110 protein-coding genes and 3 pseudogenes (2 of these 113 only partly in view) are annotated in these 115,343 nt (G+C 51.5%); 49 read left to right on the top strand and 64 right to left on the bottom strand.

The features are described 5' to 3' along the window. From EC843_RS01500 to EC843_RS01535, 8 genes are all read left to right on the top strand, one after another. On the top strand, positions 1–326 hold the 3' portion of the coding sequence (locus EC843_RS01500) for a phosphatidate cytidylyltransferase (RefSeq protein WP_064546734.1). It extends 592 nt beyond the left edge of the window; the window shows 326 of its 918 coding nt (coding positions 593–918); its start codon lies off the left edge, out of view; its stop codon occupies positions 324–326. Between the two features lie 3 nt (positions 327–329). Continuing rightward, positions 330–971, top strand: a complete 642-nt coding sequence (locus EC843_RS01505; protein ID WP_074388568.1) for a lysophospholipid acyltransferase family protein — start codon at positions 330–332, stop codon at positions 969–971. After that, positions 964–2,724, top strand: a complete 1,761-nt coding sequence (locus tag EC843_RS01510) for a bifunctional alpha/beta hydrolase/class I SAM-dependent methyltransferase (protein WP_133521477.1) — start codon at positions 964–966, stop codon at positions 2,722–2,724. The genes EC843_RS01505 and EC843_RS01510 overlap by 8 nt, the downstream gene beginning before the upstream one ends. After that, on the top strand, positions 2,721–4,007 hold the full coding sequence (locus tag EC843_RS01515; RefSeq protein WP_064546936.1) for a phosphatase PAP2/dual specificity phosphatase family protein: 1,287 nt from the start codon (positions 2,721–2,723) through the stop codon (positions 4,005–4,007). Before EC843_RS01510 ends, EC843_RS01515 begins: the two co-directional genes overlap by 4 nt. Beyond that, on the top strand, positions 3,983–4,384 hold the full coding sequence (locus tag EC843_RS01520; protein ID WP_064546728.1) for a hypothetical protein: 402 nt from the start codon (positions 3,983–3,985) through the stop codon (positions 4,382–4,384). The genes EC843_RS01515 and EC843_RS01520 overlap by 25 nt, the downstream gene beginning before the upstream one ends. Before the next feature lie 87 nt (positions 4,385–4,471). Next, positions 4,472–4,795 carry an antibiotic biosynthesis monooxygenase gene (locus tag EC843_RS01525; protein WP_133521478.1) on the top strand — a complete coding sequence of 108 codons (324 nt, stop codon included), beginning with the start codon at positions 4,472–4,474 and terminating at the stop codon, positions 4,793–4,795. Beyond that, entirely contained in the window at positions 4,788–5,180 is a 393-nt protein-coding gene (locus EC843_RS01530; RefSeq protein ID WP_133521479.1) for an amino acid-binding protein, read from the top strand. Before EC843_RS01525 ends, EC843_RS01530 begins: the two co-directional genes overlap by 8 nt. Then, positions 5,177–5,887, top strand: coding sequence for a winged helix-turn-helix domain-containing protein (locus EC843_RS01535; protein ID WP_241938804.1), 711 nt, complete (start codon positions 5,177–5,179; stop codon positions 5,885–5,887). The genes EC843_RS01530 and EC843_RS01535 overlap by 4 nt, the downstream gene beginning before the upstream one ends. Before the next feature lie 64 nt (positions 5,888–5,951). Here EC843_RS01535 and EC843_RS01540 read toward each other — a convergent pair whose 3' ends face one another. Further along, a complete protein-coding gene (locus EC843_RS01540) occupies positions 5,952–6,323 on the bottom strand; it encodes a hypothetical protein (protein WP_232885872.1) in 372 nt (123 codons plus the stop codon). A 333-nt stretch (positions 6,324–6,656) separates the two neighbouring features. Between EC843_RS01540 and EC843_RS01545 the strand changes: the two genes are divergently transcribed. After that, positions 6,657–15,236: a glucoamylase family protein gene (locus EC843_RS01545; protein WP_133521480.1), complete on the top strand. Its 8,580-nt coding sequence runs from the start codon at positions 6,657–6,659 to the stop codon at positions 15,234–15,236. Here EC843_RS01545 and EC843_RS01550 read toward each other — a convergent pair. Beyond that, the gene (locus tag EC843_RS01550) at positions 15,229–15,813 is read right to left on the bottom strand and encodes a nuclear transport factor 2 family protein (protein WP_133521481.1); all 585 of its coding nucleotides are present in this window, start codon (positions 15,811–15,813) and stop codon (positions 15,229–15,231) included. The two genes, EC843_RS01545 and EC843_RS01550, sit on opposite strands and share 8 nt — an antisense overlap. A gap of 108 nt (positions 15,814–15,921) precedes the next feature. On the opposite strand from EC843_RS01550, the gene EC843_RS01555 reads away from it, so the two are divergent. Together EC843_RS01555 and EC843_RS01560 are read left to right on the top strand one after the other, a co-directional pair. After that, a complete protein-coding gene (locus EC843_RS01555) occupies positions 15,922–16,809 on the top strand; it encodes a LysR substrate-binding domain-containing protein (protein ID WP_064546716.1) in 888 nt (295 codons plus the stop codon). 85 nt (positions 16,810–16,894) lie between these two features. Next, complete coding sequence (locus tag EC843_RS01560) at positions 16,895–17,317, top strand: DUF2809 domain-containing protein (protein WP_064546714.1); 423 nt, start codon at positions 16,895–16,897, stop codon at positions 17,315–17,317. A 230-nt stretch (positions 17,318–17,547) separates the two neighbouring features. On the opposite strand, the gene EC843_RS01565 is transcribed toward EC843_RS01560, so the two are convergent. Next, positions 17,548–18,603, bottom strand: a complete 1,056-nt coding sequence (locus EC843_RS01565) for a LysR family transcriptional regulator (protein ID WP_083963377.1) — start codon at positions 18,601–18,603, stop codon at positions 17,548–17,550. Between the two features lie 245 nt (positions 18,604–18,848). On the opposite strand from EC843_RS01565, the gene EC843_RS01570 reads away from it, so the two are divergent. The 5 genes from EC843_RS01570 to EC843_RS24455 all read left to right on the top strand — a co-directional run bounded on the left by EC843_RS01570 (position 18,849) and on the right by EC843_RS24455 (position 21,403). Further along, the gene (locus EC843_RS01570; protein WP_064546712.1) at positions 18,849–19,238 is read left to right on the top strand and encodes a tautomerase family protein; all 390 of its coding nucleotides are present in this window, start codon (positions 18,849–18,851) and stop codon (positions 19,236–19,238) included. Positions 19,239–19,373: 135 nt separating this feature from the next. Further along, a complete protein-coding gene (locus EC843_RS01575) occupies positions 19,374–19,697 on the top strand; it encodes a hypothetical protein (RefSeq protein ID WP_064546710.1) in 324 nt (107 codons plus the stop codon). A 38-nt stretch (positions 19,698–19,735) separates the two neighbouring features. Beyond that, positions 19,736–20,029, top strand: coding sequence for a DUF1330 domain-containing protein (locus EC843_RS01580; RefSeq protein WP_064546708.1), 294 nt, complete (start codon positions 19,736–19,738; stop codon positions 20,027–20,029). A 460-nt stretch (positions 20,030–20,489) separates the two neighbouring features. Continuing rightward, positions 20,490–21,125, top strand: a complete 636-nt coding sequence (locus tag EC843_RS01585) for a hypothetical protein (protein WP_121815621.1) — start codon at positions 20,490–20,492, stop codon at positions 21,123–21,125. Positions 21,126–21,232: 107 nt separating this feature from the next. Next, positions 21,233–21,403 carry a hypothetical protein gene (locus tag EC843_RS24455; protein ID WP_166642019.1) on the top strand — a complete coding sequence of 57 codons (171 nt, stop codon included), beginning with the start codon at positions 21,233–21,235 and terminating at the stop codon, positions 21,401–21,403. Between the two features lie 118 nt (positions 21,404–21,521). Here EC843_RS24455 and EC843_RS01590 read toward each other — a convergent pair whose 3' ends face one another. From EC843_RS01590 to EC843_RS01625, 8 genes are all read right to left on the bottom strand, one after another. Continuing rightward, entirely contained in the window at positions 21,522–22,022 is a 501-nt protein-coding gene (locus tag EC843_RS01590; RefSeq protein WP_133521482.1) for a GNAT family N-acetyltransferase, read from the bottom strand. Beyond that, complete coding sequence (locus EC843_RS01595; protein ID WP_064546702.1) at positions 22,013–22,276, bottom strand: DUF1778 domain-containing protein; 264 nt, start codon at positions 22,274–22,276, stop codon at positions 22,013–22,015. Before EC843_RS01595 ends, EC843_RS01590 begins: the two co-directional genes overlap by 10 nt. A gap of 198 nt (positions 22,277–22,474) precedes the next feature. Continuing rightward, positions 22,475–22,702 carry a hypothetical protein gene (locus tag EC843_RS01600; protein ID WP_064546700.1) on the bottom strand — a complete coding sequence of 76 codons (228 nt, stop codon included), beginning with the start codon at positions 22,700–22,702 and terminating at the stop codon, positions 22,475–22,477. 112 nt (positions 22,703–22,814) lie between these two features. Continuing rightward, complete coding sequence (locus EC843_RS01605) at positions 22,815–23,825, bottom strand: Ldh family oxidoreductase (protein WP_133521483.1); 1,011 nt, start codon at positions 23,823–23,825, stop codon at positions 22,815–22,817. A gap of 20 nt (positions 23,826–23,845) precedes the next feature. Further along, on the bottom strand, positions 23,846–25,411 hold the full coding sequence (locus EC843_RS01610; RefSeq protein WP_064546695.1) for an APC family permease: 1,566 nt from the start codon (positions 25,409–25,411) through the stop codon (positions 23,846–23,848). Between the two features lie 20 nt (positions 25,412–25,431). Further along, positions 25,432–27,048 carry an aldehyde dehydrogenase (NADP(+)) gene (locus tag EC843_RS01615; RefSeq protein WP_133522048.1) on the bottom strand — a complete coding sequence of 539 codons (1,617 nt, stop codon included), beginning with the start codon at positions 27,046–27,048 and terminating at the stop codon, positions 25,432–25,434. Positions 27,049–27,108: 60 nt separating this feature from the next. Continuing rightward, complete coding sequence (locus tag EC843_RS01620; protein ID WP_064546691.1) at positions 27,109–28,029, bottom strand: dihydrodipicolinate synthase family protein; 921 nt, start codon at positions 28,027–28,029, stop codon at positions 27,109–27,111. A 195-nt stretch (positions 28,030–28,224) separates the two neighbouring features. Then, positions 28,225–29,070 (bottom strand): AraC family transcriptional regulator, encoded by an 846-nt coding sequence (locus EC843_RS01625; RefSeq protein ID WP_064546689.1) that lies wholly within the window; start codon positions 29,068–29,070, stop codon positions 28,225–28,227. A gap of 276 nt (positions 29,071–29,346) precedes the next feature. Here EC843_RS01625 and EC843_RS01630 point away from each other — a divergent pair, with 276 nt between their 5' ends. From EC843_RS01630 to EC843_RS01665, 8 genes are all read left to right on the top strand, one after another. Continuing rightward, complete coding sequence (locus EC843_RS01630; protein ID WP_133521484.1) at positions 29,347–30,297, top strand: 4-hydroxyproline epimerase; 951 nt, start codon at positions 29,347–29,349, stop codon at positions 30,295–30,297. Next, positions 30,297–31,412: an FAD-dependent oxidoreductase gene (locus tag EC843_RS01635; RefSeq protein ID WP_121813496.1), complete on the top strand. Its 1,116-nt coding sequence runs from the start codon at positions 30,297–30,299 to the stop codon at positions 31,410–31,412. The genes EC843_RS01630 and EC843_RS01635 overlap by 1 nt, the downstream gene beginning before the upstream one ends. After that, positions 31,409–31,657: a (2Fe-2S)-binding protein gene (locus tag EC843_RS01640; RefSeq protein ID WP_064546683.1), complete on the top strand. Its 249-nt coding sequence runs from the start codon at positions 31,409–31,411 to the stop codon at positions 31,655–31,657. The genes EC843_RS01635 and EC843_RS01640 overlap by 4 nt, the downstream gene beginning before the upstream one ends. After that, entirely contained in the window at positions 31,654–32,922 is a 1,269-nt protein-coding gene (locus EC843_RS01645; protein WP_133521485.1) for an FAD/NAD(P)-binding oxidoreductase, read from the top strand. Before EC843_RS01640 ends, EC843_RS01645 begins: the two co-directional genes overlap by 4 nt. A gap of 834 nt (positions 32,923–33,756) precedes the next feature. Beyond that, positions 33,757–39,081, top strand: coding sequence for a peroxidase family protein (locus tag EC843_RS01650; RefSeq protein ID WP_064546679.1), 5,325 nt, complete (start codon positions 33,757–33,759; stop codon positions 39,079–39,081). A gap of 10 nt (positions 39,082–39,091) precedes the next feature. Further along, positions 39,092–40,831 (top strand): type I secretion system permease/ATPase, encoded by a 1,740-nt coding sequence (locus EC843_RS01655; RefSeq protein ID WP_064546677.1) that lies wholly within the window; start codon positions 39,092–39,094, stop codon positions 40,829–40,831. A gap of 2 nt (positions 40,832–40,833) precedes the next feature. Then, the gene (locus EC843_RS01660) at positions 40,834–42,162 is read left to right on the top strand and encodes an HlyD family type I secretion periplasmic adaptor subunit (protein ID WP_064546675.1); all 1,329 of its coding nucleotides are present in this window, start codon (positions 40,834–40,836) and stop codon (positions 42,160–42,162) included. 68 nt (positions 42,163–42,230) lie between these two features. Then, on the top strand, positions 42,231–43,538 hold the full coding sequence (locus EC843_RS01665) for a glycoside hydrolase family 10 protein (RefSeq protein ID WP_133521486.1): 1,308 nt from the start codon (positions 42,231–42,233) through the stop codon (positions 43,536–43,538). A gap of 169 nt (positions 43,539–43,707) precedes the next feature. Here the strand turns inward: EC843_RS01665 and EC843_RS01670 are convergent, their stop codons facing one another. After that, positions 43,708–45,207: an aldehyde dehydrogenase family protein gene (locus EC843_RS01670; RefSeq protein WP_133521487.1), complete on the bottom strand. Its 1,500-nt coding sequence runs from the start codon at positions 45,205–45,207 to the stop codon at positions 43,708–43,710. 257 nt (positions 45,208–45,464) lie between these two features. Between EC843_RS01670 and feaR the strand changes: the two genes are divergently transcribed. After that, the gene (gene feaR / locus EC843_RS01675) at positions 45,465–46,373 is read left to right on the top strand and encodes a transcriptional regulator FeaR (protein ID WP_064546668.1); all 909 of its coding nucleotides are present in this window, start codon (positions 45,465–45,467) and stop codon (positions 46,371–46,373) included. A gap of 46 nt (positions 46,374–46,419) precedes the next feature. Here the strand turns inward: feaR and paaY are convergent, their stop codons facing one another. Further along, the gene (gene paaY / locus EC843_RS01680; RefSeq protein ID WP_121813501.1) at positions 46,420–47,010 is read right to left on the bottom strand and encodes a phenylacetic acid degradation protein PaaY; all 591 of its coding nucleotides are present in this window, start codon (positions 47,008–47,010) and stop codon (positions 46,420–46,422) included. A 9-nt stretch (positions 47,011–47,019) separates the two neighbouring features. After that, positions 47,020–47,952: a phenylacetic acid degradation operon negative regulatory protein PaaX gene (gene paaX / locus EC843_RS01685; protein ID WP_121813502.1), complete on the bottom strand. Its 933-nt coding sequence runs from the start codon at positions 47,950–47,952 to the stop codon at positions 47,020–47,022. 286 nt (positions 47,953–48,238) lie between these two features. On the opposite strand from paaX, the gene EC843_RS01690 reads away from it, so the two are divergent. Both EC843_RS01690 and EC843_RS01695 read left to right on the top strand, forming a co-directional pair. Next, positions 48,239–48,604 carry a DUF6516 family protein gene (locus tag EC843_RS01690; RefSeq protein WP_064546661.1) on the top strand — a complete coding sequence of 122 codons (366 nt, stop codon included), beginning with the start codon at positions 48,239–48,241 and terminating at the stop codon, positions 48,602–48,604. Further along, a complete protein-coding gene (locus tag EC843_RS01695; RefSeq protein WP_064546659.1) occupies positions 48,601–48,978 on the top strand; it encodes a transcriptional regulator in 378 nt (125 codons plus the stop codon). The genes EC843_RS01690 and EC843_RS01695 overlap by 4 nt, the downstream gene beginning before the upstream one ends. A 24-nt stretch (positions 48,979–49,002) precedes the next feature. Here EC843_RS01695 and paaK read toward each other — a convergent pair whose 3' ends face one another. The 11 genes from paaK to paaA form a co-directional block, all read right to left on the bottom strand. Further along, entirely contained in the window at positions 49,003–50,319 is a 1,317-nt protein-coding gene (paaK, locus tag EC843_RS01700) for a phenylacetate--CoA ligase PaaK (protein WP_121813504.1), read from the bottom strand. 22 nt (positions 50,320–50,341) lie between these two features. Continuing rightward, positions 50,342–51,550: a 3-oxoadipyl-CoA thiolase gene (gene pcaF, locus EC843_RS01705; RefSeq protein ID WP_133521488.1), complete on the bottom strand. Its 1,209-nt coding sequence runs from the start codon at positions 51,548–51,550 to the stop codon at positions 50,342–50,344. Next, entirely contained in the window at positions 51,547–51,972 is a 426-nt protein-coding gene (paaI, locus tag EC843_RS01710; RefSeq protein ID WP_064546655.1) for a hydroxyphenylacetyl-CoA thioesterase PaaI, read from the bottom strand. The genes pcaF and paaI overlap by 4 nt, the downstream gene beginning before the upstream one ends. Continuing rightward, the gene (paaH, locus tag EC843_RS01715) at positions 51,962–53,446 is read right to left on the bottom strand and encodes a 3-hydroxyacyl-CoA dehydrogenase PaaH (protein WP_166642020.1); all 1,485 of its coding nucleotides are present in this window, start codon (positions 53,444–53,446) and stop codon (positions 51,962–51,964) included. The genes paaI and paaH overlap by 11 nt, the downstream gene beginning before the upstream one ends. Further along, positions 53,446–54,231: a 2-(1,2-epoxy-1,2-dihydrophenyl)acetyl-CoA isomerase PaaG gene (gene paaG / locus EC843_RS01720; protein ID WP_064546651.1), complete on the bottom strand. Its 786-nt coding sequence runs from the start codon at positions 54,229–54,231 to the stop codon at positions 53,446–53,448. The genes paaH and paaG overlap by 1 nt, the downstream gene beginning before the upstream one ends. Positions 54,232–54,233: 2 nt before the next feature. Beyond that, entirely contained in the window at positions 54,234–55,001 is a 768-nt protein-coding gene (paaF, locus tag EC843_RS01725) for a 2,3-dehydroadipyl-CoA hydratase PaaF (protein WP_064546649.1), read from the bottom strand. Continuing rightward, a complete protein-coding gene (gene paaE / locus EC843_RS01730) occupies positions 55,001–56,068 on the bottom strand; it encodes a 1,2-phenylacetyl-CoA epoxidase subunit PaaE (RefSeq protein WP_064546647.1) in 1,068 nt (355 codons plus the stop codon). The genes paaF and paaE overlap by 1 nt, the downstream gene beginning before the upstream one ends. 7 nt (positions 56,069–56,075) lie before the next feature. Beyond that, positions 56,076–56,576, bottom strand: coding sequence for a 1,2-phenylacetyl-CoA epoxidase subunit PaaD (gene paaD, locus EC843_RS01735; protein ID WP_064546645.1), 501 nt, complete (start codon positions 56,574–56,576; stop codon positions 56,076–56,078). Between the two features lie 10 nt (positions 56,577–56,586). Then, positions 56,587–57,342 carry a 1,2-phenylacetyl-CoA epoxidase subunit PaaC gene (gene paaC / locus EC843_RS01740; RefSeq protein ID WP_121813510.1) on the bottom strand — a complete coding sequence of 252 codons (756 nt, stop codon included), beginning with the start codon at positions 57,340–57,342 and terminating at the stop codon, positions 56,587–56,589. Between the two features lie 8 nt (positions 57,343–57,350). Further along, positions 57,351–57,638: a 1,2-phenylacetyl-CoA epoxidase subunit PaaB gene (paaB, locus tag EC843_RS01745; protein ID WP_064546641.1), complete on the bottom strand. Its 288-nt coding sequence runs from the start codon at positions 57,636–57,638 to the stop codon at positions 57,351–57,353. A gap of 61 nt (positions 57,639–57,699) precedes the next feature. After that, entirely contained in the window at positions 57,700–58,617 is a 918-nt protein-coding gene (gene paaA, locus EC843_RS01750) for a 1,2-phenylacetyl-CoA epoxidase subunit PaaA (RefSeq protein ID WP_064546639.1), read from the bottom strand. 286 nt (positions 58,618–58,903) lie between these two features. Between paaA and paaZ the strand changes: the two genes are divergently transcribed. From paaZ to tyrP, 3 genes are all read left to right on the top strand, one after another. After that, entirely contained in the window at positions 58,904–60,934 is a 2,031-nt protein-coding gene (gene paaZ, locus EC843_RS01755; protein WP_064546637.1) for a phenylacetic acid degradation bifunctional protein PaaZ, read from the top strand. 203 nt (positions 60,935–61,137) lie between these two features. Continuing rightward, on the top strand, positions 61,138–63,399 hold the full coding sequence (gene tynA, locus EC843_RS01760; protein WP_064546635.1) for a primary-amine oxidase: 2,262 nt from the start codon (positions 61,138–61,140) through the stop codon (positions 63,397–63,399). Between the two features lie 273 nt (positions 63,400–63,672). After that, positions 63,673–64,884: a tyrosine transporter TyrP gene (gene tyrP, locus EC843_RS01765; RefSeq protein WP_064546633.1), complete on the top strand. Its 1,212-nt coding sequence runs from the start codon at positions 63,673–63,675 to the stop codon at positions 64,882–64,884. On the opposite strand, the gene EC843_RS01770 is transcribed toward tyrP, so the two are convergent. Next, a complete protein-coding gene (locus EC843_RS01770; protein WP_064546631.1) occupies positions 64,881–65,777 on the bottom strand; it encodes an ABC transporter six-transmembrane domain-containing protein in 897 nt (298 codons plus the stop codon). The two genes, tyrP and EC843_RS01770, sit on opposite strands and share 4 nt — an antisense overlap. 94 nt (positions 65,778–65,871) lie before the next feature. On the opposite strand from EC843_RS01770, the gene EC843_RS01775 reads away from it, so the two are divergent. Further along, positions 65,872–66,450 (top strand): TetR/AcrR family transcriptional regulator, encoded by a 579-nt coding sequence (locus tag EC843_RS01775; protein ID WP_133521490.1) that lies wholly within the window; start codon positions 65,872–65,874, stop codon positions 66,448–66,450. Between the two features lie 10 nt (positions 66,451–66,460). Here EC843_RS01775 and EC843_RS01780 read toward each other — a convergent pair whose 3' ends face one another. The 8 genes and pseudogenes from EC843_RS01780 to EC843_RS01815 form a co-directional block, all read right to left on the bottom strand. Beyond that, positions 66,461–67,315 carry a transporter substrate-binding domain-containing protein gene (locus EC843_RS01780; protein ID WP_166642049.1) on the bottom strand — a complete coding sequence of 285 codons (855 nt, stop codon included), beginning with the start codon at positions 67,313–67,315 and terminating at the stop codon, positions 66,461–66,463. Positions 67,316–67,366: 51 nt separating this feature from the next. Then, entirely contained in the window at positions 67,367–68,140 is a 774-nt protein-coding gene (locus EC843_RS01785; RefSeq protein WP_121815623.1) for an amino acid ABC transporter ATP-binding protein, read from the bottom strand. Beyond that, positions 68,130–69,056: an amino acid ABC transporter permease gene (locus tag EC843_RS01790; RefSeq protein WP_064546623.1), complete on the bottom strand. Its 927-nt coding sequence runs from the start codon at positions 69,054–69,056 to the stop codon at positions 68,130–68,132. The genes EC843_RS01785 and EC843_RS01790 overlap by 11 nt, the downstream gene beginning before the upstream one ends. A 9-nt stretch (positions 69,057–69,065) precedes the next feature. Beyond that, positions 69,066–69,572, bottom strand: coding sequence for a GNAT family N-acetyltransferase (locus tag EC843_RS01795; RefSeq protein WP_064546621.1), 507 nt, complete (start codon positions 69,570–69,572; stop codon positions 69,066–69,068). 10 nt (positions 69,573–69,582) lie between these two features. Continuing rightward, positions 69,583–70,539 (bottom strand): annotated as a pseudogene (locus tag EC843_RS01800) (ABC transporter substrate-binding protein); the annotation flags it as partial. 117 nt (positions 70,540–70,656) lie between these two features. After that, positions 70,657–71,958 (bottom strand): annotated as a pseudogene (locus EC843_RS01805) (LLM class flavin-dependent oxidoreductase); the annotation flags it as partial. A gap of 63 nt (positions 71,959–72,021) precedes the next feature. Next, positions 72,022–73,143 (bottom strand): amidohydrolase, encoded by a 1,122-nt coding sequence (locus EC843_RS01810; protein ID WP_064546614.1) that lies wholly within the window; start codon positions 73,141–73,143, stop codon positions 72,022–72,024. Between the two features lie 10 nt (positions 73,144–73,153). Further along, positions 73,154–74,182 carry an MsnO8 family LLM class oxidoreductase gene (locus tag EC843_RS01815; protein ID WP_121813520.1) on the bottom strand — a complete coding sequence of 343 codons (1,029 nt, stop codon included), beginning with the start codon at positions 74,180–74,182 and terminating at the stop codon, positions 73,154–73,156. A gap of 313 nt (positions 74,183–74,495) precedes the next feature. On the opposite strand from EC843_RS01815, the gene EC843_RS01820 reads away from it, so the two are divergent. The 4 genes from EC843_RS01820 to EC843_RS01835 all read left to right on the top strand — a co-directional run bounded on the left by EC843_RS01820 (position 74,496) and on the right by EC843_RS01835 (position 77,230). Next, on the top strand, positions 74,496–74,819 hold the full coding sequence (locus tag EC843_RS01820; protein WP_064546610.1) for a helix-turn-helix domain-containing protein: 324 nt from the start codon (positions 74,496–74,498) through the stop codon (positions 74,817–74,819). Continuing rightward, entirely contained in the window at positions 74,804–75,118 is a 315-nt protein-coding gene (locus tag EC843_RS01825; protein WP_064546608.1) for a HipA N-terminal domain-containing protein, read from the top strand. Before EC843_RS01820 ends, EC843_RS01825 begins: the two co-directional genes overlap by 16 nt. 2 nt (positions 75,119–75,120) lie before the next feature. Next, positions 75,121–76,158 (top strand): HipA domain-containing protein, encoded by a 1,038-nt coding sequence (locus EC843_RS01830; protein ID WP_133521494.1) that lies wholly within the window; start codon positions 75,121–75,123, stop codon positions 76,156–76,158. 565 nt (positions 76,159–76,723) lie between these two features. Further along, entirely contained in the window at positions 76,724–77,230 is a 507-nt protein-coding gene (locus tag EC843_RS01835; RefSeq protein ID WP_166642021.1) for an Imm26 family immunity protein, read from the top strand. 279 nt (positions 77,231–77,509) lie between these two features. Here EC843_RS01835 and EC843_RS01840 read toward each other — a convergent pair whose 3' ends face one another. From EC843_RS01840 to EC843_RS01865, 6 genes and pseudogenes are all read right to left on the bottom strand, one after another. Beyond that, the gene (locus EC843_RS01840) at positions 77,510–77,944 is read right to left on the bottom strand and encodes a hypothetical protein (RefSeq protein ID WP_133521496.1); all 435 of its coding nucleotides are present in this window, start codon (positions 77,942–77,944) and stop codon (positions 77,510–77,512) included. Continuing rightward, positions 77,941–78,297: a tlde1 domain-containing protein gene (locus tag EC843_RS01845; RefSeq protein WP_133521497.1), complete on the bottom strand. Its 357-nt coding sequence runs from the start codon at positions 78,295–78,297 to the stop codon at positions 77,941–77,943. The genes EC843_RS01840 and EC843_RS01845 overlap by 4 nt, the downstream gene beginning before the upstream one ends. A 12-nt stretch (positions 78,298–78,309) precedes the next feature. Further along, a pseudogene (gene tssD / locus EC843_RS01850) lies at positions 78,310–78,800 on the bottom strand (type VI secretion system tube protein TssD). Between the two features lie 341 nt (positions 78,801–79,141). Beyond that, on the bottom strand, positions 79,142–80,806 hold the full coding sequence (gene tsr, locus EC843_RS01855) for a methyl-accepting chemotaxis protein (protein ID WP_133521498.1): 1,665 nt from the start codon (positions 80,804–80,806) through the stop codon (positions 79,142–79,144). Positions 80,807–80,892: 86 nt separating this feature from the next. Then, positions 80,893–81,477, bottom strand: a complete 585-nt coding sequence (locus EC843_RS01860; RefSeq protein WP_133521499.1) for a PadR family transcriptional regulator — start codon at positions 81,475–81,477, stop codon at positions 80,893–80,895. Positions 81,478–81,487: 10 nt separating this feature from the next. Then, positions 81,488–82,249 (bottom strand): siderophore-interacting protein, encoded by a 762-nt coding sequence (locus EC843_RS01865; RefSeq protein ID WP_133521500.1) that lies wholly within the window; start codon positions 82,247–82,249, stop codon positions 81,488–81,490. 270 nt (positions 82,250–82,519) lie between these two features. On the opposite strand from EC843_RS01865, the gene EC843_RS01870 reads away from it, so the two are divergent. Further along, positions 82,520–82,735, top strand: coding sequence for a YdcH family protein (locus tag EC843_RS01870; RefSeq protein ID WP_064546600.1), 216 nt, complete (start codon positions 82,520–82,522; stop codon positions 82,733–82,735). 39 nt (positions 82,736–82,774) lie between these two features. On the opposite strand, the gene yqfB is transcribed toward EC843_RS01870, so the two are convergent. Next, positions 82,775–83,092 carry a N(4)-acetylcytidine aminohydrolase gene (gene yqfB / locus EC843_RS01875; RefSeq protein ID WP_064546598.1) on the bottom strand — a complete coding sequence of 106 codons (318 nt, stop codon included), beginning with the start codon at positions 83,090–83,092 and terminating at the stop codon, positions 82,775–82,777. Between the two features lie 40 nt (positions 83,093–83,132). Further along, a complete protein-coding gene (locus EC843_RS01880) occupies positions 83,133–83,306 on the bottom strand; it encodes a GhoT/OrtT family toxin (RefSeq protein WP_064546596.1) in 174 nt (57 codons plus the stop codon). A gap of 166 nt (positions 83,307–83,472) precedes the next feature. Here EC843_RS01880 and EC843_RS01885 point away from each other — a divergent pair, with 166 nt between their 5' ends. The 3 genes from EC843_RS01885 (at position 83,473) to EC843_RS01895 (ending at position 85,323) form a co-directional block, all read left to right on the top strand. Further along, complete coding sequence (locus tag EC843_RS01885) at positions 83,473–83,661, top strand: YegP family protein (protein WP_064546594.1); 189 nt, start codon at positions 83,473–83,475, stop codon at positions 83,659–83,661. 194 nt (positions 83,662–83,855) lie between these two features. After that, positions 83,856–84,182: a DUF3302 domain-containing protein gene (locus tag EC843_RS01890; RefSeq protein ID WP_064546592.1), complete on the top strand. Its 327-nt coding sequence runs from the start codon at positions 83,856–83,858 to the stop codon at positions 84,180–84,182. A gap of 4 nt (positions 84,183–84,186) precedes the next feature. Then, positions 84,187–85,323: an HlyD family secretion protein gene (locus EC843_RS01895; protein ID WP_064546590.1), complete on the top strand. Its 1,137-nt coding sequence runs from the start codon at positions 84,187–84,189 to the stop codon at positions 85,321–85,323. Between the two features lie 54 nt (positions 85,324–85,377). Here the strand turns inward: EC843_RS01895 and EC843_RS01900 are convergent, their stop codons facing one another. The 7 genes from EC843_RS01900 to ydcS all read right to left on the bottom strand — a co-directional run bounded on the left by EC843_RS01900 (position 85,378) and on the right by ydcS (position 91,737). Beyond that, positions 85,378–85,911, bottom strand: a complete 534-nt coding sequence (locus EC843_RS01900) for an anti-virulence regulator CigR family protein (RefSeq protein WP_133521501.1) — start codon at positions 85,909–85,911, stop codon at positions 85,378–85,380. 133 nt (positions 85,912–86,044) lie between these two features. Then, positions 86,045–86,287, bottom strand: a complete 243-nt coding sequence (locus EC843_RS01905; RefSeq protein WP_064546550.1) for a hypothetical protein — start codon at positions 86,285–86,287, stop codon at positions 86,045–86,047. A 79-nt stretch (positions 86,288–86,366) separates the two neighbouring features. Beyond that, the gene (gene patD / locus EC843_RS01910; protein WP_121813525.1) at positions 86,367–87,791 is read right to left on the bottom strand and encodes an aminobutyraldehyde dehydrogenase; all 1,425 of its coding nucleotides are present in this window, start codon (positions 87,789–87,791) and stop codon (positions 86,367–86,369) included. Positions 87,792–87,810: 19 nt separating this feature from the next. Next, positions 87,811–88,617, bottom strand: a complete 807-nt coding sequence (locus EC843_RS01915) for an ABC transporter permease (RefSeq protein ID WP_064546546.1) — start codon at positions 88,615–88,617, stop codon at positions 87,811–87,813. Then, a complete protein-coding gene (locus EC843_RS01920) occupies positions 88,607–89,551 on the bottom strand; it encodes an ABC transporter permease (protein WP_133521502.1) in 945 nt (314 codons plus the stop codon). Before EC843_RS01920 ends, EC843_RS01915 begins: the two co-directional genes overlap by 11 nt. 1 nt (position 89,552) lies before the next feature. Continuing rightward, positions 89,553–90,578 (bottom strand): ABC transporter ATP-binding protein, encoded by a 1,026-nt coding sequence (locus tag EC843_RS01925; protein ID WP_064546541.1) that lies wholly within the window; start codon positions 90,576–90,578, stop codon positions 89,553–89,555. Positions 90,579–90,591: 13 nt separating this feature from the next. Beyond that, complete coding sequence (gene ydcS / locus EC843_RS01930) at positions 90,592–91,737, bottom strand: putative ABC transporter substrate-binding protein YdcS (protein WP_064546539.1); 1,146 nt, start codon at positions 91,735–91,737, stop codon at positions 90,592–90,594. Between the two features lie 292 nt (positions 91,738–92,029). Here ydcS and EC843_RS01935 point away from each other — a divergent pair, with 292 nt between their 5' ends. Then, positions 92,030–92,416 (top strand): VOC family protein, encoded by a 387-nt coding sequence (locus EC843_RS01935; RefSeq protein WP_064546537.1) that lies wholly within the window; start codon positions 92,030–92,032, stop codon positions 92,414–92,416. Between the two features lie 94 nt (positions 92,417–92,510). On the opposite strand, the gene benD is transcribed toward EC843_RS01935, so the two are convergent. The 7 genes from benD to EC843_RS01970 all read right to left on the bottom strand — a co-directional run bounded on the left by benD (position 92,511) and on the right by EC843_RS01970 (position 98,733). Continuing rightward, positions 92,511–93,284: a benzoate diol dehydrogenase BenD gene (gene benD / locus EC843_RS01940; protein WP_064546535.1), complete on the bottom strand. Its 774-nt coding sequence runs from the start codon at positions 93,282–93,284 to the stop codon at positions 92,511–92,513. Between the two features lie 9 nt (positions 93,285–93,293). Beyond that, entirely contained in the window at positions 93,294–94,322 is a 1,029-nt protein-coding gene (gene benC / locus EC843_RS01945) for a benzoate 1,2-dioxygenase electron transfer component BenC (RefSeq protein WP_133521503.1), read from the bottom strand. Positions 94,323–94,336: 14 nt separating this feature from the next. After that, positions 94,337–94,825 carry an aromatic-ring-hydroxylating dioxygenase subunit beta gene (locus EC843_RS01950; RefSeq protein WP_133521504.1) on the bottom strand — a complete coding sequence of 163 codons (489 nt, stop codon included), beginning with the start codon at positions 94,823–94,825 and terminating at the stop codon, positions 94,337–94,339. After that, the gene (locus EC843_RS01955; protein WP_133521505.1) at positions 94,822–96,207 is read right to left on the bottom strand and encodes a Rieske 2Fe-2S domain-containing protein; all 1,386 of its coding nucleotides are present in this window, start codon (positions 96,205–96,207) and stop codon (positions 94,822–94,824) included. Before EC843_RS01955 ends, EC843_RS01950 begins: the two co-directional genes overlap by 4 nt. Before the next feature lie 103 nt (positions 96,208–96,310). Beyond that, positions 96,311–97,237, bottom strand: a complete 927-nt coding sequence (gene catA, locus EC843_RS01960) for a catechol 1,2-dioxygenase (RefSeq protein WP_064546528.1) — start codon at positions 97,235–97,237, stop codon at positions 96,311–96,313. 76 nt (positions 97,238–97,313) lie between these two features. Then, positions 97,314–97,604 (bottom strand): muconolactone Delta-isomerase, encoded by a 291-nt coding sequence (gene catC, locus EC843_RS01965; protein WP_121813529.1) that lies wholly within the window; start codon positions 97,602–97,604, stop codon positions 97,314–97,316. A gap of 10 nt (positions 97,605–97,614) precedes the next feature. Then, the gene (locus tag EC843_RS01970) at positions 97,615–98,733 is read right to left on the bottom strand and encodes a muconate cycloisomerase family protein (protein ID WP_133521506.1); all 1,119 of its coding nucleotides are present in this window, start codon (positions 98,731–98,733) and stop codon (positions 97,615–97,617) included. A gap of 365 nt (positions 98,734–99,098) precedes the next feature. Between EC843_RS01970 and EC843_RS01975 the strand changes: the two genes are divergently transcribed. Continuing rightward, a complete protein-coding gene (locus EC843_RS01975; RefSeq protein WP_064546584.1) occupies positions 99,099–99,836 on the top strand; it encodes an IclR family transcriptional regulator C-terminal domain-containing protein in 738 nt (245 codons plus the stop codon). Here the strand turns inward: EC843_RS01975 and EC843_RS01980 are convergent. Beyond that, complete coding sequence (locus EC843_RS01980) at positions 99,833–100,369, bottom strand: GNAT family N-acetyltransferase (protein WP_121813530.1); 537 nt, start codon at positions 100,367–100,369, stop codon at positions 99,833–99,835. The genes EC843_RS01975 and EC843_RS01980 overlap by 4 nt on opposite strands. A gap of 3 nt (positions 100,370–100,372) precedes the next feature. Beyond that, positions 100,373–101,785, bottom strand: coding sequence for a PLP-dependent aminotransferase family protein (locus EC843_RS01985; protein ID WP_133521507.1), 1,413 nt, complete (start codon positions 101,783–101,785; stop codon positions 100,373–100,375). 149 nt (positions 101,786–101,934) lie between these two features. On the opposite strand from EC843_RS01985, the gene EC843_RS01990 reads away from it, so the two are divergent. The 3 genes from EC843_RS01990 to EC843_RS02000 are packed head-to-tail and all read left to right on the top strand — an operon-like array spanning position 101,935 to position 104,470. After that, a complete protein-coding gene (locus EC843_RS01990) occupies positions 101,935–103,335 on the top strand; it encodes a cytochrome ubiquinol oxidase subunit I (protein WP_133521508.1) in 1,401 nt (466 codons plus the stop codon). Continuing rightward, complete coding sequence (gene cydB, locus EC843_RS01995; RefSeq protein ID WP_133521509.1) at positions 103,335–104,348, top strand: cytochrome d ubiquinol oxidase subunit II; 1,014 nt, start codon at positions 103,335–103,337, stop codon at positions 104,346–104,348. Before EC843_RS01990 ends, cydB begins: the two co-directional genes overlap by 1 nt. Then, on the top strand, positions 104,348–104,470 hold the full coding sequence (locus EC843_RS02000; protein WP_064546514.1) for a DUF2474 domain-containing protein: 123 nt from the start codon (positions 104,348–104,350) through the stop codon (positions 104,468–104,470). The genes cydB and EC843_RS02000 overlap by 1 nt, the downstream gene beginning before the upstream one ends. Before the next feature lie 51 nt (positions 104,471–104,521). Here the strand turns inward: EC843_RS02000 and EC843_RS02005 are convergent, their stop codons facing one another. From EC843_RS02005 to nrfB, 3 genes are read right to left on the bottom strand one after another with little or no spacing between them, the layout of a single operon-like run. Next, positions 104,522–105,391 (bottom strand): DUF4434 domain-containing protein, encoded by an 870-nt coding sequence (locus EC843_RS02005; protein WP_133521510.1) that lies wholly within the window; start codon positions 105,389–105,391, stop codon positions 104,522–104,524. Next, on the bottom strand, positions 105,391–108,072 hold the full coding sequence (locus EC843_RS24715) for a tetratricopeptide repeat protein (RefSeq protein ID WP_243739110.1): 2,682 nt from the start codon (positions 108,070–108,072) through the stop codon (positions 105,391–105,393). Before EC843_RS24715 ends, EC843_RS02005 begins: the two co-directional genes overlap by 1 nt. Continuing rightward, complete coding sequence (nrfB, locus tag EC843_RS02020; protein WP_133521511.1) at positions 108,069–110,294, bottom strand: cyclic di-3',5'-guanylate-activated glycosyltransferase NrfB; 2,226 nt, start codon at positions 110,292–110,294, stop codon at positions 108,069–108,071. Before nrfB ends, EC843_RS24715 begins: the two co-directional genes overlap by 4 nt. A 309-nt stretch (positions 110,295–110,603) precedes the next feature. Here nrfB and EC843_RS02025 point away from each other — a divergent pair, with 309 nt between their 5' ends. Both EC843_RS02025 and EC843_RS02030 read left to right on the top strand, forming a co-directional pair. Then, positions 110,604–110,933 carry an SMR family transporter gene (locus EC843_RS02025; RefSeq protein WP_121813534.1) on the top strand — a complete coding sequence of 110 codons (330 nt, stop codon included), beginning with the start codon at positions 110,604–110,606 and terminating at the stop codon, positions 110,931–110,933. Between the two features lie 206 nt (positions 110,934–111,139). Beyond that, positions 111,140–111,388: a DUF2554 family protein gene (locus tag EC843_RS02030; RefSeq protein WP_083963370.1), complete on the top strand. Its 249-nt coding sequence runs from the start codon at positions 111,140–111,142 to the stop codon at positions 111,386–111,388. Positions 111,389–111,452: 64 nt separating this feature from the next. Here the strand turns inward: EC843_RS02030 and EC843_RS02035 are convergent, their stop codons facing one another. Both EC843_RS02035 and EC843_RS02040 read right to left on the bottom strand, forming a co-directional pair. Beyond that, positions 111,453–112,571 (bottom strand): S-(hydroxymethyl)glutathione dehydrogenase/class III alcohol dehydrogenase, encoded by a 1,119-nt coding sequence (locus EC843_RS02035; protein ID WP_064546502.1) that lies wholly within the window; start codon positions 112,569–112,571, stop codon positions 111,453–111,455. A 43-nt stretch (positions 112,572–112,614) separates the two neighbouring features. Further along, a complete protein-coding gene (locus EC843_RS02040) occupies positions 112,615–112,890 on the bottom strand; it encodes a metal/formaldehyde-sensitive transcriptional repressor (RefSeq protein ID WP_133521512.1) in 276 nt (91 codons plus the stop codon). A 577-nt stretch (positions 112,891–113,467) separates the two neighbouring features. Between EC843_RS02040 and EC843_RS02045 the strand changes: the two genes are divergently transcribed. From EC843_RS02045 to EC843_RS02055, 3 genes are all read left to right on the top strand, one after another. Further along, entirely contained in the window at positions 113,468–113,911 is a 444-nt protein-coding gene (locus tag EC843_RS02045) for an STM2901 family protein (protein WP_133521513.1), read from the top strand. After that, positions 113,905–114,240, top strand: coding sequence for a DUF1493 family protein (locus EC843_RS02050; protein ID WP_064546495.1), 336 nt, complete (start codon positions 113,905–113,907; stop codon positions 114,238–114,240). The genes EC843_RS02045 and EC843_RS02050 overlap by 7 nt, the downstream gene beginning before the upstream one ends. Positions 114,241–114,574: 334 nt before the next feature. Further along, positions 114,575–114,844, top strand: a complete 270-nt coding sequence (locus EC843_RS02055; RefSeq protein ID WP_064546494.1) for a hypothetical protein — start codon at positions 114,575–114,577, stop codon at positions 114,842–114,844. A gap of 76 nt (positions 114,845–114,920) precedes the next feature. On the opposite strand, the gene cybB is transcribed toward EC843_RS02055, so the two are convergent. Then, positions 114,921–115,343: the 3' portion of a cytochrome b561 gene (cybB, locus tag EC843_RS02060; RefSeq protein ID WP_064546492.1), read on the bottom strand. 108 nt of this gene lie beyond the right edge of the window; only the last 423 of its 531 coding nucleotides appear in the window; its start codon lies off the right edge, out of view; its stop codon occupies positions 114,921–114,923.

The following is a 115,343-nucleotide window of genomic DNA, read 5'->3' on the forward strand; positions in this document are numbered from 1 at the left end:
TTGGGCGCATCAAGGTGACGCCGAAGGTCAGCCCGAATAAAACGCTGGCTGGGCTAGTGGGGGGCGTTGCGACAACGGCTCTGCTGGCAATGTTGCTCGGACCACTACTTACGCCACTGAGCTGGCCAATGGCGCTATTGGCAGGGGTGATTATCGGGGTTACCGGGTTCTGCGGTGATGTCGTGATGTCCGCCATCAAACGGGATATCGGCGTTAAAGACAGCGGCACGTTGTTGCCTGGCCACGGCGGCATTCTTGACCGGCTGGATTCACTGATCTTCACCGCTCCTGTCTTCTTCCATTTCATTCGCTACTTTTGTTACTAACTTATGATGACACGAATGCTTCGCGCGCTTTTTACCTTGTGCATAGTCTGGCCGGTTATCTGGTTATGGCTGGGTCTGCGAGTCAAACATCGCGAACGGTTGCCGAAAAGCGGCCCGGCGATTGTGGTGGCAAATCACAACAGCCATATGGATGTTTTTGCACTGCTGTCGCTCTTTCCGTTACGCGAACAGGCGAAAGTGCATCCGGTGGCCGCTGCCGACTATTTTCTGCGTGATAAACGGATGGCGTGGTTTGCGCTGAATATTCTCAACATTATTCCCATTTCTCGTGAGGGTGGAGCAGCAAACCCGCTGGCGCAGTGCGAACAGGCGCTACGTGATGGCAAAACGTTGATCCTCTTTCCGGAAGGTACGCGTGGCGAGCCGGGAAAACTGGCACCGTTGAAATCCGGACTGTGGCATTTGAGTCAAAGCATGCCTGAAGTGCCAATTATTCCAGTCTGGCTACGCGGCACGGAGCAAGTGATGGCGAAAGGTAACCGTATTCCATTGCCATTGTTTATCGATGTCACTATTGGTGAAACGTTACGCTTTCATCCCGAGAAAAAAGTGTTTATGGACGACCTGAAGCAGCAATTGCTGATGCTTCAGCAACAAACCACAGGAAATCACCCTCATGAGTAATATCCGCACGCCTGACGAGCGGCAGTTTCTGACCAGCGATCGCACTGAGTTGTTTTATCGCCACTGGCCTGCTGTGTCGGCGGGTGCCACACCCAAGGTGATTGTCCTGTTTCACCGCGGGCATGAGCATTCCGGGCGTCTGCAACATATTGTCGATGAGCTGTCGATGCCGGATACCGCGTTTTATGCCTGGGATGCCCGTGGCCATGGCCGCTCACCAGGGCAACGCGGCTTTAGCCCGTCGCTGGCCCGCTCGGTGCAGGATGTTGAAGAGTTCGTCCGTTTCGCCGCCGCAGATAGCCAGGCCGCAATGGAAGATGTGGTCGTGGTTGCACAAAGCGTGGGTGCGGTGATGGCAGCTACCTGGGCTCATGATTACGCACCACCTATTCGTGGGCTGGTACTGGCATCACCCGCGTTTAAGGTCAAATTGTATGTCCCATTTGCCCGTCAGGGGCTGGCATTGATGCACCGTCTGCGCGGTCTGTTTTTCGTCAACTCTTATGTCAAAGGCAAGTATCTGACGCACGATCCACAGCGTGTGGCGAGTTTCAATCAGGACCCATTAATTACCCGACCCATTGCGGTGAACATCCTGCTCGATCTCTACAAAACAGCGGAACGGATTGTCAGCGACGCCAGCGCCATTACCTTACCTACGCAGATGTTGGTCTCCGGGGAAGATTTCGTTGTCCACCGTCAGCCACAGATCGATTTTTACCAGCGTCTGCGTAACCCACTCAAAGAACTTCATGTGTTGCCTGGCTTCTATCACGATACGCTGGGGGAACAAGACAGGCATCTGGCGTTCGACAAGATGCGCGAGTTTATTGACACGCTTTATGCCATGCCGCCACAGCATTTTGACTACAGTCAGGAAGACCGCTGGAGTCCGGGAGCGGACAGCTGGAGAACCTTAAGCGGTGGGCCGGAACCTTACTCAATTGAGGATATAGCGTATCGCGGTTTGCGCTATGGCATGAAGACGCTGGGGACACAGTCAACAGGTGTACGCCTGGGATTTGAAACCGGGTTTGATTCCGGCAGCACGCTGGATTATGTCTATCGAAATCAGCCGCAGGGCAGCAGCGCATTGGGGCGGATGATCGACAAAAACTACCTCAATAGCGTCGGCTGGAAGGGCATCCGCCAGCGGAAAATCCATCTGCAAACGCTGATTCAGCAGGCGGTCACGCAGTTGGTTGAGCAGGGCAAAACGGTACGAGTCGTTGATGTTGCTGCCGGGCACGGGCGCTACGTGCTCGATGCGCTGGAAGGCAAAGAGGCGGTGAGCAACATTTTGCTGCGCGACTACAGCGAGTTAAACGTAGCGAAAGGACAGGAGATGATTGCCTCGCGTGGAATGGCAGAGTATGCACGTTTTGAACGTGGCGATGCTTTCAACCGCGAAGAACTGGCCGCGCTTGAGCCACGTCCGACGCTGGGAATTGTCTCTGGCCTGTATGAACTGTTTCCGGAAAACACCCTGGTGCGTAACTCGCTTGCCGGGCTGGCAGACGCGATAGAGCCGGGTGGCATTCTGATTTACACCGGGCAACCCTGGCATCCGCAGCTCAAAACTATCGCCTGGTCACTCACCAGCCATAAAGATGGTAAACAGTGGGTGATGCGCGTTCGTAGCCAGGGCGAAATGGATGCGCTGGTACGGGAGGCGGGCTTCGATAAATGCAGCCAGTTGATTGATGAATGGGGCATTTTCACCGTGTCTATGGCAGTGCGCCGCGCATCATGACAAACCGACGTTCGCTATACTTGCAGGGTTTGGGTTGGCTGATTCTGCTTGCGCCCTTTTTCTTTTTAACCTACGGGCAGGTTAATCAGTTTACCGCCGGACGTGCGAACATTGGCAGCCTGGTGTTTAGCTGGGAGCGGCACATTCCGTTTGTGCCACTGACAATCCTCCCGTACTGGAGCCTGGATCTGCTGTACGGTTTGTCACTGTTTATCTGCACCTCGCTGAATGAACAGCGACGGCTGGTCTGCCGACTCGTGCTGGCATCAGTCATTGCCTGCCTGGGTTTTTTGCTATTTCCTTTACAGTTTACGTTTACCAGACCGGAGATAACCGGCCTGGCCGGTTGGTTATTTGGGCAACTCGAACAGTTCGACCTGCCGTACAACCAGTCGCCATCGTTACATATTATTCTGTGCTGGCTGCTGTGGCGGCATTTCCATCGCCACCTGACGGGGGTCTGGCAGAAACTGAATAGCGCATGGTTCTTGCTGATTGCCGTTTCTGTTTTAACCACCTGGCAGCATCACTTTATTGATGTGCTAACCGGCCTTGGCGTCGGAATGGTGATCGACTGGTTGATCCCGGAACAGGGGAAATGGAGCTGGCGAATGGCTGACGGGAAACGCAAAACGCTGGCCGTTCGTTATCTGTGCGGCGCAATAATCTGCCTGGCGGGAACCTGGCTGACCACCTGGCTGTGGTGGCCAACGCTGGCACTGGCGATTGTGGCGCTGGCCTACGGGATACTTGGCGTTGAAGCGCTACAAAAAGATGGGAAAGGGCGGCTGACACCTGCGGCCTGGTGGCTGTTGCTACCCTGGCGAGTCGGGATGTTGCTCTCTATGCGCCTCTATACCCGCCATCTCCCGGCGTTCAGTCCGGTTACTGATGGGGTGTTTTTAGGGACATATCCGCTGACAACTCCCGCACAAAAAGCCGTATTGGATCTAACCAGCGAGTTTCCCCGTTCCCGTGCCTTGCAGGGCGTTGTGTATCAATGCGTGCCCATGCTGGACCTGGTTAAACCCGATGAAGTAACACTGGAGCTGGCAGTAGATAAACTGGAACGATTACGCCATGAGCAAGGTAGCGTACTGATTCATTGTGCGTTGGGGTTGTCGCGCAGTGCGCTGGTCGCTGCCGCCTGGTTGTTACAGCGCTACCCTGAGCTGGCTTCAGAAGATGCCGTTGAGCAAGTGCGTAGGGCGCGACCGCAGGTAGTCTTCACCTCTGAACATATGGAGTTGCTGGAAAGATGGAAGATAAAAGTGACATCGTAACAAATAACCACGCACTGCAATCGCTCTTGGTACAACAAACCCTGAATAGTTGGCGTTTCTTCCTGTTGTTTTCCGCTCCGCCGATGGTGTGGGTGATCTTTGCTGCACCGGTGGATTTGCTCCGCGTCTTGATCACGTTGTTGTGCGGCATAGTGTGGTTTGGCTGCTGGCGTCTTTGGCTGGACGCACGCTATTTCAGGTTGATAAATGAAGAGAATAATCATCAAGCTGGAGAGGCGCTTTGTGTTATCTGGCAGCGTGACAGATTGAAGACGCTTTCGCTTAGCGAGCGCCAGCAGGGCGCATTGAAACAGTGCCGACGCACAATGTTTTTCACTGGTGCCCTATGGGTCGTGTGGCTGGTGGCGTTACTCTAAGCGATGACAAATCCATATTTCGCACACCATCGAAGCATCAGTTGATTAACTCTTTATAGTTGGTTCGTCCACGTTAAGGAGATCAACATGATTGCGGTACTTTTTGAAGCCAATGCTATACCCGAACAACAGAATAGATACCTGGAGCTTGCGGCTGAACTCAGACCGGAGCTTGATAACATAAAGGGGTTTATTTCCATTGAGCGTTTTCAAAGCCTGAATAAAGATGGGAAAATTCTCTCGTTATCATGGTGGGAAAATGAAGAGGCGGTACTTGAGTGGAAGAAGAACATGAAACACATGGCGGCTCAATTTGAAGGGCAGCAATCTATTTTTTCATTTTATAGAATCACCGTTGTTCAAGTGCTACGGGATTATTCATCTGAAAAAGAGGAATACCACCATGTATGATATTCATGTCATTCTCAGTAATACCCCAGGAGCACTTGCATTACTGGGAACTGCACTTGGTCAAAATGGTGTGGGCCTGGAGGGAGGAGGTGTATTCAGTGCTGGGAATAAAAGCCATGCTCATTTTCTGGTAGAAGACGGTGAACTTGCTCGCAAGGTGCTTACCGATATTGGCCTGCACGTCGAAAGTGTCAGTCAGCCGCTTATTCGTAAACTCAAACAAGAACGGCCTGGCGAGTTGGGGGAAATTGCCAATATACTTGCGCGGAATAATATAAATATCAGCGTACAATATAGTGACCACAGTAATCGGTTGATTCTGCTGACCGACAATAATGAAATGGCAGCCGCAGCCACCATGAAATGGGATGTATCCGCTGTATGAAGCCCAACGCTTTCAAAGCAGATATTGATGACTCTGATTTATTAGAAAAGTCGATGTCTGAAATTGCTTCTGCTATCGCTGACCCTTCTCGGGTCAGCATTCTGTGTGCTTTGATGGATGGGCGGGCATGGACGGCAACAGAGCTAAGTTCGGTAGCTAATATTGCAGCATCAACGGCAAGCGCTCATCTGGCAAAACTTCTTAATAGCCAATTAATTACGTGTCTGTCTCAAGGGCGCCATCGGTACTACAGACTAGCAGGAGTTGATATAGCGACACTGCTTGAAACCCTGATGGGAGTATCAATGAAGACGCAGAAGGGTTGCGTCACCAAAACCCCTGTGCATTTGCGTAAAGCCCGTACCTGTTATGATCATTTGGCCGGTGAAGTTGCTGTTGCCATGTATGAATTTATGGATAAAGAAGGCTGGTTTTTACCTGAAGGAGGCGCGTTATCACCCATTGGTATGGCTAAATTTCAGGAAATTGGTGTTGAAATTCTCCCGCACACAAAACGAAAAAGCGTTTGTACTTGCCTGGACTGGAGCGAACGCCGTTTTCATCTTGGGGGAAGTACTGGTGCGGCTTTGTTGGTGACGTTTGACCAAAAGGGGTGGATAGCCAGGACTGCGGGTTACAGAGAAGTGACTTTCACCGATGCCGGGATAAAAGCTCTCGGACGTTTATTCAAGCTCAGCTTAAAATAATAAACTCATCGCATCAGTAGATGAGTTTATTATTAATAATAGAAAATATAATCAACCAGAGTTATTAACCGAGCAACTCATCTAACGAATCAGATAGATTACAACTGGAACCCAGTTTGGTATCCGTAACATCGGTTAAATAAAACGTATATGCACCCTTATCGTCATTTTTCACATGACCAACAAAAGTAAAATAAAGAGGTTTATCTTTATTTTCCTTGAAGGTTTGATATGCGGCCTCGACGTTCTTCTTATTGACATCGTCTGTTTCAACGATCTTCATTTTTAATGACGGTCTATCACAACGAACAAAAACAATATCGTCACGATCTTGTACCAGCATGCCAGAGAATATGTCATTGCCAGCACTAGATTCTGCGTGAGCATTAACCATTGAAACTAAAGATAAAAATATCCCACTCAATAATTTTTTCATAACAATATCGATACCAGGGTCCATGGAAAGAAAATTTATGTTAATAACATAATCCCACAATTAAAATAGCATAAAAAAGCCATATCTGAGAATGGGGATATATACATAACCTGCTATTAATTCCAGAATAATGATAACTGTGCGTTGTTCGTTCAGGGCGTGCTACGATGACGAAAATCCACGCAAGAAAATCGAACAAAATTTAATCTATACTTTATAGAAGATCCTTGCAGCTGTTAAATCCCTGATGCCTGACACCCCATCCTGAGAGAACGTTTCTGATCTGATTGAACAACTGCTCCTGTGCGTTCACATCGCCTGATGAGCAAATTCATGAAATTAAGTCTAAAACAGTGGTTTTCTGCGCGTAAGTCACGGGAATTACCTACAGAAATCCCTGATTGGTTGGGTTCTGAACCCGCGAACGAAAGCCCTATCAAAGCTGAGCTGTTTTCTGCCGCCCAAATGGAACGCTACGGCCAGAAACTGGCTCGTTCCCATAAATTATCGACCACTAAGCTGCCTTACTATTTACTCAAGCGTCTGGAAGATAATGAAGCCATCATCACCCGTAATTGCTATCTGCTCAATGCAGGGGAAAAATCGGGTATTACTCCGGCCGGTGAATGGCTGCTGGATAATTACTATCTCATCGAAGAACAGATCCGCGTGGTTCGTCATCATTTACCAAAGAATTTTGGTAAAGGGTTGCCACCGTTAGCTGCTCCTAATCATTGCCCGCGTATTTATGATATTGCCTCTGAAGCTATCGCTCATGCCGATGGACGATGGGATGCCGCAAGCCTAACCAGTTATATCGCGGCCTATCAGCAAGTGACTCCGTTAACTCTTGGTGAACTTTGGGCATTGCCGGGTATGTTGCGTCTGGCGCTGATTGAGAATCTACGACGCGTTAGTATTGAAGTGGCTGAGGCGCAAAAAGAGCGAAATCTGGCTGATGTGTGGGTCACACGAATTTTTGAATGTGCTGAAAACACGCCAGCGGATTTGATTATGGTGATTGCGGATATGGCACGTTCACGTCCGCCATTAAGCAGCGCTTTTGTAGCGGAACTGGTTCGCCGCTTGCAGGGGCGAGGGAACATGCTCTCTTTGCCGCTGACCTGGGTTGAACAGCGCCTTGCTGAAACCGGCGTCACCACGGATTACCTGATTCATCGCTTTAACCAGCAACTTGCTGCAAGCCAACTTTCAGTGAGCAACAGTATTGCCGGGTTGCGTCTGTTAAGTGAAACCAACTGGGCTGACTTTGCCGAAGCAATGAGTCTGGTCGAACAGACATTGCGCCAGGACCCTTCCGGGATTTATCCGGCAATGCACTTCGATACCCGCGACCATTATCGCCATATTGTTGAGATCCTCGCCCGTCACAGCCATCACAGTGAACCGGAAGTCGCCCGTTATATTTTAGAAATGGCTCAGGCAACGCCTGTTCATCATGTGGGTTATTACTTAATTGGTGAAGGGCGCTCGCAACTAGAACAAAAGCTTGGGGCAAATACATCGTGGGTCGTCCGGCTGCGTCATAGCTTTAACCAAATTCCTCTGCTTTCATGGCTTGGAAGCCTGAGCCTGTTGACCACAGCGTTCACTGCTGACATTTTATCCCGCACCCATCAACAAGGGATGAACTGGCCGCTGGCGCTTCTTGCGCTGCCGCTGGTGGTGCTGATTAGTCAGTTGGCTCTCAATTTGCTGAGTGAGGCGACGACTCGCTTCCGGTCGCCACTGCCTCTGCCACGCATGGATTTCTCAACCGGCATCCCGGCGGAGTATTGCACGATGGTGGTTATCCCTTGCTTACTCACCAGCCGCGCCGGGATAGACAAGCTGCTTAACAGCCTGGAGGTTTGCTATCTGGGTAACAACTCGCCAAACCTGTACTTCGCATTGCTAACCGATTTTGCTGATTCCCCGGACCAGAACTCACCAGAAAGCGGCGATCTGCTGCACTGGGCTGAAGCGCAAATGCAGAATTTGAATCGACGCTATGCTTCTGTTGCCCAACCACTTTTCTTTTTGCTGCATCGTTCAGCGCAGTGGAATGAACAACAAAACGTGTGGATGGGGTATGAGCGTAAACGCGGCAAGTTATCGATGCTGAATAGTTGGCTGCGCGAACCTGGCGACCAATTTTCCGAAGTACACAGTAATGTGATTAGCCCACCAACGGGGGTTAAATATGTCATCACGCTGGATAGCGACACCGTTCTGCCACGTGACACTGCGCATAAACTGGTTGCCACTATGGCGCATCCGCTCAATCACCCGATCTACGATCCGGTAAAACAGCGTGTCGTTAAAGGGTACGCTATTTTGCAGCCCGGCCTTGCTGAAGAGATCCCACGAAACGGGCAGGGGCGCTATGCCGCGATGTGCAGCAACGTGCCGGGTAACGATCCTTACTCAATGATGTCATCGGATATTTATCAGGATCTGTTCGGCGAAGGCTCGTTCGTTGGTAAAGGTATTTACGATGTGGATACTTTTGCCCAGGCGACGCACAATACGTGCCCGGAAAACCTGGTGTTGAGCCATGATTTGCTGGAAGGGTGCTATGCCCGTTCAGGTTTGCTCAGTGAAGTCTTGCTATATGAGCAGTACCCCAATAACTACCTCACTGATGTGGCAAGACGTACCCGCTGGATACGCGGCGACTGGCAACTATTGAATTGGCTTAAATTCAGGCCCAGAAAAGCAGATGGAACACATGACAAAAACCCACTAAGCACGCTTTCACGCTGGAAACTGCTGGATAATTTGCGCCGCAGCCTCGTGGCACCATCATTTCTGATGCTGGTGTTTTGCGCCATTTTACTGGTCCCCAATCCTTTTTACTGGCTCGGCGTGCTAGCCGTTGTGCTGCTACTTCCTACCGTGCTGGTTTTAGCGCAGGATATTCTGAGTAAGCCAGCACGGCGGCCATTCGTCCAGCATCTGATTCTGGTTTCTTCCGGCGGGCTTAAACGCCTGCTGCGCATTGGCCTGGGATTTATCACGCTTCCTCATGAGGCCGGATATTCGCTTCATGCAATTGCAGTGACGTTATGGCGGCTGGGTATTAGCCATCACAACCTCAATCAGTGGGCTAGTTTTGACCAAAGCACTGAACACGCCAAAGCCTCGCCGCTGCGTTTTTATCGGGCAATGTGGCTCAATGTCGTTTCAGGTATTGCACTCATCCTGCTCGCGGCCTTCCTTTCACCTATGCTGCTGTTTTTTGCTGTGCCTATCGGTGTGGTGTGGTGTCTGGCTCCTTTGTTATTAAGCTGGCTGAGCCGCGAGACTGTAAGCCATACCATTACATTCAATGCTGAAAATAAACGCCTGTTGCGCCAAAGCAGTCGCGAAATTTGGGCCTTTTTTGAAACCTTTGCCACAGAGAAAGAAAACTGGTTACCGCCGGATAACTACCAGGAAATTCCACATCCGGTTATTGCGCACCGCACTTCGCCGACCAACATTGGCCTGTCGCTAATGGCCAACCTAACGGCGTGGGATTTTGGTTATATTCCCCAGGGGGAAATGCTGCAACGCATCACGCTGACGCTCGACACCCTGGATAAAATGGAGCATTACCGCGGCCATTTATACAACTGGTACGACACCCGCACCCTGGTGCCGCTGAATCCGCGTTATATCTCAAGTGTCGACAGCGGCAATATGGCCGGGCATTTGCTCACTCTAAGTGCGGGGTTAACGGGGTTGCGTAACCAACCCGTACTCAATTGCACACAATTGCTGATGGGCCTTGATGACACATTGCAAATCCTCGAGAAAACCTGGGGGCAGCATGCGCCGACCTCTTTGCGCCAGTTGCGCAATCACTGCAAAACTGCCGCCACACTCTCTCCATCGTTACTGTTTCCTGAGCTGAAAAACATGCGTGCGCAAAGTCATCGTCTGCACGCACTTTGTAGTCATGAGGATGGGCGTATCCGCCGCTGGGTAGAGCATCTTCAACACCAGTTGGTGCTGATCTGTCACGAATGGACGAATTTTCTCGGGTGGCTACCCGCCCATTGGGAGAGTAAATCGTTACCATCACTTTCCTGGCTTGCACAGGCAAAACATACCGGCGAAGGCACACCTTCAGAATCGGTGATCCGCCTGGCCCGCACACGGCTGGATATTATTACCGAGCTGGAACAGCGCCTGACAGAACACGCACGAATGGATTTTGTCTTCCTGTATAACGAAGTCACCAGCCTGCTCAGCGTCGGTTATAACTGCGATAACAATAAGCTCGATAACAGTCATTACGACTTGCTGCCTTCGGAAATTCGTCTTACTAGTTTTCTGGCGATAGCCACTAATCAGTTGCCGTTAAAAAGCTGGTTTGCGTTGGGGCGACTCTTCACCACCATTGATAACGAAACTGCGTTGATGTCGTGGAGTGGCTCAATGTTTGAGTACTTAATGCCGAACCTGGTGATGCCAACTTTCCCTGGCAGCTTGCTGGAGGAGATGAGCCAGTCGGCGGTGAAACGCCAGATTGACTGGGGCAAAGAGCGGGGCGTGCCGTGGGGAATTTCAGAGTCGGGTTACTACTCCTTTGATGCGCTGCAAAATTACCAATATCACGCCTTTGGCGTGCCGGGTCTTGGCTTGCGAAGGGGACTTGCGGATGACATGGTCATCGCACCTTATGCCACCATGATGGCACTGACGGTCTCTCCGCATAAAGCTTGCGAAAACTTGCTGAAACTAGAAAAAAATGGTGCTCGTGGGGAATATGGCTTCTACGAAGCGCTGGACTACACGCCTTCACGCCTAGCCAACGGCCAGATGTATGCGGTGGTTCGTTCGTGGATGGCGCACCATCAGGGAATGGCATTCCAGGCTCTTTCCCATGTGCTGTTAGGTGCGCCAATGGTAGACCGATTTATGACCAGCCCATCATTTCAGTCGGCTCGTTTGTTATTGCAGGAACGGGTGCCTGATGCCGTTGAGTTGTATAGTCCGCGTCGCCATTTCGAATCTCACGAAGGGGTTTTGCAACCTGTACAATACGAAGTGCGCGAGTTTACCGACGTTGATAGCCTGATACCCGAAGTTCAGTTGCTGTCGAATTCCGATTACCATCTGATGATCAGCCAGTCAGGAAGCGGTTACAGCCGCTGGAAAGACATTGCGTTGACCCGCTGGCGCAGCGATGCCACTTGCGATAACTGGGGTACTTTTTGCTATATTAGTGACAGTGTAACTAATGAGGTGTGGAGTAATACCTGGCAACCGCTTGGTGAACCGGTCAGCCAGTACGATGCGACATTTACCGACGCCGGCGCGGAGTTCAAACTGGTCGCGGGTACGATCAATGTTAAAACGCAGATTGTTGTCTCGCCCGAAGATGATATTGAGCTGCGCCGCGTCACGCTGCTGCATCGTGGGCGGCAATCACGTACCATTGAGTTAACCACTTACGCGGAAGTCGTGCTGGCTCCTAAAGAGAGCGATCTGGCCCATCCAGCCTTCAGTAATTTGTTTATTCAGACCGAGCTACTTGCCGATCAGCACGCCATTCTGTGCCACCGTCGTCCTCGTTCACCGGATGAGCGTTGCCCGTGGATGTTTCACACGATGGTGGTGCACGGGCAAGCGCAAAGCGAAACCTCATTTGAAACAGACAGAGCCAAATTTCTCGGGCGGGGCAGAACCCCGGTCAATGCTCTGGCAACCCAACAAAGCGGTGCGCTAAGTAATAGCGTCGGGCCAGTGCTGGACCCGATACTTGCCATTCGTCAGTCGATAGTTTTACAACCCGGCTTGCCCGTCACAGTCGACATTATTTATGGCGTAACGGACAGCCGTCAGCACAGTCAGGCACTGGTCGAGAAATATCATGACCATCCGATTGCCGACCGTGTATTTGAACTGGCGTGGTCACATAGCCAAATTGTGTTGCGCCAGATTAATGCCAACGAAGACGACGCAACACTCTTTAACCGCTTGGCCAGCGCGGTGCTTTTCCCTGGCCCCGAACTGCGTGCTGATGCCAAAACTCTTTGCCGTAACCGTCGTGGGCAGTCAGGTCTTTGGGGTTGGTCTATTTCAGGCGACCTGCCGATTGTGATTCTGAACGTCACCAGCGATGAAAGTATTTTGCTCATCACCACAATGATTCAGGCGCACCATTACTGGCGTTTAAAAGGGCTGGCTGTGGATCTGGTTATCCTTAACGATAGCCCTGGCGGTTATCAGCAGGAGTTGCAAAACCAAATTATCGAACTACTAATGGCGGGTTCTGAAGCCAACCAGATGGACAAGCCCGGTGGCATTTTTGTGCGCAATGGCGAACATATGTCAGCAGAGGACCGCCTGTTGCTGCTGAGTGTGGCGCAAATCGTACTGGATGATCGTGCTGGAGGCCTTAAAGAACAGCTAAATCAGCGGCTTCTGGCAACTATTCCCGCACAGCCGAGCTTTACTCCCCGCACGGTGATGCCGGTTAATCAGCACGATCCCTGGCAGCCTGATACCAGCGCATTGGTCTTTTTCAATGGCCGCGGTGGGTTCTCGCAAGATGGCCGTGAATACCAGATGACGCTGGATGAAAATGACCAGACACCTGCGCCGTGGGCTAACGTTCTGGCCAATGCCAGTTTTGGCACTGTCATTTCTGAAGCGGGACAGGCCTACACCTGGTATGAAAATGCACATGAGTACCGACTCACGCCCTGGGAAAACGACCCGATCAGCGATCGTTCTGGCGAAGCGTACTATTTGCGGGATGAAGAAAGTGGCGAGGTCTGGTCACCAACCACGCTGCCGGTGCGCGGCAACGGGCATTATCTTTCACGCCACGGCTTTGGCTACAGCGTTTTCGCCCACCGTGAAACAGGTATCGACACTGAGTTGACAATACTGGTGGCAGAACATGCGCCGGTAAAAATCGCTATTCTGACGCTGAGTAATACCTCAGGGCGGACACGAAAAATCTCGGTTACCGGTTATGTTGAATGGACGCTGGGCGAGTCGCGCAGCAAATCGGCCATGCATGTTGTCACTCGTACATCGACAACCGGGCGCGGCTGCGGTGTGCTGGCAAATAACTTCTATAACAGCAACGGTTCGGAAAGAACGGCATTTTTCGCGGTGACGGGAGTGCATTGCTCAGTGTCAGGTGACCGTCGGGAATTCCTTGGGCGCAATGGTTCACAGCGTGACCCAGCGGCTATGAAACAGCGCACGTTGTCTGATAAAACGGGCGCGGGGTTGGATCCGTGTGGTGCAGTTCAGTCTGCTACCACCTTGATTGATGGCGATCAGCGGACATTTATTTTTGTGCTGGGTATCGGGCAGAACCCGCAAGACGCGGAACTGATGATTAACCAGTATCTAAGTGAAGATGCCGCACGTAGCGAACTGGCGAATGTTCACCGTTACTGGCATCGCATGCTCGATCAAATTGTCGTAGCAACCCCCGATCCTGCGGTTAACTTACTGGCCAATGGCTGGCTGCTTTACCAGACCATCGCTTGCCGCCTGATGGCTCGCAGTGGTTACTATCAGTCTGGTGGTGCTTTCGGCTTCCGTGATCAGCTACAAGACACGCTGGCTCTGAGTCATACCGCACCGGAACGTTTGCGCGAGCAAATTCTGCTGTGCGCATCACGCCAGTTCGTTGAAGGCGACGTTCAACACTGGTGGCATCCCCCATTAGGGAATGGCGTTCGCACCCGTTGTTCAGACGATTATCTTTGGTTGCCGCTATCTATTTGCCGCTACGTAGAAACCACCGGCGACCTCGAATTGCTAGAACACCGCGTGGCGTATCTTGAAGGCCGTGAATTACAGCCAGGAGAGGAGTCAGCCTATGAACAACCGGTTATCAGCGCAGTTGAAGAGACACTTTGGCAACATGCGATAAAAGCCATTCGCCACGGCCTGCGGTTTGGTCAACATGGTTTGCCGTTGATGGGCGCGGGGGACTGGAACGATGGCATGAACCTCGTCGGGCTGGAAGGCAAGGGCGAGAGCGTCTGGCTTGGGTTCTTCCTCTATGATGTCTTGCAGCAATTTGCGCAGCTGGCGGAACAAATCCATGATGACGAAATTGCCGTGCTTTGCCGTACAGAAGCCGCAAAACTGCAAGCCAATATTGAGGCGACAGCCTGGGACGGGGCGTGGTATCGCCGGGGCTATTTTGATAGTGGAGAAGCCCTTGGTTCGCAGAACGCAGAAGAGTGCCAGATAGACGCCATTGCCCAGAGTTGGGCTGTGTTGTCCGGTGCGGGGAGCGAGGAACGCTGTGTACAAGCAATGCAGGCGCTGGACTCTCGCCTGGTTGATAACGAGGCTGGGCTGATAAAACTGCTTACGCCGCCATTTAATGGCAACGGGCCAAACCCCGGCTACATTCAGGGTTACCTGCCGGGCGTGCGTGAAAACGGTGGGCAATATACACATGGAGCCATCTGGGCAGTGATGGCATTTGCCCGCAGCGGCAATATCGAACGGGCCTGGCAGCTATGGTCGCTGATTAACCCGATTAATCACGGACTCACTACCGATGCCATTGAACGTTATAAAGTCGAACCGTATGTGATGACGGCGGATATTTATAGTGTTGCACCGCACAGCGGGCGCGGTGGCTGGAGCTGGTATACCGGTTCGGCAGGATGGGCGTATCAGTTGATAATCGAAACGTTGCTGGGGATCGAACGGCATGGCGACTCAATAACCGTTCACCCGTTACTGCCGCGTGACTGGCCTTCAGTGAGCCTTGTTTATAGACATGGCTCAAGTGATTACCAGATCAATGCGTTACACAGTGAGGGCGAATATCAGCTCATGCTAGATGGCATATCGTTGCCAGGAAAAACCATACCGTTGAAGGATGATGGTCAACGGCATGTGGTGGAGATAAGTCTGGGTACCGTTCTTAACTAGCGGATAACCAGCGCTTAGCGTCGGCTTTCATTTTCAACTCTAGTTCGCTGCCGCGAGTGGCGAATACGCGCCCGAGAGGGAAGCCGCTCAGCTCGAGTAAATAGGCCAGCGCGGCATATTCACGTGGATACTTCACGACCACAGCCTGGTCTATCGCGACTGGGCCAAGTGGGAAAGTGAATGTGCCGATATCGTAAATACTCTGGCGGTGGAATAGTTTCCATACGCCATCCCTTTTTTCTGCCAGATCGTAAAAACGGTTGTGACACTCACAGCCAATGTTCAGTTTCACGTTCTCGGCAACGATGATTGCATTGGTTTCAAGAATCGCTTTATCCCCGGCATCATTGAAGGTTACCGCAGGTGAACCGATAAGGTGTTTGGTGCGCAAGTCGGAAGCGCCCATCCGCATTGAGCCATTAACAAAATCACTTCCCAGCCCTTCAAACCACGTTATTTCAATGGTGCCGTCAGAGTGGAACAGTTCGCGAAGCTGATCCCATTCGCCCAGATCGCGGTGCATCCAGCCATTCATCAGGTCATTAAGTTGTTGGCGGTCTTGTAGTGGATTTTGCATGTATTTAGTTCCTGTTAGTTGACTGGATTTAGTCTGGATGCAAAATACGACAATCTCAAATATATAGATTTTACTGATTAATCATTTTAAATGATTGATGGAGCCATTATGGATCTACGTCACCTGAAGTATTTTTTAGCCGTCGCCGAAGAACGGCATTTTGGCCGGGCGGCGGAACGGCTCAATATTGTTCAACCTGCACTGAGCATGCAGATAAAATCCCTGGAAACTGAGCTGGGCGGCCCATTATTCATTCGCACCAGCCGTCGGGTTGAACTGACTGAAGCCGGGAAGCTTTTGCAAGCTGAAGCCGCACGGACTCTGGAGCAAATGGAACATACACGACTTGCCGTTGAGCGTTCTATTCGTGGTGAAACAGGCCGGGTGCGAATCGGCTTTGCCGGTAATGCCGTCTTCAGTGGCAGACTGATGCAGGATGTACGATCTTTTCACAAGGCTTATCCGGATGCTGAATTAATTTGCCAGGAACTGGCACCACAGCTTCAGCGTGAGGCCATCCACAACGGAACGCTGGATGTGGGTTATATGCCTGATTACTATCCGGATCATGACTCTGCTTTTGTCTATCAATCGGTGGGTCAATGGGGAAGGGTGGTTGTGATGTCCAGCGACCATAAACTCGCCGCTAAAGAGAGCCTGACCATAGACATGCTGGCCCATGAGCCCTTGATTATGTATTCAATAAACGATGTGGATTCACATCTGGATAGGCAATTACAAAGGCTGCTTGGCGATTCGCTAAATATTGCCTGGCGAATCTCCAGTTCACTTAGCGTCCTCGCCATGGCCGGAGCCGGGCTGGGTATCGCTTTGGTTCCTGCACCGCTAGCGCAGGTGGCGATCCCTGGTGTAGTTTATCGGCTTCTTGACGCGCCGGATCTATCAGCGAACCTGATGATGGTGAGCCGTAAACACGAACCGAGTGCCGCTGTGCTTGCTTATCTTAATCACACGCGGATAACGGCGCTGGCTTAAGTTTCCATGTTGGTATTTTTAAAAATTGGATTGTTTCTTAAATAGATACCTTTTTTCATTGAACTTCTTTCAGGTGATATTTGTTATGAGTTTACGGTTTGAACGCTTCAATTTTGTATGCTCCATCATACTGTTCGTGATGTTAGCTATCCTGGCAACTTTGGGGTCAAAGTGGGGATTGATACGGAGCCTTGGAGGAGACGTTCTGGCTACGATGTGGATTTACTACTCGCTGGCTGCAATAGTCAAAGCGAAGCCATTTTTACTCACCTGTATTTCATTCCTGGCTGGCGCTGGAGTTGAGCTTTGTCAATTACTGGCCGTTAAGGCCGACTATCAATTCGAGAGCCATTTGCTAAGAGTCGTGTTTGGCTCCACACCGGATTGGTGGGATTTAGTGGCCTATGCAATGGGTGCCTTGATTTGTTTGGGATGGAATACTCGCGGCCACATAAGTTATTTAAAAGAAAAGATGCATAAGTCCAGGCGTGAGTCTCAAAAATTATAGAACAGTCACTCCTCAAATTAAATATCCACAATTAGATGCTGCTATTGCTGAATAGAGAGAAAAGGGTGTTAAGTTTATTTTCTGCAGGATACAGGCATTAGGTGAAAGAAATATCTGACCTGTTTTAATAAGCCAGATTCATTAATCAGAAAGTTCAGAACTGTTTTTTTTCGATCAACGTGATATCAATCGAGAAACTATATATTTCCCGGTTCGGCGGGCGCCATATGCTATTTCACGGTGACGTTGGGCCTTTTTCCCGTCAGTTCTGAGGCTGAGTCGGGAAGGGCCATCACCGGAAGCTGGGACGATTCAATCAATTTGAACGAACGGGATGAAAAACCAGCAGAAAATGCGCTGCGGAGGAACTCGATGAACACTTGTGACACCCGCGATGTATGTGCGGAATATGGGCGAATGATATAGAGCCATTCACCGAATACTTCTGTCGGTCTCCATTGCGGTAAGACTTCAACCAGGCTGCCAGAGTCCAGTGCTGACTGCGCGCTGAAGTCGGGTAAAAGCACTATCCCCATGCCTTCAATTGCCATATTGCGTAGTGCTTCGCTGTTGTTGACGGCTATTGGCCCGGCTATCGGCACGGTCACCTGGTTGGGATACACAGCGTCATTGCTCTGCGCGTTGTTAGCTGCAGGAACAAATATCCAGGTTGTGCTCCCCTGGGTACGTGGATAGTGTAAGCATGCATGCAACGATAACGCTTCCGGCGTCTCGGGCATGCCGCGTTCTTGAAGGTATGACGGGCTTGCTGCCAATACCGTGCGAGTGGGCGCAAGCGTCCATGCTACATGGGTCTCAGGAGGGGAGTCGGTGTGGCGAACCGCGATGTCGTATCCTTCCTGCGCCAGGGGCCGAATCCGATCGGACATGTCTAGCTCCAGTTGGATCTCGGGATAGCTACGCAGGAATTTGGGCAAGTGTGGCAATAGTTGCTGCCGTGCAAACGCGACAGGTGCGGTGACGCGCAATTTTCCCCTTGGTACCCCAGCCAAGTCTCGAACGCTCGCAAAACCCATAGCTATCTGCTCGAAGGCACCTTGTGTCGACATGACCAGTTGTTTACCCGCCTCAGTGAGCGTTGCGCTCCGGGTCGTCCTTTGCACCAGTGAGATACCCGCAGCTCTTTCGAGGTCAGCAATATGCTGGCTCATCGATGCCTTGCTAACACCGAGGTTGAACGCTGCTTTGCTGAAACTACCTTGTTCTTGCAGTACGGCCAGCCAATGCAAGTGTCTCCAGAATCCGTCCACTTCGTCCCGTTTCATAGCTCCATCCTTCAATGAAGTCGCGCCGGATTTTTCAAGTTGTAGTTATCCGTACGACAAAATTTTGAACAATGTGTTTGCGTTAGGATAGCTACCCACGCGTATGGGCGCAATCTACACTGTGCAAACACTGACCGTCACAGCTTTATTTATCAGGAGACAGTCCATGACTGGGTTCGTTTCTGTACGTGCCAAAAGAGCATTATGCAACGTTGGCCTAATCCAACCATAAACAGGAGAACAATATGCCTCTCATCAAATTTGACATCGTCGAAGGACGAAGTGAGAAAGAAATCAAGATAATGTTGGATGCTGCCCACCGAGCAATGCTGAAGGCATTCGATGTGCCTGAACGTGACCGCTATCAGGTGGTCAACGAACACAAGGCTTCACATCTCATTGCCGAGGACACTGGTCTGGGCATTGTCCGGACCAGAAATATTGTCATTGTCTCGGTCGTTTCTCGACCAAGAACGGAACAATCCAAGAAGACCTTCTATCACGAACTTTGCCGTGAGCTTCAGGAACACTGCGGAATTGCTCCAAGTGACGTCATGGTATCGATCACTATCAACTCCGATGCGGACTGGAGTTTTGGTCATGGCGTGGCACAGTTTTTGACCGGCGAACTGTAAATTTTTTCGTTTATATCCATCTGGTTCAACATCACGTTTTGCCATTAATAGATAGTTTTGCCTCGTGTGTATTCGTGTAAAAAAAGCCGTGGTTTTTCGAAAATCAGGCCTAACATTCATTCTAAGGGGATATATATGATTACCGTTATTGTGACAATGAAACTTAATAAGGCGATTACGAGAGAAGAAGGGAAAAAGATATTTCTTTCAACAGCGCCTCGATATAAGACGATCGAAGGTCTTGTGCGCAAGTACTACATCTTATCGGAGGACGGCATCTCCTCCGGTGGTGTATACCTTTGGACGACGAAGGCTGCAGCGGAGGCCTGGTATACGGACAGTTGGCACGAATTTATTAAGGAAACGTACAATACAACGCCTTCCATTACCTATTGGGAAAGCCCGGTAATCGTTGACAATATTCTTGGATGCACTACTTCTGACGATCAAGAGTTATAGATTTGGCGGTATCAGAAAATACATTAGGAGAGACCAGGATGAGCAAAGCCTATTGGGTTACTTCGTACCGCTCTATTAAGGATCAAACTGTGCTTGCCGCTTATTCGGTACTTGCCACCAAGGCAATTGAGGCATCAGGAGGGCGGTTTATCATAAGAGGGATCGCAGAAGAGGTGCGGGAACAGGGAATGAAAGAGCGAACGGTTGTGATCGAATTCCCCAATTTCGCACAAGCGGTCGCTGCATATGAAGCTGCTGCATATCAAAAAGCTCTGGCAGTTCTAGGCAATGCGGTCGAACGCGACTTGCGCATTGTTCACGCGGTTGAGTAAATAACTTCAGCTTGATGAGTTAATCGAGAAAGTTGTCGAGCGGAACGAACTGTTTATGGCCAAACAACTCGGAATCATCGATTGCGATTAACGCTGAGTAAGGTTGTTCAACCACCGTGATGGTACGGTGGTTGAACTTACCTTACTAAAGCAGATGCAGATTTTTTGGCAGAACGGCCAGAGATTATGGAGGAAGGCAGAACGTGATGGTATCAGCGCTGGAGAAAGAACTTTCAGAGGCTATCAGCAACCAGGGCAATCAGGTTGATTAAACACTGGATTCTTCCTTAGCCTACCTTTGTCAAACCTCAATTAAACTGACCGTTATCTGGCTCAATTGAAATGACCATTAATCCTGTTTCTTTTCAATTAATCACCGTGTTTTGTTTAATACCGGATGCTGAATGAAATCATTACTGATAGTCTTTTTTCAAACTGAAATAATGAGAAGATGGACGTTATGTTTCGATTTGAATTAACACCGAATAATGCCGGTATTATTTTATGGGGAGATACGGCAGCACTGGATGAATTACACCAGTTTATCCATTTCGCTGTGGATGAAAGTCCTCTGATAAAAATTAAAGATGGCTTTATGCTGGCCCTGGCCTATGACATCCGCAAAGCCCGGGAAGGTTGTCGCCGTACTGAGCAGTATCAGTATGAAGAAGGGGATTCCTATCAGCTTTATGGCGTGGAACTGTTATGGCCACTGGTCTTGCTTCAGTCTGCAATCCTCAGACGTTCAATGAGTTACATCCAGACAGATAAAAAACAGTTATCCATTATGTATGCATTCGAGCATCTTCTGGAGTCTGCTTTACAGGAGTTTCTGCCGGGTAACCGGGCAGAAGTGATGATAAAACTGGCCAGCAGCGCAGCTGACTCTGACTTTGAATGGCTTGAGGACAACATTGACAGCCGGTGTTGTTATTTCCTCAGTCAGCCACCTGCAAAGAGAAAAGAAAAACTGGATAAGATCCTTTGCTCCTTTGATTCACTATGGAGTCAATATGCCCGTGAAAAGCCGGATACAAAAATGCTGAATACCATGAATAATACGGACTGGGTCTGGCCAGATACGATTCACTGGTAAGCACGGTATTAAGTTGTCGTCGCACTCATTAATAACGGTTGAATCAGCCTGGCTTTTTGCCAAAGATTTGCTCAGAACGCGACTGAAGCTTCTTCAGGGCTTCAAGCATGTCATTTTTAGCCGGTGCCGCAGCAACATGGCCATCCGCTCAGCATAATCGCGCACAGACTGCGGAAGTGATGATAAGCCATTCAGGAACGCGACGAAATACCGGAATTTTTTCCGGTGGTTGTCGGGTTGGGCAAGCCGGAGGCGCGTCAGCATGTGAGCAACCATGACCAAAAAGCTGTAATTCCCGTCTACCTCTACCTTGGTGCGCATAATGTATATTATGTTAAATTGACTGCAAAGGTCCTTTACTTCATGAACCAAGATGGTTCGCATAAAATCATAGGGTTAAGTCCCCTCCACATCTTTCGGAAGTTTAAAAAATAATGTTCGCTCCTGCGTTTGCAATGGTTTAAAACCATGATGAATATAGAATTGTTTGGCTTCTTCAGTAAGTGCATGGACCATAATGGCCCGGACACCGATATTTTCGGCCACCCTGTAGCATCGCAGTACTGCATCGTGAAGCAGATCGGCTCCTAGACCTTTTCCCCGGAAAGAAAGGTCCACTGCCAGACGCGCAAGTATAATAACGGGTATTGGGTCCGGCATATTACGACGAAGACCACCCGTAGCTTCAGTATGGTTGACACTTCCAGTTGCCAGTGAGTAAAAGCCCGCTACTTGTTTCGATTCCTTCTTACAAATGACAAACGTCCTTGCAGCACCGTAAGCGTGGTTTTTTAACCCTCTTTGCTTTAACCAATCATCAAGAACTGGCTCTCCACTCACGAATTCCGCTAGCTGATGAGAACTTGTCAGAGGCTCAGGAGCTGTTACTAGTCCCACTGAGGCTTCCTTGCGAGTAATTTCTTAACGGCTGGGTCATCTGCAAGCGGAGCATCAAGCATATCTATGAACTCAGCGTATTGTTCGTCATTAAAATTGAATACACGTCGATCAAGTATCACATTCTCTGCCGCCTGACAGGCCATTTCCAATATAAAGTCTGTTCGCGATTTATGGAGGATCTCGGCGGCTGCATCAATGAGCGCCCGCTGGGATTCCTTAGCTCTAAGGTTGAGTTGAACATCTGATTTCATATAAAAACTCCATGTGTGGTGATTACTTTATCAGCATAACACAAGAGCAATGTATAGCAATTGCTATACATGTAAGTTGGCAGAATACCAGTGCTTCATCTGAGCTCGCATGAATCAAGATAATTACTTATTTTTGAAAGATAAAATCCAAATTTAGCTGCCCACCTAAGGCAGGCAGCTTTTCCACACTTTTGAGAGTTAAAATACTTTTGATGAAAAATCGGATTTCACTTCACTTTCTATATAAGTGTTCAGGCCCCAACCAGCACGCGCCAACTCTTTCATCTTCTCCAGGCGCTCGGGTCCAGGGTGGCGAAGATCGTAGAGATACACATGATTATTTTTGAAGCGCACTTTAATTGAGTTGGCATCAATCTGGAAACTGACAACCTGTGAGTCACCACTTATGTTCGCGTAATTTTCCATACTGCATCCTGTTGGCTAAAGCGCCTGAACTTGGCGAGTTACCTATTAACCACGTTCCGCGTTGTTTTACAGGGTGATAGCTCACGATTTGGTGAGAAGCCCGTTGAAGTGACTAACTCAACGCCACTATCTCTTCATATAACGCCAGCGGCAACTCCACACCGAACTGCTCACTGTGTTGACGCGCTTTAAAACGCCGCTCGCCTGGGATTCTGGCTCCTTGTGCGGCCATATCGTTAAAGAGAACTTCTGCTCGGGCTAAATGCATCTCTTTATCCACACCCAGAAAACGCTCAGGATCCATGGCAATAATCAGTTCTCCGCCATAAGGCGAAGAACCGCTCTGTTGGTCGTATGCCAAAGATTCTTTACTGGTCATATCACCAATCAATGGCCCGGCAATCAGTTCGACCATCGCCGCCAATGCCGAGCCTTTATGCCCCCCAAATGTCAGCATGGCACCTTGCAGCACACTGGCGGCGTCGGTAGACGGTTGTCCATGGCTGTCGATTCCCCAGCCTTCAGGTAACGGTTTATTCGCCCGGCGATGCAGTTCAATTTCACCGCGTGCGGCAGCGCTGGTCGCCATATCAAACACAAACGGTGCTTTACCCTGGCGTGGCCAACCAAAAGCTATCGGGTTGGTGCCAAATAGCGGTTGGTTCCCGCCAGCGGGTGTAACCCAGGCATGGCTTGGGGTGCAGGCCAGCGCCACCAATCCTTGCTCGGTCAGCGGCTCAATGTCTGCCCACAGCGCAGAAAAATGAACGCAATGGTTGATAGCCAGCGCAGCAATACCGCAGTGACGTACTTTGTCGATAAATACAGGCAACGCCGCTTGATAAGCCAGCAACGAGAAACCACCCTGCGCATCGACACGTAAAATCGCTGGCGCGTTGTCGATGAGGGTCGACTCCGCATCTGCTGCTACCTTCCCTGCTTTCAATGAGCGAACGCATCCCAGCACCCGATACAAACCATGAGAATGGCAGCCATCGCGCTCACCGGCGGTGACGTTCTTTGCCACCGCGTCGGCATGTGCGGCGCTGAAACCATTACGCAGCAAAGCTTGATACGCCAGTTGATAAGCCTCTACCAGAGTCAGTTTAACGGTTGATGTCATTGCCCTTTCCTCCCTTAGCATCACTCTTCTTCATCCCCGACGAAATTCGCCTTAGGCAAACAAGTGTAAGCACCCCAGTAATAAATCAGCAGCGCGATGCCCGCCACCAGTAAGGTATCCCATGGGTGACCAATCGCATTGATCCCGCCAAAACTGCCCAAATAAGAAGCCACAATGATCAACGCGTAGAACGCGATCAACCACAGTGAGGACCAGACCTGCTGCTTAAGGCTAACGTTATGAGTCGGCACTTTGTTTTTAAACAGAATATAGACAAAGAACATCACGATTTGCAGGCCAAGCAGCCAGGACACGGTATTCCAGCCAGACCAGTAAACGATCAATGCCGAAATGATGAACGACACCGGCCCTAATACACAAAAGCCCCTGACAAAGAACGGACGCGGCATATCCGGCGCATTGCGGCGTAAACCGGCGGCGGTAACCGGAGCAATGGCATAGCTCAGAACCAGTGCGGCAGAAACGACGCCAATTAACTTTTCCCATGACGGGAACGGCAACGTCCAGAAGATAGAAAGCCCGAACGTTAACCACAGCGCAGGACGCGGAATACCGGACTCGCCATCAACACGGGTGAAAACTTTGAAGAATGTCCCTGCCCTCGCCCAGCCATAGATCACGCGCGGCGTGGCATTCATATAGATGTTGCCAGTACCGCTTGGCGAAACAATCGCGTCGCTCACCACCAGGAAGGCCAACCACCCCATCCCTAGCGTCACGGCAATATCACGGTACGGCAGCGAAAAGTGCTGGCTGATACCTTGCCAGCCACCACTCAGCAAATCGGCAGGAATACTGCCGAGGAAGGCAAGTTGCAACAGCACATAGATAATCGTGGAAAGCACCACCGACAAAATCAGAGCGATCGGGATAGTTTTCTGCGGGTTTTGTACTTCGCTGGCCACCGAAATAATCGGCGTCAGCCCCAGATACGCGAAGATGATGCCACCGGCAGAAATTGCCGCTTCCACTCCGGCCGAACCAAATGGCGCAAAGCCCTGGCTGTGCAAGTTTTCAGGTTTGAAGAATGTGAACAACACCACGATCACCAGTACCGGCACAATGAACTTGAGGATGCTGATCAGGTTATTGGATTTAGCAAAGGTTTTGACACTGTAGTAATTCAGCACAAAGAAAATACACAGCAAGATGAATTGCGCCACCCAACCGATCATTGTGGGGTCACCGGAACCAGGCTTACTTAGCGAAGGGAACCAGGCCGCGGCATATTGCCGGGCGGCAACGATCTCTATCGAGATCAGGCTGGAAAATGCAATCAGGGTGATAAACCCCAACAAATACCCCATCAGTTCCCCGTGGGAAAATACCGGATAACGAATGATGCCACCGGCGCGAGGAAGTGCAGCACCTAGTTCGCAATAAACAATGCCGAGTAACAGCACGGCCACGCCGCCAATCAACCACGAATAGATCCCTGCCGGCCCCGCGATGGAAGCAACATGACTGGCGGCGAACAACCATCCGGAACCAAAAATTGCACCCAAACCGATAAACGTCAGATCGGTAAGGGTCAGCTGCTTTTTAAATTTGCCCTGTGTTGTCATGGTAGTACCTTTCCAATGATTTATTGACCGGCAGGCGAATGGAGGGCTGCGCGAGTGTATTCACCGTTAACTAAGCGCAGCAGATTCAGCGGGTTGCTGTCCTGCAATGCTGGCGGTAACAGTGCGGCCGGGTAGTTTTGCAGGCAGACCGGGCGCAAAAAACGCTCGATGGCCAGGGTTCCGACCGAGGTACCTCGCGCATCGCTGGTCGCCGGATAGGGGCCGCCGTGCACCATGGCTTCACAGACTTCCACACCGGTTGGGTAGCCGTTAAACAACACTCGCCCCGCTTTACGGGTGAGTAATTGCGCCAGTGAACTCGCCTCAGCCAGGTCTTCTTCATCGGCCAATAACGTGGCGGTCAGTTGCCCTTGCAGGTTATCCAGCGCGGCAAGCAACTGCTGCCGGTCGGCAACTTCCACCACTATGGCCACCGGGCCAAAGACTTCTTGCTGCAACAAAGGGTCGGCGTTGAGAAGCAAATTGCTTTCGGCCTGATACAACTGAGCGACCGCCAGATGGGCTTGTTCTTCCCGGCTCCCTGCCAAATGCCGAAGCTGCGGATGCCTTTCTAATGCTTGCAAACCACTCAGATAATGGTCGCGGGTACCGGCATTCAACATTGGTTGTGGTGAGCAAGCACTAACATGGTTTTGCAAATCGGCGATCAACTGGCTGAAGGCCGCGCTGCGCTGGCCAATAATTAGCCCTGGCTTAGTGCAGAACTGGCCGCAGCCCAGCGTGAAAGAGGCAACCAACTCCTGGGCTATCTGTTTGCCACGCTGAGCCAGCGCTTGTGGCATAACCACCACGGGGTTGATGCTCGACATTTCGGCAAACACCGGAATCGGTTGTGGGCGCTGCATCGCTAAATCAAATAATGCCCTGCCACCTTGCAATGAACCGGTAAAACCCACCGCCTGGATTGCCGGGTGTTTCACTAAGTCTGCGCCGATACTGCCGCCGAATACCATGTTGAAAACGCCCGCTGGCATCTGCTGTTTTTGCACTGCACGCTCAATCGCTTGCGCGGTCAACTCAGCGGTGATCATATGGCCGCTATGTGCCTTGAACACCACTGGGCAACCGGCAGCCAACGCAGCAGCGGTATCGCCACCGGCGGTAGAAAACGCCAGCGGGAAGTTGCTGGCACCAAACACTGCAACTGGGCCAAGTGCAATGCGGTACTGCCGTAAATCAGGTCGCGGCAACGGAGTTCGGTTTGGTAATGCGCAATCAATCCTTGCCGCGTGCACGCGGCCACTGCGCAACAGTTCGGCAAACAAACGCATCTGCCCGCTGGTTCTGCCGCGCTCACCGTTCAGACGAGCGAGAGGCAAAGCGGTTTCCTGTGCGGCAAAAGCAAAAAAGTCTTCTCCCAACGCATCCAGCTCATCGGCGATAGCCGCCAGAAAATCAGCGCGCTGCTCGGCACTGGTTTGTGAATAAATATTGAATGCCTGGGCAGCAGCTTGTGCTGCGGCATCCACCTCTGCCGGGCTGGCTTGATAAAAACGATAACCAGTTGGTTGATTATTATCGGCCCGCAGGCTGATGAGTTCGGCGTCACCATTGGCTATCCGCTGCCCGCCAATAAACTGTTTACCGCTAAGGTTGTAAGTGCTGTGAGTCGGCATCGGTTTCCCCTGTTCGATTGCCCGATAAAGCCCGGTGAAATGCCGGGCCGTCATGGAGGATTACAGACCGACGTCAGGTAGAGTCGGACGGTTAGCCAGAGCGGCGTCGATAATTGCCGTCACCTCTTGCAGAGTTTCACCCTGCAATGCCAAACGTGGTGGACGGGTCACCGCGCTGCCACGGCCCACGCGCTCTTCGCACAGTTTGATACACTGCACCAGGTCCGGACGGGCATCCAAATGCAGCAACGGCATAAACCAGCTATACAGTGCCAGGGCTTCTTCGAAGCGTTTTTGCTTCGCCAGGCGGAACAAGGTTTCCCCTTCGCGTGGGAAAGCATTCGACATGCCAGAGATCCACCCTTCTGCACCCACGGCAAGGCTTTCCAGTACCACATCGTCCAGCCCGGCGAATAGCACGAAGCGGTCACCTACCGCATTGCGTAAATCGATAAAGCGGCGGGTATCGCCAGAGGAGTCTTTGAAACAGACGATGTTGTCGCAATCGACCAGCGTGGTCAGGATGTCTGGTGTGACATCGTTTTTATAAATTGGTGGGTTGTTGTAAACCATGATTGGCAGGTTGGTGGCACTGGCTACACTGCGGAAATGTGCTGCGGTTTCGTGTGGTTTGGATGAATAAACCAGTGCTGGCATCACCATGACGCCGTCGACACCAGCTTTTTCTGCTTCACGCGCCATATTCTGTGCAAAGGCAGTGGTGAATTCGGCAATCCCTGCAATAACAGGCACTTTGCCTTGTGCGGCGTCTTTCGCCACCTCGATCACTGCCAGTTTTTCCTGCATCGTCATGGAGGTGTTCTCACCCACAGTGCCGCAAACCACCAGGCCAGACACACCGTCTTTGACCAGGTTTTTAATCACCGCATGGGTGGCATCAAGATCCAGAGAATAATCGTTACGAAATTGAGTACTGACCGCAGGGAACACACCGCTCCAGTTAATCGCTTTATGGCTCATCGTGTTTGTCCTTTCGCCTGAATTGTTAATTGATGGTTAATATTTGGTGAAATTCGAGAACAGATTGACCTGATTTCTCAGTAGCGGCTTGACGGTTTTCACCGAATGCGAGGACGAAATTGGCACAATGCTAGCGGGCTGCGCGCAGCAAAAGCACTGACGCAGCCACATCATAAAAGTAATAACTTCAGGGGATTAGGGAACTAACGTGGCACGAAAATCGCGAGGGGTGGAGCCGGTCATGGCTTTAAACTGGCGGCTGAAGGCGCTGTGATCGGTATAACCGCACTGGATAGCGATATCGGTAATCGGCAGATCGCTGGCTAACAGTTCGGTGGCCTTCTCCAGCCGGACTTTGTGGATCATCTGGCGCGGCGTCAGGTGGAAAATACGTTTGCAGTAACGCTCAATTTGCGCAACCGAAAGACCGGTCAGCGCCCTTAACTCATCCATTGCGATTGGCCGGTCATAATGCTGGCGGATATAGACATCCAGTGCCGCCAGGCGTTGATAAGCCGGGTGATTGGCCTTCGCTTCCTGCAAGTCGTGTGAAATCCCGGCCATGCCGATAATCTTGCCCTGCCGGTCATACAGCGCCAGCTTTTGCGTCAGACACCAGCCGGTTTCACGGCCACTGTACAGGTGCATTTCAAGCTGATCCTGAATCTGCACACCGTGATGTAATACCCGAAGATCTTGCTCTGTATAGCCTGAACCTAACTGGGTCGGGAAAACATCTGCCGACGTTTTCCCTAACAATGGTGTCACCGTTTTAAAACCACAACGTTTGGCTAATGTGAGGTTCGCCAGCAAATAGCGCGCCTGCTTGTCTTTAATAAAGAACACCACATTGGGAATCGCGTTCAGCAGCGGGGCAATCAATGCCAGTGAATTCAACATACTACGTAACGAACTGGGGCGCTGCTGTGCCAGTCCATCACAGAGCAATTTGAGTTGATCGACAGCAAAGCACTCTTCCGCTTCTGGCTCAGGAAGACAGGGAGCCTGCGGAGGAGCCTTCAAACCAGGGATTAATTGCATCGCAATACCTTTTCCCGCGAGTGGTTGCAGTGGGTTATTTTTAACTCCATTGGATCAATATTAACTTTTCTTTAACTTATCAAGCGCGTTATAGCGAATATGCGGATTGCCACAAACTTTTGTTCTTTCAAGGGTGAGTTACGTGATGTGGGCTCAGGCCATTTTGCATTGTGCTGATTTCGGCATCGCCGTTGCCGAAAAAGGTCAAGCCGTGATGGCGGGATTCGGTCAGTCTTAATCTATTGGTAACATTTAATTAACCATTGAGAGACACCCATGACACCTGCATCCCCTTTCATCGCATTACGCGCGATTGACTCCCACACCGGTGGTGAACCTACCAGGTTGATTATCGATGGTTTTCCCGACCTGGGCCGTGGCAGCATGGCTGAGCGTAAAGCGCTTTTCGCTGAACATTATGATGACTGGCGTAGTGCTATCATTCTGGAACCGCGTGGCAACGATGTATTAGTGGGCGCGTTGCTCTGCCAGCCCTGCTCTCCACACGCCGCCGCCGGGGTGATCTTCTTCAATAATAGCGGCTATCTCGGCATGTGCGGCCACGGCACCATTGGGCTCATCACCTCTCTGGCGTATCTTGGTCACATTGCTGTGGGCGAACACCAGATTGAAACCCCGGTTGGCACGGTGAGCGCAACGTTGCATGAAGATGGCAGTGTAACTATCGAAAATGTCCCCGCTTATCGTTACCGCCAGCAAGTCGCCGTGTCTGTTGAAGGCTATGGCGAAGTCACCGGAGATATTGCCTGGGGGGGAAACTGGTTCTTCCTCATCAGCGACCATCACTTGAGCATCGCCACTAACAATATTGAAGCCCTAACCGCCTTCAGTTGGACGGTACGCCAGGCGCTAGAAAACGCGGGGATTTACGGGGAAGACGGCGGAGTTATCGATCATATTGAACTCTTCTGCGACGACGAACAGGCCGACAGCCGCAATTTTGTTTTATGCCCTGGCAAAGCGTATGACCGCTCGCCGTGTGGCACCGGAACCAGTGCCAAACTGGCTTGCCTGGCCGCAGATGGCAAATTATTACCAGGTGAAATCTGGCGCCAGGCCAGCGTGATCGGCAGTGAGTTCAGCGGTTATTACCAGCCCAATGCCGGAAACACAGTGACACCGTTTATTCGCGGGCAAGCTTTTGTCTGTGCCGATAGCCAATTGTTACTGGATGAACGCGACCCGTTTGCCTGGGGGATACGTTAATGGCGACCGCCGATGCGATTGTCATTGGCGCGGGTATTATCGGTACGGCCTGCGCATGGCAGTTAGCACAACAAGGGTTACGGGTGTTGCTGGTTGACGACCAACGCCCTGGCGCGACCGCTGCTGGCATGGGGCATTTGGTGTGTATGGATGACAACCCCGCTGAACTTGCGCTGAGTAGTTATTCGTTGAATTTGTGGCGCAGCGTGGTCGACCGTATGCCGGAAGACTGCGCCTGGCGCGACTGCGGTACCTTGTGGCTGGCAGAAAAGCCCGAAGAAATGGCGATTGCGGAAGTTAAACAGCAACGGATGGCCGCATTTGGCGTGAACAGTGAACTTCTGACCCCACAACAGGTGGCACAACTTGAACCGATGCTACGTGGCGGATTAGCCGGTGGTTTGCGCGTGCCGGGAGATGGCATTATTTACGCCCCGAATGCGGCCCGTTGGTTGGTTGACGATGCGGGGCAAGCCGTCCAGCGGATTTACGGTGAAGTCGTAGCACTGGAACAGCAGTCGGTGGTTTTGGCGAGTGGGCAGCGATTTAGCGCACCGGTTATCACCTTAGCCTGTGGTTTACAGGCCGACAAACTGCTGGCAACGCCGCTACTGCGAGCCAAAAAAGGCCAACTGGCGATCACCGACCGCTATCCACACACGGTAAAACACCAACTGGTGGATCTAGGTTATGGAGCCAGTGCGCATGCTTCCGACGGCACATCCGTGGCCTTTAACGTGCAGGCTCGCCCAACCGGCCAATTGCTGATTGGTTCCTCACGCCAGTTTGACACCCTCAACCCAGCCATCGACATGCCTTTGCTCGCCACCATGCTTAAACGCGCTACAGACTACCTGCCCGAGCTGGCAAAAATGAACATCATCCGCTGCTGGGCGGGGTTTAGGGCAGCGTCGGCCGATGGCCTTCCCTTGCTTGGTCCCCATCCGGATTATTCATGGCTGTGGTTGGCGCTCGGACATGAAGGTCTTGGCGTCACCACGGCGATGGGCAGTGCGGCATTGATTGCCGCGCAAATCCAACAACAGCGCACCGCCATTGATGACACTCCTTATCTGGCTGCGCGTATGTTCGCCACAGACGAGTGCCTCTTATGAAACTGATCTCCTTAACCCTCGCCGGACAACCTTATCAGGTACCAGAAGGCATCACCGTGGCGGCAGCACTCAGCTTAAGCGGGCAAGATTACTGCCGAATTTCCGTCAGCCAGCAACCGCGAGCGGCTTTCTGTGGCATGGGTGTGTGTCAGGAATGCCGGGTCATCATTGATGGTGAGCAACGACTGGCCTGCCAAACTTTGTGCCAGCCCGAGATGAGAATCGAACGGAGTGGGAATAAATGAATAACCTGCAATGCGACGTGTTGATTATCGGCGCTGGCCCTGCCGGAATGGCCGCTGCGCTGGCGGCAGGTGAAAGCCAGCAACGAATCGTGATGCTTGATGATAATCCGCGTCCTGGCGGGCAAATCTGGCGCGATGGGCCTGAAGTCGAGTTACCCGCTCTCGCCCGCCAATATCGGCAAGCCATTGATGCGTTAGAACACTTTACCCTGCTCAGCGGCAGCAAAGTGGTGGCACAAAGCGCGCCACAGCAACTGTTGTACGAAAATGACAAAGGTTGCGGGACTATCGACTACCAACGGTTAATTTTATGCTGTGGCGCGCGCGAACTGTTACTGCCCTTCCCTGGCTGGACTTTACCGGGGGTGACAGGTGCCGGTGGCTTACAGGCACAAATCAAAAACGGCTTATCGTTGCGTGGCGAACGGGTGGTGATAGCCGGAAGCGGGCCGTTGCTACTGGCGGTTGCCGACAGCGTCAGTAAAGCGGGCGGTAAAGTCACGTTGCTGGCCGAACAAGCCGCGATGAGCAGACTCGTCACATTCGCCAAAGGGCTGTGGCAGTGGCCTGCGAAAGTGCGGCAGTCATTAGGTTTAATTAACCGATGCTATCGCCCAAACAGTTATGTGCTGGAAGCGCAAGGCCAGCAGCGGCTTGCCGCCGTTCGTGTCCAACAAGGTGGACAAATTCGAACCATAGCTTGTGATCGTTTAGCCTGCGGGTTTGGGCTGGTAGCCAATATCGAATTAGCCATGTTGTTGGGTTGCCGGATAGAAAATGCAGCCATTTCCGTTGATGAATGGCAGCAAACCAGTATTACCAACCTGTATGCGGCTGGTGAATGCACCGGTGTGGGTGGAAGTGAACTCGCTTTGGTGGAAGGCGCAATTGCCGGATATGCTGCCAGTGGTAATACAGCAGCAGCGCAAGCATTGCTGGCAAAACGCAGCAAATGGCAACGTTTTGCCACCGCAGTCAGCCAAACCTTTTTGCTAAATCCGGCACTTAAAACTCTGGGTGCCGCAGACACTTTTTTGTGCCGCTGTGAAGATGTGACGCTGGGGCAAATCAATACCCAGGCCGGTTGGACTGCCTGCAAACTCAATAGCCGCTGTGGGATGGGAGCGTGCCAGGGGAAAATCTGCGCCACCGCCGCCCGTTACCTGCTTGACTGGCCGATACCGCAGCCGAGAGTGCCGTTAACACCAGTGCGGCTTGAAACACTGGCGGTACTCACTCCCCGGCAGGCTGATGATGTTGAATAATTGAATGTTTCATTTCCCTGTCCGGAAAACTGGAACGTTATTCAGGGGGCTCAATATCCACCCCCTATTTTTCTATTTTAAAAATACGACCAATACCCTTTTATGGTTATTCTGGTTATAGGTTATTAATAAAGCAGCGTACAAAAAACAAACTTTAAGTTAAATGCGAATGTAAAGAAATGAAAAGCCCTTCTTTTTCACAGCGAATGAGACTCTTTCCTATTTGGGTTTTCAATGAATGATGATATTTATTAAGACCAGTTGGTAAAAACAATAACCAATAAAAATCAATGTGATAGATTAAATATTAATTAGCCATCACCCCTGTTTTATTTAAATAACGTCCTCTTAGCATCGACCTCGCTGATACTAAAAAAACCTTTCGTGTAAGCTGTGTGACAAAATAATTACAGATTTAATTATTTGTAATAAAAAAGTATGAGAGACGTAATTCAAAGAAAAACCATAGTTATAATTATAAAAAAATGTAACGTGAGATTGAAATCTCAATACGCCATCAAGCTCGGTAATGTTTATCTTTATAAATCCAATCGCTTTGAATTCATTTGCAGATTCAAAGGGCTGAAGCCGCCTGGAACTTGCCTGAATGCTTGTCGTAAATGGATGAAATAAACTTACCGCGCTAAGTATTATACAAGGAGAATTACTCAAAACAGGTCGTCGATATTCTAAATTAAATAAAAAGGAATTTAGCCAATTTATTACACACAGCTAATTTGTTTTATGAATACGGTTCATTCATCTGTCAATTTTCAAACATGGCGGAAACGAGTGATGATAGCTTATAAAAGGTAAACATAGGGGTAATTATCTATGGCCTCACAATATGACTTTACTGTCACACTTCACGATCTTGCTTTTATCCTTAAGCAGATAAAAATATCTGAAGCCGCGACAAACCCAGATGGCACTATCAATGGTGATGTACTACGCGATGCTGTTTCCAGCCCATTATTGCCGTATGGATTGCGCACCGTCGATGGTTCCTGGAATAACCTTCTGCCAGGTCAGGAGCTCTACGGTTCCGCCGACCAAACCATGCCAAGATTAACCGCGTTAAACTGGCAAGATGCGGATGCGTCAACCAGTTATACCCAAATCGGAGGCATGGTTGTCGATGCAGACCCACGTATTATCAGTAACTTAATATCCGATCAAACCAATTCAAACCCCGCAGCAGTCGAAGCACACGAAGGTCTAGCTGATGCCCCAGGGGGTGGTACAGAATCCGATAATGGCAGCTTGTCGATTCCTAACTTGTCTCCCGATGTCGGGCTATCCCCCGCTTTTAATGGCTGGATGACCTTCTTCGGCCAGTTCTTTGACCACGGTTTGGATCTGATACCCAAAGGAGGAAACGGAATTGTCTTTATTCCGTTACAACCTGATGACCCTTTATGGGTTAAAGACTCACCCACTAATTTCATGATATTAACCCGGGCAGAAGTTGATGCTAATCATGAAACGAAAAACCTCACTACCCCATTCATCGATCAAAACCAAACTTACACTTCCCACCCTTCACATCAAATATTCATCCGCGAATATCTATTAATTGATGGTAAGCCTGAGCCTACCGGTAATTTATTAGGTGGTGTTAATGGCGGACTGGCAACCTGGGCTGATGTAAAATTCCAGGCTGAACATATTCTCGGTATTAAACTCACCGATCAAGACGTGTTTAATGTTCCGCTGCTGGCAACCGACCGCTACGGTAATTTGATCCTAAGTGAAAACGGTAAAGTGCAGATTGTCACCACCGCTGGGTTGGTTGAAGCCAACGGTGAGGCTTTATCCGCGAATACCTTCCGTACCGGACACGCGTTTCTTGATGACATTGCCCACACGGCGACGCCAAAAGGACTGGTGGCTGATGACGACAATGTGATTGGTGGCGAGCAGGCTGCGGGCACCTACGATAATGAACTGCTCGACCGACACTTTATAACTGGTGACGGGCGCGGCAATGAAAACATTGGTTTAACCGCAGTACACGCGGTATTCCACAGCGAACATAACCGCCTGGTGGAAGAGTATAAAACCACGATTCTGGGAACCGGCGATATTGACCTTATCAACCAATGGTTAATGCCGTCACACCAGATAACTGAGTTGCCAGCCGATACCGGCACCCTGGTGTGGAACGGCGAATACTTATTCCAGGCGGGTCGTTTCACCACAGAAATGCAGTATCAGCACTTGGTCTTCGAAGAGTTTGCGCGTACTGTGCAACCCGCCGTTGACCCGTTTGTCTTCTCCAACAGTGCGGATATTAACCCAGCTATCTTTGCTGAGTTTGCTCACGTGGTTTACCGCTTTGGCCACTCAATGCTGACAGAAACCGTCGCGCGTACCGATATCGCTATGCAAGATGGTGATATTGGCCTGATTGAAGCGTTCCTCAACCCGCTGGCCTTTAATCAGATCAACAGCGAAGCGGTTTCTGATGAACAGGCGATTGGCGCGATTGTGCGCGGTATGACGCGGCAAGTTGGTAACGAAATTGATGAATTTATTACCGATGCCCTGCGTAATAACCTGATTGGCCTGCCGCTTGATTTAGGCGCACTGAACATTGCCCGAGGCCGTGATACGGCGATGCCGACCCTGAATCAGGCTCGCGCACAATTCTTTGAATTAAGCGCTAACAGTGAATTACGGCCTTATACCAGCTGGGCTGATTTTACCACTTACCTGAAAAATCCGGCTTCCATCATCAACTTTATGGCCGCTTACGGGCAGCATGAGTTGATTCTGAGTGCCACCACCATCGAAGGCAAACGTGCCGCGGTGAACTTCCTGCTGTTCGGCGATGGACCGAACACCCCACCACCTGCTGATGCGATGGATTTCTTCAACAGTACCGGTGCCTGGGCGACCAAAGAATCCGGCCTGAATATGGTCGACTTCTGGATTGGCGGGCTAGCGGAGCGCAAAAATGAGTTTGGCGGGATGCTCGGCTCAACCTTCAACTTTGTCTTTGAAACGCAAATGGAATTGCTGCAAGACGGCGACCGCTTCTACTACCTGAGCCGTGCTCAGGGGCTGAACATGCTCAATGAGCTGGAAGCCAACTCGTTTTCCGCACTGGTGATGCGCAACAGCGATCTGGGCGAAATCGGTTCATCTCACCTGCCCGCTAACCTGTTCCAGACCCCAGACCATATTTTCGAAGTGAACCAGGCGCTGCAAACCGAAGCCGACCCAACCTGGGGTAACCCGCTTAAAGACTTGTTGACGCCGCTGATGACACGGCGCGCTGCCTCTCAGGATGTGGACGGTGATGGTGCGGCTGACGGCGGTTATCTTAAATACACTGGTGATGGGCACGTGGTACTAGGAGGGTCCGCGGGCAACGATACGTTAATCGGCGGTAAAGGCATCGACAGCCTGTGGGGTGACGCTGGTGATGACCGGCTTGATGGTGGCGATGAAGCCGACGTAGTTCACGGCGGTGACGGTGATGACATTATTACCGACACTGGCACACCTGTGGGTGATGCCGACTTCCTGCATGGCGATGGCGGCCACGATGTGATCTTCTCCGGTAACGGCAACGATCTGGTCTTCGGCGGCAGCGGCAGTGATTTTGTGGTGGTAGGCGAAGATGCACAGGAAGTGTTTGCTGGCCGGGATAATGACTTTGTGCTCGGTGGTTCGGGCGGTGATGCGCTGCTGGGTAACGAAGGCGATGACTGGCTCGAAGGCGGTGACGGGTTTGACTCGCTAACCGGTGAAAACTCCGAACTGTTCTTCAACAGCACGATTATCGGCCACGACGTACTGAACGGCCAGGGTAACGACACTGACTACGATGGCGAAGCCGGCGACGACATCATGGTTCAAGGTGCGGGGATTCAGCGCAACAATGGCATGGCCGGTTTCGACTGGGCAATCCATAAAGGCGACACGAACGGCGCAAACTCTGACCTCGGTATTCCAATTTTCGTCAACCAACAAGAGTTTATTCTGCGCGACCGTTTCGACCTGGTTGAAGGGTTATCGGGATGGAAACATGACGATGTCTTAGTCGGGACAGAACGCCCTATCGGCACCGCGCCAGTTCAGGGCGCCCCGCTCTCCAATAATCTGACCCAGGAAGGTGCAGACAGGATCACCGGGCTACAGAGCATTCTTGGTGTTGAACACTCCGCTGACCCCAATGCGGTGCTGTTTAACCCTGATGATGGCAGCGATATTTTACTCGGTGGCGGCGGTAGCGACCGCATGACGGGTAAAGAAGGTAACGACATCATTGATGGTGATGCGTGGCTGAACGTGCGAATCGCAGTCAGCGGGATGCCGGGTGTGACCAGTGCCGACAGCATGAACGAGCTGAAATCCTACATGCTCAACGGTACCTTAAAGCCCGACCAGCTCTCGATTGTGCGCGAAATCCTCCAAGAAGGTGATGGCAGTGAAACTGATGTTGCGGTGTACCGCGATGTCAGCAGCAACTACGCCTTTACCCGCATGGCGGATGGCAGCCTCAGAGTCGACCACGCCACCCCGAATGCCGCATTGAATCTCAATGATGGTATTGACCGCCTGCTGAACATCGAAAAACTGGAGTTTGGTAACGGTGAGCAGTTATGGGTCACGGCGCAACAGGGCGTCGGCGATCTCACCATCAGCAGTGCTACGCCACAGGTGGGCGATCTGCTGCGGGTTAACGTCGCTAACTTGCAGGATGGCAACGGTCTGGCGGCGAATGTGGCGATGACGTTGACATGGCAGGCATTTGTCGGTGGCACATGGCTGAATCAGGCAGTTGGCGCAGAGTTCAGAGTTCCTGGAACCATTCAGGGTGCGCCACTGCGCGTGGTTGCCAGTTTCAACGACCGAATGGGCGATGCTGAAACCTTAGTGTCCGGGCAAACACAGGCTGTGATGCCACGAGATCAAGCAACCACCGGTACTCCGGTTATCAACGACCTAACGCCAACAGAGAGCATAACGCTGACCGCCGTTGTCTCCGGTATTGCTGATGCTGACGGCCTGAGCGGCGGTAACTTTAGCTACCAATGGCGAATGAGTAACGGGAACGGCTTTACCAATATTGCCGGTGCCACTGCCGCGACTTACACGCCAGGCCAGGGGATGGTTGGCCGGACTTTGCAGGTGGTGGTGACCGTGGTTGATGATGAAGGCAACGCCCCTGTTGTCCTGACCTCTTCCACCACCCAGCCTATTGGCGACCTTATTGTTGGCACGAATACCGGGAACACCCTCGTCGGAACCGCGTGGAGCGATATCCTGCGTGGTGAAGGTGGCAACGACACCTTGCAAGGTCGTGCAGGCGACGATCTGTTAGCCGGCGGTGTGGGTAACGACAACCTGTTCGGTGAAGCGGGACAAGATACCCTACAAGGTGATGCAGGTAACGACAGTCTTGATGGCGGCCTGGGTGCCGATAGCCTGGCTGGCGGTGCCGGAAACGACACTTATATCGTGGATGATGCTGGCGACATGGTCATTGAAGAGGTGAATGGCGGAACGGACGTCGTCCAGACCAACCTTGGCAGCTACGACTTAACCGATAACGTTGAAGATCTGACATTCACCGGGCAAGGCAGTTTCATCGGCACCGGGAACGCCCTTTCCAACACTATCACCGGTGGCAACGGCAACGACTTCTTGTTCGGCATGGGCGGAAACGACCAGTTGCTGGGCGGGCAAGGAAATGACTTCCTCGATGGTGGTGACGGTGTCGACAACCTACAAGGCGGCAATGGCAACGACGTCATGATTGGCGGCGCGGGTGCTGATGTGCTGGCTGGCGGCGTCGGCAACGACATCCTTAATGGTCAGGCTGGCAATGACAACATGGACGGCGGTACGGGTGACGACATCTTCGCCTTCAGCGCAAGCTTCGGGCAAGACCGTATTACCGGTTTCGACAGTAATGCCAATGGCGGGCAGGATTACCTCGACCTGAGTTTGCTGGGCATCACTTCCGATACTTTTGCCGGCAGCGTGGTCATTAACGGAAGCAATGGCAACACCATTGTGACCGTTGGTACTGATGCCATCACGTTAGTTGGCATCAACGCCACCACCGTCAATATTGGTGATTTTATCCTGGAAATACCGAACACCTTTGCCGCAAACAACGGCAATAACTCACTGATCGCGTAAGGAGAAGACTATGTCGCGCCAGCATACGCCAACAGAACTGAAGAATGCGTTAAAGGGAACGAAGCCCACATTTATTACGCTGCTGTTTTTTAGTTGTGTGATTAATATGCTTATGCTGGCGCCGGCAATCTATATGTTGCAGGTTTATGACCGTGTTCTGGTGAGTAAAAACACCACAACCTTACTGATGTTAACGTTATTGATTGTCGGCTTATATATCGTGATTGCGTTAATTGAGTCTGCCCGTTCCAGTGTGATGGTCCGGTTGGGCAACAGACTTGATGTAAAATTAAGCCAGTTAGTCTTTAATGCGGCGTTTAAACGCAAAGTCGCAACCGGCGAAAATAACCCTGCGCAAGCGTTGGCAGAATTAGACCAAATTCGTCAGTTTCTTTCCGGTAACAGCTTATTTGCGCTACTGGATATTCCATGGACTCCGGTTTATTTGTTTATCGCGTTTATTGTCCACCCACTGCTGGGGTACCTGGCGCTGGGCGGGATACTGATATTATTTATCCTCACCTTAGTGTCTGAATTTTCCACTAAGCGCCCTATTCAGCAAGCCCATTCATTGACCATCAATAATGCCAGCCGACTCAATAAGCAATTACAAAACTCCGATAGCATTGAAGCGATGGGCATGCTCGCTACGCTGAAACTCAACTGGCAGGAACAACACAGCAAAGTCCTGGTACTGCAAACGCAGATTGCCGATAAAACCGCCAACTTAAACAGTTTGAGCCGCTTTGTTCGCGTGTTGCTGCAATCCGTGGCGCTGGGAGCCGGTGCCTTACTGGTGATTGGGGGTCAAATTACCCCAGGGCTGATGATTGCCGCCTCCATCATTCTTGGCCGCGTCCTCAACCCGGTGGAACAAATCATCGGTAGCTGGAAACAGTTTGTGCAATTTCGCAGTGCGTGGCAGCAGCTATCGACATTGCTGAAGGAATACCCGGCACCGAAGGAAATTCTCACGTTGCCACGCCCAAAGGGCAATATCAGCGTCGAAGCGTTGTTTGCCGCAGCACCTGGTCAACGTAGCCCTCTGCTGCGTAACATCTCATTTCAACTCGAACAAGGTGAAGTGCTGGGCATCATTGGCCCTTCCGCATCAGGGAAAACCTCGCTGGCTAAGCTGTTAGTCGGCGTCTGGAAGCCGCTCTCCGGTAAGGTTCGCCTGGATGGCGCGGATATTTGCCAGTGGGATAAAGAGTTACTTGGCCCGTCAATCGGCTACCTCCCGCAAGATGTTGAATTGTTTGACGGCAGCATCGCGCAAAACATCGCGCGTTTTACCAAAAGCGACAGCGAACTTATCGTGGCCGCCGCCGTTCTGGCGGGTGTTCACGAAATGATTTTGCGCCTTCCGCAAGGCTACGACACGCCGCTGGGCGCGGGCGGGCACCAGTTGTCCGGTGGGCAACGGCAGCGTATTGGGCTGGCGCGCGCGGTCTATAACAACCCCGCTTTCCTCGTGCTGGATGAACCGAACGCTAATCTGGATGACGCGGGTGAATTCGCGCTGGTGAAAGCGATTAATACCCTGCGAACCCAGGGGCAAACCACCGTAATTATCTCGCATCGTCCGACGCTGCTTGGCGTCGTAAATAAAGTCTTACTGCTCAATGAAGGAGCGGTGCAGGAGTTCGGCACCCGCGACCAGGTCTTTGCCAATCTACGCCAGGCCAACGTTTTAAAACCGGTGGCAACCTCTGGCTCATCGAATAACGAACAGCAACGAGAGGCCTGAAGATGAAAAAGATTAAAAGCGAAATTCTGGGTTCTGGCAGCGTAGATACGCAAATTTGGCCGCCGATCCTGCGGGGGATCGTCGTCATTATGCTTGGCGTCGGTGGCTTCTTATTGTGGGCGGTACAGGCTCCTTTAGATGCGGGTGTGGTGGCTGACGGTACAGTCACGGTTTCCAGCAACCGCAAAACCATTCAACATCTGAGCGGTGGACGCGTTACCGATATTTTTATCAGAGAAGGCGATATTGTTAAAAAGAACCAGATATTAGTGCGGCTGGATAAAATGCAGCTCGACATGCGTTACAGCGCATTAAACGCACAATATATCTCAGCCAAAAGTAATGAAGATCGTTTATTGGCCGAAAGAGATGGCCTGGAAACCATTGCCTTCGACAAAGTGCTGACACAACAGTTTTCAACCAACAAACGCCTGATAGAAGTGAGAAACCTGCAAGAAAAATTATTTGATACGCGCCGCAAAAATATCCAGGACGAAGTGTCGATGATTCAGGAAACACTCGTTGGCCTTGTCGAGCAGACTGATAATTTAAATAAAATAAAGAGCTATCGCGATCATCAGTCTAATCTGATCAACCGTGAATTGGGTGCTATTCGCGCACTCAGTGAGAAGAACTACTACCCCAAAGCGCAATTACTGGTACTTGAACGCGAAGCTGCGGAAATATCCGGCAGTGTCTCGGAAGATATTCTGAATATTGCCAGACTCAAATCGCAACAAAATGAATTGAAAATAAAGGCCTATCAAGTGCGCCATCAATACCTGCGCGAAGTGGAATCTGAATTAACAGAAAAACAAAAAGAAGTGGCGATGCTGGAAGATGAACTGGTGTCAACCCGCCATGAGCTGGATAATACGGAAATCCGCTCGCCGATTGATGGCATCGTTCTGGATGTCAAAGTCAGCACCGTGGGCGGCGTTATTCAGCCTGGTGAACATTTAATGGATATTGTCGCGGCCGGACAACCTCTGCAAATTGATGCCAAAATCCCGGTGCATGCCATTGATAAACTGACCCCGGGGCTGATGGTTGATGTGTTATTCCCGGCTCTTAACCATGCTTTACTGCCATCGGTTCCTGCGCATGTGTTGACTATTTCAGCCGACCGTTTGATCGATGAAACTACCCAGCAGCCCTATTATCTTGCCGAAGTACAAGTCTCGACAGAAGGCGTGCATTTGCTGGGAGATTACAAAATTAAAGCCGGTATGCCCGCCAGCGTGACAATAAAAACCGGCGAGCGGACATTCCTGAGCTACCTGTTTAAACCTTTGCTCGCCCGCCTGGAACTGGCCTTTAAGGAATACTGACACTCTGTTTGTTTACTGATAATCTTGCTAGCTCCAGATTTCTGACGCCATAAAAGAGCGAACACACGATGATGCCACACGTTAAACGAACAGGAGCGCTCGTTGCGTTTGCTCTTTTACTTGCAAGTTGTTCATCTAAACCCCCACAGTCTTTAGTCACGCCGCTCCAGCCGGGGGTTAAAAATTCACTACCTGGAAAATCGAAAAGCCAGGAACCTGTGCGTGGTGTGTGGCTGGCGACGGTTTCCCGTCTCGACTGGCCTCCAGTGTCATCGGTGAATATCAGCAGCCCAGAGCTGCGTATCAACCAGCAGAAAAAAGCGCTGACCGACAAGCTGGATAATCTGAAAAGTCTCGGGATTAATACCGTCTTTTTCCAGGTTAAACCGGATGGCACCGCCCTTTGGCCGTCAAAAATTTTACCGTGGTCTGACGTGCTTACCGGTAATATTGGTCAAGACCCAGGTTACGACCCGTTGCAATTTATGCTCGATGAATCACACAAGCGCGGCATAAAAGTGCATGCCTGGTTTAACCCCTATCGTGTCTCGACTAACACTACTCCCCGAACCCTTGCGGAACTGAACCAGACATTGTCGTTGAATCCGGCGAGTGTTTACGTCCTGCATCGTGACTGGATTCGTACTGCGGGCGACCGTTACGTGTTGGACCCTGGCATTCCGGAAGCACGCGACTGGATAACCAACATCGTGGCGGAAGTCGTCAAAGGCTATGATATTGATGGTGTCCAGTTTGATGATTACTTCTATACCGAATCACCAGGTTCTGCGCTTAACGATAACCAGACATTCAAAAAGTATGGCCTGGCATTTAACTCAAAAGCTGACTGGCGACGCCACAATACCCAGCAGTTAATCGAACAAGTTTCTCGCACCATTAAACAGCTGAAACCGGGCGTTGAATTCGGCGTTAGCCCTGCGGGCGTATGGCGCAATCGCTCATTCGACCCAATGGGTTCCGATACGCGAGGTGCTGCCGCATACGACGAATCATTTGCTGATACCCGCAAGTGGGTGCAACAAGGGTTGCTGGATTACATTGCGCCGCAGTTGTACTGGCCTTTTGCCCGCGATGCCGCGCGTTATGATGTGCTGGCAAAATGGTGGGCAGATGTGGTGAAGCCAACTAACACCCGTCTTTACATCGGCGTGGCGTTGTACAAAGTGGGCGAACCGTCAAAGAATGAGCCGGACTGGATGGTTCGTGGCGGGGTGCCGGAGCTGAAAAAACAGCTCGATTTGAATGAGTCGACGCCACAAATTAACGGCACGATTTTGTTCAGAGAGAACTACCTCAACCAGCCGCAAACCCAGGAAGCAGTTAACTATCTTAAACAGCGCTGGAACCAATCTTAATTGATTGAATTTAATAGCTTCATGTAAATCTGGCGTTTATATTTATTTAATGACACAACTATTGTTGATTTTAATACTCATTGTAATAAACGGGTTTTGTAGGGTGGATAAGCGATAGCGTCATCCACCATTTTGAAGTTAACCCCGAAAGATTTCGGGGTTATTTATTCTAATAACGCACACAAATCGATTTTGTTTCCGTATAAGCATCCAGCCAGTCCGGGCCAAAATCTCTGCCTGAACCGGATTGTTTCATGCCGCCAAACGGCAAATTGGCATCAATAAGCGTATGGCTGTTTACCCAAACGGTTCCCGCCTGAATGCGTGAGGTATAACTCATCGCCGCCTGCATGTTGTTGGTCCACAGACTCGCCGTTAAGCCATACTCTGTGTCGTTTGCCAGGCGCAACGCTTCTTCGGCATCTTTGACGCACACCAGGTTTACTACCGGCCCAAACACCTCTTCATGATTCAGGCGCAAATCCGCTGACGGATTCACAACCAGCGTTGGCGTGATGTAATAACCCTCGCCTTTTGGCGCGGTGTTCCCGGTGATCAACTCCGCATGTTTGCGCTGCGCATCATCCAGATAACTGGCGACTTTTTGCTGATGCGCTTTTGAAACCAGTGGGTTGATGTGCGTACCGGTATCCATACCTGCGCCTACAGAGAGTGATTTCACCGCCTGCTCAAAGCCGCTGACTAATGTGTCAAACAGTGGCGATTCAATGTAAATGCGTGAGCTGGCGGCGCAAACCTGCCCCTGGTTCAGGAAACTACCCGCCATCAACCCGCCAATCACCATCTCAGGGTCGGCATCTTTCAGTACGATCGCCGGGTTTTTGCCGCCCAGTTCTAGCGTGACGCGAGTCAGACGATCCGCAGCCGCGCGCGCAATGCCTTTGCCGGTGGCGGTCGAACCGGTAAAGCTGACTTTCGCAACCAATGGATGTTGTGACAGCGCACGCCCACAAACCGCGCCGCTGCCGGTGACAACGTTAAATACGCCATCAGGAATACCGGCTTCGCTGGCTAATTCCGCCACACGTAGCAACGTTAGCGGCGTGGTTTCCGATGGTTTCACCACAATCGAGCAACCTGCCGCCAGTGCGGGCATCACTTTCCACATGCCAATCAGCAGCGGGAAGTTCCACGGCACAATGCCTGCGACCACACCGACCGGCTCTTTGCGGGTCCAGGCCTGGTAACGCGCCCCTTCCGGCATTGGAATCGATACATCCAGCGTGCGTCCGCTGATTTTGGTGGTCAGCCCGGCGGTATAACGCATCCAGTTCAGCGCGCAGCCCACTTCAAAAGCACGGGAAATGTTAATGGATTTACCTTGTTCCAGCGTTTCAAGTTGCGCCAGTTCTTCGGTATTTTGTTCAACCAGGTCAGCAAATTTCAGCAGAATTCTTTCGCGTGCGGCAGGCAACATATTCGCCCACACGCCGCTGGTAAACGCACGCCAGGCCGAAGTGACAGCTTTGTCGACATCGGCTTCACTGGCATCGGCACTGGTGGCAATTTGTTGGCCATCTGCCGGGTTAAAAACACTCAGGCGTGATGAGGAAGCCGACGCATGCCAGCTTCCGTCGATATACAGCCCATGCTGGCGCGCCAGAAAACGTTGAACCGACTCGAGAACAGCAACAGCGTTAGCAGACATAGTTTCTCCTTATCATCGTATTGGCAACAAGCCCTGGTAAGCAGTCTAGGGGCTGGCTGCGTAAAAGGTTTGCCTGTGCCTGACAATTACTTTGTTCCCTGTGACAGCACACGCATTTGGCGACAAAGCTCGCCGTTTTATTGGCCAATTTATCTATAGTGAATTCCTATACCAGACGCGAAGGGCTTCTCCCGTATCGCGCAAGCTGTAACAATGAATTAACACGTGGCACCCCTGTGCAATTGGTGAGGTGAACAATGGCAGATTCGGCAAATCACGAGCGTTTCGATAGTTGGTTGGATCATATCAACCGTGCCTGCGGGCCTTTCGCCGGGCAAGTCACGGATGGTGGATTCCACGGCAGTTTGCAGGAATATCACGCCAATGCCATGAAGCTGAGCATCGTCGATGCCGCTCATTCACGTCTGTTCCGTACCCAATATGAAGTCGCTCGCAGCAACGACGCCTGGTATTACGCGGTGTTTCAACTCGATGGTGAAACCGTTCTGGAGCAAGGCAACAACCAGGCGGTGATGCACAGCGGTGATATCACGCTGATTGATGCTTCACGCCCGTGCAGCATCAATTACACCCAACAAACCAAACAAATTTCATTGCTGGTTCCGCGCCATATGCTGGAGCAAAACCGTCGTTCAGGTGAACTCCCTTGTGCCTATCGCCTCAACGCCGAGATGCCAGTGGTGAAAATGAGCCAGCGCCTGCTGCATGAAAGCATGAAAAACCCGACGCTTAACGCCTGCGAAAGTGAAGCCGCGCTGGAAGCACTTATTTGCCTGCTGCGCCCGGTATTGCAGGTGCGCGATGCCCTGCCGTCCAAACGTGACAAGCAACTTGAGCGGGTAATGGGGCTGATTGATAACAATATTCAGTCGGAAGATTTACGCCCTGAATGGATTGCCAGTGAAGCGGGAATGTCAGTGCGTAGTCTGTACCGCATGTTTGCCGATAAAGGTCTGGTGGTGGCGCAATACATCAAAAACCGTCGACTGGATTTGTGCGCCCAGGCGCTGCGCACCGTCAGCACGACCGAGAAATTAGCCGGAATTGGTTATAACTGGGGATTCACCGACCATAGCCACTTTTCGACGGCATTTAAGTTGCGCTTCGGTGTTTCGCCTGGGGAATATCGCAAACGCTGGCAGTAAACTAGCGAGGGATAACGCAGCCGCGATTCCCCCACTGGCGCGACTTTTACGATTTTGGCTGATGCGCACTAATTATGGTTTTTTCATCGCGATTCGCTTCCACTTCGCGCAACGGTTCCACCTGGTGCATAGTTTGCTGGCAACGGATCACCAGTTCCTGATATTCACGCGTGCCCTGCTTTTTCCACTCAATCTCCTCGGGGCGCAATTCACGCACCAACTTCGCCGGGCTGCCGAGGATCATTTGATTCGCGCCAAACTCGGCGCGCGCTTTCACAAACGCCGTGGCACCGACAATACTGTTTTCGCCAATTTGTGCGCCATCCAGAATCACCGCATTCATGCCAACCAGCACATTTTTGCCAATTAAGCAGCCGTGCAAAATAGCGCCGTGACCAATATGACCGTCCTCTTCGACTACGGTATCCTGCTCCGGGAAACCGTGCATCACGCAATTATCCTGCACGTTCGCCCCATCTTTGACGATAATGCGCCCAAAGTCGCCACGTAAGCTGGCATTCGGCCCGATATAAACTCGATGGCCGAGAATCACATCGCCAATCAGTACCGCCGTCGGGTGCACGTAGCTGTCTTCCGGCACCACGGGGGTGAGTCCATCAATTTGATACACGGGCATAGTTTCTCCTTACGGGTTCAGATTGATTCCACCAAAACGCTGAAAATAGCCGCTTCCCGGTTGTGGCAAATCACCCACCGAGGTTTCCCCATGCTCGCTGACAAACAGCAGCGCACCGGGCGCAACGCGTTGGTAAATGTTGATGCACAACTGGCGAGCGCTTTGCCCCTGCCAGTGTGGCGGCAGTAACTCATCAGGAAGCAGTGGGTCTTTAAGCACCACGCGACGATAAAAGTGGATAAGCAGAAGTTGGATCTGGAAACAGCGCAGCGGCGTCAGTTCACTTTCATCGGCCTCACGTAATAGCGGCAACAACGGGCGAAACGAGTTAATAAATTCGCCGTAGCGGTCGTTTTTATCGGTCAACAACCAGCATTCTTCGACGCGCGCTTTAAGTGCAGTTTTTGATGCCTGCAACGGCGAACTGGCTTCAAAACAGATTACGTTATCGGCAACTCCGGCTTCATGCAGCAGGTTCTGCACGTCCGCCAGATTTTGCGACGGCGACGCCATCAGGCTCGGTGCCAGCGTACCAAACCCTTGCCAGATAAGTTGTTTCTTCACTTGCAGGAGGGTGTTTTTCTCAAGCCCTTCCGAGAGTAACAGCAGCCATTTACCGTCCCATTCTGGTTGCCCGGCACGATAGATTTTGGCTTCTGCGCGGCGCGTCATACGCTGCCCCATTTCGGTGAGACGATAGAAACTGCGTCGCCCGACGCGTTCCACGTCAAGCCAGCCTTCTTTGTTGAGTCGGAATAACGAGGTCCGCACAAAACGTTCGCCAAAGCCTAACGATTCAAGCATCGTCGCCAGGCTTCCCAGCCAGATTTCTCCGCCACGATGCGCCAGCGCATCACCGTACAAAGAGACAATCAGCGACGTTCCGCTAATGGGAACGGCGCTGACCGCCTGCTGAATAAACTGTTCCAGTTTGTTGCTCATCGTCAGACTAAAATTCCGTTTAAAACCGTTAAGACATAAAACATAGCACAACAAAGATAATAAAAATCATGTCATTAACAATGTGATTCACATTTTTCGAAAATACAGATTTCGTAGGTCGGATAAGCGCAGCGTCATCCGACATAACCGTTTTGATTTTAGTTTTGCGAGGCGTTTCCACAATATTAAGTCTCTGTATTGTACTGCCATTTTTTCCCCATCATTCTTCCATTGCATAAAAATCAAACTAACATTATGATTCGGTCATAAGTAAGGATTTTACTCGATGGAAAGAGAAGATTTTGGCTTGCAGTGGTTACTCGAACTTCACGGGGTCTCGGTCCAAATGGACGACGGTTATTGGTGGAAAGCGGAAGTCTGGCAGGTCGCCCCTACGGTCCTTTGCCCACATGGTGTTCGTTATTCGTTAACTTTGCATAACAAGTACAACACACGCATTTTTGGTTATGACAATGCACATGGCATCAGAGCAGCCGGCAAAGGGAAGTTTGGTAGTCGAATCGTCCGTGACCACGTTCACCTTACGGCGTCCGATAAAGGGCATGTATATGAATTTTCCTCTGCGGCACAACTGCTGGAAGATTTTTTTAAACACAGCGAAGAACTAATCAACCGAAGGAAGCAACAATGAAAGCAAGAATCGGCATCATGTCGAATGCACTGGTTCAAAAGTATATGCTGGCTATTGTGTCCGGTAAGTATCTCCGGGCAGAGGATGAACCTAAAATATGGTTCGTCTCAATCAACGCCTTAGGGCAAATATTGAATCCTGAAAACATCGCACTCTTGCGACTCATGGTCGAACATCAACCGGAAACTATCTCCGAACTTGCGGCGCTGTCCAACCGCCAGCTCAGTAACCTGTCTGTCACTTTGCAGGCGCTAAACAGGCACGGATTCGTTGAGCTAATCAAAACCGGTCGCAAAGTAAAACCTAAAGCGCTGTATACCGACTTTGAAATCATTGTCGACAGCGCTTTTGAAGCCCGCATTAACGCAGCCTGAACCGCATGTTAATGCGGGATATTGTTACTGATTCGCCGCTGTGCGCAAATCACACACGCGAATCGCTTTGCCTTCCGAACGTGGCAGGCTACCGCAATTCACAATGCTGATATCGGTAGAAATCCCGACCATCGACTTAATGCGATGACGTAACTGGTGGCACACCGAGCAACGTTGTTCATGGCTCAGATACAAGCTGCTCTCTTTCAGCTCCACCTTGACAGAAAGCGTGTCGAGATGGCCGTCGCGGTGCACTTCCAGTTGGTAATGCGGTGCCAGATGCTCAAATTTCACAATCTCTTCTTCGAGTTGTGACGGGAACACATTCACACCACGGATGATCAACATATCGTCTGAACGGCCGGTAATGCGGTCCATACGGCGCATGGTGCGCGCGGTGCCTGGCAGTAAACGCGTCAGGTCGCGGGTGCGGTAACGAATCACCGGCAACGCTTCTTTGGTCAGCGTGGTAAACAGCAATTCGCCCTGCTCACCATCTTCCAGCGGTACGCCGCTAATTGGGTTAACGATTTCTGGATAGAAATGATCTTCCCAAATCGTTGGCCCGTCCGTGGTTTCCAGGCATTCCATCGCCACACCTGGGCCCATCACTTCCGACAGCCCGTAAATATCCAGTGCTGTAATACCCAAACGACGTTCGATTTCACGGCGCATGGCGTGGGTCCACGGTTCTGCACCAAACACCCCAACACGCAGCGAGCAATCGCGCGCATCGCCACCCATCTGGCGTTCCAGCTCTTCAATCAGGTTCAGACACCAGGACGGCGTCACCATAATCATATCCGGGCGGAAATCGCGGATTAGCTGTGCCTGTTTCTCGGTTTGCCCGCCAGACATCGGGATAACGGTGGCTCCGAGGCGTTCAGCGCCATAATGCGCACCCAGCCCGCCGGTAAACAGCCCGTAACCATAAGCGACGTGAATTTTATCTTTCGGCGTACCGCCTGCGGCACGCAGCGAACGAGCCACAATATCCGCCCAGGTATCAATATCTTTTTGCGTGTAACCGACCACCGTTGGCTTACCGGTGGTGCCGGATGACGCGTGAATACGCACAACTTGCTCCATTGGCACCGCAAAAGTGTCGAACGGATAGTTGTCGCGCAAATCCTGTTTGGTGGTGCAGGGAAAGAGGCGAATGTCCTTCAGCTCTTTGAAATCGTCAGGGTGTACGCCGACTGCATCGAACTTACGTTTGTACATCGGCACATTGTTATAGGCGTGGTTGAGCGTCCATTTCATACGCTGCGTTTGTAAGGCCTGCAGCTCATCAATTGATGCCGTTTCAATCGGTTCCAGCTTTGTAGTAGAGGTTATCATTATAGGGTACTCGCAGGTTTGATTAGCTCACACGCTCAAGGATCAGGGCAATGCCCTGGCCAACACCGATACACATCGTACACAGGGCATAACGGCCATTGCGGCGATGTAGTTCGTGGCTGGCGGCTAGCGCCAGTCGGGCTCCACTCATTCCCAAAGGATGGCCTAACGCAATCGCGCCGCCGTTGGGATTAACATGTGGGGCGTCGTCAGGCAGCCCCAACTGTCGTAATACCCCCAACGCTTGCGCGGCAAAGGCCTCGTTCAGTTCGATAACATCCATATCGTTGATGGAGAGTCCTGCAAGCTCCAGCACCTTGCGGGTCGCAGGTACTGGTCCAAGCCCCATCAGACGCGGTTCAACGCCAGCGGTTGCCATCGCCACAATACGGGCTTTTGGCGTTAAACCATGGCGCAGTGCCGCAGATGCGCTGGCAATAATCAATGCTGCCGCACCATCGTTGACACCGGAAGCGTTACCGGCGGTGATCACCCCGTTTTTGCGGAATGGCGCTTTTAACGCGTTGAGTTGTTGCAAAGTTGTTTCATGGCGCGGGTGTTCGTCTTCGCGAACCTCAGTCACCGCTCCTTTTTTCCCTTGCAACACCACCGGCACGATCTCCTGTGCCAGTACGCCATTGATGCGCGCTTGCTCTGCACGTTGCTGGCTACGCCAGGCAAACGCATCTTGATCCGCCCGGCTTATGCTTAACAACTCCGCTACATTCTCTGCCGTTTCGGGCATGCTGTCAGTACCAAAGTGTTCAGCCATGAGCGGGTTCACAAAACGCCAGCCGATCGTGGTATCAAACAGTTCTGCCTGGCGCTGAAACGGCGTATTTGCCTTGCCCATCACGAACGGCGCACGCGACATCGACTCCACGCCACCGGCAATCATCAGCTCAGCATCACCGGCTCTGATGGCTCGCGCCGCCATGCCTAACGCATCCAGACCGGAGCCGCATAAACGGTTGATGGTGGTACCGGAAAGCGTCTGTGGGAGTCCGGCAAGCAGTGTCGCCATTCGCGCCACGTTACGGTTATCTTCCCCTGCCTGGTTGGCACAACCGAGGATCACGTCATCCACCGCGTTCCAGTCCAGATTCGGGTACCGCGCCATCAGCTCTTTGAGCGGGATTGCGGCCAGGTCATCGGCTCGCACCGAAGAAAGTGCGCCGCCGTAACGGCCAATTGGCGTGCGGACACCATCACAGATAAAGGCGTCTTTCATAGTTTGGCTCCAGAGAGAGTGGTTCCGATACGGTGCGAACGCCCGCGAAACAGTGCGATGGTTTTCTCATCCTGATTGATAATTTCAATGTCATAGACGCCCGTCTGCCGCCCCTGAGTGCGCACCTGGGCAATCGCTGTCAGCGTGTCCCCCGCTTTACCCGGACGCACAAAATCGATACTGCAACCGGAAGCCACCGCCGCCAGCCCCTGGCTGTTACAGGCATAAGCAAATGCGGTATCCGCGAGGGTAAAGAGTTGCCCGCCGTGGCAGGTTTGATGGCCGTTGAGCATCGCGGTGGTAATGGTCATGGTTAAGCGCGCAAAGCCTTCACCCATTTCCTGAATTTCAATTCCCATCTGCTGCGCGCAGTTGTCGCGAGCGTACATTTCGCGGGCATTCGCCCAGGCATTAGTGCTCATGTTGAGTCTCCAGAAGCGTGCGTTGACGCAGCAGCGAGGTCGGGCGATAACGCTCCTCACCATAATGTTGTTGCAGGTTTTCCAGCAGGCGCAGCACATTTTGCCAGCCCAGCTCCGCGCCCCACGCCAGCGGGCCACGCGGGTAATTCACACCCAGGCGCATCGCGGTGTCGATGTCCTGCTCGCTGGCGACCCCTTTTTGCAGTGCGTCTGCTGCTTCATTTGCCAGCATCGCCACGGTGCGCCATACCAACAGGCCAGGGTAATCGCGGATCTCCAGCACCTGTTTGCCTTGTTGCTGGAAAAAATGAATCGCTTTGGCGGTTTGTTCTGGCGTATTGCCAGCGGCGGCAGCCAGCACAACCAATGGCGATGACTGCCAGTTGTTAATCAAATCAATCAGCACCACCGGGCAATTCAGCCGTTTTGCTAATTGAGTTGCTGTTTCGCCTTGCGTGACTTCAACCCGCACTTCGTCCAGTTGTAACCATGAATCAGTGACACTGTCACCGAAATCACTATTATTTAGCCAGGCCGCACGCCCGTGGCGCTCAATCAGCTGTGCACCCGCGCTGGCAGGCAGCGCGGCCAGATAAGGCAATTCTTCATTGAGTGGCCAACGATAGACACCCTGCCCGGTTTTCTTACCCAAACGCTTACCGAGTACCAGTTCTTGCTGAATCAGCGACGGCAGAAAACGGCGCTCCTGCCAGAAACCGTTGAACACCGAACAGGTCACCGCAAAATTGACGTCCTGGCCGATTAAATCGGTCAGCGCCAGCGGCCCCATCGGGAAACCGCCGCAATCACGCAAGGCCGCATCAATCACGCCCGCAGGGGCAATTTGTTCTTCCAGTGCGCGCCAGGCTTCCGAATAAAACGGACGCGCCACGCGGTTGACGATAAAGCCAGGCGTTGAGTGGCAACGCACCGGTTGTTTCCCCCAACGCAGCGCCAGACTGGTTAGGCTCTCCAGCACAGCGGGCGCGGTTTCCAGCCCGCTCACCACTTCCACCAGTTTCATCACCGGAGCCGGATTAAAGAAATGCAGCCCCGCCACACGCTGTGGATGTGGCACACCGCTGGCAATCGCGGTAATCGAAATTGACGAGGTGTTACTGGCAAAAATAGTTTCTGCTGAACAGACGGTCGCCAGGTCGCGGAAAATCGCCTGTTTGATGTCGATTTGCTCGGCTGCCGCTTCAATCACTAATGCAGCATCCGCCAGTTCATTTAATTCTTGTGCGGCGGTTAAGCGGTTAATCACGGCATTTTTCTCAGACTCGGTGAGTTTGCCTTTTGCTACGCGGGCGCTCAGTACGGTGGCGATGCCATCAATAGCACGAACGGCGGCATCGGGCTGGATGTCATAAATTTTAACCGGATGCCCGGCTTGCGCGGCAACCTGGGCAATGCCCGCGCCCATGGTGCCGCTGCCAATCACCGCGATAATCGATTGTGGAGTCAGCATCATCATTTCCCCTTAAACACCGCAGGGCGTTTGGCGAGGAAGGCCGACACACCTTCGCGATAATCTTCACTTCTGCCTGCCATACGCTGGTAATCGCGCTCCAGATCAAGCTGCGCATCCAGCGTGTTAGTTTCTGAGGCATACAGCGCTTTCTTCACCAGACCAAGGCCGAAGGTTGGCTGGCTGGCAAAATGCGTGGCAAGCTGGCGGGCGGTATCGTTTAACGCTTCGTCGTCAACCACTTGCCAGATCATCCCCCACTGTAGCGCCTGTTCTGCGCTCAGTTTGTCGCCCATTAATGCCAGCCCCATCGCCCGAGCATGCCCGGCAAGACGTGGCAGATACCAGGTGCCGCCGCAATCCGGTACCAGACCTAGTTTGCTGAAAGACATCACAAAATTGACCGAACGCGCCGCAATCACGATGTCGCAACCCAGCGCCAGCGTGGCTCCGGCACCGGCGGCAACACCATTTACCGCCGCGATCACCGGCTTGGGTAATTTTGCCAGGCGCTTAACCAGCGGGTTGTAGAAGTTTTCCACCGACGCGCCTAAATCCGGTGCATCGCCGCTTGGGTCGACGTTGCGGTCGTTGAGATCCTGCCCGGCACAAAACCCACGCCCGGCACCGGTAATCAGCAGGCAGCGAATGGACTCGTCGCGCTCGGCCTGCGTCAGCACTTCTGCCAACTGGCGGTGCATTTCGTCGTTAAAGCTGTTCAGGCGTTCAGGGCGATTGAGAGTCAGCGTCATCACGCCGTTTTGCACATCACTAAGAATGAAATTCATGGTTATCGTCCTTTAAACGCAGCGGGTCGTTTTTCAAGAAATGCGGCAATGCCTTCCTGCCGGTCTTCAGTGGCGGCCAGTAGCGTGAAAAGCTGGCGCTCATGCTGTAATCCCTGGCTGAGTGAAAGCTCATGCGCCTGGCGCAGTGCTGTTTTCGCCGCCTGCAACGCCAGTGGCGCATGTTGTGCGATGCGTGCCGCCAGTTTTTTGGTGTATTCCAGCGTCAGGGCTTGTGGGCAAACCTCTGCCACCAGTCCGGCAAGCTGTGCCTGTTCGGCGCTAATCGCTTCGCCCGTGAGTACCATTTTGTAGGCCAGCGCTTTGCCAACACTGCGAATCAGTCGTTGTGTGCCGCCCGCCCCAGGCATAATGCCGAGGGTGATTTCCGGCAGGCCAAAGCGTGCGTTGTCACCCGCCAGTACGATGTCGCACAGCATCGCCAGCTCGCAGCCTGCGCCCAGTGCATAACCGTTTACCGCCGCCAGCAATGGCTTGTTAAAGCGTTCGATACGCGCCCAAAGCTGTGGACGAGGATCGTTGAGCGTGGCGGGCATATCGCGGTTCGCCATCTCTTTTAAATCAGCACCTGCGGCAAAAAAACGCTCGTTGCCGGTAAGCACCACAGCACCAACGTTTTCATCGTGTTGCGCACTTTCCAGCGCCTGCGCAATGTCTTCGAGCAGCGCGTTGTTTAACGCGTTACGCGCTTGCGGGCGGTTAAGCGTCAGGGTTAGCACGCGGTCATTCTGGCTAATCAGTAGCTCGTTCATTAAAGCCCCTGCGCATCAAAGTCGATGACCACGTTGTCGCCTTTCGGTAAGGCCTGGCAACTGAGGATGTAGCCCGCCGCCAGTTGGTCTGGCTCGAGGCTGTAGTTAACGCCCATTTCTACTTCACCGCTGACCACTTTGCAGCGGCAAGTGGCACACACCCCGCCTTTACAGGCGTAAGGTAAATCCGCACCCTGGCGCAAGGCCGCATCGAGAATGCTTTCGTCATCGGAATCGAGGATGATTTTGCGGTCGCGTCCGTCCTGGCGCAGCGTCACCACTTTGCCTGCCGCTTGCTCACGGCGACGCAGGCTTGGTGCGCTGCCAGGCGTGTTGAAGTGTTCAATAAAGATGTTTTGCTGTGCGACACCCATCGCCAGTAAAGCCGCTTCTGATTCCTGCATCATGCTTTGCGGACCGCAGATAAAGGTGCGGTCAAAGCCTTTCAAGTCGAGCAGATTGTCACCCAGCGCTTTGAGTTTCGCGCCATCAAGACGCCCGCTCAGCAACTCGCTTTCTTGTACTTCCTGGCTGAACAGGTAAATCAGTTGCAGGCGTTGCGGATAGCGGTCTTTTAAGTCGGCCAGTGCCTGGCGGAACATCATGCTGCGGCTGCTGCGATTGCCGTAAACCAGCGTGACGCGGCTGTCAGATTCAGTCGCTAATGTGGCGCTAACAATCGCTAACATCGGCGTGATGCCGGAACCGACCGCCAGCGCCAGATAGTTGCCTGCGGTGTCGTGCTGCGGCTGGTAACCAAATGTCCCCTGCGGGATCATCACGTCCATCGCCATTCCCGCCGCTAAATCGCTCACCGCGTACTGCGAAAAACGCCCGCCTTCGATGGCTTTCACCGCCACACAAATTTCACCGGGCTGTTCGGCGCGGCAAATGGAGTAGCAGCGGCGTAACTCTTCGCCACCGAGACGTGTTTTCAGCGTCAAATGCTGGCCAGGTTTAAAGGCGTAATGTGTCTGCAATTCGGCAGGCACGGCAAAAGTGATGGCAACCGCTTCAGGAGTTTCCTGCTCAATGCGCGCCACCGTTAGCGAATGAAACGTTGTCATGGCAACCTCAAATACATTTAAAGTAATCAAAGGGTTCGCGGCAGCTATCACAGCGGTATAACGCTTTGCAGGCCGTAGAACCGAATTCGCTAATCAGCGAGGTGTGCAAACTGCCACAGCGTGGGCAACTCACTTCCACCGCAGCTGATGTGGCGTGGCAAGCATGCCCTTGTGGCGGGCTGATGCCGTATTCACGCAGCCGAGTTTTGGCGGTTGGCGTCATCCAGTCGGTGGTCCACGCCGGGTGCAACATCTGTTCGATGTGCACCGGTTGGTGCCCTGCTTTTTCCATCGCTTCACGAATCGCCGCCAGCAGAAAATCTGTCGCCGGGCAGCCGGAATAGGTTGGCGTGAAACCGATGTGCCAGCCGTCATCACGATGGTGAACACTGCGTACCATGCCGAGATCGGTGATGGTCAGTACCGGGATTTCAGGGTCGCTGATTTGCCCGAGAATGCGCCAGACCTCGCGGGTTTGCGCCGGTTCCACCACATCGAGAGTTTGCATCTTTACCTCACTACCATTGCTGATTGGGGTACGCGCGTTGCAGGTACTGCATATCTGCCAGCAACGGGCCGAGATGTTCGGTATGCAGCCCCTGTTTGCCGCCGGTGCGATATTGCGCTTCCTGTGGTTTGACGAGTGTGGCCGCCAGCAACGTGCCGAACACTTCCTCTTCCCAGGCCGTACGCAGCGTGCGCGGGTCGACCGCAATCCCAAGTTGTGCGAGTTCGATTTCCAGCTCGTCGGCTTCAAACATTTCGCCGCTAAAACGCCACAGTTTGTTCAGTGAATGCTGCATTTTTTGCTGCGAAAACTCCGTGCCGTTGCCCAGACGCACCAACCAACCGCGGCTGAAGCGCAGGTGGTAACGCACTTCTTTGATAGCTTTCGCGGCAATTGCCGCCAGTTGTGCATCGCGGCTCAGCGCCAGGCGCTCAAACAGCACCACATGCCAGGCATCCAGCAGGTACTGGCGCATCAGGGTGTCAGCGAAATCACCGTTCGGCTGCTCAGCCAGCAACACATTGCGGTATTCGCGCTCGTCACGGCCAAATGCCAGTTTGTCTTCATCAAACTCGGCACCCTGAAGTTCAGCGGCATAGCTCAGGAAGTTGCGCGCCTGGCCGAGTAAATCGAGGCCGATGTTCGCCAGCGCCAGGTCAATCTCCAGCTCCGGCGCGTGTCCACACCACGCGGTTAAGCGCTGTGCCAGCACCAGACAGGTATCGCCGAGGCGCAGGGTGTAAGTGGTTAACGGGGAATAAGTCATTTCACGCCTCACATGTGCTCGATGCCATCAGGGATGGTGTAGAACGTCGGGTGGCGATAAATTTTGGTTTCCGCTGGGTCAAAAAACGCACCGCGTTCTTCAGGTTGTGAAGCAATGATTTCGCTCGCCTTCACCACCCAGATTGAGCAGCCTTCACTGCGGCGGGTGTAGGCATCGCGGGCGTTTTCCAGCGCCATTTGTTCGTCGGCGGCGTGCAGGCTACCCACATGGCGATGGGATAAACCTTGTTTGCTGCGAATAAATACTTCGTATAACGGCCAGTGAACTTTGCTCATGTGTTTTTCCTTCAAATTCGGGTGTCAATGGTGGCATTCCCTCTCCCTGGGGAGAGGGGGGCTACAAATTCTGTTTTGCGGCATACGCCAGCGCGGCTTCGCGCACCCATGTGCCCTCTTCCCAGGCTTTGCGTTTGGCGGCTAAGCGCTCTTCATTGCATAGCCCACGTCCGGCGACCACTTCATTAAATTCGTGCCAGTCAATTTCGCTGAATTGGTAATGCCCGCTGGCTTCGTTCCAGTGCAGCCCTTCATCCGGCACAGTCATACCCAGCATTTCAACTTGTGGCACGGTGTTGTCGACAAAACGCTGGCGTAATTCGTCATTACCAAAACGTTTGATTTTCCACGCCAGGCTTTGCGCGCTGTTGGGTGAATTGTCGTCGTTCGGGCCAAACATCATCAGTGCTGGCCACCAGAAACGGTTTATCGCGTCCTGCAACATCTGGCGCTGTTCTTCACTGCCCTGCGCCAGCACCATGCAGGCTTCAAAACCCTGGCGCTGATGGAAGCTCTCTTCTTTACAGATTTTCACCATTGCACGGGCATAAGGGCCGTATGAAGTGCGGCACAGTGCCACCTGGTTCACGATCGCGGCACCATCAACCAGCCAGCCAATCACGCCAATGTCGGCCCAGTTCAGCGTCGGATAATTGAAGATGGAGGAATACTTCATCTTGCCGTCAAGCATCTTTTGGTAGATGTCTTCCCGTGCACAGCCCAGCGTTTCTGCCGCGCTATACAGATAAAGCCCGTGTCCGGCTTCGTCCTGCACTTTCGCTAACAAAATGGCTTTGCGCTTTAAGCTCGGTGCGCGGGTCAGCCAGTTGCCTTCCGGCAGCATGCCAACGATCTCGGAATGCGCGTGCTGACCTATCTGACGAATCAACGTCTTACGGTATTCCTCAGGCATCCAGTCTTGCGGTTCAATCGCGATTTCCTGTGCGATTCGCTCATCAAAACGCTGTTGTTCAGTCACGTCATCACCTTTTATGATTCAAACTAAATTCACAAATCGGGTTTATGTGAATCACTTAATGATTAAAAGTTACAGATAAGTTAACCAAAACACCAAAATTAACACGCGCAGTTTGTGAGCTTTATCACGATAAATTTCAAATATTCTTTATTATTTATGTATATAAGCAAATCACCAAAACTACGCGTAATCACATTGTTAATAAATTATTAAATTACATCTTGATTTTTATGATTCACAAATCAACCATTGATGCAATTAAACGTAATGCTTAGTGGGGTATGCGATGCAGCAGTTAACAAGTTATCTGTCAGGTCAGTGGGCGATGGGCCATGGAAAAGAACGCACGATAAATCATGCAATTAGCGGCGAAGCGCTGTATCAGGTCACCAGTGAAGGGCTTGATATGGCACAGGCGCGCCGTTACGCCATCGACCACGGCGGCACCGCTTTAAGCGCGATGACCTTTGTTCAACGCGCCGCCATGATTAAAGCGGTGGCAAAACATCTGCTGGCAAATAAAGAAGCGTTTTATGCGATTTCTTACCAGACAGGAGCCACCCGCGCAGATAGCTGGGTGGATATTGAAGGCGGTATCGGCACCCTGTTCGCTTATGCCGGGATGGGCAACCGCGAATTACCAGACGATGTATTGTGGCCAGAAGACGAAATGATCCCGCTGTCTAAACAAGGCGGATTTGCCGCTCGCCATGTGCTGACGTCAAAATCGGGCGTGGCACTGCACATCAACGCGTTTAACTTCCCTTGCTGGGGCATGTTAGAAAAACTGGCTCCAACCTGGCTTGCCGGTATGCCGGCGATTATCAAGCCCGGTACTGCCAGCGCGCAGTTGACCCATGCGATGGTGAAATCAATTGTTGATTCAGGGCTGGTACCAAATGGTGCAATCAGCCTGATTTGCGGTGGCGTCGCTAACCTGTTTGATTTGCTCGATGAGCAAGACGTAGTGACCTTTACCGGCTCCGCCAGCACTGGACAAAAGTTACGTTGTCACTCAAATATTGTCGCCCGATCCGTACCCTTCACGATGGAAGCCGACTCGCTGAACTGCTGCGTGCTGGGCGAAGATGTGACGCCGGAACAACCTGAATTTGCGCTGTTTATCCGTGAAGTGGTGCGCGAGATGACCGCTAAAGCCGGGCAAAAATGTACCGCAATCCGCCGTATCTTGGTTCCACAAGCGCAACTTGAAAACGTGGTGCAGGCGCTAAAAGGCAAACTGGAGAAAATCCAGCCCGGCGATCCGGCGCAGGAAGGCGTAAAAATGGGTGCACTGGTCAGCCTTGAACAGCGCGATGATGTGCAAAGTAAAGTGAACCAGCTGGTTGCCGCAGGCTGCCAGATAGTGGTCGGCGGCCACGCCGATACTGCCCTTGCGGGCGCGTTCTTCCCACCAACGTTGTTACTGTGCCAGCAGCCTGATGAAACCCCAGCGGTGCATGAACTCGAAGCGTTTGGCCCGGTTGCCACCGTAATGCCTTATCAGAATGCGCAACATGCGATGGCGCTGGCACGTGCGGGCCAGGGGAGCCTTGCAGGAACGCTGGTCACGGCGAGTGGCGATATTGCCCGCCAGTTTGTGCTGGGTGCCGCGCGTGCTCACGGGCGAATTCAGGTGCTGAACCAGGAATCATCGGTGGAATCCACCGGCCATGGTTCGCCATTACCAATGCTGGTTCACGGCGGCCCAGGCCGAGCGGGTGGCGGTGAGGAATTGGGTGGCTTGCGCGCAGTAAAACATTACATGCAACGCACCGCGATTCAGGGCAGCCCATCAATGCTGGCGGCGGTTAGCCAACAATGGAGCCATGGTGCGGCAGTGAAAGAAGATGCGGTGCACCCGTTCCGCAAACACTTTGACGACCTGCAAATTGGTGAAAGTTTGCTGACAGCTCGTCGCACCATTACCGAGGCCGATATTGTCAATTTCGCCAATCTCAGCGGCGACCATTTTTATGCCCACGTCGACAAAATTGGTGCGGCAGAATCATTCTTTGGCGAACGCGTCGCTCACGGCTATTTCGTGGTTTCTGCCGCTGCAGGGCTATTTGTTGACCCAGGTGTCGGGCCGGTTATCGCCAACTACGGTATGGAAAACCTGCGCTTTATCGAGCCGGTAAAAATCGGCGATACCCTGCAAGTGCGCCTGACCTGTAAGCGTAAGACCGCCAAGCCGCAGAAAACCGCCGAAGATAAACCGGTTGGCGTGGTGGAATGGGCAGTAGAAGTGATGAACCAGGATAAACAGGCCGTGGCTTTATATTCCATTTTGACGCTGGTAGCGCGTAAGAGTTAATACATTTTGTCGGATGACGCTGCGCTTATCCGACCTACGAAAGGCCGTTGTAGGGGGGATAAGCGCAGCGTCATCCACCATTATTTTGATTTTGGCAAACCCAGCAAAATGGTTGGCAAGCAGCGCAATATATCTTGCCTGAGAAGTTGTTATGTTGAATTCATGCCCGTTTATAAAAAACATACGCTAAAAGTGAGAATTTCATGAATTTAATAACTGGAAAGAAAACCCTGGCTTTAGCAATCGCACTTCTGACTTCCCCGGCTGTATTCGCTCACGGCAGCGAAGCGCATATGGTGCCGATGGAGAAAACACTGACTGAATTCGGTGCTGATGTGCAATGGGATGATTACGCGCAGATGTTCACCATCGTGAAAGACGGTGCGTTTGTGAAAGTAAAACCTAATAGCAAATCGGCCATCGTCAACGGCAAAACATTGCAATTACAAGTGCCGGTGATTTTTAAAAAGAAAACCGCTTATATTTCTGAAGACTTTATTAACGAAGTTTTCCAGTCCGGCCTTGATCAAACTTTCGCGGTCGAGAAAAAACCTCATCCACTTAATTCACTGACTGCGGATGAAATAAACCAGGCGGTCAAAATTGTTCAGGGTGCGCCAGATTTTAAACCGGGTATTCGCTTTACTGAAATATCGCTGCATGAACCGCCGAAAGATCAGGTCTGGCAATTCGTTATGACAGGACAGGAGGTCACTGCCCCGCGTCAGGCCGATGTGATTATGCTCGACGGCATTCATATTGTGGAAGGCGTGGTGGATTTAAGTGCCGGTAAAGTGGTGTCGTGGAAACCGATTGAAGGCGCACATGGCATGGTGCTGATTGATGATTTCATCAGCGTACAGACCATTATCAACGGCAGCAAAGAGTACGCCGAGGCGCTGAAAAAACACGGTGTCGACGACCCAACTAAAGTGATCACCACCCCGCTCACCGTCGGCTATTTTGACGGGAAAGATGGCCTGGAACAGAACCAGCGCCTGCTCAAAGTGGTGAGCTATCTTGATACTGGCGATGGCAACTACTGGGCTCACCCAATTGAAAACCTGGTGGCAGTCGTCGATCTTGAGCAGAAGAAAATCATCAAGATTGAAGAAGGCCAGGTCGTTCCGGTGCCGATGAATCCACGTCCGTTTGATGGCCGTGACCGCGTAGCACCCGAAGTTAAACCGCTGGAAATCATCGAGCCGGAAGGTAAAAACTACACCATTACTGGCGATACTATTCACTGGCAGAACTGGGATTTCCACCTGCGCCTGAATTCCCGCGTCGGGCCGATTCTCTCTACCGTGACCTATAACGACAACGGTAACAAACGCAAAGTGATGTATGAAGGCTCGCTCGGCGGTATGATCGTGCCTTACGGCGACCCTGATGTTGGCTGGTATTTCAAAGCTTATCTGGATGCTGGTGATTACGGCATGGGTACGCTGACTTCCCCGCTAGCTCGCGGCAAAGATGCCCCAACAAACGCGGTGATGCTGGATGAAACTATTGCTGATTACACCGGCAAACCGACCACTATCCCACGTGCGGTAGCGGTATTTGAACGCTACGCCGGGCCTGAATATAAGCACCAGGAAATGGGCCAGCCGAATATCAGCACCGAGCGCCGCGAGTTAGTGGTGCGCTGGATCAGTACCGTCGGCAACTACGACTATATTTTTGACTGGGTATTCCACCAGAACGGCACCATCGGCATTGATGCAGGCGCGACCGGCATTGAAGCGGTTAAAGGTGTGAAAGCCAAAACCATGCACGATGAAACCGCCAAAGATGACACTAAATACGGCACGCTTATCGACCACAATATCGTCGGCACCACGCACCAACACATCTACAACTTCCGCCTCGATATGGACGTGGATGGCGAGAATAACAAACTGGTGGCGCTCGACCCTGAAGTTAAACCGAATACCGCTGGCGGCCCGCGCACCAGTACCATGCAGATCAACCAGCACGATATTAATACCGAACAAGAAGCGGCACAGAAGTTTGACCCAGGCACTATTCGCTTGCTGAGTAATACCAGCAAAGAGAACAAAATGGGTAACCCGGTTTCTTATCAAATTATCCCTTATGCAGGTGGCACCCATCCGGTAGCGACCGGTGCGAAATTTGCACCAGACGAATGGATTTATCACCGCCTGAGCTTTATGGATAAGCAACTGTGGGTGACGCGTTACAACCCGGAAGAACGTTATCCGGAAGGGAAATATCCAAACCGTTCGGCGCACGACACGGGTCTGGGTGAGTACAGCAAAGACAATCAATCACTGGATAACCAGGATGATGTGGTGTGGATGACCACCGGCACCACACACGTGGCTCGCGCTGAAGAGTGGCCAATCATGCCAACGGAATGGGTGCACACGCTGCTGAAACCGTGGAACTTCTTCGATGAAACGCCAACGCTGAATCTGGCGGGGAAAAAAGAGCAGAAGTAACCTGGGCTGGGATGTCGTTGTTTTGTCGGATGACGCTGGCGCTTATCCGACCTACGAAAATGTCGACATCCCTCACTGTACGCGCCACGCTTATCCTACCTACAGAACCTGCGAAAGCGTTGGGTTTTGTAGGGTGGATAAGCGCCAGCGTCATCCACCGATAATGTAAATATATCAATACACTTCGCGTAACCCCTGTTTGACGCCTTAGCCATAATCCCTTAATCTGCGCGGCACAATGTCGTTATAACAAGCGTAAATTCAGAGGGAAGCGTGAAGAATCGCACTCTTGGCAGTATCTTTATCGTCGCTGGCACCACAATTGGCGCAGGAATGTTGGCAATGCCACTGGCTTCGGCGGGTGTTGGGTTCGGGGTGACGTTTGTGTTGCTGGTCAGTCTGTGGGGGTTGATGTGCTACACAGCCTTGTTGCTGGTTGAAGTTTATCAGCACGTTTCCGCTGATACCGGGCTGGGTACGCTGGCGCGCCGCTATCTTGGCAAACCAGGGCAATGGTTGACGGGGTTTAGCATGTTATTCCTGATGTACGCGTTAACCGCCGCGTATATCAGTGGCGCGGGCGAACTGCTGGCCGCAAGCCTGAGCCAATGGTTTTCTACCACTATTTCGGTCACCAGCGGCGTGTTGCTGTTCACTCTTGTTGCCGGAGGCGTGGTCTGCATCGGCACCCATATGGTGGATATGTTTAACCGCGTGTTGTTCAGCGCCAAGATCGTCATGTTGGTGGTGATGCTGACGCTGATGATGCCACATATCCATCACACCAATCTGCTGACGCTGCCGCTGGAAAAAGGCCTCGCACTTTCGGCGATCCCGGTGATTTTCACTTCGTTCGGTTTTCATGGCAGCGTACCCAGTATTGTTAGTTATCTGGACGGCAATCTGCGCAAGTTACGCTGGGTGTTTATCATTGGCAGCGCCATTCCGTTAGTGGCTTATATTTTCTGGCAAGTGGCGACACTAGGCGCGATTGATTCAGGCGTGTTCAGCGGATTACTGGCTAATCATTCCGGTCTGAATGGCTTGTTGCAGGCGGTTCGTGAAGTGGTGGCATCAACACATGTTGAGCTGGCGGTTCATCTGTTTGCCGATCTCGCGCTGGCAACCTCGTTCCTCGGCGTGTCGTTAGGGTTATTCGATTACCTGGGTGATTTGTTCAACCGTAATCGTAAAGCGTCAGGCCGTATGCAAACAGGGCTAATGACCTTCGTGCCACCGCTGATCTTTGCCCTGTTCTATCCGCAAGGTTTCGTGATGGCGCTGGGTTACGCCGGTGTGGCGCTGGCGATTCTGGCGTTGATCATCCCTTCACTTTTAGTGTGGAAAAGCCGCCAGATGCAGAAAGAAGCGGGCTACCGCGTTGCAGGCGGCAAGCCGTTGCTGATTGTGGTGTTCGCCTGCGGTATCGCCGTGATTGTTATCCAGGCATTGATTGCCACAGGCGCATTGCCTGAGGTCGGTTAATCCACCAGCCCGGTATTCACACGTTTGCCTATCTCTTTAAGCTGCGAGTATTTCTCCAGCAGAGATGGGCCGTCATCAAGGCTCATGGCAAACATCCACATGTACGTCATGACCGAGTAAATATGCCCGGCGTTCCCGACCCCTTTCACGGTCATCAACATGATGGTCATAGCGAACAGGAACGCTGCGGCAATACCAATTGCCAGATAACCGTAAGCTTCACGGTCAGACAACCGAATACGCACCTGTGCCAAAAAGTTGTAGTGCTTGTTGAGCGTGTTTTCACTGGCATAGCCAACGAACCCCACCTCTTTTTCCAGCCGGTCGTTCAGTTTCTCGTACAGCATTTCGTTCTTGCGCGTATAGCTCGGCAGGAACAGCGCAAAGAAAACCAGCACCACCATGCAAGCCACACCAGCCCAGAACTCGATGGTTAACAGCATGACAACTGCGCCGATTATCGACGCCAGTGAAGTAATCAGCAACGGCAGATGCGTTTCGAAGAAATTGACAAATTCGCGTGACAACGTCACACGTGCTGCAATCGTTGAGTGGCTATGATCATCTTTACGTTGTGCGAGGATCACCGGCACCGCGAGGCCAGCGTAGATTCTGGCGAAAGTGCGGGTGTCCATGCTGCGGCGCGCAGCACCTATCGCCCACATAATAAAAACCACCAGCGCATACAACAACGCATGCAGGGATTGCCCTTTGATGATGGCATTAATGGCAAAGCCCGCCATTAACGGATACAGCAAGTAAACGACGTTCTCGGCGACCACCAGCAGCAGAGTGACAATGAGCTTTTTACTGTGGAGTTTTGCGAGTTTTTTTAAGGTATTCAATGCACCGCGCGATGGTTTAAGCTGAGCGGTTTGCTGACAAGTAGACATGACTTTATATTCTTAGATTGTTATTCTTGAGCGGTTGCTCAAGAATGAAAAGATTCTATTTGAGCACTTGCTCAAAGTCAACGAAGGTACCGTGATGAAAGAAAAAACGTCTGTTCTAAAAGAAAATATTCTTGATGCCGCGATCGGGCTGTTCACGGATAAAGGGGTAGAAAAAGTGACGACCCGCGAGCTAACCGAACAAGTCGGTATCGCCCGTAGCCATATTTATCACTATTTCCCCGACTGGCAGACGTTGTGTATCGCAGCGTTTGAACGCTTTATGTATGCGGAGCTGGAAGCTTTTAGCCAAAAGACGCGCGCCCAGTCACCTGCGCAAGGTTTGAATGTTTTCATCGAAGATTATCTACCTGACCGCGCCGATGCCGTTTGGGAGTTGTACGGCTCGTTGTGGCGGCTGGCGGTGCATAACAAGGTGTACGCCGATCTTGCCCTGACGCTGACCGAAAAGTGGGATGCGTTGCTGGCGAGCATTATTGAAAGCGGCATTGAGAGTGGCGTGTTTCGCCAAACAAATGTCGGGCGGGTGACTCGCCAGCTTAGCGCGTTGCTAAACGGCTATTCGGATCAACTGATTATCGACAATGCGCCGCTGGCCCGCCAACAGGCGCTGGACGATATTCATGGGTTTATAAGCCAGGTCCTTTTGGCTTAACCGGAAATCGCTACGGATAGGTAATCCCTTGCGGATTCACCTCAGACGTCGCCACTTCTTCGCCCTTTTCTCCCCATCGCGCCAACACTTGCTGGTATTCACCACGTTTCGCTGCACCATCCAGTGCAGCTTGCAGTGCATAAACCAGCCCATTACCTTTTTTGGTGGTGGTGGCAACATAGGCTTTCTTCGGCCCTAACCCAACAACACGCGTGGTGCCAGTGAGTGCCGCTTTATAGGCCGCCACACTTTGCGGGCCGAAAGTGGCGTCCGCCCGCCCAGCCTGAATATACAAATTGCCGGAAGCGTCATCGGTCAGATAAATCGGTTGAGCTGCTTTGCGCCCTTCGCGCTCATTGATTTCATTCCAGCCCAGGAGAATTTTTTCCTGATTGGTCCCCGAACCTAAAATGATGCGTAAACCGGCAACATCTGCTGGGCCAGTGATTTTTTGAATTGGGCTGTCTGATTTGACCGCAAACGCCAGCGAATCGACCCGATAAGTCGCGAAATCGAACTTCGTTTTACGCTGCTCGGTCACCGCAATATTCACCAGTGCGACGTCATAGCGACCCGACGTAATCCCCAGTGGCCAGTCTTCCCACGCGGTCGGCACTAGTTTGAGCTTCAGCCCTAGGCTATCGGCCAGCAAACGGGCAATATCCGGATCGCTGCCGATCCTCGTGCGGTTATCACTTGCCAGCAACGCCAACGGCGGAGAGTTGAGCGCGGATATCGCCACCGTCAGGGTTCCCGGTTCCACAAACTTAAAGCCCTGCGGAATTTTGCTGATAGCCAGCGGGTCTTTAGCGGTATGAATCGGTTGTTCATTGGCCTTAAGATCAAGACTCCCTTGGGCATACAGCGTGGTACTGATCATCAATAGCGCCAGTGGGACAAATTTCATGCCTGCTCCTTATAGAACCTTAGATAAAAACTGACGCGTTCGTGAATGTTGCGGATGGTTGAGCACCTCGTCGCTGCTGCCTTGCTCAACGATTTTGCCGTCGACCATAAACACCACGTTATCTGCCACTTCGCGGGCAAAGCCGATTTCATGAGTCACCACCACCAGCGTGGTGCCCGAACGGGCTAATTTCTTAATCACATCCAGCACTTCCCCCACCAGTTCCGGGTCGAGTGCCGAAGTCGGTTCATCGAACAACATTACCCGTGGACGCAAAGCCAGCGCGCGCGCAATGGCGATACGTTGCTGCTGGCCGCCGGAAAGATGGCGCGACCAGGCATCGGCTTTATTGCGCAGCCCCACCACATCCAGCAATTGATACGCCTGCTCAATGGCTTGTTTGCGGTTGAGCTGCTTATGGGCAATTGGCGCTTCAATCAGGTTTTCCAGCACCGTGAGATGCGGGAACAAATTGAAATTCTGGAAAACATAGCCGACGTTCACGCGCTGGCGCAGGATCTCCTTTTCCTTCAGCTCATACAGTTTGTCGCCCGCCAGGCGATAGCCAATGTAATCGCCATCAATCTGGATAAACCCCTCGTCGACACGTTCCAGATGGTTTATCGCCCGTAGCAAAGTGGATTTACCGGAACCCGACGGCCCAAGGATCACCGTTACCGAGCCAGGTTCCAGCTCAAGCGAAATGTTATCCAGCGCTTTATGGCGGCCAAAATATTTGCTGACGCCCGTAATCGAGATATGACCAGTGGGATTATTGGACAGGTGCATGAGCCGTCTCCTGAGTTTGCAGCGCTGGCTGGCGTGATACATTCCGCGCCGGACTTTGTTGATTAATCGCTGAGCGTCTTTCACTGCGTGCCAGCCAGCGTTCAACCAGATGCTGAATCAGCGACAGGACACTGGTGATAACCAGATACCAGACCGCGCCCACCATCAATAACGGGATCACTTCCTGGGTGCGGTTGTAGATCATCTGAATGGTGTAGAACAGTTCCGGCATTGCCAGCACGTAAACCATCGACGTCCCTTTCGCGAGGCTGATAATTTCATTGAAGCCGGATGGTAAAATGGTGCGCAAAGCCTGCGGCAAAATAATGCGCACCGTGCGCCGCCAGGCCGGTAAACCTAAGGCCGCCGCCGCTTCATACTGCCCATGATCGACACCCAAAAAACCACCGCGAATAATCTCTGCGGTATACGCGCTTTGTACCAGTGTCAGCCCGACCACGGCGGTAGAAAATTGCCCCAGCACGTTAATCGTCTGGTAACTTCCCCAGCTTATTTGGGTAAACGGAATGCCAATCGACAACGTGTCGTACAGATAGGAAAAGTTATAGAGAATGATCAGCACCACAATCAACGGTAACGAGCGGAACAGCCAGATATAGCTCCACGCCAGGCTGTTGAGCAGCCATGAAGAGGAAAGCCGCGCCAGCGCCAGTAACCCGCCAAATATCACACTCAGTACCGTGCCAATCAGAGTCAGCAATAACGTTTGCACCAGCCCCTCAAGGATAACCGGGTCGAAGAACCAGCGTGCAAATACGCTCCACTCCCAGCGCGGGTTAAACGCCACCGACTGAACCACAATCGCCAGCACAAACAACGCGACAAAAGCCCCCAGAGTGCGCAGCGGATAACGCGCCGGAACCACTTTAATTGTTGATGGTGTCGTCATCATGATTCCTCAGGCCGTTTTGCGCTGTGTGACAGCAAGCGTTTTGGTAAACCGCAAGCGCCCATCGAATGGTGCAACGCTGTATTCTTCCGGGTTGCGGTGAATATCAAACTGCGGCTGATAACCCAGACTCAGATAGAGTTTTACCGCTTCCGGCTGGCGAAAACCGGTGGTCAGGAAGATATGGCTATAACCGGCAAGCTGCGCTCGGCTTTCCAGCTCACGCATCACTCGTTGAGCCACGCCCTGTTTGCGCAAAGATGAGTGCGTCCAGATGCGTTTGATCTCAGCGGTATATTCATCGAAGGGCTTATACGCGCCGGTCGCAATAATCTCCCCGTCACGCTCCAGCACGATGAATAACCCTTGTGGCGGCAGATACCATTCGGTTAGTTCCACTTCGGCATCACGGGAAAAGTAGTCCCCGTAACGCGCTTCATACTCACCAAACAGCCCGCTGATAATCGGCTGAAGCTCTGCCGCTTCTGGTGAAACATCCCGGAATTGTTCGCGCATTTGCAGCTCCTTAATCGCCAAGACCGGCAGGGTTAATTTCGGACGCCGGGATTTGCTCGACGCCTTCCCCCCAACGGTTCAGCACTTTGTTGTAATCGCCGTTTTTGATAACACCATTAAGCGCGGTTTGCACCGGGTCGACCAGGCCACTGCCTTTCTTCAATGTGACGGCGATATGCGCCGCTTTCGGCCAGCCACCATCGACTACACCGACCAGCTGAGTTTTCTGCGTCAGAGCAGCTTTCCATGCGCCGGTGACGTTCGGGCCAAAAAACGCATCGGCGCGGCCAGACTGCAATGCCAGGGTTTGTGCGGCATCGTCTTTGGTGTAAACCGGCGTGAAAGGCTTAAGCCCTTTCTTCAGGTTCTCTTCGTTCCAGGACAGCAAGATAGATTCCTGGTTGGTTCCTGAGCCGACAATAATGCGCAATCCGGCGATGTCTTCGGCCTTCTCAATCTTCTTAATTGGGCTATCAGATTTCACATAGAAGCCGAGGGAATCTTTGCGGTAAGTGGCAAAGTCGAATTTCTGTTTGCGGTCTTTAGTGACGGTGATATTGCTGATTGCCGCATCGTATTTGCCCGATGTCACGCCCAGCGGCCAGTCTTCCCATGAGGTTGGCACCACATTCAGCTCAAGCCCCAGGCTGTCCGCCACCAGGCGAGCGATGTCCACTTCGCTGCCGAGCAGCGTTTTGTTATCTTCCGCAAACACCGTTAACGGCGGCGAATTGAGTGCCGCGACTGCAACGGTAAATTTACCGGGAACCGCAAAGCGATAATCTTTGGGTAACTGGGCGACAGCCGCCGGATTAACGACAGTATTAATAGGTGTTTTATTAGCTTCCAGGCTGACGCCGGTGCCATTAATGGTGACTTCTTGCGCCAGGGTTTGTGCAGACGAAAGTGCCAGAGCGATAGCCAGAATGAGCGATGTTTTTTGCATAGTGTGTTCTCTTAGTTATTGTGATGTTTGTTGTTTTTGTCGGATGACGCTGCGCTTATCCGACCTGTGAATTGGTTTTGTAGGGTGGATAAGCGCAGCGTCATCCACCGTTTTCACCCATCGTCCAGGTTACGAAAACTGATTCACGGGTTCTGCCAACCCTAAATTTTCACGCAATGTGGTGCCGGGATATTCCGTGCGGAATAAACCTCGTGCCTGCAACACCGGAACCACTTCATCAACAAAACGCGGGAAGGTATCTGGAGTGCCGCCCTGAATAATAAAACCGTCGGCGGCGTGGCTTTCGAACCACTGCTGCAATCCGTCTGCCACTTGTTGGGCGGTGCCAGCAAAACGTGGGCGCGGCGATGCGGCTTCTAGCGCGACCTGGCGCAGCGTCAGATGGCGTTCGTGGGCATTGCGTTTGATTTCATCGGTGGTACTGCGGAAGCTGTTTTGGCCGAGATCGCCAATATCGGGGAATGGCTCATCGAGCGGATACTGGCTGAAATCATGATGTTCAAAATAGCGGCCCAGATAATTCAGTGCATCGGTGACTGACACCAGTGCCGCAGTGGCTTGATACTGGTTTTCTACGTCATCGGCATCTTTGCCAACAATCACGCTCACGCCCTGGAATATTTTTAAATCATCGTCATTACGGCCATGATTTTTAAGTTGGCTCTTAACATCACGATAAAAATACTGAGCTTCTTCGAGCGTATCGTGATGAGTAAAAATAGCATCAGCGTGGCGTGCGGCTAATTTCTTACCGTCATCCGAGGCACCCGCCTGGAATACAATCGGTCTGCCTTGTGGCGTGCGTGAAATATTAAGTGGCCCGGCGACTTTAAAGAAATCACCATGATGATTCAGCGTGTGTAATTTTTCTGGGTCAAAAAATTGCCCGCTGGCTTTATCACGAATAAACGCACCGTCTTCCCAGGAATCCCACAGACCTTTCACCACATCGAGATATTCATCAGCAATGCGATAACGCAGCGCATGTTCAGGATGTTGCTCACGCGAGAAGTTCTTTGCCGAACCTTCCAGTGGTGAAGTCACCACGTTCCAGCCCGCGCGCCCTTTGCTTAAATGGTCAAGGCTGGCGAACTGACGTGCCACCGTGAACGGTTCGCTATACGAGGTCGACAACGTGCCGACCAGCCCTAAGTGTGTGGTCACGCTGGCTAACGCCGACAACACCGTCAGCGGTTCAAAACGATTCAAAAAATGCGGGATAGATTTTTCATTTATATATAAACCGTCAGCAACAAATAAAAAGTCCAGCTTGCCCTGCTCGGCTTTTAACGCAGTCTCTTTGACGAAATCAAAATTAATACTGGCATCGGCAATCGCTGCCGGATGCCGCCATGCGGACATATTCCCCGAAGCACCATGTAAGATTGTTCCAAGGCGCAGTTGTCGATTATCAGACATATTCGATCCTCATTTTCAGGCTGCACGCATCCTGGGGAGTTGACCCCTGCGTATTAGAAGTAATTACTTTTCCAGTAGTGCTTGTTCCGCCAGCGTGGCGAAATAACGCGCCGCATCTTCAATTAATGCTTCATCCGGATTAAAGGCCGAATGATGTAAACCGTATTCGCTGGCGCTGCCAATACTGACGAACGCGCCGGGAATGGTTTGCAAATAAACCGCGAAGTCTTCGCCGCCCATATGCAGTTCAGAGGTTTGTGTGCGATAACCCACTCGTTGTGCGAGCTGCATCGCAAATGCCGCCCATTTATCATCGTTGATCAATGTTATTGGCCCGTTAAACCATTCCACCTCAATGTGCGCACCAAACGCACTGGCTAAACCGGCTGCAATCTCACTGATCCGTTTCTCGACCTGCTGCTGAATTTCGTTGCGATGAGTGCGCACGGTTCCTTCCAGCTCGACACTTTCCGGCAACACATTCCAGGTATTTCCCCCTTGTATGCGCGTGACACTGACGATGACAGAATCCAGCGTATCCACGTTACGGCTGGCGATAGTTTGCAATGCCAGCACCAGTTGGCTGGCAATCACAATGGCGTCTTTACCTTCATGTGGACGGGCGGCATGTGCGCCTTTTCCCCGCACCCGTAAAACAAAACGATCGACGTTGGCATAGAATGCGCCCCCTCGGGTGGCGAAAGTGCCAACCGGTAAACCAGGCTCGTTGTGCATGCCAAAAATAGCGGACACGTTTTCCAGTGCTCCGGCCTTTATCAGTGCCTTTGCACCAGTAAAGTTTTCCTCCGCTGGCTGAAACAGCAAACGCACACGGCCGGATAAATGCGCCTCGCGCTCTTTTAATAACAAGGCCGCACCCAGAATCACGCTGCTATGAACGTCATGCCCGCAGGCGTGCATCACGCCATCATTGTGTGAGCTAAACGCAACACCGCTGGTTTCCTGAATCGGCAGTGCGTCAATGTCAGCTCGCAGCGCAATGACCTTTTCCCCTTGCCCGACTTCCGCCACCACACCGGTGGCAAGCGGATAAGGCAACAAACGTAAACCTGCGGATTCCAGCCAGTGACGAATTCGCGTGGTGGTCGCCACTTCCTGGCCAGATAACTCCGGGTTCTGGTGTAGCTCGCGCCGCCAGTTGATAAGTTGCTCTGCGAATGTCATCGGCTTCCCCTTACCAGGCTTCATGTTCGGCGGTAAATTCAGATACCGACGCCGCCTGCTGCACGCCAGCCAACAAACGAAGCGACTGAAAACGTGCCGCAGGGTCACTCACTGGCGTATCAATAATGAATTCGTCGATGGCAAATTCCTGGCTCAGTGCCGCAAGCCCGGCTTGAACTGTCTCGGCGGTGCCTTGCAGCAACGAAGGTTCACGGCGTTCAATCCGTTTGATGGCACTCCCAGCCTGGCGAGCAAATGCGTAAGCCTGGGCTTCGCTGGCGACACTGACCCGCTGGCTGTTTTCCAGCTCAACGCTCCAGATTTCCACAAGGTTCGCCAGCTCAGCCGCTTTTTGTGCGTCCTGCGCAACAATCACCTGTACTGCCACCACCGTTTCACGTTGGCTTCTGCTGCGCCACGCACCGAGTACCTCACGCATCAGATTTTTATCGCCATTCAAGTGGGCGGCATAAACGAAGTTCCAGTCGAGATTTGCGGCGAGCTTCGCACTTTCGAGGCTGGCACCCAGCAGAAAACGCGCGGCACTGTGCGTCGGAAGCGGCGTGGCGCGTAAAGTTTCTACATCTTCATCTTCGTGGGATGCGGGCAAGGAAAGCCAGTTATCCAGTTCTGTGAGTTTGTCGGCAAACGAGGCGTTATCCTGCCCGCCACGCTGTAACGCCTGGGTAGATAACGGTAAGCCGCCAGGCGCTTTACCCACGCCAATATCAATGCGGCCCGGTGAGAGATTTGCCAGCAGATTGAAGTTTTCTGCCACTTTATAAGGGCTGTAATGTTGTAGCATCACCCCACCGGAACCGACACGAATGCGGCGGGTTTGCCCGACAATCCAGGCAATCAGCAACTCTGGTGATGGGCTTGCCAGCCGCGAAGTGTTGTGGTGCTCGGCAATCCAGAAGCGGTGATAACCCCAGGCTTCCGCCTGTTGTGCCAGATGCAGCGTGTGTTTCAGGGCGTCGGCAGGCGTTTCGTCCTGAGCGACCGGGCTTTTATCCAACAGGCTGATTCGATATGACATGCAGCAAACTCGCGTTGATTAACATGCCTTCATTAATAAGGTTTCCACTCAATCGAGTGAAACAATTAATTTACATTTCGTTAGCAATAAACTGGATAAGCCAGCGTGCAATACTGCCATATAGATTATATATGGACTGAAATAATTAAATAATCCTATAAATATACTATTTATGAACCCTGAAATTGACAAAAGACCGTAAATGAACCATCTTTGGTTAATAATTAAAATAAGGGTCATTTATGATATATATCGATATCAACAGACCATTAACAACCCTTTTTAATGCAAAAACTCACATTTAAGGTCACACGTGAACTACGACAATGCCACGCTCGCAGACAAACTGCATGCCATGAGCGAATTATTGAATGACGTTAAAAAAGCCGTGACGCTGCGTGCGCAAGAATCGGAACTCATTATTGACGAACAAGTGATCACGTACTGCGCACAACTGGGGCAAAAACTGAACCAGCGCCGCAAAGAGCTGGATATCGACCTTGCCACCCTTGAGCTACAAACCGGCGTGTCCGCCTCAACGCTCAAACGGCTGTTTAAAGATCCGGAACAGGTCAAATTTGGCACGGTGTTACGCGTCGCTGAAGCACTGGGTGTGAAGTTATGCGCCGCCGTGTAGAGGTGTGGTTATATGGCGAACCGGTCGGCGAACTGCGCCAGCATGACGACGGCTTCGAATTTAGTTATCGCGCTGACTACATCGGCCCGCCGCTGTCGCTAAGTTTGCCGGTGCGTGTCGGCCACTTTCGCAGCCAGACACTGCCGCCCTTTTTTGCCTCGCTGGCACCAGAAGGCTGGCTGAAAAAGCGCTACAGCCAACTACAACAACGCGACGAGCACGACCTACTCGGAATGCTTATCGATAACGGCAAAAACCTGATTGGCGCGGTACAACTGGTCAGCATGCAGGAGGATTAACCATGCGTTGCCACATTCTTTTAACTCCATTGCTCCAGGCCAAAGAGCAAGAGTCGGGCTATTCATCCAAAGGCCTGAAACAGCTGACGGGTTCGGGCAAGGTGAACCCGCAACTGAGTTTTACCCGTGATGACTTTATTCATGAATTGCCGAAAGCGCAGCGTGGCATGAGTATTTCCGGCTACCAGCCGAAACTGCAAATGGTGGTGCGCGCCGGCGAATTTGCGGTGGTTGAACATCAGGGCGAATACATCCTCAAGCCTTCTCCGGCGGAATTCCCCCATCTGGCAGAAAACGAACACGCCACCATGACGTTAATGGCGCGACTGGGGTTTGATGTGCCGCCACACGGGCTGGTGAGCTTTGCCGCTGTTGATAACGAAGCGGAGCGCGAGTTGGCATTTGTTATCCGTCGTTTCGACCGGGATATTCAAACCGGAGCGGCCATTCATCAGGAACAGCTTGATGCAGCGATGAACGTCGGCGAAAAGTACGGGAAGACGGGCAGTGATGGAAAGCAGTATGTCAGTTATCAGCAACTGGCCGAGTTCCTGACACAACATGTGAATAGCAACATCGCCTTTAAAATCGATTTGTTCCGGCGCATTGCCTACGCGTATTTGTTGGGGAATAACGATATGCACTTGCGCAATTTCGGGCTGATTCATCCACGTATTGGCGAACCAATGCTGTCGCCAGTGTATGACTTTGTGTCGGTTGCGCCCTATCCCGCCATTTTTAGCTCCGGTTTTATGGCGCTGCCGCTATTAAGATGTGAAGAAGGCGACCGCGAATTAGCGCCAGGTTTTAAGACCGCTTACGGCGAATATCTTGGTATGGATTTTCAGGCGTTGGGTTTGAGTATGGGGATGACGGAGAAACTTATTGTTAAATTGCTCAACGATATGCACAAAGAGAGCCGCATCGTGGATGCCGTTTATCGAGATTCGTTTATGCCCGCAAAAGACGTGGAAGCGACGTTGCGTTGTTACCACCAGCGCCTGGATCGTTTAATGCGCTTAGATGAAGCGGAGTTGTAATGGTGGTGGATGGACGGTTTTGATGTTGTAGCCGTAGTAGGCCGGCATTCCGGCCTACTATCGAGGCATATTAATAGCTGTGTTTATTGCCGGTTTTCACGGGTGTATTACTGAATAACGCCAGGCGTGAATCCAGCGCCTGGGTGTAAAGCATGGTATCAGGGGTTTGAAGCCCATCCGTGTGAAAACGTACGCTAAGTGTGTTTTTTGAACGATAGTGTCAGATTAGATTCATAGACATTTTTCTTGATGTGTCTGGAAAACGAGAAAGCAACCTTAATCTGACAGTATTTGCTGTTTATCCTTACGTCAGCTTGATGTGTACTTAAAACTGACATTACAGAAGGTTACATTCTTAGCGTACGTTTCCGTCCCATTGGGCTTCAAACCCCTACTCAGAAGACGGTAAATTTAATGCTGGAGCAGGCAACCGTGCCCGCTCTTACGACCCCAGCAGATTGAATGATCCTAATGATGAGAGGGCCAAAGCGTTTGATGAAAATTATAGAAATAGAATGTCATCACATTCATCTTCGGAGAAAAAATGCTAACTTCGTGGGGGCGTATGAAAAAGATTGATGTAGGTACTTGTTTTTACATTCCGCTTGAAAGCGGTGAGTTTGGTTTCGGATACATTGTTTATGATGATCAGTTTCTCATTGTGAATATATTTGATTTTAAATCGAACAGTTGCAAGGATGTTATCTCTGCTTTTGGTAGGCCACTTTTGATTGAAGGGTGGCTAATTGATGTGGTTGTTTTTGCTAAAATAAAAAATGCAATGTACCCAAAGTGGGAGTTACTACGTAAAGTTATATATGACAACCCTAGGCTCCCTGTAAACCCTATAGTAATATATGGGCTGCCAAGCAGGCTCAAATGCCTAAATTATGTAACTGGCGACACGTTTGACGCTACGGATAATGATATAAATATTTATCCTGGATTTATCACGAGGCATAGTGACTATTACTCTGCTTTCGTGAGGTTAAAGTATTCTGGTGCTCAGTTTGATAATCTGCGGTTTGATGAAAAGCTTGATTGCTATATACCAGTGCCCAATGGTCTGTAATTTTTTGCTATTAGCAGAGGTTGTATCAATACTACATAGTTAGAAATGTTGGCAACCAAGCGTCAGTGAAATACTGGCGCTTTTACCATTTCATGGCCAGCATTAGCCTTCACTATTCCCGTTGTCTGGCAAGGAAACCGCCTACCGCCCCAAACAAAGACGTGCGAAAGCGGCTGAGGGGGTTCAGCGACTAAGGATAATTAACACGGGAAATCAATGGGGGTGGAACGTGAGGAAAGCCCGGTCAGCCGACCGGGCTTTGTACTTCAGGGGATAATATTACTCAACCTTGCGGGCGTTGTCTGCTTTCCATTCCTCATAGCTTGCTTCGAGGATCCACAAACAGGTCGCGCCCTTGTCTGTCCCCAGCAGGGCCAGACGGGTCCGCTGATAAAAATCCTCGACCACCGCGGCGGATTGTTCAGCCGGAACGCCACAGACGATATCCGTCCCAATCATATGGGGCCATGTCCTGGCGTCAATGGCTTTGAGCGTTTCCAGAACGCCAGGGGCATTTTTCGAGAGCGCCCTGGCCAGTGCATCCTCTAGACCGGTGGCCTGCTTAACGTCCGCCGTGGCCGCCAGTCCCGGAACCTTATCCAGCCAGGCTTGCTCCCCTGACTCGACGCCCTTCAGCGAAGCGGGCCAGTCGGTGGCATGCCCCCCCGCCCAGACCAGGCACGGGAACAGGCTCAGAAGCAGGAGGCGCTTCATCGGACGACCTCAAGCGTCCCACCCTCACGCAGAACGCGGCGCCGGGTTGCCAGGGACATAATAATACAGCCCTCAGACGCGAAGCCCGCAGGCTTGTTAACCCTTTCCCCGTGAATGCGGAAAGCAGAACGGCCAAACGTGTCCCCGGACGTCTGCTCCAGGATAATGGTCACCGGCCCTTTTGACGTTGAGTGTCCCGCGATTCTGTACATTCCACGGGAGAGCGGCCCCATCCCTTTGACCTGCTGGCGGTCGGGGTTGTTTTTATTGGTCAGGCTGCCGGAATAACCGGTCTCGACTAATTCGCTACCGTTGTACAGCCTGCCTGTGCTTTGCTGATATTTCCATGTCATCGCTCTTTATCCTTATGCGGTTGCGCGTTCGTTCCAGCTGTCAGAGTGGATGATATTCCCGTCCACATAACGCCATGTGATTTTTTCGTAAATCAGCTCCACCACTTCCAGGTGGTTCCGTTTTTCCCCGTACTGAGATTTGACGTCATACATGATCGGCCCCACGCTGACGAACGTCACTCCTTCCATCACAGTGCTGAAATACTCAGTCTCCTGACCGGCGTCATTGATTCGATAAAACTTTACTTCTGCTGACAGGAGCTTCTGCCCAGAGGTCACAGCCTTGTACAGATAGGGACTGGAGGCGTCGATCTCCTTATCAAAACTGTAGGGGGAATGTTCGCGGGTGGCGGTGGGTTTGCCTGTCGCGTTGTCTGTGGGGAGAGTGACGCCGTGATTCAGGCCGAGGACTCGATACTGCCTTCACGGCCCGCAACGTCGACAGAGCCGCGAATCTCCGCACCGCAGTCATCTTTGAGCCATAGATAAGCTGGAATAGCCATAGTTTTAAACTCCATTTTAAAGAGAGAGCCAGCGCAAAACATGCTGGCTAACCTGCTGCTTTCACAGTGGAATTAAATTATCCCTAAGTCAAATTATCGTCGATTTTTGTACAGTATGAAAATTCTGTAACGGGGGGGTTATTGATTTAAATAAAAAAAGGCCGGAATAATCCGGCCCCTTTACGGTGAATATTGTTACTAAAATAAATTCTGCTGCTGTTTTCCAGACTGGCCAGCGGACTGACTGAAAAGCTCCCAGCCCAGGCGGTCGCTAATGCCGAACTGAGGACAGAGAACGGCCATAAGCGCAAGCGCCATCCACCACATTCATTTCACCGAAATCAGAAGGTTTCCCAATTTTCGTTAGACTCGCTGACTGCCGCTTTGCGCGGTGTCATTGGCGTAATCGTTACTTTGGGTTCAGCGCTTCGAACTGCGGCTTTGGCATCCTGGTTAATACGAAACACCGCCACGGCCTGAGTCAGACGACTGGCTTGCTCTTCAAGTGCTGAAGCGGCGGCAGCAGACTCTTCAACCAATGCGGCGTTTTGCTGCGTAACACGGTCCATTTCAGAAACCGCCAGCCCAACCTGGTCGATACCACGGCTTTGCTCGTCAGATGCCGAGGCAATTTCGCCCATGATATCGGTCACGCGGGTCACCGCATTGACAATTTCACCCATGGTTTCGCCAGCACTTTCCACCAATGTTGAACCGGTATCCACTTTGCTGACGGAATCTTCGATCAGGCCTTTGATCTCTTTGGCCGCCTGTGCACTGCGTTGTGCCAGATTGCGTACTTCACCGGCAACCACTGCGAAACCACGCCCTTGTTCACCCGCACGTGCAGCTTCAACGGCGGCGTTAAGTGCCAGAATGTTGGTCTGGAAGGCAATGCCGTCAATCACGCTGGTAATGTCGGCAATTTTCTTCGAACTGCTGGCGATGTCGTTCATGGTGCGCACCACGTTATCCACCACTTTTCCGCCCTTCTGTGCGGTTTCAGAGGCACTCAATGCCAGTTGGCTTGCCTGGCGGGCATTTTCCGCATTCTGTTTAACGGTGGCAGTTAACTCTTCCATGCTGGCAGCGGTTTCTTCAAGCGAGGCCGCTTGCTGCTCGGTGCGTGAAGAGAGATCGTTATTGCCGATGGAGATTTCGCTGGCGCCGCTATAAATCGCGTTCGCGCCGTTACGCACATCACTCACCGTACTCATCAACTCTGACTGCATATGACGCAGACTGGACGCCAGTTGCCCCATTTCGTTGGTGCCTTCCACATCAATAGAACGCACAAGGTCACCGCTTGCGATGTGACGAATGCTTTCAATCAGGCGATGCAGCGGTTCAATCAGGGTTTTCTTGATGCCCAGCCAGACGGTAACAATCGCCGCCGCAACCAGTGCCAGAATCACGATCAGGATCCAAATGGCCTGCGAGTAAGACTGATTATTGTCGTCCACCGCTTGTTGGTACAGATGGTCGTTTTGTTGCAGATAATTGATGTACTCTTTTTCAAAACCGTCCTGATATTTCTGCGTAGGCTGGTCGAAGAATTCGTTAATTTTCCCCGCACCCAGTAACTGGATTAGCTCCGCCAGCGCACCATGGTAAATCGCATAGTTACGCTTGATTTCATTGGTAGACTCTTCGCTCTGGCGTGGGTCGCGTGGCAAGGCTTCATATTCAGCCCACTCTTTTTCCGCCTGCTTTAACGACTGGCTGGCGATCAGCATCAGCTCATTAACCGTCGCGCCGCTGCCGATATTGTTGGTATCCATCATATGACGGATGCCCGCACGGTTTAGCGTGTTACGGGTTTGCAGCAGGGCAACCCAACTGCCATTAAGGGTAGATTGCTGCTGGCGAATGGTTTGCAGCACGGTGAAGTTTTCTTTGTCGTTTTTCAGCGCGTTGAAGAACAACCCGCCGGAGGTCATTTGTAAAAGGCCAAATAACCCCAGCACAAACAGAAGACTGGTTACTACTTTTATGCGATTTAACATGCTTTTGCGTTCTCATGACAACAGAAGCATATAGTTTCGGCAGAACTCGTCGAAACTTTATGCTTCATTGCACAGAAATAGCAAAATTAACTCCGCTCAATATCCTTAGCGGCCTGATCTAAAGTATCGATGATTTTATACAGCGTCTCTTTTGGCAAATCGCTTTGCCCAAGTTTGGTATTAAGTGCCATTTTAAAGTTATGAATAGCACGCTGAATTTCAGGTAGACGGCGGTTATCGCCTAATACCCCTAACGATTCGAGCTTAGCGATGATATGGCCAAGGTGGTCTTGTTGTAGTACGAGTTCAGCATGGCCTTCGGTAGTAAGCGTCCACGCCTTTTTACTGCTGTCGCTTTGCACGGCAGTAATCAAGCCCATCTCCTCAAGCAAAGACAGGTTAGGGTAAATAATCCCCGGGCTTGGGACATATTCGCCTTTGGCGATGGCCTCGATGGATTTGATCAACTCATAACCGTGCGCATTGTTGCTTGAAAGGAAATGCAGGATCAGCAAACGAATGTCGTTGGCATCAAACATGCGTTCACGGCGCATGCGCCCTTTCCCTTCCATACCGCCATATTCGTGATGATTATGGCCGCCGTGCAAACCGTGTCTTTCGTGACGTTCATGTTTGGCGCAAAGACGATGGTGTAGATGATGGATTCTCATGTTCGTTTCCTTATTTATGATGCCAGTAAGCCACAGCGCGCACGTAATCGGCGTCCAGAGCGTGGGTTTCCAGCAGTTCATCATTGAGTTTTTTGACGTCGCGACCTTCTCCGGTAATCCAGACAAAATAGTCGCTCTCCGGGAATTCAAGGGTGCTTAAGTGCTTAGCGATAGATTCGCTATCAAGCCAGTGAATATCCGCCTGTTTGAACTCACTCAGATACTCGCGGCTTTGTGCGTGTTGGCTGTTTACCAGCACAGTGGGGACAATATGTCCGGGCAGAGAGAGCAGACGGCGGCGAATGGCAGGTAAACCGCTTTCATCACAGACATAGAGCTGGCATGAATAGTCACAAGGAATGACCAGCGATCCACGTGGCCCGCCTATCAGTAACGTATCGCCAGTCGTGGCAATTTCCGCCCACTGACTGGCAACGCCGCCGTCATGAATATAGAAGTCCAGCGTCAGTTCGTTACGCGCGGCGTCAAATTCCAGCGGGGTGTAATCACGCGAAATGGGACGCGGACCGTCCCCCCAGACAATGCCGTCGTCAGTGACTGACGGGCGAGCAAACTCACCACTTTCTGGCGGGAAAAACACTTTCACATGGTCATCAAACCCGCTCGAGGTGAAACCTGCTAATTCTGGGCTGCTAAAAACAATGCGATAAAAACTACCCGCAACGGTTTCTTTGCTTTTTACGGTTAACTGACGAAATTTAAGCTCGTTTTTGACGCGTTGTGGAAGATTAGGTTTGGTTTGTAAGGTCATCTGTTTCTCATTTTTGAATGCGTAAGATATATCATAGATATGTTTTAGCACACAGAAATAAGATTGTCGTTAACAATTTTTGCCGTTAAGCAAGGCGTAACATGCCGAAAATTTAATCTAAATTGTTAACGCGCCTCGTGGATCTCAAATTGACAAACCCTTACCAAGCGGTGCTTCCAATTCAGGCCGAGCGGTGCCTACACTGCAAATGGCAGCAATTGCCAGGGCTTATCCATTCATCACCTACCTACTCGACTCCGGAGGTTTGCAATGTTTCCTGAGTACCGTGAATTGATTACCGAATTAAAATCCGCCAACCCGCGTTTCCTCAGCTTGTTTGACAAGCACAATCAGCTTGATGATGAAATTTTACGCAAGGAGGGGCCGCAAGGGACGGGATACAACGAAAAAGTCATGCAGATGAAAAAAGAGAAGTTGCGGCTAAAAGATGAGTTGTATCAGATGTTGAAGAAAGCCAGTCAGTAGGTGAAATTTCAGGAAGGGGAAACTCCCCTTCCTTTGTTTTTAAGCCGCAGTAACCAACCTAAAAACAATCGCATAAAGCTCATTCAGACCTGGATAAATATCCGCAATCACCTCTTTAAGCTGAGGCAGCGTCATATTCTCCTGACGCGCATGCTCGTCGGTCAGTTGCCCGAGCAACACCGGCATCACACTGATCACTTCGATGGTGCAAAAATAGACATCGTCTTCATAACGCCCGACACGTAATTGCTGGCCTGCCGTAAAGTGCGACTCAGAGACATCACGCAGCGTGATTGTTTTACGGCCGGCAACAATATCACCCTCAAAGCGCTGGAAAAAAGTTATGTCATTCATCACGTACCGTTCCTGTTCTTTAACTAGTTGAAGTATAGAGAGTTTAAAACAGAGAAAACAACAACGCGACAGGGAAACTCATTGGCCAGGTTGCCCCTACCAGCACAGAACATAACAGTTTGATGCTCTTTTTATCCCGAGATAAAAACCATGTAATAATCGCGGTTATTAACGACATAACCACATAAAAAACCAACATCTTCTGATAAACCGACATTTTTATAAGCTGATTGCAGTGAAATTACGCTATAAAATATGCTCTTTTTTGTGGCGTATATCAAGTTTTAACAATCACGCCCCCTCCTCAGCCACCTCATTGATTGATTGCACTATATTTAAGCTACTCACCAGACAAAGGGTCTGGGGTAAAGCGGAGATTTTTTATGGGTCACTACGTTTTAAAGAAATCAGCGAAGGCGACTGCCGAACCATTTTATTTCGTGTTAAAGGCCTCTAACGGGCAAATTATCGCCCAAAGCGAAATGTATGCCTCGAAAGCGGCTGCACAGAAAGGGATTGAATCGGTTCAGAAAAATGGTGCATCGACTGATATTCGCGATGAAACGGAATAATTAACAATATATAAAGGTGATGACGCCGGCACTGAGTAGTGAAAACCTCTGTCTTAAAGAAAAGTGCAAGCGTCATCAACTTATTAAATGGAAATAACTAATCATTAAGGGGTGATTTTATCTGAATCATAATCTCAGTGCCGGATAGCGACTATCTTTAGATTAGATTTAACGCTCTATGATTCGAGGCCATTATGTTTCTAAACTACTTTGCGCTTGGTGTGCTTATTTTTGTGTTTCTCATTATCTTTTACGGGATCATTATTCTTCACGACATTCCTTATCTTATTGCTAAATCACGTAATCACCCACATGCCGATGCGATTCATGTCGCTGGTTGGGTGAGTTTGTTTACCCTGCATGTTATATGGCCGTTCTTATGGATTTGGGCCACTCTTTATCGCCCGGAACGCGGCTGGGGGATGCAGCAAGACCCAGAGATTACACTGGCTTCGTTACAGCAAAGGGTGACTGAGCTGGAGCAAAAGTTAGATAACAATAAAATAACTCCATCGGAGTAATATCATGGATTTACTCATTATCCTGACATATGTTGCTTTGGCATGGTCAATATTCAAGATATTTAAAATACCAGTAAATAAATGGACAGTGCCAACCGCTGCATTGGGAGGAGTGTTTTTAATTGGCGCGCTCATTTTATTAATGAACTACAACCACCCTTATACTTTCCTGGCGCAAAAAGCGGTTATTTCAATTCCGTTGACGCCACAAGTCACAGGGATAGTGAGTGAAGTGACCGATAAACAAAATACAATGATTAAAAAAGGAGAAGTGCTGTTTAAATTAGAACCCACTCGCTATCAGGCACGGGTAGACAGACTTCAGGCTGATTTAACCACTGCCATTCATAGTACGGAGTCACTCAAATCAGAACTTGATGCCGCCATTGCCAACACGGCCCGTGTCAGTGCAGAACGCGACAGATTGTACAAAGATTACCAACGTTACCTTCAGGGCAGTAAAGCGAAGGTTAACCCGTTCTCTGAAAGTGATATTGATAATGCCCGACAAAATTATCTTGCACAGGACGCACTGGTAAAAGGCTCGGTTGCTGAGCAGTCACAAATCAAAAGCCAGTTAGATAGCATGGTCAACGGCGAACAATCCCAGATTGTTAGCCTGCGCGCCCAGCTTGCAGAAGCCAAATACAACCTTAACCAAACCGTGGTTCGTGCTCCGAGTGACGGTTACGTGACTCAAGTGTTAATCCGCCCAGGTACCTATGCGGCCGCCCTGCCGTTGCGCCCGGTGATGGTGTTTATACCGCAACAAAAACGCCTAATTGTCGCGCAATTCAGGCAAAACTCGCTGTTACGTTTAAAACCAGGTGATGAAGCCGAAGTGGTGTTTAATGCACTCCCAGGCCAGGTTTTCCCTGGAAAACTCACCTCAGTTTTGCCGGTCGTGCCTGGTGGTTCTTATCAGGCACAAGGTACGCTGCAATCATTAACGTTAACCCCTGGAAGTGACGGCGTGTTGGCGATAATTGAGCTTGCACCTAATGCAGATGTTGATGCGTTACCTGATGGGATTTTTGGCCAGGTCGCCGTCTATTCCGACCATTTCACCCATGTGTCGGTGATGCGTAAGGTGCTACTGCGTATGACCAGCTGGATGCACTACCTGTATCTGGATCACTAAACTAGCAAAGACAAAAAAGCTCGCCGAGGCGAGCTTTTTTTATGCACAAACCAGTTAATCAAATACACCATTAATAACAGAAGTCACAATCGCGGTACTGAGTGCGACTAACACGAGGTCCTGACCAACCGCCTGCCATTCATAGCCAGGATAATAAGGCAGTTGATTCAGCATCGTGCCAGGGACCGATTTCTTCGCGATACCCGGAGGTAACGGTTTACCGCGTGCCAGGTTTTTTGCAATGCCTGGAGGCAACGGTTTATATCCGGTAAAACCATAGTTAACCGCTAAATGTCGCGCATCATTAAATGTGATGTCGGTATCGACGTGGTCTGGCTTGCCGTAGTTTTTACGGCTCCCTTGATTTTCTTTTGAATTACCGTTTCCTTTATCACTCTTATCCGCTTTAGCTGATTTATCGGATTTGTTACCGCTATTTCCCTTATTACCATTGCCATTACTGTTTCCCTGGCTGCCACCATTACCACCACCGTTTCCATTGCCAGGATTTGCTAATGCTGACACGGAAAAGATGGACAGTGTAAGAGCAACCGTCGCAGCAGTTAATAAAGAGCGAGGCTTACGCATATTCATTCCTGTTAGTGTGGATACTCCTACAAATTTATGTGTGTCTGAGCCAACTCGCAAGGTGAAAACTCCTGGAGTGTGGGGTCAAACATGAGTATCCATATTGTCCGGCCGAATGCACCACCTCGCACTTTCAGTACTTGATATCGCGGGCGGTTTGTCGGCCTTCCCGTTTATTCTGACGGTGTTCTTGACGGCAATCAGCATTACCGAACACGCCATTGCGACAATCTTGTTTGGTTTGTCGAGAATTTTCGCGCGTGTCCTGACGCACGCCTCGGGCATCCTGGCGTTGCTCTGATTGCTCAGTTGCCTGTGCGGGTATAGCGCCTGCCATGAACACGGCGGCCAGCAGCATTAATACATATTTCTTCATAGTAACCCCTCAAAAGAAAGCACATCAGTGTGGCACACCTAAATTATAGACTTCATGAACACAACCGCTTATTGACGTCTTAATGTTTAATCATCACATGGCGGACAACGGTGTAATCCTCCAGCCCAAACAGTGACATGTCTTTGCCGTAACCCGACAGTTTTTGCCCACCATGTGGCATTTCACTAACCAGCATGAAATGGGTATTCACCCAGGTACAACCGTACTGTAAGCGAGCGCTAAGGCGATGCGCGCGGCCCACATCTTTTGTCCAGACTGAAGAGGCCAGGCCGTAGCTGGAATCATTCGCCCAGCCCAAAACCTGCTCTTCTTCATCAAACGCGGTCACGCTCACCACCGGGCCGAAAACTTCTTTCTGCACGATGTCATCTTCCTGCTTCGCCCCCGCAAGCAAGGTTGGCTGGAAGTAATATCCCGGCCCGTCCACTTTCGCCCCGCCCGTTACCACTTTGACATGTGCCAGAGCTTTGGCGGCATTCACCGCGTTGTTGACCCGCTCAAGATGTGCGGCAGAACTTAACGGCCCAAGTTCGGTAGATTCATCTTCCGGCGCGCCAACTTTCAGGCTGCTGACCGCTTCCCCCAGTTTCTCAACCAGTTTGTCGTAAATACCCTTCTGCGCGTAGATACGACAGGCTGCGGTACAGTCCTGGCCCGCGTTGTAATAGCCAAAAGTCCGCACGCCTTCCACTACCGCATCCAGGTCGGCATCATCAAACACAATTACCGGCGCTTTGCCGCCCAGCTCCATATGAGTGCGCTTAATCGAAGGCGCGGTATGGCTGATGATATGTTCACCGGTAGCAATCGAACCGGTTAGCGACACCATGCGCACTTTCGGGTGACCGGTCAGCACATCGCCGACAGTTTGCCCGCGCCCAAACAGCACATTTAACACACCTGCCGGGAAAATATCTTTCGCCAGTTCCGCCAGCTTAAACGCAGTAAGCGGGGTGATTTCAGACGGTTTAATCACCACACAGTTACCAGCGGCAAGTGCCGGGCCGAGTTTCCAGGCTGCCATCATCAACGGGTAGTTCCACGGCGCGATAGACGCCACCACACCAACCGGATCACGGCGGATCATCGAAGTATGACCGCTCAGATATTCCCCCGCCGCCAGTCCGTTCAGGCAGCGGCTTGCGCCCGCAAAGAAGCGGAACACATCCACCACAGCGGGAATTTCATCATTCAACACGCAGTGATAAGGCTTGCCGCAGTTTTGCGATTCCAGGCGGGCAAACACATCGCCATTTTGCTCAATCACATCAGCCAGTTTCAGCAGATGTTCGGCGCGCTCTTTCGGCGTGGTTTGCCCCCAACTGGCGAAGGCGTTATCCGCCGCTGTCACTGCGTCATTAACCTGGTTCGCCGTGGCTTCGGCGATTTCCAACAGCACTTCACCGGTTGCCGGATTGTAGACCGGTAACTTTTCCCCGAGGCCGTCTACTAACTGGCCGTTAATTAATAGCTGGCTTTGCATAGTGATACCCTTCTCAACGTTATTTACCGCTGCCCGCGACGTCATCTCCGCCACGGCTCAGCCAGTACGCCCCTAGAATCGGAATGGTGGTCATCAGCATCACCATCAACGCCACCACATTAGTAACCGGAACTTCACGTGGGCGCCCAAGCTGGTTGAGCAGCCACAACGGCAAGGTGCGTTCGTGTCCGGCGGTAAAGGTGGTGACAATAATTTCATCAAACGACAGCGCGAACGCCAGCATGCCTCCGGCTAACAGTGCCGAACCGAGATTCGGCAAAATCACATACCGGAAGGTTTGCCAGCCGTCAGCCCCCAGATCCATCGAAGCTTCAATTAAACTATAAGAGGTGCGACGGAAACGGGCGATGACGTTGTTAAACACAATCACCACGCAAAACGTTGCGTGGCCCACCACGATAGTCAGGAAACCGGGTTCAAAATTCATCATCTTAAAGGCGGTTAACAACGCAATGCCGGTGATAATTCCCGGCAAAGCAATCGGTAACAGCAGTAATAACGAGATGGCATTTTTGCCAAAGAATTCCCGCCGCCAGAGTGCCGCAGCGGCCAATGTCCCGAGAATCAAAGCAAGTAGTGTTGCCAGTGAAGCAATTTTAAGTGACAACGTCACCGAGTCCAGAATATCGCCGCGCGATGCGGCAACGCTGAACCAGTGCAGCGTCAGCCCTTTGGGTGGAAAGCTGAATGCGGCTTCTTCGGTGTTAAAGGCATAAAGCGCGATAATCAGCAGGGGGAAATGCAGGAAAATCACCCCGCCCCAGGCGGCGATTTTCAGCAGTAACGGAGCGCGTTCAGAGTGCATCGAAAGCCCCCAGTCGTTTCACGAGTGAAAGATAAATGGCGATCAATACAATCGGCACCAGCGTAAAGGCCGCGGCCATCGGCATGTTGCCAATTGCCCCTTGCTGGGAATAGACCATGTTGCCGATGAAATACCCCGGCGGCCCCACCAGCTGCGGCACAATAAAATCACCGAGGGTGAGCGAAAAGGTAAACACTGAACCCGCTGCCACACCCGGAATCGCCAGCGGTAAAACCACATGGCGGAAGGTTTGAGCCGGGCGAGCCCCCAAATCTGCCGATGCCTGTAACAATGACGGCGGCAAGCGCTCAAGTGCGGCCTGAATCGGCAAAATCATGAACGGCAGCCAGATATAGAGAAACACCAGAAAGCGGCCAAAACCAGAAGTCGACAGCGTATTGCCGCCGATTGCCGGAATGGTCAGCATCAGGTTAAGCAACGGCTCCAGACCCATGTGTCCAAGAAACCACTGCGCCACACCATCGCGTGAAAGCAACAATGTCCAGGCATACGCTTTCACGATGTAGCTCGCCCACATCGGCAACATCACCGCGATATAGAAAAACGCTTTGAGTTTCCCGGTGGTATAGCGCGCCATGAAATACGCCATCGGGAAAGCCAGCACAGCACTGGCGAGCGTCACGGCGATCGCCATCGTTAGCGTGCGCAAAATAATGTCGTAATTCGCCGGGTTAAACAGTGCGGCAATGTTGGCGAACGTCAGGTCTGGCGTGACCGACATGGTGAAATCATCGAAGGTGTAAAATCCTTGCCACAACAGTGTCAGCAACGACCCCAGATAAATAACACCAAACCACAGCAATGGTGGCAGCAGTAACAAAGCCAGCCAGAATCCAGGGCGTTGCCACAAAAACGTAGCAACGCGGCGCATCAGGCGGTTGTCAGGATGAGATGCGGGAAGACTCATATCCATTTCATCCTTCCCCCAGCAACGGAACCATCGCCGCCCGGGGCCAGACTGCGGTGACCTGCTGGCCGATTTGATAGCGTTCTTCGCTGATAATGCGTTGCGGGTTCGCCTCACTGACCAACAGTTTTTCGCCACCGGCAAGACGCAGTTCAAAACGCGTCGCCGCCCCTTGATAGTGGATTTCCTGAATCATGCCATTGACACGAATTTCGTTGCTGAGGCTCGGTTCATTACTCAGGACGATGTGTTCAGGGCGCAGTGAAAATAACGCTTCTTCGCCACATACTTTCCCGGAAAGCGCCGGTTGCAACACGTTTGAAGTGCCCACAAAACTCGCCACAAACGCAGTGCGCGGTTTCATATACAACTGGCGTGGCGTATCAACTTGTTCGATACGGCCATTGTTAAACACCGCCACGCGGTCGGACATCGACAACGCTTCACTTTGGTCATGGGTGACAAAAATAAAAGTGATGCCCAATTCACGCTGCAGGTTTTTCAACTCGCCCTGCATCTGTTCACGCAGTTTGAGATCCAGCGCGCCCAGCGGTTCATCCAGCAACAAGACACGTGGGCGATTGACTAAGGCACGTGCCAGCGCCACACGTTGCCGCTGCCCACCGGAAAGTTGCGACGGTTTACGAGCGTGAACAAAACCCAGTGCCACGCGCTCGAGTGCTTCTTGCGCTTTGGCGAGGCGAGTTTTCTTATCCACGCCTTTGACCATCAAACCATAAGCAACATTTTCCAGCACCGTCATATGGGGGAATAAGGCGTAATCCTGGAAGACGGTATTCACATCCCGTTGATAAGGCGGCACGTCTTGTGCCGGTTTGCCGAAAATGGCGATTTCGCCGGAGGTGACCTGTTCAAAGCCCGCAATCAGCCGTAAGCAGGTGGTCTTGCCCGAGCCAGATGGCCCGAGCATGGAGAAAAACTCCCCGTCTTCAATATCAATTGAGACGTTATCTACGGCTCGCACATCACCGTAAAGGCGCGAGACGTTTCGAAACTGCACAGCGTACGGCATAACTCCTCCAGGCTTAACGGCCACCCATGATGGCGATGTAATCCTGGGTCCAGCGACTGTACGGCACGAATTTACCGCCTTCGGCTACCGGGGTTTTCCAGAACACGATCTTATCGAAGTAGTTGTAGCCGTTGGTTTCACAGCCTTTATCGCCGAGCAAGGTACTGGCTTTACAACCTTCAGCCACGGCAGGCAGTGAGCCAAACCAGGCCGCTACGTCACCCTGAACTTTCGCTTTTAGCGAGTGGTCCATCCATTTGTAGGCGCAGTTCATATGTTTGGCATCAGCATGCAGCATGGTGGTATCTGCCCAACCGGTGACGCCCTCTTTCGGGAATACGGTACCAATCGGCTGGCCTTCCCCTTTCAGGGCGTTGGCCTGATACGGCCAGGCGCTGGAGGCCACCACCCCTTCGTTTTTGAAGTCGCTCATTTGCACTGTGGTGTCATGCCAGTAGCGGTGAATCAGACCGTGTTGGTCACGCAGTACCTTCAGCACTGCCGCGTATTGTTCTTCGGTGAGTTGGTACGGGTCGGTAATGCCAAGTTGTGGCTGTGTGGCTTTAACAAACAACGCGGCATCGGCAATGTAAATCGGCCCATCATAAGCCTGCACTCGGCCCTGATTGGTTTTGCCGTCAGGCAAGTCTTGTTTGACGAACACCACGCTCCAGCTGTCAGGCGGTGTCGGGAAGGTTTTGGTGTTGTACATCAGCAGGTTTGGCCCCCACTGATACGGCGTGCCATACACTTTGCCGTCGACGTTAAACCACGAGCCTTTTACCAGGCGCGGATCAATATTTTTCCAGTTAGGGATAAGCGCAGTATTAATCGGCTGCACACGTTTACCCATAATCAGGCGCAATGAGGCGTCGCCCGATGCGGTCACCAGGTCGTAACCGCCCTTCGCCATCAAACTGACCATTTCGTCAGAGGTGGCCGCCGTTTTCACGTTCACCTTACAACCGGTCTCTTTTTCGAAATCCGTCACCCAATTGTAGGCTTTGTCGGTATCACCACGTTCGATGTAACCCGGCCACGCGATAATATCGAGCTGCCCTTCACCGGCACCAATTTTGTCTGGAAGCCCTGCCGCCTGTGCAGAAAGCACGGTCAAACAGAGGGTGGATAGAGTCCATATAGCCTGTTTTGTACGCATTGCTGCTACTCCTGTCGGAAAGATAAAGGCGGCACGACATGGGTTATTTGTGCCAAAAGTGCAAAAAAATCCCCGTACAAAAACAATAGTCTGCGCCAATATGGCAAGCATGGCGGTAACCGGATATTTCACCAGGATGTGATAGAGGGCGCAGTAAACAGCGCGACGGGCATCGCGGTACGAGTAAGATAACCAGATGATTTTTAAAGTGTAGACAAGGTGTAAACGAAGCGGTGACTCTGCGCTGCTGCTTTCCACAACTATCGAAATTTCATATGGATGGAGGTAAAAGATGCAGGTTGCTCATATCGCCCTGTGGACCAACAATCTTGAGAGCGCCTGTGCCTTCTGGCGTCAACATTTCAACGCGCATATTGGTGAGGCTTATCACTCAAAGCGCCGTGAAGGGTTTATCTCCCATTTTGTGACGCTGGAAAATGGCCCCGCACTGGAACTGATGACGCTACCGGGGCTGGTGGATAAACCGCCGCGCGAAGATAACCGCACCGGCTGGGCGCATATCGCTATTAGCCTGGGTTCTGTGGAAGCGGTCGATAAACTCGTCGCCAGCCTTAAACCGCTCGATGCTCTGGTACATGAAGCTCGCTGGACTGGCGATGGTTTTTACGAGGCGGTGATAGCAGACCCGGATGGTAATCTGATTGAGATAACGTCCTGATGATGTCGTGAATGCTGCTGACGCGAATCCACCCTACAAAATCGAAACCGTAGGCGGATTCGCGCCAACAACACCCGTCAATTTACACTTAAAGTTACCCTAAATCGCCGCCACCCACCGGAAGAATGGTGCCAGTGATATAGCTGGCGTCATCACTGGCCAAAAACAGGATGGCGTTAGCCTGCTCTGCAAGCGTCCCGTAGCGATGCATCAGGCTGCTGTCTTTGGTTTGATCAACCACTTGCTGATACCACGCCTGTTCTTGCGGGCTGGGTTGTTCCTGATTGCGCGGAGTCAGTCTCGCTGGCGCTTGCGTCCCGCCAGGTGCGGTGGCATTGATACGAATCCCACTACCGGTGTATTCCATCGCCAGCGACTGCGTAATGGCATTTACCCCGCCTTTTGCTGCGGAATAAGGCACACGGTTAACGCCACGCGTCGCCACTGAAGATACGTTCACAATCACACCACGCTGTTGTTCCAGCATATACGGCAGCACTGCGCGGCATCCCCACAGCGTTGGAAATAGCGAACGGCGGATCTCCGCTTCAATTTGATCGGGCTGATATTCTGCATACGGGCGGGCCCAGATAGTGCCACCGACGTTGTTCACCAAAATATCCAGCTGACCAAAGTGTTGATGTGCCTGCGCCATGGTGTGCTGGGTACTTTCCCATTGTTCAAGGTCAGCCTCCAGCGCCAGCACTTCACAGCCTTGTTGATGCAGGTTTTCAGCTAGTTCAAAAACATATCGCGCCCGGTCGATCAACACCAAACGCGCGCCCTCTTGAGCCATTTGCTCTGCCACCTGGCGGCCAATACCTTGCGCCGCGCCAGTGATGACGGCCACTTTATTTTGGAATCTCATTGTTTCTCCTTATGCGGCCGCATGCTGTTCGGCCTTCTGGCCTGGGGCAAATTTTTCATAGTGGAAACTGGCTGGTGTTATCTGGCGTTTCTGCAAGGTGCGTAACACCGCATCCACCATTGGCGGCGGGCCGCAAAGATAAACATCTACGTCGCCATCATTAAGCAATGCGTGGTCAAAATGGTCAGTGACAAAGCCTTTTTGCGGGCAGGCAGACTCTGTATCCGTGATAACAGGCAGCCAGCGGAAATTCGTTAATCGCCCTGCCAGTTCATCCAGCGCTTCTGTCATCACCAGGTCACTGTCTTTGGTGACACCATATAGCAACGTAATAGGTTGGTTAACGGGATTTAATGCGAGCTTTTTCAGCATCGCCAGAAATGGCGCAAGCCCCGTGCCCCCAGCCAACATGACTATCGGGCGTTGCAGCGGACGTAAATAGAAACTGCCCATCGGGCCGGTAAGTGTTAGCTCATCTCCGGTTTTAGCCTGCTGTAACAACCAACTGCTCATCAACCCGCCCGGCACATTGCGGATCAGGAAACTGGCTTGCGTATCGCCAGGTAGCGAGCTGAAAGAGTACGCACGCAACTGTGTACCGCCTGGCACCTGAATATTCACATACTGCCCAGGCAGGAAGTCGATCCCTTTTTCTAGTTCAATGACCAACTCAATGGCGCTGGATGACAAAGCGTCACAACGAATAACCTTACCCTGGAATCTGCCGATACCGGTTTTACACGCCGATGCACTCACTGGCACATCTATCACACAGTCCGAACTGGGAACCATTTGGCAGGTCAATACCTGGCGCTGCCTGGATTCATCGTCAGACAACGCCTCTTCGAGGAAATCTTCACCTAACGAGTATTCCCCACTAGCGCAGTGGCATTTACAAGTTCCACACACACCGTCGGAGCAATCCATCGGTAGGTTCACTTTCTGGCGATAGGCAGCATCAAGGATTTTTTCACCTGCATTGCAGCTAATGAAACGCGTAACCCCATCTTCAAAGTTGAGGGCGATGTTAAAACTCATGGCAATTCCTCTACTCAGACGTGATAAATGTCGATAACCTGGCGGATGTAGTCATTGTTTAGCTGAATGGTTTTACGGGTGATCTGCGGCAGGCCTTCCGTTTGTCGTAGCGTGCAATAGGTGGTGCCAAAGAAGTAACCGCTTTGTTGATAACGATGGCTATGCGTCACCCAATTGTAACGCACATCAACGCAGTCACCGTGGCTGCCCACAATCATGATATTACTGAGCATATGGGTGGTTCGCGGTTCCGGAGTACTGGCACCAGAACGTTCGGTCTTAATGCGATACACTCGGTCTTCCAGCCCGTCACGGCTTGGGTAATAAATCAGGGAAATCTGGCTTTGTGGGTCAGTCGTGAGCTTGTCGTCGTCTCCCCAGGCAGGCATCCAGTAGACCACTTTGGGGCTGTAACAGCTTAGCCATTCGTCCCACTGACGGTCGTCCAACAGGCTGGCTTCGTAGTAAAGAAATTGGCTGATGGCGTTAATATCCAGGCTCATGGTGCAACCTCCACACGCTGAGTGATTGAAGCATCATATTGCTGTTGCTCTTTCTCGATAGCCGCCAGCATGGTTTGTTGCCAGTGATGGTGATGGGCAATATAGAGCGCTTCGTCTTCCGAACGAATGCCACTTATTTGCGGTGTGAATCCTGACTGTTTGGCGTGATCATCCGCGCCATAGACCCAATGCGTTGCGCCACGGCTTAAATCGCTCCACTCCAGATTCGTCGCCATATAGCCCTGCTGGCAGGAACGGAACTCTTCCAGATCATCAGGCGTCCCCATACCGCTGACATTAAAGAAATCTTCGTACTGTCGGATACGAGTGGCCCGCTTTGACGCGCTTTCCCCTTTTGGTGCAAAGCAGTAAATCGTCACTTCGGTTTTATCGACGGCAAGCGGACGAATGACGCGGATTTGTGTAGAGAACTGGTCCATCAGGTAGACGTTCGGATACAGACACAAGTTACGCGTTTCATTGACCATTAAGTCGGCACGTTTTTCGCCAAACTCGGCTTTCAGGCGCTCAGTTTCGGTAAATACCGGGCGAACTTCTGGGTTCAGTGCGCGCGTCCACAGCAGCATGTGGCCGTGTTCAAAACCGTAACCCCCGCCGACGCTTTTTGACCAGCCGTTAGCATCCACAGCCTGAGTACCCTCAGCTTCATAATTCCGGCGCGACATCGTCGAAGCATAGTTCCAGTGCACAACACTGACGTGATAACCGTCCGCGCCGTTTTCGGCACCTAATTTCCAGTTACCTTCATAAATATAACTTGATGCACCTTGCAGCACTTCCAGCCCTTCAGGGGCCTGATCAACAATCAAATCAATGATTTTGCACGTTTCGCCCAGGTAATCCTCAAGCGGCATAACATCGTCAGACAGACTGCCAAACAGGAATCCACGATACGACTCAAAGCGCGGCAGTTTTTTCAGGTCGTGGGAGCCATTTTGTTTAAATGATTCCGGATATCCCCCGACGCTTTCATCCTTGGCTTTCAATAGCTTGCCATTGTTACTGAACGTCCAACCGTGGAATGGGCAGGTAAACGAGTTTTTATTGCCCGCTTTACGGCGGCATAACATCGCGCCACGGTGAGCACAGCTATTAATTAAGCCATGCAGTTCGTTCTTTTTATCGCGTGTTATAAGTACCGGCTGCCTGCCGAGCGTTAAGGTAAAATAATCTCCGGCGTCAGGGATTTGGCTTTCATGCGCCAGATAAACCCAATTCCCTTCAAAGATATGTTTTATTTCCAGTTCAAATAATTGGTCATCGACAAATACATTGCGATTACAACGGTAAATATCATTCTCACGATCAACAATTAAAGCGTTGCTGATTTTTCTTTTAATACCATCGAGTTTATTTTGCATAACATGGCTTCCGGGATAAACGTAGGTCTGGTAATAAACACTGGCGAGCGCTGCGCTAACCCGACCTGAAAATGATTATTTTGCAGGTCGGATGCTATGTTATTTATTCTTTAGCGCGGATTCTGGTGATGCGAGATTCTTCCTCAGGGGAATGGGCTTTGCAGATCGTAAAATCAAATTCAACTTCAGTATGTTCGCCAGTTAAATTACGCGTTTTAATCGTTTGTGGGTCGCTAATCGTGACTGGTTCAGCAATTAAACCATCGCGGGTAGCAAAAGCAAAATCATCCCACAAGTATTTATCACCATTCAGGTTAATTTGACTGGTGAGATGTTTATGGCCTGGCGCTGAAACGAAGAAGTGAATATGTGCAGGGCGATTACCGTGGCGGCCCAGACGGTCGAGCAGCTTCTGGGTTGGACCGTCTGGTGGGCAGCCATAGCCTGACGGGACAATACTTTGCACGCTATAACGCCCATCACTGCCGGTTTTAATGCGGCGGCGCAGGTTGTATTCGCTTTGGCTCGGGTCGAAGAACGAATAGTTCCCCAGCGTATTCGCGTGCCAGATATCAACAATCGCGTTGGCGACTGGGTGGCCTTTGGTGTCGCGAACGGTGCCGTGCAACCACATCGTTTGGCCGTTATCTTTCCCGTCATCCATGCGGGTGTGGCCTTCAGCCAGCGGCGCATTGGCGACATACAACGGCCCTTCGATGGTACGCGGAGTGCCGGATTCAAGCTGAGCTGCGGCATCCAGCGCATCCTGGCGTAAATCCAGATAGTGTTCAATGCCCAGACCTGCGGCTAATAATGCGGCTTCCTGGCGGCCACCCAATTCATGCAGATAGTTTGCCGCATGCCAGAATTCTTCTTCGGTGATATTAAACTCATCAATTATCGTACAAATATTTTCCAGCAGGCGATGAATAATATTTTTAAAACGCTCATCTCCTTCCACACCATTCAAACCGGCACTTTCTCTTAATAAAGCTTGCACTTCAGGCAGGTGAACAAAGTTAGTTGTCATGTTTATTGTCTCATTGCTTACTTGTAGGGAACCATGCCTGAGAAAAGGCATGGTGCAGGTTAATTTTTATTATTGTTTATTTATCATCATTACGAATTGAAGATGGATGACGGCACAATGCATCAACTTTGATATCCATGTACGGATACAATGGCAAAGCCATTAATAAATTGTGTAACTCCTCAGCATCTTTAACATCAAAAATACTGATATTAGAATATAACCCGGCAATGCGCCAAATATGGCGCCACTTGCCTTCTTGTTGTAACTGCTGTGAATAGGCTTTTTCTTTGGCTTTAATTTCAGCGGCAGTTTCCACTGGCATGTCGAGTGGAATATTTACCGTCATCTCAACTTTAAATAACATGGCTTTCTCCTTATGCCTTACGGCGGTAAAACGCTAATTTATCTTCATCCAGGGTCACACCCAACCCCGGGGTTGCTGGCAAGGTCACCGCGCTGTTAGCAAAATGCAGCGGCTTTTCGACAATATCGTCTTTCAGTAACAGCGGGCCAAACATTTCTGTCCCCCACGCCAGCGGTAATGTCGACCAGGCATGCAGCGAAGCTACCGTGCCAATCGTGCCTTCCAGCATGGTGCCGCCGTACAACCCAATGCCTGCGGCTTGAGCCACATGTGCCAGGCGCAATACGCTTGCCGGGCCACCGGCTTTGGCAATTTTCAACGCATATGCGCCGGTAAATCCACGACGCGCAATATCGTAGCCGTCTTCGCTACTGGCTACGGCTTCATCCGCAAGAATCGCTGCATTGCCACGCTGACTCAAACGCACCAGGCTTTCTATGTCATGAGCGGCAACAGGCTGTTCGATTAAGTCGATTCCCATCGCGTCGAGTTCCGCACAGCCGCGTACTGCCTGGCTTGCATCCCACGCCTGGTTGACATCGACACGGATACTGGCTTGCGAACCAAGAGCTTCGATGATGGCGCGCGTATGTTGCAGATCGGTGCGTAAATCCCGAGCACCGATTTTCAGCTTAAAGGCGTTGTGTCGCCCCTGGGCCAGCAACTTCTGACCTTCAGCAATATCTTTGGCAGTATCACCGCTTGCCAGCGTCCATAACACCGGAAGTTCGCTGGTTAACGCCCCGCCCAACAAGGCGCTGACCGGTAAACCCAGCGCTTTGCCCTGCGCATCCAATAACGCCGTTTCGATGGCAGATTTGGCGAAAGTATTGCCGCGCACGCATTTATTCATCAGCGCGACCAGACGGTTGACGTTATCCGCAGGCTGGCCTTCCAGTAACGGGGCAAGATAGGTATCGATCGCGGATTTGATCCCTTCCGGGCTTTCAACGCCATAACTCAGCCCGCCAATGGTGGTCGCTTCGCCCAGGCCGGTGATGCCGTCGGAGCGCGTCAGGCGCAGAATAACCAGCGTCTGGCAGCCCATAGTGGTCATCGAGAGTTTGTGTGGCCGAATCGTTGGCAGATCAACAATCAGGCTTTCAAGGTGTTCGATTGTGGCGCTCATATCCTTCCCGTCGGCGTGGTAGTTACGCCTTTATTTTTTAAGATGTTTGCCGGTCAAATCCCCTGCAAACAAAACGGTGTTTCCTGACAATAGGAGCAACCCCACCAAAGCGTCAACGGCGGTAATCGAATTGTTGTGCGATTATCGACGCGTTTCATTTATACGGCGGATATTTGTGATCGTGGTGGAATATTCCATACATTGTCCGGGGCAAAGTTGCCGGGCAAACGGGCTTAGCGCATCCTGATGACCATGAAGAGCGGCTGGAGCGGCAACTTGTGAACGAAAAAAACCATGATATTCAGAATGTTATTCATGATGATAATCAAGAAATTCAAAGCGTTGCTAAAAGAGATCCCAACTTTATGCTGTCACTGGCTCGTGGGCTGGAGGTGCTTAACGCCTTTACCCCCCAGCGCCAGCGGCTGACTATCTCGCAACTGAGCCAGAAAACGCATATCTCCCGTGCAGCTGTGCGCCGCTGTCTTTATACCCTCGCCACCTTAGGGATGGTTCACAGCCCGGATGGTCGCAGTTACGAATTACTGCCGCGCGTATTGACGGTCGGCCATGCTTATCTTGCCGGTACGCCGCTGGCGAAAGTGGCGCAGACCGCGCTCGATAACCTCAGCAAATCGCTTAACCACTCGTGTTCCGTCGCCACGCTGGATGGTGACAATGTGCTCTACATCGCCCGTACCGCTGTAGATAATTTAATGAGTATTGATATTGGCCGTGGCAGCCGCCTGCCCGCGTGGGCAACATCGATGGGGCGAGTATTATTGAGCGCGTTACCGGAAGAAGAACTGGAAGTTTATTTGGGGCGGGCAAAGTTGCTGCGTTACACCCAACATACGGTTTCCAGCGTGGCGCAGTTACGTGAAGAGATTGCGCTGGCGCGACGCCAGGGTTATGCGATTAACGATCAACAACTGGAAATTGGTTTACGTTCAGTTGCCGTACCGATGCTGGCACGTGGTGGCAAAGTAGTTGCTGCAATGAATGTCGGCGTACCCGCCACCGAAGTTAGCGTCACAGAACTGCGCGCCAACATTCTGCCACCGCTACGACGCGCGGCGGCAGATTTATCGATGTCACTTTAAAGCATCTGGTTTTTGGTGATGCGGTACAGTACGTGGCGGCACAACGGCTGGCCTTGCTTGAGGGCTGGGTGGTCAAACTCTTCGCAACGATGCATGCCGATTTTTTCCATCACGCGTTGTGATGGCTGATTTTCCAGCGCGGTAAAAGCGACGATTTCGTCCATTGCGTATTGGTTGAAACCAATTTCCAGCGCTTTACGTGCCGCTTCCGGTGCGTAACCTTTACCCCAGAACGGTTTATCCAGCCGCCAGCCTATTTCAATCACCGGGGAAAACGGCAGTTCGTATCCAGGAATATTCAGGCCCACAAACCCGATAAACGCCCCGCTGCTTTTCTCTTCCACCGCCCATAATCCCCAACCTTTATCGGCGAGGATCTGTTCGACAGCATTCACCATATTGTCGCTTTCTTCACGGGTGCGCGTATTGGGGAAGTAACGCATTACTTCAGGACTGGCATTCATCGCGGCAAACGGCTCGCGGTCGCTTTGCTTCCATAGCCTTAAAATCAGGCGCTCGGTCTGGTATTCCATTGTTCACTCCTTAATTTGTTGGCGAATTAAATCAGCCAGGGTGATCACCGCGTGTTGTTCACGCTCACCTAACACCCACGAAGCATTAAGACGAAAATAATTATGCCATGCACCGCCAGTGGTAAACATTTTGCCCGGTGCAATGCTGATTTTGTGGGCAATAGCTTGCTCACTCAACACGCTGGCATCCATATAATCGGGTAATTCTACCCACAGGAAATAGCCGCTTTCGCTATGGTGAATTTTCACCTCAACTGGGAAATACTGATGCAGCGCCTGCAAGGTTTGCTGTTTACGCTCAGCCAAAATGCGCCGCAGTTTGCGTAAATGGGTGTCGTAACGTTTGGTCGCCAGATAATCAACCAGCGCCAGTTGCATCGGCGAACTGGTGGAAAGTGTGCTCATTAATTGCAGTTGCTGAATACGCCGCGCATGTTTGCCTGCCGCCACCCAACCGATGCGAAACCCCGCGACCAGGCATTTCGAAAATGATGAACAGTGCAGCGTGATGCCTTGCTCGTCATACGCCCTGGCCGGTAACGGACGATCGCGTCCAGAATACAGCTCGCTGTAAACATCATCTTCGATAAGCGTGACATTATGCTGTTGTAACAATTCCACCAGTTGCAGCTTCTTATCCGGTGACAACGTCACGCCTAGCGGATTCTGACTATTGGTCATTAACCAACATGCTTTCACCGGATAGTCGTTAAGCGCCTGTTTCAGTGCGATGAGATCAATGCCTTTTTGCGGGTCAGTTGCCACCGACAGAGCCTTTAAGCGCAAGCGTTCCAGCGCCTGTAACGCGCCATAAAAACACGGGTTTTCAACAATCACCCAATCCCCCGGCTCAGTGACTGCTTGCAGGCTGAGATTGAGCGCTTCAAGCGCACCAGCGGTTATCACAATCTCCTCTGGCGATACCTGCATTCCCTGCTGCGCATAACGCCTGGCAATGGCGTGCCGCAAGGCTTCGTTACCCGGTGGCAAGTTTTCAATCACGCTCATGGCAGTGGCGGTTTTGCTGACAGTGGCCAGTGAGCGGTTAAGTTGTTGTAGCGGAAACAGACGCGGATCTGGGAATGCCGAACCGAATGGCACTACCGATGCGTCGCAACTGGCCTGCAACACATCAAAAATGTAGGTATTGATATCCACCGCTTCATCACGCATGACTTTCACGGGTGCAAGCGTGCTCCGCGCTGCAGGGCGAGAAGCGACGTAATAACCCGACTGCGGCCTGGCAACAATCAAACCCTGGCTTTCCAGGGTTTGATAAGCATGGCTGACGGTCATGAAGCTCATACCACTCATCGTCACCTGCTCACGTAGCGAAGGAAGCTTGTCCCCTGGCAACCACGCCCCGAGTGCAATCTGGTCAATGATTTGCTGCGCAAGTTGCTGGTATTTTTTCATGATTAACCTGTGCTTGCCGCCTATATCAGATAGCTAAAAATACGCTAAATTTCACAACTGTTATAGGCAAAAAACGTTGTTCTGTTTCTTATTCCCACCAGGGTAACCCTCTAACATAGCGTCGAAGTTACTGTGCTATGAGGTTGCGCATGTTTGGTTTAGACGCTTTTCATCTGGCGAGGATTCAGTTTGCTTTTACTGTCTCCTTCCACATTATTTTCCCCGCCATCACCATTGGGCTGGCCAGTTATCTGGCAGTGCTTGAAGGGTTGTGGCTCAAATCTAAAAACCCGGTTTTTCGTTCGCTTTACGATTTTTGGTCAAAGATATTCGCGGTTAACTTCGGCATGGGCGTGGTGTCCGGGCTGGTGATGGCCTATCAGTTCGGCACCAACTGGAGCGGTTTTTCGCAGTTTGCAGGCAGTATCACCGGGCCATTGTTGACCTATGAAGTGCTGACCGCATTTTTCCTTGAGGCAGGGTTCCTGGGCGTGATGCTGTTTGGCTGGAAGCGCGTCGGGCCTGGGCTGCATTTCTTTGCGACCTGCATGGTGGCGCTGGGCACTTTGATGTCCACCTTCTGGATCCTCGCGTCCAATAGTTGGATGCAGACACCGCAAGGTTTTGAAATTCATAACGGGCAAGTGGTGCCTGTTGACTGGTTTGCCGTGGTGTTTAATCCGTCATTCCCTTACCGCTTGCTGCATATGTCCGTGGCCGCTTTTCTTAGCAGCGCGTTTTTTGTTGGGGCATCAGCGGCCTGGCATTTGCTGCGGGGCAACAAAACTCCGGCGATTAAAACCATGTTTTCAATGGCGTTATGGATGGCGTTAATCGTCGCGCCACTGCAAGCGATGATTGGGGATATGCACGGCCTGAATACCCTGAAGCACCAACCGGCGAAAATTGCCGCCATTGAGGGGCATTGGGAAAACGTACCCGGCGAACCAACCCCGCTGCTGCTGTTTGGCTGGCCGGATATGGAACAAGAGCGCACGCGTTACGGGCTGGAGATCCCGGCGCTCGGCAGCCTGATCCTCACCCATAGCCTGGACAAACAGGTTCCGGCGCTAAAAGAGTTCCCGAAAGAAGATCGGCCAAATTCCACCATGGTGTTCTGGTCATTCCGCATTATGGCGGGGCTGGGCATGCTGATGATTCTGGCAGGCGTGTTCAGTTTGTGGTTGCGCTATCGCCACCGGTTATACGAAAGCCGCCCGTTCCTGCGCTTTATGTTGTGGATGGGGCCATCGGGGCTTATCGCGATTCTGGCAGGCTGGGTGACGACTGAAGTGGGTCGCCAACCGTGGGTGGTGTATGGCTTGCTGCGCACCAAAGATGCCGTTTCGGCACACGGGAATTTGCAGATGAGTATCAGCCTGCTGACCTTCTTTGTGGTGTATATGTCGGTGTTTGGCGTGGGTTATAGCTATATGGTCAGGCTTATCAAGAAAGGCCCGCAGCCATTTGATGACGATACGCCCTCCGCGCACGGCACGCCTTCTCGCCCGCTATCGGCGGTCACCGATTCACTGGAGGAGCCACGTTAATGGGCATCGATCTGTCAGTTATTTGGTTTGTGATTATTGTCTTTTCCACCCTGATGTACATCGTGATGGATGGGTTTGATCTCGGCATTGGCATCCTTTTCCCGTTTGTTCGCGGTGCACAAGACCGTGATGTGATGGTCAACAGTGTTGCCCCTGTCTGGGATGGCAACGAAACCTGGCTGGTGTTAGGGGGGGCGGCACTGTTTGGTGCTTTCCCTCTGGCTTATGCGGTGATTGTTGATGCGTTAACCATCCCGCTGTCGTTGATGCTAATCGGGCTGATTTTTCGCGGTGTAGCGTTTGAATTCCGCTTTAAAGCCACGCCAGCGCACCGTCCATTCTGGGATAAAGCGTTTATTGGTGGTTCGATCCTGGCAACCTATTGCCAGGGTGTGGTAGTCGGCGCGGTGATTTCAGGTTTCCCGGTGACAGGACGCACTTTTAGCGGCAGCCAGCTTGACTGGATCACGCTGTTTAATCTGTTCTGCGGCCTTGGTTTGGTGGTGGCGTATGCGCTGCTTGGCGCCAGTTGGCTGGTGATGAAAAGCGCAGACCCGCTACTAAAAACCATGCGTAACATCATCAAGCCGCTGTTGATGGTCATGCTGGCGGTCATCGCCGTTATCAGTATCTGGACGCCGCTTGCGCACCCGCAAATTTCCACCCGCTGGTTTAGCCTGCCGAATTTCTGGTTCCTGTTGCCGGTTCCACTGCTGGTGGTAGCGTGCAGCGCCTGGTTATGGCTCTCGGTCAGTCGAGAAAATAGCTGGCACAGCACACCGTTTTTGCTGACGTTAGGGCTAATTTTCCTCGGCTTTAGCGGACTAGGGATCAGTATTTGGCCGTATCTGATCCCGCCATCCATTACCTTGTGGCAGGCCGCCGCCCCGCCGCAAAGCCAGGGTTTTATGCTGGTCGGCGCACTGTTTATTATCCCGATAATTTTGGTTTACACCTTCTGGAGTTATTACGTTTTCCGCGGAAAAGTGCCGTATGGCGAGGGGTATCACTGATGAAACAGACTGGAGTTCGTTTGTTGTGGATGGTGGCGTTATGGGGCGGCAGTGTTTTGGCACTGGCCGCCGTGGGGATGGGTTTCCGGCTGCTGATGACCGCGGCGGGGTTTAAGTCCTGACCGGAATAGCGGTGGATGACGCTAGCGTTTATCCACCCGACAAAACCAAAGCTATTTGGCCAACACCCCGTTGGCCGCACTCATATAACGCAATGAGAAGAAGATCCGGTCCTGCCCCTGCGGGACAGGGGTCGACAACAATTTCTGCTGATACGCCGCCGGAGCGGGTTGCGCTTCAAAGGTTTCGGCCTGCTTATCCTGGCGGAATAGCTCTATGACCTTTCCGGCAGATGGCGCTTGCAGATACAACGCCCGCTCAGTTTCCGTCAGCACTTGCGTTCCCGCACCGTCCTGCATCCACACTTTCACACCGCTATGGTTCAGGGTGGTTATCCATTTACGGTATGAGTCCGGCGTCATGTTTCCGGCAAAGAAGCTACTGACCGCAACCGGTTTATCCGCGACAGCGGCCAACGACAAACGCGTGTTGTTCATCCAGTTTTCCGCAACTTGCTGCATTTGCGGGGTGCGCCAGCGTCGGTCATCGAGTTCACTGCTGATATACCAGCCAGAAATCGCCTGCTCACCCAGTACTTCAACCCAGCGTTTTGCCACGGCAACGTCGTTGGCGCGCAAATGGTTGAGATAGTTTTCCAGTGCGGGCATTGGCTGTTTTTGGCGTTCGAAAAACTGCCCATCAGCTGCCAGACCAATCACCAGTTTTAGGCCGCTTGCGGTGGTGAGTTGTGCTTTACGCTCAAGCCAGGCGCGAGACTCCCCGCCCGTGAAAGCATCGTCGTAACGGCTCCATTGCAAGACCAGGGTATCAATTCCCTGCCCTTTAAGTTTGCTCAATACGCTTTGCCACTGCGCGTCGGAAACGGTGGTATCGCGCAGTTGCGGCTGATACATCACGGCATTCATCGCACTGGCAAAAGGCACTACCAGCAGTAGCGTTGTTGTCAGAAGTATTTTCTTCATTACCAGCGCACTCCCAGCGTCAGGAACAGATTATTTTTGGAATTGGTATCGCGATTGTGGCCGGAAAATACTCTCTGGTATTCCAGCCCGACGCTCGCTTTATGCGGGAACGCGTCGTAATGCGTTTGTCCAAACCACGTATTTAACCGCACCCCAACGCCACCCAGCGTATTGTCCTGGTATGGGTCGCCCGTGTTGGCGTTGTACTGCGCGTGCCAGTAAGGCTCAATGGTTTGGTGTTGATTGATTTTCTGATGCCAGCTCATTCGGTAATCCGCGGTGTAAAGCTGATAATCCGCTTTCACGTAATGTGCCGCATCAAGATACAGGTTTTGTGCCATCCAGCCATTACCGGTGGGATGCCAGTCATCACTGTATTTACCGCCGTTGAAGAACGACGCACTCGCGCGCAGCATCAGGTCACTTTCGCCATGCGCCTTATCTAACGGGATCTGCTGTTCAGCCGCCAGGTAGATAACCTGGTCACGCAGCGGTTTCCAGCGCACGCCGATCCCTAACATCGGCTCATACAGCGGCATGAAGTTATGGTCGCTTTCAGTGCTGCTGCCCGCGAACAGACGGCTGTAAACCGAGAGCTGGTCACCGTCGACAATTTGGTTTTTACCGATGCGGTACTCCGCCTCAAACTGCTGATAGCTACGGTAGCTTTTATTCGGCTGTACGCCGCTGTTGCTGCCCGAACTGTTCAGCGAGTCAGGCGTTAAACCGAATGAACCGTCCCAGGTAAAAGTCCAGCGGCGTTCGCTGTCTTCGTGGATGCGGCGGAACTCAAAGCGGTCTTTTTTCTGCTGTTCGTTGAGCGTTTGCTGTGGTGTGAGAGTGTTATCTATGTCATCGACTACCCGCTCGCTGTACTCGCGAGTTTTGGGTTTATCGTCCAGTCGCTCGTTGAGATACACCAATTGGCGCAGGATTTCGGGCGAGTCGGGTTGAGAAGCGCGGGCTTTTTCCAGCGCATCGCGGGCTTCAGAATGTTTGCCTTGCGTCAGTAGCGCAAAGCCACGCGCCGCATCATCCATTTCTGGTGCTGAGTCAGTTTTCAGGTTCGGTCTTTCTGATGCGGGAACGCGCGCCCAACTGGCCTGGGCTAACTGATAATCTTCCGCGGTATACGCCAGATAAGCCACTTGCCGTTGGTAGTAAGGTGACGGATCGCGAGCTGCCGCTTGTTGCGCGGCATGCAGAGCAAGACCTGGCTGGAATGGATAACATTGCGCCAGATGTGACCAGCTTTCCGCGTCATATTGTGGCGATAAATCGCCTAATAAATTACGCACAATCGGGCAGTTTTCTGCGCCCTGGAACACGCGAGCCTGAGCCATGCGCTGCGTGGCTGTCGGTAACGGTTTTTGCAACCGCGCTTTATTTTCCTCAGACAACCACTGCGGATGCGCCGCAAGCTGGCTGTACAAGCGCGTTGAGAGCGAATCCTGCAACTTACCGGCTTGCTCAAACGGCCAGTAGTTCAACAGCAATTCGGTGGCTGCTTGCTCCTGCCCCATAGCCACCATTTGGTAGCTGGCGGTTTCCAGTTCCTGCGCGGACAGACTACGCATTTGGCTAATTTTGCGGATCAACTCCATGCTGGCTTGCGTGTCTTTTCGCGCAAAACTTAACGCCAGGCGCTGATCAAGTCCCTGATCGTCCGGGAAGTTACTGAGCAGCGCGTTGGCTCCTTGCCAGTCGCCTTGTTGGATACGGATGGGGACCAAGGTCGACAACACATACTGTTGGTTTTCTGGGTATTTGACCGGCCAATGGGCAACCGTGTTACCCGGGTCCTGGCAGTAGGTTGCCAGTAACCGTAGCCAGTTACGCTCTTCGGCAGGGTTGGTGAACTCCGGCTTATGGCTGGTGAGATAATGGCGCAGTGGTGCCAGCGCGTTACGTTCAGCCAGCGATTGAGCATACGCCAGTTGCATACCAGGGCTGTTCATCACACCCTGACTTTGCAAATCGAGGATCCGCTGGTCGCGCTGCATATGCAGTAAAATGGCAAACCATTGCTGGTACTGCGCCTCGCTCAGGGTGGCATCGCTATCCAACAGTGCAAAACCCTGGTCGGCGGCCGCCCACTGATGCCTGAAGATCGCCCGCTGGATGTAGTTATCCGTTAACGCTTGCGCGGCTTTGGTGTGACGGAATTGAGGGTCAGACAGTTGGGCGCGAGCGATGTCTAACTGGTTGAGTTTGACCGCATAATTCCCTACTTTGCTGCGGCAATCCACCGTAGGCTCGGCATCGCATTTCTTCTGCAACTCCTGCAATTGGCTGAGGGATTTCACTTGCTGCTCGGCAACCGGAATCGCCGCCAGGGCTTGCTGCAAATCAGGGTTTTGCGGATTTGTCTTGAGCTCACGTTTCAGTAAAGCTTGCGCTTTCTTTTCGTGACCAAAATGACGGTAAGCCTCTGCCAACCATAATGTCAGACGCACACTGTCAGGCGCCATTTCATGCGCATGTTCAAAACTGCTCAAGGCGCGCGTTTCATCGTTAACCTTCATGGCTTGATGCGCCCGCTCGATATGCGGGTAAACCTTGAAATAGCGGTAATCGCTCAAGCCCAAGTCTTGTTTTGATCCTTCTTCTGCAGCGAGCGCAGGCGTTGCGAGTAATGTACCGCATATCAACATGGCCAGCGGATTCAGGCGGATGTTCATAACACCTCCCTAGCCAGGCGCGCCTGTTGTAACTTAGTGATACCGGCATTTTGCAGCAGTTTGCTGAGGGACGGTTGCAGTTTATCTTGCTGTTCCAGTGCGCGACTGACCACGTTTGGGTCGACCACACCTTCTTGCACCAGGAATTCCCCAAACATCAAATCGCTACGCTCATAGCGCAATAACACTGCACGCAGAACCGCTTCGTTGAGCTTGAATTCGTTGGTGAGCACTTCGGCAAAAAAAAGTTGACCGGAAACATATTGCTTCCAGAGGTCATCAGCCTGTGCCCGGCTGATAAGATCTTCACTCACCGCACTTTCCAGTATCTGTTTCTCTTTGAGCAATTGCTCTGAGCCGTACCAGTAGCGCAAGCCAATCACGACCTGTCCGCGTGGCACCACCACGTATTTAACCGGACGGCCAACTTTGCGGCTTAGTGCCGAAAGCGAAACCGGGTCGATTGTGTTTTCGCAGGCCAGAGTCAGTGTCTCAACTTCAAGGCGCAATGGCAGCACCGCATGGTGTTGAGCGACTTTTGCCGGGATGCTGTTGACCAGTTGTGGATCCAGTGCCAGTGAGTCTATTGACTCCATCGGCACATCAGCCTGTTTTGCGAGTGCGACCGCAAGTTGTTCGGCGGTGATATAGCCGAGTTGTACCAGGCTACCCCCCAGTTTCAGACCTGGAATACGGTTTTGCAGTGCTTCTTCAAGTTGCTGCTGGGTAAGCACTCCCGAATCCACAAGGATGTAACCCAGAGGCTGAGCGGAACGTTGCTCGCTGACCGTCGGGAAATCGTGGGTAGTTTTATCCCAGGCAACGCGACGCGGGTCGCCGTGCTGGATAACCTGCTTAATCGCCCGCCAGTTAGCGACAAAGTTAATCAGGTTTCCCCAGAACAGACGCGGGATCACCAGCAAACCTTGCCCCACTCCGTAATAGCCGGTGACAAAAATCATGCGCTGGAGTATGCGATTGGACATCAACCCGAAGTTAATCCACAGCAGGGTTGTCAGCCATGGGCCACCCACGAAGATCGACAGAAATTGCCACGCACCATCAACGCTACGCTGATAAATCATGATCGCTACCAGCTGCATCATCACCAGCATCGCAGCAAAACTGAGGAAGTTGGCAATGGCCCCTTTGCGGTCACGCCACAAGAAATAGTTAAGAATCGGGCTTGGGCTCCAGCGGTGTGTTTTAAACCCCTGGAAGACAATACCGATGATCCAGCGCGATTTTTGCCGCACCGCAGTCGCAAAGGTGTCCGGGAAATATTCACGTACACAAATCACGTTGGCGGTACGCGAACGTTGTAAGAAAGGTTTTGCTGAGCTGTCGTTTTCATCCACGACCGGGAAGCGGCAGAAAATTTCTTCCATGCCCTTCTGACGCAAGCGGAAACCGATGTCGTAGTCTTCGGTCAAACTCTGCACGTCAAACGCAATACCATCACCGTCTGCCAGCAGTGCTAACACGGCTCGACGACTGAAACAGGTCCCTACGCCTGCACTCGGAACCTGCCCCGCTAAAGCTTCACGAACAGGCACATCTTTGCCGTGCAGTTCGGAAAATTCATCCAAATAACTGAGGCTGGTGAAATGTGTCCATTTGCGCTCAAACGGATAAACAGGGATCTGAATTAAATCTTTTCTATCGACCAGATAATTGAACAGGCGTAATTCGAGTGGAGAAATAACGTCTTCTGCATCGTGCAGAATAAAGCCGGAGAAATTAAAACGCGCGCTACGTTCAAACTGCAAAATCGCGTCGAGAATGTTATTCAGGCAATCCGCTTTGCTGGTTGGGCCAGGGCGTGCACACACCACTTTATGGACATTTGGAAAACGCGCGCAAACGTCGTCGACATCGCGTTGGGTGTCCGGGTCATTAGGGTAAGTGCCGACAAAAATATGATAGTTTTCGTAGTCCAGCGAGCTGGCGGCCAATCTCGCCATGTTACCGATAACCCCGGTCTCATTCCACGCGGGAACCATAATTGCCAGTGCCTTTTCTTGCGGCTCATACAGGGCTTTATAGTCCAGATAATCGTTGTTGCGGTAAACCGTCGCTGAGCGCCATACCCGGCGAACCCAATATACGACATCGATAAATAAATCATCTATTCCGCTAATTAACATCAATATCGCCAGAGTAATAGCGATGACTTTCAACCCGTAAAGATAGGTTGAAAAGCAATCAACAAACCAATCCATTTTTTACCCCAAAGGTCATGTGAAACCGTGTACTGTCATCCACAAGAGGGCTGATGCAGACACAAAAAAGCCTCATATGTTACCGGTATCATAATGTAACAAGATAAACTCAGAAAGGAGATAACTCTAATATTGCACTTATTTACAATCACAAAGGTTGTATCATAAACAACAAAACCAGTGTTTTCAGCTGGCATTTACAATTGTTACAGGACATTTGAAATGAGTAATGGTTTCTGGTGCCAGTTCTTGCCAGAAACGGCTTTGATCTTTACATTGGCGGGCTGAATACCTGTGGGAGAAACGGACATGACTTACATCTGGCTCATTGTGGCAATTATTGCCGAGGTGATAGCAACTACCTCACTGAAACTATCAGAAGGTTTTAGCCGTTTATGGCCAAGTATCACCACCATTTTGTTTTATGGCGTGGCGTTTTATTGTTTATCCATCACTATGCGCACCATCCCTACCGGGATTATTTATGCGATTTGGTCAGGGGCCGGGATCGTGTTGATTGGTGCGGTAGGCTGGATATTTTTGGGGCAGAAACTCGACTGGCCTGCTCTTGCAGGTATGGCGCTGATCATTCTGGGTGTGTTAGTCATTAACCTGTTTTCAAAATCAGTCGCTCATTAATTCTGCCTTATAATGCCTGGACTGCGCCCTTTTCACTGGTAAAAGGGTTGTAGCATGTCATCTCTTTAATCAACCTATCGTAAACCAAAAGCTAACAATCTGGTCTTTTACACTGCTGACAATTCTTTTGTTTTATTTCTAAAAGTTGAATAGTCACCAGATGAAATCATCTATACAGTGGGCCCGTCACGTTAATGAGATTGAAGATGATGGTTAAACAGTTACGATCAAAACTGGGGATGATTTTGTTAGTCATTGGTGCGGCCTTGTTCTCTGGCCAGACGGCTGCGCAAACTCATGGTCACCTGTATTTGGTCGTCAAAAGTGCTGACATGTTGCTGCGCCATCAGGCTGATAGCGATGAAATCCGTCAAGCCGCCGAAGAATCTGCCGCTGATTTCCGTGAGCATTATTATCACGTTAAAGAGCGACGAGCCGGGACCTTTCAACTTTAGAAAGTATTGATCTCACCGATTCTGCCGGCAAATTAACCGGGAATCGGTGAGATCAATTTAGCGGTTATTTATCGCCGAAATGGATAACGGTACGAATCGATTTTCCTTCGTGCATTAAATCGAATGCTTCGTTGATTTGCTCAAGCGGCATGCGATGGGTGATAAACGGGTCGAGGTTGATTTTGCCAGCCATCGCATCCTCTACCATGCCAGGCAATTGTGTACGCCCTTTCACGCCACCAAACGCTGAACCACGCCATACACGGCCGGTAACCAGCTGGAACGGACGGGTTTTGATTTCCTGGCCGGCACCTGCAACGCCGATGATCACGCTCTCGCCCCAGCCTTTATGGCAGCATTCTAGTGCCGAACGCATAACATTCACGTTACCGATACATTCAAAGCTGAAGTCCACACCGCCGTCGGTCAACTCGACGATGACATCCTGAATCGGCTTTTGATGATCTTTAGGGTTGATGCAATCGGTCGCCCCCATTTCAGTCGCCAGTTTGAATTTTTCTGGGTTGGTGTCGATAGCCAGAATGCGACCCGCTTTTGCCTGTACCGCGCCCTGAATCACCGCCAACCCAATGCCGCCGAGGCCAAACACCGCGACGGTATCACCCTCTTTTACTTTCGCCGTGTTGTGAACCGCCCCGATACCGGTGGTGACGCCACAACCCAGCAGACAAACTTTATCCAGTGGCGCTTGTTCGTTCACCTTAGCCAGTGAAATTTCCGCAACCACAGTGTATTCGCTGAAAGTACTGGTACCCATGTAGTGATAAATCGGCTCGCCATTGTATGAGAAACGTGTGGTGCCATCTGGCATCAAACCTTTACCCTGGGTGGCGCGAACCGCCTGGCAAAGGTTGGTTTTACCCGATTTACAGAATTTACATTCGCGACATTCTGCGGTGTACAACGGAATAACGTGATCGCCAGGTTTCAGGCTGGTCACGCCCTCACCAACTTCCACCACAATCCCGCCGCCTTCATGCCCCAGCACCGCCGGGAAAACACCTTCAGGATCATCACCCGACAATGTGAACGCATCGGTGTGGCAAACACCAGTATGGGTAATTTTGACCAGCACTTCGCCTTTCTGTGGCGGGGCTACGTCAATTTCAACGATTTCAAGCGGTTTGCCTGGGCCAAATGCAACTGCAGCACGTGATTTCATATTCTTCTTCCGTCGTCAGGTGAGAGTGATTTTTATATAACTGTTATTTTAGATAAGAGCGTATCAAATGGCCGACTTCTGCCATGCGCACAGCGCGCTGATCTTCGGATGTCTCCCCCGCGACCAGCTCGTCTTTAAGATGGATTTCCATCATTTCGGCCATCAGGCCATTCGCGGCCCCGCGCACGGCGGCGATTTGTTGCAAGATAGCAATGCAAGGATCGCCATTTTCCAGCGCACGCTCTATCGCTTCCGTTTGACCGCGAATCCGCCGCACGCGAGTCAGGATACGTTTTTTGTCTTCAGGTGAATGTGGCATAGCGACCTCAATATACTATAGGGGAGTACTGTACACTAATTTATAGCCAATTGAAAAACTTGATTATTTTATATTTATCAGTGAGATGGGGATTATACTAAATGGACATATGGGGACATATACAGTCATTGACATGCCCCTAAATCTGCCCCGAATCGAGTTTTAAGATGGTTTTTGCCCCTAAAATGCCCCTGAAATTGGAGAGGGAATTGACTCGAAACCATGAATACGCGGTGGATCTATTATACAAAAGGGCAAATACGATTCCCGCTCCCGTCACCAAAAAAACAAATCCCTTTAAAATCAATTAACTAAAAACAAAATCGATTAAATCGCACTCAAAAACACGTGCAAAAACACGCTAATACAATCAAACACATATCATTTTTTTCGGGTAGGTTCGGGAAAACTTCGTGTGCACATTCGCCTCCTCAATCTTTTTAGTTATTCATAAAAACCAATAAACTCAAAAAAATAATTCACATAATCTATGGCACGAATCGCCCAGGTTAACCCTTTTATAATAATGGTTATCAGTGGAATATTTAACGTATTTTACTAATAAATGAGGGTTCAAATGGATACGATTGAAGAGCTGAATGGAACCTATTTTTACCGTGGTCATTACAACCTTACTGCTAATGAGCTTCTATTCTCTATATTCATTGATGTAACAGCACAGCAGATAGGCGTCAGAGATTACGCCGCTATTGGAGGGATGCTTCTCGGAATACCTGATATTCCTACGCGGGGGAAACCAATCGGCGCAACGCCCGGAACGTCACCGCTGAGTATGTGTTTGCGAAAACTCCTTAAAACCAAGGTGAATAACTGGCCTACGCTTACACTTGGAAGCGTTCGACGAATGAAATTCTCTTACGTCCGAAATCTTGGTGCATTTGTCGGTCGGTGGATTCCAGTGTTAGGGATTGTCATTATCGCTGCTGATGTTTCAGCGATAGCCTATAAAGCCACAAGCAGGTACAACACCATAGCCAGGGGTAATGACAAGATATGGTGACGGATAATGACATAATTCTTTGGTATAACTCGAACTACAACGAGCCAAGAGGTTTATTCAAAAAACGCAGTTGGCCTGTCACTATTGATACCAGCCTGACGACCGGCGATTATGTTTGGGTGTGGGAGACTGGCGAGGAAATCATAGATAACTACGCTAAAACATTTAGCGTAGACATGACAGGGTTTAACTTCGTGAGATACTGGCCTGAAGAATCATCCATAATTTTTATATTTTGTCCTTGCTGGGCGGATGACGATGATCCCGAGCCGTTAACCCTCAAAATGCTGGCTGAGTCGGCACGCGCGGGTAAATGGATCTATGACTAATAAGTAAAAGAAGCCCGATGATTACCGGGCTTGAGAAGTGTTATTGGTTTTTCAGCCCAAGTTTTTCAGCTAACCGATGCAGCGCGCATTGGCTCATCACTTCTTCGGCGCTTGCCGCGAACTCCTGCCTGTGTTTACCTAAAAAGAAGGCAATCATTTCTTTCTCTTGCTCTGTAAATTCTATTCGACAAAGTCCGTTATATGTACAAAAAATGAACCACGGAAAATTCCGGTGTTCTAATTAAAATGGATGGTGATTCAATATCGGCTGCTACAAAGCCTGGCACCATGTCACTTTGATTTTTAACTCAGACTTTGGACTTAAGGGGGTAAGATGAAAAGACATACGGAAAAACGAATAGCAGGCTCTATTCTGGAAGTAAGATGTTTGCGCGTGACCCCTCCCGTTTGTATTCATAGAGTTGCGTTCGAAGATGGTAAATTTGCGGTGGTGCGTTGCGTAACAGATGGTTGTCTCGTTCCCGGACACGTCATCAACCGTGATGCGCAGGGATGGCACTATGATGAGAAAATAATGAAGCTGCTGCCTTTTGAATACGTTAATCAAACAGAATCAGAGCGTGATTTCGCGGAATACCCTTAACGATAAAACAAAGACCCCATGATTTCGATGTGGTCTTTGTCCAATCATCAGTTTGAAGCGACACCCGCCAATAAACTCACTCTTTTTTGCCTGGCATCATGCGCAGCAAAGTGTTGTCTTTCCATACGTAATGGTGGAAAAGTGCCGCAAACGCATGAGTGCCGATGACGAAGTAGCCAATATTGGCGATGAGTTCGTGATAGCTTTTGATGGTGAATTCCATATCTTCATCAGGCTCCATCGCATGTGGCATAGAAATGCCAAATACCGACCAGTCACTGCCTTTGAAGTACACGGTTAAAAAACCGAGGATTGGCAGCGTAATAAACATCAAATAAATAATGGTGTGCACCAAATGCGACACACCGATAATTGCCGGGTGCGGCTTAGGGATAATCGCGGGAGCACGGTATTTAATCCTTACCAGCAGGCGCGCAACCATCAAAAAGAACACGCTGATCCCGCAGGTGACGTGAGTGGCATTGAAGATTGGCCGATA

This window comes from Buttiauxella sp. JUb87, assembly GCF_004361975.1.
Classification (GTDB): Bacteria; Pseudomonadota; Gammaproteobacteria; order Enterobacterales; family Enterobacteriaceae; genus Buttiauxella; species Buttiauxella ferragutiae.

Coding starts and splice junctions, on each gene's coding strand:
- catC (WP_121813529.1), bottom strand. CDS start 97,604: ATGTTATTTAAAGTTGAGATGACGGTAAATATTCCACTCGACATGCCA.
- EC843_RS01795 (WP_064546621.1), bottom strand. CDS start 69,572: ATGCGCGAACAATTCCGGGATGTTTCACCAGAAGCGGCAGAGCTTCAG.
- EC843_RS02025 (WP_121813534.1), top strand. CDS start 110,604: ATGACTTACATCTGGCTCATTGTGGCAATTATTGCCGAGGTGATAGCA.
- EC843_RS24455 (WP_166642019.1), top strand. CDS start 21,233: ATGTCATTTTTAGCCGGTGCCGCAGCAACATGGCCATCCGCTCAGCAT.
- nrfB (WP_133521511.1), bottom strand. CDS start 110,294: ATGGATTGGTTTGTTGATTGCTTTTCAACCTATCTTTACGGGTTGAAA.
- EC843_RS02000 (WP_064546514.1), top strand. CDS start 104,348: ATGAAACAGACTGGAGTTCGTTTGTTGTGGATGGTGGCGTTATGGGGC.
- tynA (WP_064546635.1), top strand. CDS start 61,138: ATGAATTTAATAACTGGAAAGAAAACCCTGGCTTTAGCAATCGCACTT.
- EC843_RS01535 (WP_241938804.1), top strand. CDS start 5,177: ATGAAGCCCAACGCTTTCAAAGCAGATATTGATGACTCTGATTTATTA.
- EC843_RS01635 (WP_121813496.1), top strand. CDS start 30,297: ATGGCGACCGCCGATGCGATTGTCATTGGCGCGGGTATTATCGGTACG.
- EC843_RS01615 (WP_133522048.1), bottom strand. CDS start 27,048: ATGCCGACTCACAGCACTTACAACCTTAGCGGTAAACAGTTTATTGGC.
- EC843_RS01695 (WP_064546659.1), top strand. CDS start 48,601: ATGAAAGCAAGAATCGGCATCATGTCGAATGCACTGGTTCAAAAGTAT.
- EC843_RS02035 (WP_064546502.1), bottom strand. CDS start 112,571: ATGAAATCACGTGCTGCAGTTGCATTTGGCCCAGGCAAACCGCTTGAA.
- EC843_RS01530 (WP_133521479.1), top strand. CDS start 4,788: ATGTATGATATTCATGTCATTCTCAGTAATACCCCAGGAGCACTTGCA.
- paaY (WP_121813501.1), bottom strand. CDS start 47,010: ATGCCCGTGTATCAAATTGATGGACTCACCCCCGTGGTGCCGGAAGAC.
- EC843_RS02040 (WP_133521512.1), bottom strand. CDS start 112,890: ATGCCACATTCACCTGAAGACAAAAAACGTATCCTGACTCGCGTGCGG.
- EC843_RS01970 (WP_133521506.1), bottom strand. CDS start 98,733: ATGAGCGCCACAATCGAACACCTTGAAAGCCTGATTGTTGATCTGCCA.
- EC843_RS01775 (WP_133521490.1), top strand. CDS start 65,872: ATGAAAGAAAAAACGTCTGTTCTAAAAGAAAATATTCTTGATGCCGCG.
- EC843_RS01870 (WP_064546600.1), top strand. CDS start 82,520: ATGTTTCCTGAGTACCGTGAATTGATTACCGAATTAAAATCCGCCAAC.
- EC843_RS01565 (WP_083963377.1), bottom strand. CDS start 18,603: ATGAAACGGGACGAAGTGGACGGATTCTGGAGACACTTGCATTGGCTG.
- EC843_RS01985 (WP_133521507.1), bottom strand. CDS start 101,785: ATGAAAAAATACCAGCAACTTGCGCAGCAAATCATTGACCAGATTGCA.
- EC843_RS01825 (WP_064546608.1), top strand. CDS start 74,804: ATGCGCCGCCGTGTAGAGGTGTGGTTATATGGCGAACCGGTCGGCGAA.
- pcaF (WP_133521488.1), bottom strand. CDS start 51,550: ATGAAAGACGCCTTTATCTGTGATGGTGTCCGCACGCCAATTGGCCGT.
- paaX (WP_121813502.1), bottom strand. CDS start 47,952: ATGAGCAACAAACTGGAACAGTTTATTCAGCAGGCGGTCAGCGCCGTT.
- EC843_RS01625 (WP_064546689.1), bottom strand. CDS start 29,070: ATGCAATTAATCCCTGGTTTGAAGGCTCCTCCGCAGGCTCCCTGTCTT.
- EC843_RS01540 (WP_232885872.1), bottom strand. CDS start 6,323: ATGAAAAAATTATTGAGTGGGATATTTTTATCTTTAGTTTCAATGGTT.
- EC843_RS01690 (WP_064546661.1), top strand. CDS start 48,239: ATGGAAAGAGAAGATTTTGGCTTGCAGTGGTTACTCGAACTTCACGGG.
- paaC (WP_121813510.1), bottom strand. CDS start 57,342: ATGACTTATTCCCCGTTAACCACTTACACCCTGCGCCTCGGCGATACC.
- EC843_RS01935 (WP_064546537.1), top strand. CDS start 92,030: ATGCAGGTTGCTCATATCGCCCTGTGGACCAACAATCTTGAGAGCGCC.
- EC843_RS01570 (WP_064546712.1), top strand. CDS start 18,849: ATGCCTCTCATCAAATTTGACATCGTCGAAGGACGAAGTGAGAAAGAA.
- EC843_RS01790 (WP_064546623.1), bottom strand. CDS start 69,056: ATGACGACACCATCAACAATTAAAGTGGTTCCGGCGCGTTATCCGCTG.
- EC843_RS01925 (WP_064546541.1), bottom strand. CDS start 90,578: ATGCCGTACGCTGTGCAGTTTCGAAACGTCTCGCGCCTTTACGGTGAT.
- EC843_RS01620 (WP_064546691.1), bottom strand. CDS start 28,029: ATGAGCCATAAAGCGATTAACTGGAGCGGTGTGTTCCCTGCGGTCAGT.
- EC843_RS01830 (WP_133521494.1), top strand. CDS start 75,121: ATGCGTTGCCACATTCTTTTAACTCCATTGCTCCAGGCCAAAGAGCAA.
- EC843_RS01660 (WP_064546675.1), top strand. CDS start 40,834: ATGAAAAAGATTAAAAGCGAAATTCTGGGTTCTGGCAGCGTAGATACG.
- benC (WP_133521503.1), bottom strand. CDS start 94,322: ATGAGTTTTAACATCGCCCTCAACTTTGAAGATGGGGTTACGCGTTTC.
- EC843_RS01835 (WP_166642021.1), top strand. CDS start 76,724: ATGAAAAAGATTGATGTAGGTACTTGTTTTTACATTCCGCTTGAAAGC.
- EC843_RS02030 (WP_083963370.1), top strand. CDS start 111,140: ATGATGGTTAAACAGTTACGATCAAAACTGGGGATGATTTTGTTAGTC.
- paaK (WP_121813504.1), bottom strand. CDS start 50,319: ATGATAACCTCTACTACAAAGCTGGAACCGATTGAAACGGCATCAATT.
- EC843_RS01815 (WP_121813520.1), bottom strand. CDS start 74,182: ATGTCATATCGAATCAGCCTGTTGGATAAAAGCCCGGTCGCTCAGGAC.
- paaE (WP_064546647.1), bottom strand. CDS start 56,068: ATGACAACGTTTCATTCGCTAACGGTGGCGCGCATTGAGCAGGAAACT.
- EC843_RS01600 (WP_064546700.1), bottom strand. CDS start 22,702: ATGGAAAATTACGCGAACATAAGTGGTGACTCACAGGTTGTCAGTTTC.
- catA (WP_064546528.1), bottom strand. CDS start 97,237: ATGACAACTAACTTTGTTCACCTGCCTGAAGTGCAAGCTTTATTAAGA.
- EC843_RS01555 (WP_064546716.1), top strand. CDS start 15,922: ATGGATCTACGTCACCTGAAGTATTTTTTAGCCGTCGCCGAAGAACGG.
- EC843_RS01810 (WP_064546614.1), bottom strand. CDS start 73,143: ATGACATTCGCAGAGCAACTTATCAACTGGCGGCGCGAGCTACACCAG.
- EC843_RS01575 (WP_064546710.1), top strand. CDS start 19,374: ATGATTACCGTTATTGTGACAATGAAACTTAATAAGGCGATTACGAGA.
- cydB (WP_133521509.1), top strand. CDS start 103,335: ATGGGCATCGATCTGTCAGTTATTTGGTTTGTGATTATTGTCTTTTCC.
- EC843_RS02005 (WP_133521510.1), bottom strand. CDS start 105,391: ATGAAGAAAATACTTCTGACAACAACGCTACTGCTGGTAGTGCCTTTT.
- EC843_RS01525 (WP_133521478.1), top strand. CDS start 4,472: ATGATTGCGGTACTTTTTGAAGCCAATGCTATACCCGAACAACAGAAT.
- EC843_RS02045 (WP_133521513.1), top strand. CDS start 113,468: ATGGATACGATTGAAGAGCTGAATGGAACCTATTTTTACCGTGGTCAT.
- paaH (WP_166642020.1), bottom strand. CDS start 53,446: ATGATGCTGACTCCACAATCGATTATCGCGGTGATTGGCAGCGGCACC.
- EC843_RS01990 (WP_133521508.1), top strand. CDS start 101,935: ATGTTTGGTTTAGACGCTTTTCATCTGGCGAGGATTCAGTTTGCTTTT.
- EC843_RS02050 (WP_064546495.1), top strand. CDS start 113,905: ATGGTGACGGATAATGACATAATTCTTTGGTATAACTCGAACTACAAC.
- ydcS (WP_064546539.1), bottom strand. CDS start 91,737: ATGCGTACAAAACAGGCTATATGGACTCTATCCACCCTCTGTTTGACC.
- tsr (WP_133521498.1), bottom strand. CDS start 80,806: ATGTTAAATCGCATAAAAGTAGTAACCAGTCTTCTGTTTGTGCTGGGG.
- EC843_RS01890 (WP_064546592.1), top strand. CDS start 83,856: ATGTTTCTAAACTACTTTGCGCTTGGTGTGCTTATTTTTGTGTTTCTC.
- EC843_RS01505 (WP_074388568.1), top strand. CDS start 330: ATGATGACACGAATGCTTCGCGCGCTTTTTACCTTGTGCATAGTCTGG.
- EC843_RS01895 (WP_064546590.1), top strand. CDS start 84,187: ATGGATTTACTCATTATCCTGACATATGTTGCTTTGGCATGGTCAATA.
- benD (WP_064546535.1), bottom strand. CDS start 93,284: ATGAGATTCCAAAATAAAGTGGCCGTCATCACTGGCGCGGCGCAAGGT.
- EC843_RS01860 (WP_133521499.1), bottom strand. CDS start 81,477: ATGAGAATCCATCATCTACACCATCGTCTTTGCGCCAAACATGAACGT.
- EC843_RS01885 (WP_064546594.1), top strand. CDS start 83,473: ATGGGTCACTACGTTTTAAAGAAATCAGCGAAGGCGACTGCCGAACCA.
- EC843_RS01510 (WP_133521477.1), top strand. CDS start 964: ATGAGTAATATCCGCACGCCTGACGAGCGGCAGTTTCTGACCAGCGAT.
- EC843_RS01840 (WP_133521496.1), bottom strand. CDS start 77,944: ATGAAGCGCCTCCTGCTTCTGAGCCTGTTCCCGTGCCTGGTCTGGGCG.
- EC843_RS01975 (WP_064546584.1), top strand. CDS start 99,099: ATGCTGTCACTGGCTCGTGGGCTGGAGGTGCTTAACGCCTTTACCCCC.
- EC843_RS01670 (WP_133521487.1), bottom strand. CDS start 45,207: ATGTCTGCTAACGCTGTTGCTGTTCTCGAGTCGGTTCAACGTTTTCTG.
- EC843_RS01610 (WP_064546695.1), bottom strand. CDS start 25,411: ATGACAACACAGGGCAAATTTAAAAAGCAGCTGACCCTTACCGATCTG.
- paaD (WP_064546645.1), bottom strand. CDS start 56,576: ATGCAAACTCTCGATGTGGTGGAACCGGCGCAAACCCGCGAGGTCTGG.
- EC843_RS01640 (WP_064546683.1), top strand. CDS start 31,409: ATGAAACTGATCTCCTTAACCCTCGCCGGACAACCTTATCAGGTACCA.
- paaG (WP_064546651.1), bottom strand. CDS start 54,231: ATGAATTTCATTCTTAGTGATGTGCAAAACGGCGTGATGACGCTGACT.
- EC843_RS01630 (WP_133521484.1), top strand. CDS start 29,347: ATGACACCTGCATCCCCTTTCATCGCATTACGCGCGATTGACTCCCAC.
- EC843_RS01605 (WP_133521483.1), bottom strand. CDS start 23,825: ATGACATCAACCGTTAAACTGACTCTGGTAGAGGCTTATCAACTGGCG.
- EC843_RS01980 (WP_121813530.1), bottom strand. CDS start 100,369: ATGGAATACCAGACCGAGCGCCTGATTTTAAGGCTATGGAAGCAAAGC.
- EC843_RS01955 (WP_133521505.1), bottom strand. CDS start 96,207: ATGCAAAATAAACTCGATGGTATTAAAAGAAAAATCAGCAACGCTTTA.
- EC843_RS01865 (WP_133521500.1), bottom strand. CDS start 82,249: ATGACCTTACAAACCAAACCTAATCTTCCACAACGCGTCAAAAACGAG.
- EC843_RS01520 (WP_064546728.1), top strand. CDS start 3,983: ATGGAAGATAAAAGTGACATCGTAACAAATAACCACGCACTGCAATCG.
- EC843_RS01900 (WP_133521501.1), bottom strand. CDS start 85,911: ATGCGTAAGCCTCGCTCTTTATTAACTGCTGCGACGGTTGCTCTTACA.
- EC843_RS24715 (WP_243739110.1), bottom strand. CDS start 108,072: ATGAACATCCGCCTGAATCCGCTGGCCATGTTGATATGCGGTACATTA.
- EC843_RS01845 (WP_133521497.1), bottom strand. CDS start 78,297: ATGACATGGAAATATCAGCAAAGCACAGGCAGGCTGTACAACGGTAGC.
- EC843_RS01770 (WP_064546631.1), bottom strand. CDS start 65,777: ATGTCTACTTGTCAGCAAACCGCTCAGCTTAAACCATCGCGCGGTGCA.
- paaF (WP_064546649.1), bottom strand. CDS start 55,001: ATGAACGAGCTACTGATTAGCCAGAATGACCGCGTGCTAACCCTGACG.
- EC843_RS01905 (WP_064546550.1), bottom strand. CDS start 86,287: ATGAAGAAATATGTATTAATGCTGCTGGCCGCCGTGTTCATGGCAGGC.
- EC843_RS01585 (WP_121815621.1), top strand. CDS start 20,490: ATGTTTCGATTTGAATTAACACCGAATAATGCCGGTATTATTTTATGG.
- EC843_RS01595 (WP_064546702.1), bottom strand. CDS start 22,276: ATGAAATCAGATGTTCAACTCAACCTTAGAGCTAAGGAATCCCAGCGG.
- paaZ (WP_064546637.1), top strand. CDS start 58,904: ATGCAGCAGTTAACAAGTTATCTGTCAGGTCAGTGGGCGATGGGCCAT.
- EC843_RS01560 (WP_064546714.1), top strand. CDS start 16,895: ATGAGTTTACGGTTTGAACGCTTCAATTTTGTATGCTCCATCATACTG.
- EC843_RS01665 (WP_133521486.1), top strand. CDS start 42,231: ATGATGCCACACGTTAAACGAACAGGAGCGCTCGTTGCGTTTGCTCTT.
- paaI (WP_064546655.1), bottom strand. CDS start 51,972: ATGAGCACTAATGCCTGGGCGAATGCCCGCGAAATGTACGCTCGCGAC.
- EC843_RS02055 (WP_064546494.1), top strand. CDS start 114,575: ATGAAAAGACATACGGAAAAACGAATAGCAGGCTCTATTCTGGAAGTA.
- EC843_RS01550 (WP_133521481.1), bottom strand. CDS start 15,813: ATGCAAAATCCACTACAAGACCGCCAACAACTTAATGACCTGATGAAT.
- EC843_RS01950 (WP_133521504.1), bottom strand. CDS start 94,825: ATGAGCCTGGATATTAACGCCATCAGCCAATTTCTTTACTACGAAGCC.
- EC843_RS01880 (WP_064546596.1), bottom strand. CDS start 83,306: ATGTCGGTTTATCAGAAGATGTTGGTTTTTTATGTGGTTATGTCGTTA.
- EC843_RS01545 (WP_133521480.1), top strand. CDS start 6,657: ATGAAATTAAGTCTAAAACAGTGGTTTTCTGCGCGTAAGTCACGGGAA.
- paaB (WP_064546641.1), bottom strand. CDS start 57,638: ATGAGCAAAGTTCACTGGCCGTTATACGAAGTATTTATTCGCAGCAAA.
- feaR (WP_064546668.1), top strand. CDS start 45,465: ATGGCAGATTCGGCAAATCACGAGCGTTTCGATAGTTGGTTGGATCAT.
- EC843_RS01580 (WP_064546708.1), top strand. CDS start 19,736: ATGAGCAAAGCCTATTGGGTTACTTCGTACCGCTCTATTAAGGATCAA.
- EC843_RS01655 (WP_064546677.1), top strand. CDS start 39,092: ATGTCGCGCCAGCATACGCCAACAGAACTGAAGAATGCGTTAAAGGGA.
- EC843_RS01920 (WP_133521502.1), bottom strand. CDS start 89,551: ATGGATATGAGTCTTCCCGCATCTCATCCTGACAACCGCCTGATGCGC.
- EC843_RS01915 (WP_064546546.1), bottom strand. CDS start 88,617: ATGCACTCTGAACGCGCTCCGTTACTGCTGAAAATCGCCGCCTGGGGC.
- EC843_RS01515 (WP_064546936.1), top strand. CDS start 2,721: ATGACAAACCGACGTTCGCTATACTTGCAGGGTTTGGGTTGGCTGATT.
- EC843_RS01645 (WP_133521485.1), top strand. CDS start 31,654: ATGAATAACCTGCAATGCGACGTGTTGATTATCGGCGCTGGCCCTGCC.
- EC843_RS01650 (WP_064546679.1), top strand. CDS start 33,757: ATGGCCTCACAATATGACTTTACTGTCACACTTCACGATCTTGCTTTT.
- patD (WP_121813525.1), bottom strand. CDS start 87,791: ATGCAAAGCCAGCTATTAATTAACGGCCAGTTAGTAGACGGCCTCGGG.